General features: G+C 63.2%; 79 protein-coding genes and 1 tRNA gene (1 of these 80 running past the window's edge). 46 read left to right on the top strand and 34 right to left on the bottom strand.

Annotated elements, in window-relative coordinates:
* The 3 genes from A8G00_RS16760 to A8G00_RS16750 all read left to right on the top strand — a co-directional run.
* Nucleotides 1–222, top strand: a 222-nt coding sequence (locus A8G00_RS16760; RefSeq protein ID WP_253258022.1) for a DUF6456 domain-containing protein, incomplete at its 5' end; no start/stop codon positions are given.
* Between the two features lie 124 nt (nucleotides 223–346).
* Entirely contained in the window at nucleotides 347–970 is a 624-nt protein-coding gene (locus A8G00_RS16755; protein WP_065847084.1) for a hypothetical protein, read from the top strand.
* Nucleotides 970–1641 carry a hypothetical protein gene (locus tag A8G00_RS16750; RefSeq protein WP_025549861.1) on the top strand — a complete coding sequence of 224 codons (672 nt, stop codon included), beginning with the start codon at nucleotides 970–972 and terminating at the stop codon, nucleotides 1639–1641. The genes A8G00_RS16755 and A8G00_RS16750 overlap by 1 nt, the downstream gene beginning before the upstream one ends.
* On the opposite strand, the gene A8G00_RS16745 is transcribed toward A8G00_RS16750, so the two are convergent.
* Entirely contained in the window at nucleotides 1631–2083 is a 453-nt protein-coding gene (locus tag A8G00_RS16745; RefSeq protein WP_044661399.1) for a peptidylprolyl isomerase, read from the bottom strand. The genes A8G00_RS16750 and A8G00_RS16745 overlap by 11 nt on opposite strands.
* A gap of 136 nt (nucleotides 2084–2219) precedes the next feature.
* Between A8G00_RS16745 and mgtE the strand changes: the two genes are divergently transcribed.
* Both mgtE and A8G00_RS16735 read left to right on the top strand, forming a co-directional pair.
* Complete coding sequence (gene mgtE, locus A8G00_RS16740) at nucleotides 2220–3647, top strand: magnesium transporter (protein WP_025549863.1); 1428 nt, start codon at nucleotides 2220–2222, stop codon at nucleotides 3645–3647.
* A 28-nt stretch (nucleotides 3648–3675) separates the two neighbouring features.
* On the top strand, nucleotides 3676–4074 hold the full coding sequence (locus A8G00_RS16735; protein WP_025549864.1) for a DUF1489 family protein: 399 nt from the start codon (nucleotides 3676–3678) through the stop codon (nucleotides 4072–4074).
* 82 nt (nucleotides 4075–4156) lie between these two features.
* On the opposite strand, the gene A8G00_RS16730 is transcribed toward A8G00_RS16735, so the two are convergent.
* The 6 genes from A8G00_RS16730 to A8G00_RS16705 form a co-directional block, all read right to left on the bottom strand.
* Complete coding sequence (locus tag A8G00_RS16730) at nucleotides 4157–5554, bottom strand: UdgX family uracil-DNA binding protein (protein ID WP_044661400.1); 1398 nt, start codon at nucleotides 5552–5554, stop codon at nucleotides 4157–4159.
* Nucleotides 5555–5653: 99 nt separating this feature from the next.
* Nucleotides 5654–6124: a hemerythrin domain-containing protein gene (locus A8G00_RS16725; protein WP_025549866.1), complete on the bottom strand. Its 471-nt coding sequence runs from the start codon at nucleotides 6122–6124 to the stop codon at nucleotides 5654–5656.
* A gap of 53 nt (nucleotides 6125–6177) precedes the next feature.
* Nucleotides 6178–6528, bottom strand: a complete 351-nt coding sequence (locus A8G00_RS16720) for a hypothetical protein (RefSeq protein WP_025549867.1) — start codon at nucleotides 6526–6528, stop codon at nucleotides 6178–6180.
* Nucleotides 6529–6603: 75 nt separating this feature from the next.
* On the bottom strand, nucleotides 6604–7851 hold the full coding sequence (locus tag A8G00_RS16715) for a putative DNA modification/repair radical SAM protein (protein WP_025549868.1): 1248 nt from the start codon (nucleotides 7849–7851) through the stop codon (nucleotides 6604–6606).
* A gap of 50 nt (nucleotides 7852–7901) precedes the next feature.
* Nucleotides 7902–9770, bottom strand: a complete 1869-nt coding sequence (locus A8G00_RS16710; RefSeq protein ID WP_025549869.1) for a CHASE3 domain-containing protein — start codon at nucleotides 9768–9770, stop codon at nucleotides 7902–7904.
* Between the two features lie 144 nt (nucleotides 9771–9914).
* On the bottom strand, nucleotides 9915–10685 hold the full coding sequence (locus A8G00_RS16705) for a class II aldolase/adducin family protein (protein ID WP_025551892.1): 771 nt from the start codon (nucleotides 10683–10685) through the stop codon (nucleotides 9915–9917).
* Nucleotides 10686–10908: 223 nt separating this feature from the next.
* Here A8G00_RS16705 and rpsU point away from each other — a divergent pair, with 223 nt between their 5' ends.
* A complete protein-coding gene (gene rpsU, locus A8G00_RS16700) occupies nucleotides 10909–11115 on the top strand; it encodes a 30S ribosomal protein S21 (protein ID WP_004208618.1) in 207 nt (68 codons plus the stop codon).
* An 88-nt stretch (nucleotides 11116–11203) separates the two neighbouring features.
* Nucleotides 11204–11767 (top strand): FKBP-type peptidyl-prolyl cis-trans isomerase, encoded by a 564-nt coding sequence (locus A8G00_RS16695; protein WP_044661401.1) that lies wholly within the window; start codon nucleotides 11204–11206, stop codon nucleotides 11765–11767.
* A gap of 160 nt (nucleotides 11768–11927) precedes the next feature.
* On the opposite strand, the gene A8G00_RS16690 is transcribed toward A8G00_RS16695, so the two are convergent.
* The 5 genes from A8G00_RS16690 to pyrE are packed head-to-tail and all read right to left on the bottom strand — an operon-like array spanning nucleotide 11928 to nucleotide 15676.
* Nucleotides 11928–13010 carry an AI-2E family transporter gene (locus tag A8G00_RS16690; RefSeq protein ID WP_025551896.1) on the bottom strand — a complete coding sequence of 361 codons (1083 nt, stop codon included), beginning with the start codon at nucleotides 13008–13010 and terminating at the stop codon, nucleotides 11928–11930.
* 23 nt (nucleotides 13011–13033) lie between these two features.
* Nucleotides 13034–13924 (bottom strand): signal peptidase I, encoded by an 891-nt coding sequence (gene lepB, locus A8G00_RS16685; RefSeq protein ID WP_044661403.1) that lies wholly within the window; start codon nucleotides 13922–13924, stop codon nucleotides 13034–13036.
* Between the two features lie 31 nt (nucleotides 13925–13955).
* Nucleotides 13956–14357: a holo-ACP synthase gene (acpS, locus tag A8G00_RS16680; protein WP_044661404.1), complete on the bottom strand. Its 402-nt coding sequence runs from the start codon at nucleotides 14355–14357 to the stop codon at nucleotides 13956–13958.
* Complete coding sequence (locus tag A8G00_RS16675; RefSeq protein WP_044661405.1) at nucleotides 14354–15091, bottom strand: pyridoxine 5'-phosphate synthase; 738 nt, start codon at nucleotides 15089–15091, stop codon at nucleotides 14354–14356. Before A8G00_RS16675 ends, acpS begins: the two co-directional genes overlap by 4 nt.
* Before the next feature lie 3 nt (nucleotides 15092–15094).
* The gene (pyrE, locus tag A8G00_RS16670; RefSeq protein ID WP_025551902.1) at nucleotides 15095–15676 is read right to left on the bottom strand and encodes an orotate phosphoribosyltransferase; all 582 of its coding nucleotides are present in this window, start codon (nucleotides 15674–15676) and stop codon (nucleotides 15095–15097) included.
* A gap of 241 nt (nucleotides 15677–15917) precedes the next feature.
* On the opposite strand from pyrE, the gene coxB reads away from it, so the two are divergent.
* From coxB to A8G00_RS16625, 10 genes are all read left to right on the top strand, one after another.
* Complete coding sequence (gene coxB / locus A8G00_RS16665; RefSeq protein ID WP_044661406.1) at nucleotides 15918–16931, top strand: cytochrome c oxidase subunit II; 1014 nt, start codon at nucleotides 15918–15920, stop codon at nucleotides 16929–16931.
* An 18-nt stretch (nucleotides 16932–16949) separates the two neighbouring features.
* A complete protein-coding gene (gene ctaD, locus A8G00_RS16660) occupies nucleotides 16950–18617 on the top strand; it encodes a cytochrome c oxidase subunit I (RefSeq protein ID WP_044661407.1) in 1668 nt (555 codons plus the stop codon).
* A gap of 117 nt (nucleotides 18618–18734) precedes the next feature.
* A complete protein-coding gene (locus A8G00_RS16655) occupies nucleotides 18735–19655 on the top strand; it encodes a heme o synthase (RefSeq protein WP_044661408.1) in 921 nt (306 codons plus the stop codon).
* Nucleotides 19652–19783 (top strand): hypothetical protein, encoded by a 132-nt coding sequence (locus tag A8G00_RS25805; RefSeq protein ID WP_255308763.1) that lies wholly within the window; start codon nucleotides 19652–19654, stop codon nucleotides 19781–19783. Before A8G00_RS16655 ends, A8G00_RS25805 begins: the two co-directional genes overlap by 4 nt.
* Complete coding sequence (locus A8G00_RS16650) at nucleotides 19783–20358, top strand: cytochrome c oxidase assembly protein (protein ID WP_044661409.1); 576 nt, start codon at nucleotides 19783–19785, stop codon at nucleotides 20356–20358. Before A8G00_RS25805 ends, A8G00_RS16650 begins: the two co-directional genes overlap by 1 nt.
* A 36-nt stretch (nucleotides 20359–20394) precedes the next feature.
* A complete protein-coding gene (locus tag A8G00_RS16645; RefSeq protein ID WP_025549339.1) occupies nucleotides 20395–21225 on the top strand; it encodes a cytochrome c oxidase subunit 3 in 831 nt (276 codons plus the stop codon).
* 84 nt (nucleotides 21226–21309) lie between these two features.
* Nucleotides 21310–21708, top strand: coding sequence for a DUF983 domain-containing protein (locus A8G00_RS16640; RefSeq protein ID WP_238320052.1), 399 nt, complete (start codon nucleotides 21310–21312; stop codon nucleotides 21706–21708).
* Entirely contained in the window at nucleotides 21705–22331 is a 627-nt protein-coding gene (locus tag A8G00_RS16635; RefSeq protein ID WP_044661410.1) for an SURF1 family protein, read from the top strand. Before A8G00_RS16640 ends, A8G00_RS16635 begins: the two co-directional genes overlap by 4 nt.
* 43 nt (nucleotides 22332–22374) lie before the next feature.
* Nucleotides 22375–23775: a threonine synthase gene (gene thrC, locus A8G00_RS16630; RefSeq protein ID WP_103001199.1), complete on the top strand. Its 1401-nt coding sequence runs from the start codon at nucleotides 22375–22377 to the stop codon at nucleotides 23773–23775.
* A gap of 1 nt (nucleotide 23776) precedes the next feature.
* A complete protein-coding gene (locus A8G00_RS16625) occupies nucleotides 23777–24658 on the top strand; it encodes a class I SAM-dependent methyltransferase (protein WP_044661412.1) in 882 nt (293 codons plus the stop codon).
* A gap of 103 nt (nucleotides 24659–24761) precedes the next feature.
* Here the strand turns inward: A8G00_RS16625 and A8G00_RS16620 are convergent, their stop codons facing one another.
* Genes A8G00_RS16620 through A8G00_RS16600 form a run of 5 tightly spaced genes read right to left on the bottom strand, consistent with a single transcriptional unit; the run spans nucleotide 24762 to nucleotide 27547 of the window.
* Nucleotides 24762–25379, bottom strand: a complete 618-nt coding sequence (locus A8G00_RS16620) for a MarC family protein (protein WP_025549344.1) — start codon at nucleotides 25377–25379, stop codon at nucleotides 24762–24764.
* The gene (locus A8G00_RS16615; protein ID WP_044661413.1) at nucleotides 25376–26044 is read right to left on the bottom strand and encodes a hypothetical protein; all 669 of its coding nucleotides are present in this window, start codon (nucleotides 26042–26044) and stop codon (nucleotides 25376–25378) included. Before A8G00_RS16615 ends, A8G00_RS16620 begins: the two co-directional genes overlap by 4 nt.
* A complete protein-coding gene (gene folD / locus A8G00_RS16610; RefSeq protein ID WP_044661414.1) occupies nucleotides 26041–26934 on the bottom strand; it encodes a bifunctional methylenetetrahydrofolate dehydrogenase/methenyltetrahydrofolate cyclohydrolase FolD in 894 nt (297 codons plus the stop codon). Before folD ends, A8G00_RS16615 begins: the two co-directional genes overlap by 4 nt.
* Nucleotides 26931–27260, bottom strand: a complete 330-nt coding sequence (locus A8G00_RS16605; RefSeq protein WP_025549347.1) for a DUF167 family protein — start codon at nucleotides 27258–27260, stop codon at nucleotides 26931–26933. Before A8G00_RS16605 ends, folD begins: the two co-directional genes overlap by 4 nt.
* Complete coding sequence (locus A8G00_RS16600; protein ID WP_007688568.1) at nucleotides 27257–27547, bottom strand: YggT family protein; 291 nt, start codon at nucleotides 27545–27547, stop codon at nucleotides 27257–27259. The genes A8G00_RS16605 and A8G00_RS16600 overlap by 4 nt, the downstream gene beginning before the upstream one ends.
* Before the next feature lie 169 nt (nucleotides 27548–27716).
* Between A8G00_RS16600 and A8G00_RS16595 the strand changes: the two genes are divergently transcribed.
* The gene (locus tag A8G00_RS16595) at nucleotides 27717–28280 is read left to right on the top strand and encodes a GNAT family N-acetyltransferase (RefSeq protein ID WP_253258021.1); all 564 of its coding nucleotides are present in this window, start codon (nucleotides 27717–27719) and stop codon (nucleotides 28278–28280) included.
* 55 nt (nucleotides 28281–28335) lie between these two features.
* Here A8G00_RS16595 and argB read toward each other — a convergent pair whose 3' ends face one another.
* The 8 genes from argB to A8G00_RS16555 all read right to left on the bottom strand — a co-directional run bounded on the left by argB (nucleotide 28336) and on the right by A8G00_RS16555 (nucleotide 36260).
* On the bottom strand, nucleotides 28336–29253 hold the full coding sequence (argB, locus tag A8G00_RS16590; RefSeq protein ID WP_044661416.1) for an acetylglutamate kinase: 918 nt from the start codon (nucleotides 29251–29253) through the stop codon (nucleotides 28336–28338).
* A 25-nt stretch (nucleotides 29254–29278) separates the two neighbouring features.
* Nucleotides 29279–29950: a queuosine precursor transporter gene (locus tag A8G00_RS16585; RefSeq protein ID WP_044661417.1), complete on the bottom strand. Its 672-nt coding sequence runs from the start codon at nucleotides 29948–29950 to the stop codon at nucleotides 29279–29281.
* Between the two features lie 70 nt (nucleotides 29951–30020).
* On the bottom strand, nucleotides 30021–30530 hold the full coding sequence (locus tag A8G00_RS16580; RefSeq protein WP_044663002.1) for a sterol desaturase family protein: 510 nt from the start codon (nucleotides 30528–30530) through the stop codon (nucleotides 30021–30023).
* A gap of 100 nt (nucleotides 30531–30630) precedes the next feature.
* Complete coding sequence (locus A8G00_RS16575; protein WP_044661418.1) at nucleotides 30631–31389, bottom strand: TorF family putative porin; 759 nt, start codon at nucleotides 31387–31389, stop codon at nucleotides 30631–30633.
* Between the two features lie 251 nt (nucleotides 31390–31640).
* Entirely contained in the window at nucleotides 31641–32900 is a 1260-nt protein-coding gene (locus tag A8G00_RS16570; RefSeq protein WP_044661419.1) for a mechanosensitive ion channel family protein, read from the bottom strand.
* Entirely contained in the window at nucleotides 32897–34120 is a 1224-nt protein-coding gene (gene metC, locus A8G00_RS16565; protein ID WP_044663003.1) for a cystathionine beta-lyase, read from the bottom strand. The genes A8G00_RS16570 and metC overlap by 4 nt, the downstream gene beginning before the upstream one ends.
* Entirely contained in the window at nucleotides 34117–34965 is an 849-nt protein-coding gene (locus A8G00_RS16560) for a sulfurtransferase (RefSeq protein ID WP_044661420.1), read from the bottom strand. The genes metC and A8G00_RS16560 overlap by 4 nt, the downstream gene beginning before the upstream one ends.
* Nucleotides 34966–35060: 95 nt before the next feature.
* Entirely contained in the window at nucleotides 35061–36260 is a 1200-nt protein-coding gene (locus A8G00_RS16555; protein WP_103001198.1) for a hypothetical protein, read from the bottom strand.
* A 101-nt stretch (nucleotides 36261–36361) separates the two neighbouring features.
* On the opposite strand from A8G00_RS16555, the gene queF reads away from it, so the two are divergent.
* The 3 genes from queF (at nucleotide 36362) to A8G00_RS16540 (ending at nucleotide 40010) form a co-directional block, all read left to right on the top strand.
* Nucleotides 36362–36820 (top strand): preQ(1) synthase, encoded by a 459-nt coding sequence (gene queF, locus A8G00_RS16550; RefSeq protein ID WP_025549356.1) that lies wholly within the window; start codon nucleotides 36362–36364, stop codon nucleotides 36818–36820.
* An 80-nt stretch (nucleotides 36821–36900) separates the two neighbouring features.
* The gene (locus A8G00_RS16545; protein WP_037482640.1) at nucleotides 36901–37164 is read left to right on the top strand and encodes a GIY-YIG nuclease family protein; all 264 of its coding nucleotides are present in this window, start codon (nucleotides 36901–36903) and stop codon (nucleotides 37162–37164) included.
* 188 nt (nucleotides 37165–37352) lie between these two features.
* Complete coding sequence (locus A8G00_RS16540; protein ID WP_044663004.1) at nucleotides 37353–40010, top strand: M1 family metallopeptidase; 2658 nt, start codon at nucleotides 37353–37355, stop codon at nucleotides 40008–40010.
* Between the two features lie 68 nt (nucleotides 40011–40078).
* Here A8G00_RS16540 and A8G00_RS16535 read toward each other — a convergent pair whose 3' ends face one another.
* Together A8G00_RS16535 and A8G00_RS16530 are read right to left on the bottom strand one after the other, a co-directional pair.
* Nucleotides 40079–41395, bottom strand: coding sequence for an acetyl-CoA hydrolase/transferase family protein (locus tag A8G00_RS16535; protein WP_044661422.1), 1317 nt, complete (start codon nucleotides 41393–41395; stop codon nucleotides 40079–40081).
* A 113-nt stretch (nucleotides 41396–41508) separates the two neighbouring features.
* Nucleotides 41509–42582 (bottom strand): phytase, encoded by a 1074-nt coding sequence (locus tag A8G00_RS16530; protein WP_044661423.1) that lies wholly within the window; start codon nucleotides 42580–42582, stop codon nucleotides 41509–41511.
* A 180-nt stretch (nucleotides 42583–42762) separates the two neighbouring features.
* Here A8G00_RS16530 and A8G00_RS16525 point away from each other — a divergent pair, with 180 nt between their 5' ends.
* Entirely contained in the window at nucleotides 42763–45564 is a 2802-nt protein-coding gene (locus tag A8G00_RS16525) for a TonB-dependent receptor (RefSeq protein WP_044661424.1), read from the top strand.
* Nucleotides 45565–45650: 86 nt separating this feature from the next.
* Here A8G00_RS16525 and A8G00_RS16520 read toward each other — a convergent pair whose 3' ends face one another.
* The 3 genes from A8G00_RS16520 to hspQ all read right to left on the bottom strand — a co-directional run bounded on the left by A8G00_RS16520 (nucleotide 45651) and on the right by hspQ (nucleotide 48813).
* Nucleotides 45651–47618, bottom strand: a complete 1968-nt coding sequence (locus A8G00_RS16520; protein ID WP_044661425.1) for an OPT family oligopeptide transporter — start codon at nucleotides 47616–47618, stop codon at nucleotides 45651–45653.
* Nucleotides 47619–47708: 90 nt separating this feature from the next.
* Complete coding sequence (locus A8G00_RS16515; protein ID WP_044661426.1) at nucleotides 47709–48485, bottom strand: GDSL-type esterase/lipase family protein; 777 nt, start codon at nucleotides 48483–48485, stop codon at nucleotides 47709–47711.
* Nucleotides 48442–48813, bottom strand: a complete 372-nt coding sequence (gene hspQ, locus A8G00_RS16510; protein ID WP_025549362.1) for a heat shock protein HspQ — start codon at nucleotides 48811–48813, stop codon at nucleotides 48442–48444. The genes A8G00_RS16515 and hspQ overlap by 44 nt, the downstream gene beginning before the upstream one ends.
* 122 nt (nucleotides 48814–48935) lie before the next feature.
* Between hspQ and A8G00_RS16505 the strand changes: the two genes are divergently transcribed.
* From A8G00_RS16505 to drmC, 12 genes are all read left to right on the top strand, one after another.
* Nucleotides 48936–49025 (top strand) — tRNA-Ser (locus A8G00_RS16505).
* A gap of 153 nt (nucleotides 49026–49178) precedes the next feature.
* Entirely contained in the window at nucleotides 49179–50501 is a 1323-nt protein-coding gene (locus tag A8G00_RS16500; protein WP_103001197.1) for an integrase arm-type DNA-binding domain-containing protein, read from the top strand.
* A 224-nt stretch (nucleotides 50502–50725) separates the two neighbouring features.
* Nucleotides 50726–50968, top strand: a complete 243-nt coding sequence (locus A8G00_RS16495) for a helix-turn-helix domain-containing protein (RefSeq protein ID WP_103001196.1) — start codon at nucleotides 50726–50728, stop codon at nucleotides 50966–50968.
* Nucleotides 50965–52059: a DNA cytosine methyltransferase gene (locus A8G00_RS16490; protein ID WP_103001195.1), complete on the top strand. Its 1095-nt coding sequence runs from the start codon at nucleotides 50965–50967 to the stop codon at nucleotides 52057–52059. The genes A8G00_RS16495 and A8G00_RS16490 overlap by 4 nt, the downstream gene beginning before the upstream one ends.
* Nucleotides 52031–52456: a very short patch repair endonuclease gene (locus A8G00_RS16485; RefSeq protein ID WP_216365629.1), complete on the top strand. Its 426-nt coding sequence runs from the start codon at nucleotides 52031–52033 to the stop codon at nucleotides 52454–52456. The genes A8G00_RS16490 and A8G00_RS16485 overlap by 29 nt, the downstream gene beginning before the upstream one ends.
* Nucleotides 52453–55575, top strand: coding sequence for a DISARM system SNF2-like helicase DrmD (gene drmD, locus A8G00_RS16480; RefSeq protein ID WP_103001193.1), 3123 nt, complete (start codon nucleotides 52453–52455; stop codon nucleotides 55573–55575). The genes A8G00_RS16485 and drmD overlap by 4 nt, the downstream gene beginning before the upstream one ends.
* Entirely contained in the window at nucleotides 55572–59672 is a 4101-nt protein-coding gene (locus tag A8G00_RS16475; protein WP_103001192.1) for a type IIL restriction-modification enzyme MmeI, read from the top strand. Before drmD ends, A8G00_RS16475 begins: the two co-directional genes overlap by 4 nt.
* Before the next feature lie 9 nt (nucleotides 59673–59681).
* Nucleotides 59682–61097, top strand: coding sequence for an ATP-binding protein (locus A8G00_RS16470; protein WP_103001191.1), 1416 nt, complete (start codon nucleotides 59682–59684; stop codon nucleotides 61095–61097).
* Between the two features lie 3 nt (nucleotides 61098–61100).
* Nucleotides 61101–62096, top strand: coding sequence for an O-methyltransferase (locus tag A8G00_RS16465; protein ID WP_103001190.1), 996 nt, complete (start codon nucleotides 61101–61103; stop codon nucleotides 62094–62096).
* Nucleotides 62097–62117: 21 nt separating this feature from the next.
* Nucleotides 62118–66098, top strand: a complete 3981-nt coding sequence (gene drmA / locus A8G00_RS16460; protein ID WP_103001189.1) for a DISARM system helicase DrmA — start codon at nucleotides 62118–62120, stop codon at nucleotides 66096–66098.
* The gene (drmB, locus tag A8G00_RS16455) at nucleotides 66095–67936 is read left to right on the top strand and encodes a DUF1998 domain-containing protein (RefSeq protein ID WP_103001188.1); all 1842 of its coding nucleotides are present in this window, start codon (nucleotides 66095–66097) and stop codon (nucleotides 67934–67936) included. The genes drmA and drmB overlap by 4 nt, the downstream gene beginning before the upstream one ends.
* A complete protein-coding gene (gene drmC, locus A8G00_RS16450) occupies nucleotides 67936–68697 on the top strand; it encodes a DISARM system phospholipase D-like protein DrmC (RefSeq protein ID WP_103001187.1) in 762 nt (253 codons plus the stop codon). The genes drmB and drmC overlap by 1 nt, the downstream gene beginning before the upstream one ends.
* Before the next feature lie 130 nt (nucleotides 68698–68827).
* On the opposite strand, the gene A8G00_RS25920 is transcribed toward drmC, so the two are convergent.
* The gene (locus A8G00_RS25920) at nucleotides 68828–69220 is read right to left on the bottom strand and encodes an AlpA family phage regulatory protein (RefSeq protein ID WP_103001186.1); all 393 of its coding nucleotides are present in this window, start codon (nucleotides 69218–69220) and stop codon (nucleotides 68828–68830) included.
* Entirely contained in the window at nucleotides 69144–70643 is a 1500-nt protein-coding gene (locus tag A8G00_RS24855; protein ID WP_146032611.1) for a hypothetical protein, read from the bottom strand. The genes A8G00_RS25920 and A8G00_RS24855 overlap by 77 nt, the downstream gene beginning before the upstream one ends.
* A gap of 155 nt (nucleotides 70644–70798) precedes the next feature.
* Between A8G00_RS24855 and A8G00_RS16440 the strand changes: the two genes are divergently transcribed.
* The 8 genes from A8G00_RS16440 to A8G00_RS16400 all read left to right on the top strand — a co-directional run bounded on the left by A8G00_RS16440 (nucleotide 70799) and on the right by A8G00_RS16400 (nucleotide 80371).
* Nucleotides 70799–71251: a hypothetical protein gene (locus A8G00_RS16440; RefSeq protein ID WP_103001185.1), complete on the top strand. Its 453-nt coding sequence runs from the start codon at nucleotides 70799–70801 to the stop codon at nucleotides 71249–71251.
* A gap of 95 nt (nucleotides 71252–71346) precedes the next feature.
* A complete protein-coding gene (locus A8G00_RS24850; protein WP_146032610.1) occupies nucleotides 71347–71526 on the top strand; it encodes a MinD/ParA family protein in 180 nt (59 codons plus the stop codon).
* A gap of 148 nt (nucleotides 71527–71674) precedes the next feature.
* Nucleotides 71675–72436, top strand: a complete 762-nt coding sequence (locus A8G00_RS16435; protein ID WP_146032609.1) for a division plane positioning ATPase MipZ — start codon at nucleotides 71675–71677, stop codon at nucleotides 72434–72436.
* A complete protein-coding gene (locus A8G00_RS16430) occupies nucleotides 72433–73017 on the top strand; it encodes a hypothetical protein (RefSeq protein WP_103001183.1) in 585 nt (194 codons plus the stop codon). The genes A8G00_RS16435 and A8G00_RS16430 overlap by 4 nt, the downstream gene beginning before the upstream one ends.
* 293 nt (nucleotides 73018–73310) lie before the next feature.
* Entirely contained in the window at nucleotides 73311–73634 is a 324-nt protein-coding gene (gene mobC, locus A8G00_RS16425; RefSeq protein WP_103001182.1) for a plasmid mobilization relaxosome protein MobC, read from the top strand.
* Nucleotides 73631–75127 carry a relaxase/mobilization nuclease domain-containing protein gene (locus A8G00_RS16420; protein WP_103001181.1) on the top strand — a complete coding sequence of 499 codons (1497 nt, stop codon included), beginning with the start codon at nucleotides 73631–73633 and terminating at the stop codon, nucleotides 75125–75127. Before mobC ends, A8G00_RS16420 begins: the two co-directional genes overlap by 4 nt.
* A gap of 175 nt (nucleotides 75128–75302) precedes the next feature.
* Nucleotides 75303–79025, top strand: coding sequence for an AAA family ATPase (locus tag A8G00_RS25500; RefSeq protein ID WP_216365628.1), 3723 nt, complete (start codon nucleotides 75303–75305; stop codon nucleotides 79023–79025).
* Entirely contained in the window at nucleotides 79022–80371 is a 1350-nt protein-coding gene (locus A8G00_RS16400) for an McrC family protein (RefSeq protein ID WP_103001178.1), read from the top strand. The genes A8G00_RS25500 and A8G00_RS16400 overlap by 4 nt, the downstream gene beginning before the upstream one ends.
* On the opposite strand, the gene A8G00_RS16395 is transcribed toward A8G00_RS16400, so the two are convergent.
* Together A8G00_RS16395 and A8G00_RS16390 are read right to left on the bottom strand one after the other, a co-directional pair.
* Nucleotides 80346–81131, bottom strand: a complete 786-nt coding sequence (locus A8G00_RS16395) for a hypothetical protein (protein ID WP_146032608.1) — start codon at nucleotides 81129–81131, stop codon at nucleotides 80346–80348. The genes A8G00_RS16400 and A8G00_RS16395 overlap by 26 nt on opposite strands.
* Nucleotides 81132–81235: 104 nt before the next feature.
* A complete protein-coding gene (locus A8G00_RS16390; protein ID WP_172451888.1) occupies nucleotides 81236–82390 on the bottom strand; it encodes a hypothetical protein in 1155 nt (384 codons plus the stop codon).
* A gap of 189 nt (nucleotides 82391–82579) precedes the next feature.
* On the opposite strand from A8G00_RS16390, the gene A8G00_RS16385 reads away from it, so the two are divergent.
* From A8G00_RS16385 to A8G00_RS16370, 4 genes are all read left to right on the top strand, one after another.
* A complete protein-coding gene (locus tag A8G00_RS16385) occupies nucleotides 82580–84502 on the top strand; it encodes a methyl-accepting chemotaxis protein (RefSeq protein ID WP_216365627.1) in 1923 nt (640 codons plus the stop codon).
* 83 nt (nucleotides 84503–84585) lie between these two features.
* Nucleotides 84586–85314 carry an OmpA family protein gene (locus A8G00_RS16380; protein WP_139111442.1) on the top strand — a complete coding sequence of 243 codons (729 nt, stop codon included), beginning with the start codon at nucleotides 84586–84588 and terminating at the stop codon, nucleotides 85312–85314.
* Nucleotides 85311–86711, top strand: a complete 1401-nt coding sequence (locus A8G00_RS16375) for an EH signature domain-containing protein (protein WP_103001174.1) — start codon at nucleotides 85311–85313, stop codon at nucleotides 86709–86711. The genes A8G00_RS16380 and A8G00_RS16375 overlap by 4 nt, the downstream gene beginning before the upstream one ends.
* Nucleotides 86704–87532: the 5' end (the start) of a DEAD/DEAH box helicase gene (locus A8G00_RS16370; protein WP_103001173.1), read on the top strand. The gene runs 2129 nt beyond the window's last position; the window shows 829 of its 2958 coding nt (coding positions 1–829); the start codon lies at nucleotides 86704–86706; its stop codon lies beyond the right edge, outside the window. The genes A8G00_RS16375 and A8G00_RS16370 overlap by 8 nt, the downstream gene beginning before the upstream one ends.

Genomic DNA, 87532 nt, shown 5'->3' with positions numbered 1-87532 from the left:
GAGCCGGGCCTGGCGCAACTGTCCGCGCGGGAGCGGTTCGACGGCGCGATCCGCGCCGCGGGGCCGGGTCTGGCCGATGTGCTGTGGCGGGTGGCCTGCGCGGGCGAGGGGTTGAGCGCGGCGGAAAAGGCGCTGGGCTGGCCGACCCGGGCGGGCAAGCTGGTGCTGACGCTGGCGCTGGACCGCGTCGCCGCCTGGTATCGGGTGGGAGAGGCGGGGTGATGGCCGGGACCGCCGCGCGCTTTCCCGCCGCCGGCCCGATCCTCTCTTCGATCCCGGCCATTCACAACCAATTCAAGCAGCCGGCGTTATGCATGGCATGGATGCAGGATGAAGGAGAAAGGCGATGGCCTGGACCGGACGGAGGTTCCTCGCGGCGATCGGCCTTGCCGGTGCGCTGGCCCTGGGCGGCTGTGCTTATGACGATGGCTATTATGGCGGCGTGAGCGTGGGCAGCGGCTATTATGGCGGCGGCTATTATGATGACTATTGGGGTCCGGGCTATTATCGCCCGGGCTATTATGGCGGCTGGTATGACGGCTATTACTATCCGGGCAGCGGCTATTATGTGTACAACCGCAGCGGCCATCGCCAGCGTTGGAACGACGGCCAGCGCCGCTATTGGGAAGGACGCCGGGAGGCCCGCCGCGATGACGGCCGGCGCGGCAACTGGAACAATGGCGCACCGCGTCAGGGCTGGCGGGAGCGTTCCGGCGGCGATGGCAATCGGTGGAATGGAAATGGGCGGTGGAATGGAAATGGGCGGTGGAATGGAAATTGGCGGAACGCCCGACAGGGCAATCCCGCTGCGGGCGCGCAGGCGCCCGGGCCAGGAAGGGGACAAGGGGATATGACGACGCCACGGACCGAACGCAATTGGGGGACGCCGCGCACGCGGTCCGACGGCGGCGCGCGTTCCGGTGGCGGCGGCCGCTCCGGCCGTGAGGGCTGGCGGGGTCGGCGCGACTGATGCGGCCTGGGTCCGGCGCGGTTATCGCCCTGCTCCTGCTCGCGGCCTGCGATGGCCGGGAGGAGAGCGCGATCGACAATCTGGCCAATGGCGCCAATGCGGCGCAGGTCGAAAATAATGTCCGGGCGGAGGCGCAGGCGGTTCTGGAGCCGCTGAATCCTCCCGCGCCGGGCATGCCCGGCGGCCTGCCGGTCGACCCGCGGCCGGTGGTGGAGGAAGACTCCATCGATCCCAAGGGCGCGCAGGGCGCCGCCCAGGTGGTGCAGGGCTATTACGGCCTGCTGGAGGAAAAGCGCTATAATGACGCGCAGGACCTGTGGAACGACAACAGCGCCATGGGGGCGGAAGACGATGCGCGCTTCGCCGCCCGTTTCCGTGGGTTCAGCGAAATCCATGCCCAGGTGGGCGCGCCCGGCGCGATCGAGGGGGCGGCGGGATCGCTGTTCGTGACGGTGCCGGTGCAGGTCTATGGCCGTCTGGCCGCGAACGGCAAGCCCTGGTATCGGCTGCGGCAGGTGACGCTGCGGCGGGCCAATGACGTGCCCGGTTCCAGCGAGGCGGACCGCCGCTGGCATATAGAAAGCATCGGCCCCTATGAACCGCCTGCCGGCGAAGCGACGGAGACGGCGGGCAACGCCATCTCCGCCACGGACAATCCGATCAGGAAATAGTCGCCTTCAGGATCTTGCCGGGGGTCTTGGGCGGCTCGCCCTTGGGCAGGGCGTCGACATGCTCCATGCCGGAAGTGACTTCGCCCCAGACGGTGTACTGGCCGTCGAGGAAGGTGGCGTCGTCGAAGCAGATGAAGAACTGGCTGTTGGCGCTGTTCGGGTTCATCGCGCGGGCCATGGAGCAAACGCCCCGGACATGCGGTTCGCGGCTGAATTCGGCCTTGAGGTCGGGCAGCTTCGACCCGCCCATGCCGGTGCCGGTCGGATCGCCGCCCTGCGCCATGAAGCCGGGGATGACGCGGTGGAAGACCACGCCGTCGTAGAAGCCGTCCTGGGCGAGCTGCGTGATGCGCTCCACATGGCCGGGGGCGAGGTCAGGACGCAGCTTGATGACGACGTCGCCGCCGCTGTCGAGGGTGAGGGTCAGGGTGTCGTCGGCCATGAAAAATCCTCTCTTCGGGGAAAATTGGGGAGATGGACCATATAGAGCGTTAAGACGGGGATGGAAGCCATTGCAATTGTGACGGGCATGGGCAAAAGCAGCGAAATGTTACAGGAACCGGACAGTAGGGGACGCGATGAGCGAGCGAGCCGATACGGCCGAACCCCGGCCGGACGAATTTGAGGATGTTGCCGCCGAGCAGGTCGAATCCCGCCATGATGAGGATGACCGGCTGAAGGGCGAATTCGTCGACGCCGTTCTGGATGCGGTGGAGGCGGATGACAGGGAACGGGCGCGCGAACTGGTGTCGCCGCTGCACCCGGCCGACATTGCCGACCTTCTGGAACTCACCCCGTCCGAACGGCGCGGGGAGGTGGCGGCCGCGCTGGGCGACCTGGTCGGCGCGGAGGTTCTGTCCGAACTCAACGACTATGTGCGCGACGACCTGCTGGACGCGCTGCTGCCCGAACAGGTGGCGGAGTTCGCCGCCGAACTCGACACCGACGACGCCGTCGCCATCATCGAGGATATGGAGGAGGCCGACCAGCAGGCCGTCCTCGACGCGATGGAGCCGGAGGACCGCGCCGCCATCGAAAGCGCGCTTTCCTATCCCGAGGAGTCCGCCGGCCGCCTGATGCAGCGCGACCTGGTCGCGGTGCCGGAGCATATGACGGTCGGGCAGGTGATCGACTATCTGCGCGACAATCGCGACCTGACGACCGATTTCTGGGAAATCTTCGTCGTGGACGAAGCGCACAAGCCGATCGGCACCTGCCAATTGAGCTGGGTGCTGACCTGCCCGCGCAGCGTCGCCATGGCGGACCTGATGAAGCGCGAACAGACCCTGATCCCGGTCGACATGGACCAGGAGGAGGTCGCGCTGCGCTTCCAGAAATATGCGCTGATCTCCGCCGCGGTGGTGGACGGCAGCGGCCGGCTGGTCGGCATGATCACGGTCGACGACATCGTCCACATCATCTCCGAGGAGGCGGGCGAGGACATACTCCGCCTGTCGGGCGCGGGCGAGGGCGACATCAACCAGCCGATCCTGGAAACCGTGCGCACGCGCCTGCAATGGCTGGTGGTCAATCTGGGCACGGCGATCCTGGCGGCGTCGGTGGTCGGGCTGTTCCAGTCGACCATCTCCAAATATGTGGTGCTCGCCGTGCTGATGCCGATCGTGTCGGGCATGGGCGGCAATGCGGGGACGCAGACCATGGCGGTCGCCGTGCGCGCGCTCGCCACCAACCAGCTCACCAGTTCCAACACCATCCGGCAGATCGTGCGCGAATTCCGCATCGCCAGCGCCAATGGCACCGCGCTCGGCATATTGATCGGCGTCGCGGTGGGCTTCATCTACGGCAATCACGATCTGGGGATCGTCATCGCGCTCGCCATGCTGATCAACAATCTGGTCGCCGGGCTGGCCGGCATATTGGTGCCGGTGACGCTCGACCGGATGAATATCGACCCGGCCGTTTCATCGGCGGTGTTCGTGACGACGATGACCGATGTGATGGGTTTCTTCTCCTTCCTTGGCCTTGCCACGGTCTGGGGTTTGTAATCGGCCAGCCAGCGCCCATCTTCGTGCCATGCCGCTTCACCTGACCAAGATCGCCTTTCGGAGCGAAAGTCCCGCGACGCTTCGCGCCTGGCTGGAAAGCCATGCGGAGGAGGCGCGGCTGACGACGCGCTATCTGCCCAAGCGGGTCGATGAACTGACGGGCGGTTCGCTCTTCTGGATTCATGGGCATCAGCTTGTCGGGCGCAGTCCTCTGCTGGGCTTTCAGGAGACCGGGCAGGGCCGTTACTGGATCAGGCTGGAGCCCCGGCTGATCCCGGTGCGCGCATTGCCCAAGCGGGCGCATCAGGGCTGGCGCTATCTGGAAGGCAAGGACGCGCCGCCCGATCTGGGCGAGGGCGAGGCGAACGATCTGGACGCCATGCCGACGCGGTTGCTGGGGGAGTTGTCGAAACTGGGCTTGCTCTAACGTCTTGCATCATCCTGCTCCTGTCTTCGCAGGAACAGGATGGGTCCGCGCAAGACCGGTTCCCACTTTTGCGCACGATGCTCTAGACCAGCGCCTTCACCCGTTCTCCAATCTCCCGCAACTCCTCTACGAAGCGCTTTCTCTCTTCGGCCTTGCGCGTCTCTTCGGGCACCCGCAGCAAATAGCTGGGATGTACCGTGATCCAGCCCTGCGCGCCGCCCTCCAGCGCCAGTGGCGCGCCACGGACCCGGCTGATCGTCACCGCCTTCCCCAGCAGCGCGCGCCCCGCCGTGGCGCCCAGCGCGACGATGATCCGGGGGCGGACCAGCTCCAGCTCCTGCGTCAGCCACCAGCGGCAGGCCTGGATTTCCGGCGTTTCGGGCGTCTGGTGTATGCGCCGCTTGCCCCGGCGCTCATGCTTGAAATGCTTGACGGCGTTGGTGATGTAGGCGCGCCGGCGGTCGATCCCGGCCTCTTCCAGCGCGCGGTCGAACAATTGCCCGGCCGGCCCGACGAAGGGGCGCCCGGCCAGATCCTCCTGATCGCCCGGCTGTTCCCCGATGAACATCAGCGGCGCATCGGCCGGCCCCTCCCCGAACACCGTCTGCGTCGTGTCGCGGTAGAGCGGGCAGCGGGTGCAGCCCATCGCCTCCTCGCGCAGCGCGCTCCAGGCCGTGGCCGCGTTCCCCCGGCGGGCGGCGGGTTTGGGTGGGGTCGCGATCATGGCCGCCTCCCTTGTCTGGGCGCCCGCCACCAGTTCGGGAATGAGCGCGGCCTCTGGCAGGTTGCGCCAATATTTCCGGGGCATTTCGGACAGCATCGCGCCGACCTTGAGCCGTGCCGGATTGAAGATCGCCGCATAATAGCCCTTCCAGATGTCCTCGACGGGATCGTCGCCCGGCGCATCCCTGCGCGTGGCGCCCGGTCCCTCGGTCAACGCCTCGCCGTCCCAATGGATGCTGAGTTCGGGCGTCAGGATCGACCAGCGCATCGAGGCGAAGCGCCGCACGAAGAATCCGGCATTGGCGCGGACGATATGATGGTCCGGTTCGAACCAGGCGACGAAGCGCGGCCCCTGCGCATCGGCCAGTTCGCGGAAGCGGACGAAGGCGCGCATCTTGTGCATGTCGCGCCGCACGGCCTTGGCCAGCGATTCCACGCGCCGGACCAGTGGATCGGCGCGATCTTCCAGGCTGGCGGGGCGGTCGCGCAACCGGGCGAGCAAGGCGTAGAGCAGGGCGAAACGTTCCGGGTCGCGGTGCAGGATCGCCGTTTCCGCCAGCTCGACAAAGGCGCGCGGGACGGAGAAGGCGGCTCCGCTTGCGACCGGAAGCGGTTCGTCGGCGGCGAAGAGGTCGCCAGCGCCCTCGCCGTCCTGCCAGACGATGTCGGCGGGCGCGATGCCCGCCAGCGTCAAGGCGCGGGCCGCGTCGCGCCAGCCGTCGAAATCATCCGGGCCGTTCAGCCTTGCGCGATACATGGTTCGGCATGGCTGCCCTGGGCGTGGAGCGCCGGGCCGGTGTCTGGGCCGGTATCTGGGCCGGGTTCCCGGCTTCGCGGGAACATGGAAGGAGCGCCTTCAGTCATTCGTCTCCGCTTCGGCGCGTTGCAGTTCGGCTGGCTTGCGCCGGGCGAACAGCGCCGCCAGCTTCTGCTCCTCCTCCGCGGTCAGTTCCTTCGCCGCGTCGGGGAACATCTCCTCCTCTTCCTCGTCGATATGGTGGAGGTAGCGCTTCTTGAGCTGGGCGAAGACGCGGTTCCATTCATCGCCGTTGAAGGGGAGGTCTTCCAGTTCCTCCAGATAATCGTCGATCTCCTTATGCTCCGACACGCTGTGCTGGGCATCTTCGCGCAGGTCGGGCCGCGCCAGCATGGTGGCGTAGAGCGTTTCCTCCTCCGCCGCGGCATGGGCGGTCACCTCCACCCGGAACTGTTCGAACAGCTTTTCCAGCCGATCCGGCTCGTCCTTCGCATCGGCCATCTTGTCGAACAGCTGCCGATGGGCGTCATGGTCCTGCTTCAACCGGTCGAAAATGCTGCTGTCGGCCATGGGGCATGCTCCTTCTCTTGCAGAAGGAACAACGATGGACCGCGGCTTTGGGTTCAGCCGAACAGTGCGCGAAAGATGATCGCGACGGGAATCCAGAGCAGTCCGCCGACGATGCTGGCGGACCAGAGCTGCACCAGATCGCGGCGGAAGCGAAGATCGAGGCTGTGCGCGGGCAGGCCGCTGCGGTCGAGCAACTCCCAGCGGCGTTCCAGTCCCCGCGCCGCGACGGCAAAGCCGCCGATCGCCACGATGATGCCGAGATGCAGCAGCAGCGATCCGCCCATCCTGGCGACGATGAAGATCTGAAGCAGGCAGAAGATGACGAGAGCGGCGGCCAGATGGGTGCTCATCCGCTGGGCATGGCCCGTGCGGCGGGTTGCGCCATCGTTCCACTTCGTCGCCAAAAACCGGGCCCTTTCCTTGCGTCGGACAAGGAAAACATGAACCGCCCGTCCGATCAACGGCAAAATGCGCGCGACTCACGGAAAAAGCTCATATTGCGACGCGGGCGGCGGCGCCATGGGCAGGGTCAGCCGGTCGGCCAGATGCACCGGCCGCCAGTCGGCCGCGACCAGGAAGGGGCGCAGCTTGGCGATGCTCTGCGTCAGCCGCGCGACATCGTCCAGCCGCAGCCGGCGATGGCGGCGGCTGGCGACGATCCGGTCCACGGCCTTCACGCCCAGCCCCGGCACCCGCAGCAACGCTTCGCGCGGGGCGCGGTTGACGTCGACCGGAAAGGAATCCCGATGCCGCAGCGCCCAGGCGAGCTTGGGATCGATGTCGAGCGGCAGGCAGCCGGTGACGGGATCGGTGGCGCTTTCCAGTTCCTGCGCCGAATAGCCGTAGAAGCGCATCATCCAGTCGGATTGGTAGAGCCGATGCTCGCGCATCAGCGGCGGACGCTTCAAGGGCAGCACGCTGCTGGGCGAGGGGATGGGCGAGAAGGCGCTGTAATAGACGCGGCGCAGCCTGTGCCGGCTGTAGAGCGAGCTCGCGCGCCGGATGATGGCGCGGTCGTCCGCCTGGTCCGCGCCGACGATCATCTGGGTGGACTGGCCGGCCGGGGCGAAGCGCGGCGCATGGGTGTAGCGGCGGCTGGCGTCCGACCCGTCCTCCATGGCATCGCGCATCCCCGCCATGGCGCTTTCGATCCGGTCCTTGTCCTTCTCCGGCGCCAGACTGCGCAGCCCCTGCTCGGTGGGCAGTTCGACGTTGATCGACAGCCGGTCGGCATAAAGGCCCGCCTGATGCGCCAGTTCCGGATCGGCGTCGGGAATGGTCTTGAGGTGGATATAGCCGCGGAAATCATGCTCTTCCCGCAGGCTGCGGGCCACCGCCACCATCTGTTCCATCGTGTAATCGGACGAACGGATGATGCCGGAGGAAAGGAACAGCCCCTCAATATAGTTGCGGCGGTAGAAGCTGAGCGTCAGGTCGACCACTTCCCGCACGGTGAAGCGGGCGCGCCGCACGTCGCTGGACCGGCGGTTTATGCAATAATGGCAGTCGAAGATGCAGCTGTTGGTCAGCAGGATCTTGAGCAGCGAAATGCAGCGGCCATCGGGTGCATAGGCATGGCAGATGCCCATCCCCTCGGTCGAGCCGATGCCGCCCTTCCGCCCCGACGCGCTGTCGCGCTTCGCCGTGCCGGACGACGCGCAGGATGCGTCATATTTGGCGGCGTCGGCAAGGATTTCCAGCTTCTGTCGGGTGGAGAGGGTGGCCATGAATGTTCGTCATATGTTCCCCGATCTCCCCTGTCCATAATCTCGATCAGTCAGGCTTGCGCAGGCTCGGCGTCCAGAACCTGGCGGACCTTCACCGCCAGCTGTCCGAGGGTGAAGGGCTTGGCGAGGAAGGAGACCCCGGGGTCGAGCATGCCGTTGTGGACGATGGCGTTGCGGGTGTAGCCCGTGGTGTAGAGGATCTTGAGGCCGGGATGGCTTGCCCGCGCCCGGTCGGCCAGCACGCGCCCGTTGATGCCGGGCATGACGACGTCGGTGAACAGCATGTCGATGCGCGGCTGGATCGCCAGCATCGCCAGCGCCTGTTCGCCGTCGGAGGCCTGGACGATGGTGTAGCCCAGCTCGCGCAGCGAATCGACGGACATGTGCCGGACGCGTTCCTCGTCCTCCACCACCAGGATGATCTCTTCGCCCCGCGCGCGGGGCAGTTCGGCAGGCGCCGCCATCAGGGTGCCGGCGGCCGGTTCAGGCCCGTAATGGCGCGGCAGGTAGATCTTGATGACCGTGCCTTCGCCCGGTTCGGAATAGATTTTCACATGGCCGCGCGACTGCTTGATGAAGCCGAAGACCTGGCTGAGGCCGAGGCCGGTGCCCTTCCCCACGCCCTTGGTCGTGAAGAAGGGGTCGAAGGCGCGCTCCACCACCTCGGGCGGCATGCCGGTGCCGCTGTCGGTGACGGATACCATCACATATTGGCCGGCCGCGACATCGCCATGGACCGCGGCATAGGCGTCGTCGAGATGGGCATTGGCCGTCTCGATCGTCAGCCGGCCGCCCATGGGCATGGCGTCGCGCGAATTGACGCAGAGGTTGATGATGGCCGATTCGAGCTGGCTGGCGTCGATGCTGGCGCGCCACAGCCCGCCCGCCAGCACGGTTTCCACCCGGATGCTCTCCCCGATGGTGCGGCGCAGCAGTTCCGACATGCCGCCGACCAGCTTGTTGACGTCGGTCGGCTGCGGGTCGAGCGGCTGCTGGCGGGAAAAGGCGAGCAGCCGGGCGGTAAGCTGGGCGGCGCGCTGCGCCCCTTCGGTCGCATTGTCGATGCCCCTGACGACCCGGGTGTCGGCGTCCGGCGCCAGCCGCCGCCGGACGATGTCCAGCGAGCCGATGACGATGGCGAGCATATTGTTGAAGTCATGGGCGATGCCGCCGGTCAGTTGGCCGATCGATTCCATCTTCTGCATCTGGCGCAATTGCCCCTCGGCCGTTTCGCGGTCCCGCGCCTCGCTCATCAGGCGCCGGTTGATGTCGGCCAGCGCCTGCTGGCTTTCGGTGGCCTCGGCCACGCGGCGATAGGCGGTGCGCAGCGCCACCGCGCCCAACAGGGTGATCAGCACGGCGGACACGGCAAGCCCGGCCGAAACCATGGTGCTGAGGCGGTTGTCATTGGCCGTCCGGCCCTTCAGCAGCTGCGCTTCCCGCGCCCGCATCGTCGCGACCAGCGCGCGGATGCGGGCCATCGTCACCATGCCCGCATCGAAGTCGCCCGCCGGCACGACCTCGCCCCGCCGCCGCCTTTCTATGCCCGTGCGCATCAGGAACAGGCGGTCGTCGAGCAACTCCTCCAGCTCCTCCACCGATCGGGCCTGCGGGGGATTGTCGCGCACCTCCATGCGCAGGGCGGCCAGTTCCTGCCGCCACTGGCCGCGGAAGACCTCATAGGGGCCGAGGAAGGAATCCTTGCGCGTCAGCATGAAGCCCCGCTGCGCGCTTTCGGCCTCCTGCGCGTGGAGCAGCAGCGCGGAAAGCTGGTTCTCGACGCGCAATGTGTGCTGAACCCAGATGTTGACCCGCTGCTGCACCGCATAGAGCCAATAGGTGCTGCCGAACGCCAGCCCGACGATCAGCAAGGCCAACAGCAGCAGGAAGATCGACCGTTCGGGGCGGATCGCGGGCATGGGGTGGAACATGCGAAAATATGGCGCGGGGAGCAAGCGGCGATAGGCTGTTGTAATCAGGTGAGGTCTGGCAGGCCTGCCTGGTTTTGGCCACCCTTTGGCGGGCCCGCCCCTCCCGAGGGAAGAAGCCGTGGTCGAAACCGTCTAGTCCCGCCAGCTCGAATCGATCCGGTCGATCTTGCGCACCATCGCTTCGAAATCGGGCACGCCCGGGCCGAGCGGCAATTGCACGCCGCTGAGGTCGCGCTGGTGCACGGCGATGACCTCCGGCGGGATGTCGACCGGCGTTCCGGCGGCGCCGGTCGCGACCTGGATTTCGCAGGCGCGCTGGAGCATCCACTGGATCAGGAAGGCTTCCGGCAGAGATTGCGCCATGACCAGCGTGCCATGGTTGCGCAGCATCATGATCCGCCGCTCGCCCAGATGGGCGATCAGCCGTTCCCCTTCCTCCGCCCGGATCGTGACGCCTTCGAAGTCATGATAGGCGATTCGGCCGATGAAGGCGGCGGCGTAGAAATTGGTCGGCGTCAGCCCCTCCCGCGTGGCGCTGACGGCCATGCCGGCGGTGGTATGGGTGTGGATGATGCAATGCGCGTCGGGCAGGTGGCGGTGGAAGACGCTGTGCTGGGTGAAGCCGGCGCGGTTCACCGGATAGGGGCTGCCGTCCAGCACATGGCCGTCCATGTCGATCTTAACGAGGTTCGACGCCGTCACCTCGCCATAGAGCAGGCCGAAGGGATTGATGAGGAAGGCGTTCTCCTCCTCCGGCACGCGCAGGGTGATGTGGTTGTAGATCAGCTCCGACCAGCCGAGATGGTCGAAAATGCGGTAACAGGCGGCGAGTTGCTGGCGCGCGGCCCATTCCGTGGCCGACATGTCGGGGCGCTGGCCCGTGGTCCTGGCGGCAGTTGCCATGGCGATCCTCCTCCTTGTTTATGGGGCGACTATCTGCCTGTCCCGCGCCCCTGTCGAGAAAAACGGCTTTTGGGTTGAATTTGCGCGACTCTGCTGGTAGGGCGCGCCCCACACGGCGCAGGGTGACCTGCGGCGACTCACCGCTATTTCATTCGGGCGGCCCGTCGGGAAGGGTTATGTTTCCTGGCGATCCGTCCGTTTTCGACTGGAGTTTGACTGGCTTATGCAAATCATCGTTCGCGACAACAATGTCGACCAGGCCCTGCGCGCGCTCAAGAAGAAGCTGCAGCGCGAGGGCGTGTATCGCGAGATGAAGCTGCGCCGTCACTATGAGAAGCCGTCCGAAAAGCGCGCGCGCGAAAAGGCTGCCGCCGTTCGCCGCGCCCGCAAGCTGGAGCGCAAGCGCGCCGAGCGCGACGGCGTCCGTTAAGGACCGCCTTTGTCGGGACGGTCGACCGATCGTCCCGTCCCTCTGCTGACAGAAAACATCACCCGCACCAATTTGCGAGGCTTAAGCCATGTCGACCACGGCCGTTCCCCTTCATCCTATCGCCAAGGGGTCGCTGACGCGGCTCTGGGTGGGTGTCGCCGTGGTGGCGCTGGCGGCCGGTGGCCTGGCCTGGGCCGGGCAGCAGGGCGTGAAGCCTTCGCCCGCCAGCTTCCTGGCGCATAATGGCGGCGAAGAGGGCGTGGTGACGACCGAATCGGGCCTGCAGTTCAAGGTGCTGGAGGAAGGCGCCGGTCCCAGCCCGACGCCCGCCGACGTGGCGCTGGTAGGCTATAAGGGCACGCTGCTCGACGGTACGGTGTTCGACGAGAATCCGCAGACCGCCATGCCGGTGGACGGCGTGGTTCCCGGCTTCTCCGAAGGTCTGCAGAAGATGAAGAAGGGCGGCAAGTATCGCCTGTGGATTCCGCCGCAGCTTGGCTATGGCGAGCAGGCGGCGGGGCCGATCCCGGCCAATTCCGTGCTGGTGTTCGACGTCCAGTTGCATGACTTCAAGTCCAAGGCGGACATCATGCGCATGCAGCAGATGATGCAGCAGCAGGGCGGAATGCCGCAGGGCGTGCCGGGCCAATAAGGTCGGCAACAGTCGAAAAGCGAAAAAGGGGCCGGGATTTTCCCGGCCCTTTTTCCTGGCGGATTTGCCTTGTCCATCTGCAACCCGCTGCTGCGGAGACGGGAGCCCGGTTCAGGCCGTGCCATGATCCGCTAATGCAGGGGTAAGGCGCGGGGACCATCTATCCTGCGACCGGAACCGCCGCGCTCCTGTCATTCTCCGCCTCCAGCGCTTTCGACCGCTCCTCCAGATAGACCTTGATCATCGCGACGATGGGGTCGGCGAGGAACAGTCCCATGATCCCGAACAGCGCGCCGAAGAGGATTTGCGCCGCAAGGACGAGCGCGGGCGCCAGGTCGGTGGCGCGTTTGGCCACCATGGGCACGATCAGGTAGCCGTCGACGATCTGCACCACCAGATAGACCCCGAAAGCGTAGAGCCCCGCATCCACGCCGGCGGAAAAGCCGACCAGCACGATCAGCACGCCCGATATGATCGACCCGATATTGGGCAGGAAGGCGAACAGCCCGGTCAATATGCCCAGCAGCCCCGCCATCGGCACGCCGCCCGCCCAGAGCAGCAGCCAGGTGCCCACCCCTTCCACCGCCATGCCGATCAGCCGGCCGAACATCAGCCGCCGCAAGGTCCAGCCCATCCTGTCGGCAATGGCGTAGAAGCGGCCGCGCTTGTCCATCGGCAGCATCCAGGCGACGCCGCGCTCGTAAAGCTTGGGCTCGATCGCGATGAAGATGGCGAGCACCAGCATCATCACGCCGCTGGTGATTGCGCCGACCATGGTGCCCACCGCCGCCGTCACCCGGCCGAGCGAACTCATCGCCTGCTGCGCCAGGCTCTTGAAATCCTCCGGCGTGGTGGTGACGCCCAGTTGCTGGAGCCACTGGCCGATACGGTTCACCTGCGTCTCCACGATGACCCGCATCGCCTGCGCTTGCGCCGCCAGGCTCGATCCGGTCAGGTAGAAGGTATAGACCAGGAAGGCGAGGGCGGCGATCAGCACGATGGCCAGCCGCCAGCCGCGCCCGATGGGCAGCACCCGGCCCAGCAGCCGCGTACCGCCGTCCATCATCGTCGTCAGCACCAGCGCGCCCATGATCAGCATGATGGGCTGCGCCAGCAGGACGAGCAGGGCGATGGCGATGCCGATGGCGAACCACACGCCGGCCCGCTTTATCTCATGCTGGACCAGCGGGCTGCGCAACTCGCTGGGGCCGGGTTCCTCTATGTGGATTTTCGTCCCGCTCAACCCAAGCCCCTATCGTGAAATGCTTATTTCGGCGGGGTAACGCTCGCCGGGCGCAGGCTGTTCCCCGCGCGGCCACCGCGGAAGGCATGGAGCCAGCTCAGCGGGTTCCAGGATGCATCGCCGTCGAGCGAGAAGGTGATGAATTCCGCCCGGCCGCCAATGGCCTCCCACGGCACCGGCCCGCCCAGTCCGTTTTCCTCCAGCGGTGCGCGGCTGTCGGCGCTGTTGTCGCGATTGTCGCCCATCAGGAAAACGTGATTCGCCGGAATCCGCACTGGCCCGTACCAGTCGAGCGTGCTTGGCCCCATGTCGATGGTGACGTAGCTCCTGCCATTGGGCAGCACCTCCTGCCGCACCGGCAGTTCGCACCAGCTCTTGCCGTTGGCGTCCGTCACCAGCGCGCCGGGAAATTGCATGGGCGGGCAGGGCGCGTTGCCGTCCACGGGAATGCGGATGGGCTTCAGCACCCTTTGCGGCACGGGCACGCCGTTCAGCACGACCTGGCCCCCGCGCACCTCCAATATATCGCCGGGCAGGCCGATGACCCGCTTGATATAATCCTCCCGCTTGTTCTGCGGAGAGACGATGACGATGTCGCCCCGCTCCGGCAGGCGCCCGAAGATCCGGCCTTTCAGGAAGGGCAGCGGGTGGAAGCTGGGGGAGACATAGGACCAGCCATAGGGATATTTGCTGACCACCAGCCGGTCGCCCTTCAACAGCACCGGCATCATCGATTCGCTGGGAATGTAGAAGGGTTTGGCGACGAAGCTGTGGAAGGCCAGCACCGCCAGGATCAGCAGGGCGATGCTCTTCGCCTCGTGCCACCAGTCGAGGGATGCCTTTTCCGGTTCGGAAGCCGGGCTGGGCTGTTCGGACGGGGCGGATTCGTTTTCGGTCATGTCGGCTGCCGTCATGGGAGGATTTCCGGCTGGAGAGGTGCGACGCTTATAACGGCAGGGCTTCGATAATCACAAAGGCCTGCGCCCATGGATGATCGTCGGTGAGCGTCAGGTGAACGACCGGCCGATGCCCGGCGGGAACCAGCGATTCCAGCCGGGCGAGCGCCCCGCCGGTCAGGTGCAGCGTCGGCGCGCCGCTGGGGCCGTTGACGACGCCGATGTCCTTCATGAACACGCCGCGGTTGAAGCCGGTGCCGACCGCTTTCGAAAAAGCCTCCTTGGCGGCGAAGCGCTTGGCGAGCGTGCCCGCCCTGGTGAAGGGGCGGCGGTTGGCCTTGGCCCGCTCCACATCGGTGAACACGCGATTCTCGAACCGCTCGCCGAAGCGGTCGAGCGAATTCTGGATCCGCTCGATATTGCAGAGGTCGGAGCCGAGGCCGACGATCAACGGGCCAGATCCATCTGCCGGCGCATTTCGCGGATGCTGCTCTCCAGCCCGCCGAAGATCGCTTCCCCGATCAGGAAATGGCCGATGTTGAGTTCGGCGACCTGGGGGATCGCCGCGACCGGCCCGACATTGTCGAAGGTCAGGCCATGGCCGGCATGGGGTTCGATGCCGTTCTTGGCCGCCAGCGCCGCCGCATCGGCCAGCCTGCGCAGTTCCTCCGCCCGCTCGGAACCCTCCAGATGCGCGTAGCGGCCAGTGTGCAGCTCGACCACCGGCGCGCCCAGGCGCATGGCCGCCTCGATCTGCGCGGCATCGGGCTCGATGAACAGGCTGACGCGCACGCCGGCCTTGCCCAGCGCATCGACGATCGGGCCGAGAGCGTCGATCTGCCCGGCCGCGTCCAGCCCGCCTTCGGTGGTGCGCTCCTCCCGCTTTTCCGGCACGATGCAGGCGGCGTGCGGCCGATGCCGGAGCGCGATGCCCAGCATTTCCTGCGTCGCCGCCATTTCCAGGTTCAGCGGCACGGTGAGCGCCGCCATCAGCGTGGCGATGTCCTCGTCGCGAATATGCCGCCGGTCCTCGCGCAGATGGGCGGTGATGCCGTCGGCGCCCGCCTTGGCCGCCAGCAGCGCGGCCTTGACGGGATCGGGATGCGTTCCCCCGCGCGCGTTGCGGATGGTCGCCACATGATCGATGTTGACGCCCAGGCGCAGATGAGCGGGGGTTCGGGACATGGGCTACTGCTTCCGGCTGCCGGGCTTGATCGCCGGGATCGCCGCCAGTTCGGGCGGGACCTGATCGGCGTCGTAGACCGGGAAGTTGATGCTGACGAGCGGATAGAAGGGCACGCCCAGCTCCACCTCTCCAGCGGAACGGTCGACCAGCGCGGCTTCCGCTATGACGATGCCGCCCTCCGCCTCGACCGCCTCTATCGCCTGGCGGGAGGAGAGGCCGGTGGTGACGACGTCCTCCACCATCAGCACCTTCTGCCCCGGCGCGATGGCGAAGCCGCGGCGCAGTTCGAACGTGCCTTCGGGGCGTTCCAGGAATACGGCATCCTTGTCGAGCGCGCGGCCGATTTCATGGCCGATGATGAGGCCGCCCATGGCAGGGGAGACCACCAGGTCGATTTCCTGCCGCAGTTCGCGCGGCAGCTTCTGCACCGTGGCGCGCGCCAGCCGCCCCGCGCGTTCCGCGTTCATCAGCACGCGCGCGCACTGCAGGTAATTGGCGCTGCGGCGGCCCGAGGACAGAATGAAATGCCCCTCCAGCAACGCGCCCGCAGCCCTGAATTCCGCTAATACTTCCTCGTCGGTCATCCGTGTCTTCGATCCATGGCTTACCCTTCATGGGTCGCCCCATGATCGCGCCCCTGTGCGCGGAGAGCGAGATAGGCTCACCAACTAGGCGTTGCAACAGCGAAGAAAATCTGGTTGTGGAAGCTTGAGGCGTAAAAAAAGATGCTTATAAGCCGCGGCAGACCGATACGGGCGGGGGGGACGTGTATGCGTGTGTCTTCGTTGCAGCGGCGCCAAGGGGTTACGGGGTAAGAAGACGCTTATGAACAAGGTGAAATCGCTCGTTCTCGCCGGGTTGTTGGCCTTTGCGCCCACGCTCGCCATGAACGGTCCGGCACTGGCCCAGGACAATGCCGCCGTCGCGGCTCCAGCCGCCGGGAACGAAGCCGCGGCCGCCGATTCGGCCGGCAATGCAGCGGCGTCCGCCGCGGATGCCGCGCCCGCGGCGAAGGTGGCCGCGCCGCCCCGGATGAAGCCCACTCCGGGCATCGGCATGCCGATGCCGGGCGAAATCACCCTCCAGAAGCAGTTCTCGCCCACCGGGCACACGGCGCGCTGGCTGCATGACGTGATGCTGGTGCCGATCATCACCATCATCTCGATCTTCGTCCTGGTCCTGATGCTCTATGTGATGGTCCGGTTCCGCCGCAGCGCCAATCCGACGCCGTCCAAGACATCGCACAATACGGTGATCGAGGTGATCTGGACCGTGGTGCCGGTCGTGATCCTGCTGGCCATCGCCGTGCCGTCGATCGGCCTGCTGGCGGACCAGTACAAGCCCGCCCCCAAGGATGCGCTGACCGTCAAGGTCACCGGCTATCAATGGTATTGGGGCTATGAATATCCCGACAACGGCATTCCGGAATTCGTTTCGAACATGCTGCCCAAGGACAAGGCGGAGGCGAATGGCGAGCCCTATCTGCTGGCGCCCGACAATCGTCTGGTCCTGCCGGTCGGCCGCCCGATCAAGCTGATCATCACCGGCGCCGACGTGATCCACAGCTTCGCGGTCCCCTCGCTCTGGGTGAAGATGGACGCGGTGCCGGGCCGCCTGAATGAGAAGAGCTTCACCATCGAGAAGCCGGGCGTCTATTACGGCCAGTGTTCCGAGCTTTGCGGCGCGCGCCACGGCTTCATGCCGATCGCGATCGAGGCGCTGGAGCCCGCGCAGTTCGACCAGTGGCTGCTGTCGCAGGGCGGCACGCTGAAGGCCGCCGCACCCGCGGCCACGGCCGAAGCCGCCGCGCCCGCCGCCGCTCCTGCCGCCAAGCTTTGATGTAAGGGCATAGACGCCATGACCACCATTACCGCAGATCATCACGGCGATCATGCTCATGAGCATCATGACGCCGACCACAAGCCGGCCTTCTTCCAGCGTTGGTTCATGTCGACCAACCATAAGGACATCGGCACGCTCTACCTGATCTTCGCGATCATCGCCGGCATCATCGGCGGCGCGATTTCCGGCCTGATGCGCGCCGAACTGGCGCAGCCGGGCATCCAGTATCTCCAGACCTGGGCGCAGTTCAGCGACGGTCCCGAAGCGACGCTGGACCAGGCCTATCACCTGTGGAACGTGCTGATCACCGCCCATGGCCTCATCATGGTCTTCTTCATGGTGATGCCAGCGATGATCGGCGGCTTCGGCAACTGGTTCGTGCCGATCATGATCGGCGCGCCGGACATGGCGTTCCCGCGGATGAACAATATCAGCTTCTGGCTGCTCATCCCCGCCTTCGTCCTGCTCCTCGGCTCGACCTTCGTGCCCGGCGGCACCGGAAACGGCGCGGGCACCGGCTGGACAGTCTATGCGCCGCTCTCCACCAGCGGCTCGGCGGGGCCGGCGGTCGACATGGCGATCCTGTCGCTGCACATCGCGGGCGCCAGCTCGATCCTGGGCGCGATCAACTTCATCACGACCATCCTCAACATGCGCGCGCCGGGCATGACCCTGCACAAGATGCCGCTGTTCGTCTGGTCGGTGCTGGTCACCGCCTTCCTGCTGCTGCTCGCGCTTCCCGTGCTTGCCGCCGCGATCACCATGCTGCTGACCGACCGTAATTTCGGCACGACCTTCTACGATGCCGCCGGCGGCGGCGATCCGGAACTGTACCAGCATCTCTTCTGGTTCTTCGGCCACCCCGAAGTGTACATCATGATCCTGCCGGGCTTCGGCATCATCAGCCAGATCGTCTCGACCTTCAGCCGCAAGCCGGTCTTCGGCTATCTCGGCATGGCATACGCCATGGTCGCGATCGGCGTCGTCGGTTTCGTCGTCTGGGCGCACCACATGTTCACCACCGGCATGTCGGTCAACGTGAAGATGTACTTCACCGCCGCCACCATGGTGATCGCGGTGCCGACCGGCATCAAGATCTTCTCCTGGATCGCGACGATCTGGGGCGGGTCGATCAGCTACAAGACCCCGATGGTCTGGGCTCTGGGCTTCATCTTCCTGTTCACCGTGGGTGGCGTCACCGGCGTGGTGCTGGCCAATGGCGGCGTGGATGACGTGCTGCACGACACCTATTATGTGGTCGCGCATTTCCACTATGTGCTGTCGCTGGGCGCGGTGTTCGGGCTGTTCGCCGGCTTCTACTACTGGTTCCCGAAGATGTCGGGCCGGATGTACAACGAGTTCCTCGGCCATCTGCACTTCTGGGTGTTCTTCGTCGGCGTGAACATGCTGTTCTTCCCGATGCACTTCCTCGGCCTGTCGGGCATGCCGCGCCGCTATCCCGATTATCCGGAAGCCTTCGCCTATTGGAACAAGGTCGCCAGCCACGGCTATGAGATCATGGCGGCCGGCATGCTGATCTTCTTCGTCAACCTTGTCTGGTCGCTGGTCGCCGGCAAGAAGGCGGAGGGCAATCCGTGGGGCGAAGGCGCCACGACGCTGGAATGGACCCTGTCCAGCCCGCCGCCCTTCCACCAGTTCGAGACGCTGCCGGTCATCGACTGACCGCAGGCAAGGGCGTTCCGGTTTGCCGGGACGCCCGGATTGGCGTAAAGGCCGCCAATTCCGGAATCAGGGCGATCCCGGCGCGGCCGTCGCGCCGGGTTACCGCATGAGGAGATTATGGCAAGCACGCCGATCATGACCGAAGGTTCGGCTCCTGTGATTCCCGCGCACTGGCGGGACTTCGTCGCGCTGACCAAGCCCAGGGTGATGACGCTGGTCGTCTTTACCGGGCTGTGCGGTCTGCTCGCGGCGCCGGGGCATATCCACCCGGTTCTGGCCTTCACGGCGATTCTCTGCATCGCGCTGGGCGCGGGCGCCGCGGCGACGCTCAACCAGTGGTATGAAGCCGACATCGACGCGAAGATGAAGCGCACGGCCAACCGGCCGCTGCCGGCCGGGCGGATGGACCGCCAGTCGGCGCTGCATTTCGGTGTTGGGCTCTCCTTCTTCTCGGTCCTGCTGATGGGCGTCGCGACCAACTGGCTGGCGGCGGCGGTGCTGACCGTGTCGATCCTCTTCTACGTCTTCGTCTACACCATCTGGCTCAAGCCCAGGACGGCGCAGAACATCGTCATCGGCGGCGCGGCGGGCGCCTTCCCCCCCGTCATCGGCTGGGCGGCGGTGACGGGCGACATCGGCGCCCTGCCGGTTGCGCTGTTCATGCTGATCTTCTTCTGGACGCCGCCCCATTTCTGGGCGCTGGCCCTGTTCGTGAAGACGGATTATGCCGCCGCCGGCATTCCCATGTTGCCGGTCGTGTCCGGCGAGGTGGCGACGCGGCGCCAGATCTGGTTCTACACCGCGATCATGGCCGTCGCCGCCATGGCGCCGGTCCTGCTGCGCCTTACCGGGCCCATCTATGGCACCACGGCCCTGCTCGGCACGGCGCTGTTCGTGGCCCTGGCCTTTCAGGTGTTCCGCCGGCGCGAGAGCGATCCCGCGCGCATGACCCCGGAAAAGCGCCTGTTCAAATATTCGGTCCTCTACCTCTTCCTCCTCTTCGGCGCGGTGGTCGTTGACCGCTGGGTGGCCGCATGACCCCCGAGGAAGACCGGCAGGTCCGCGCGCGGCAGAAATCCCGCGCCATCGTGACGGGCGTGCTGCTGGGCGCGCTGGTCATCCTTTTCTACGCGATCACCATCGCCAAGATCGGCGGCGGCCAGTGATGGCGAGCCTGCCGCCATCGCCTTTCGACCGGGACCGCCGCAACCGGCGGACCATGATCGGCATGGCGGGCGTCGGTCTCTCCATGCTGGGCCTGGGTTTCGCTTCCGTGCCGCTCTACCGCATTTTCTGCGAGCAGACCGGCTTCGGCGGCACCACGCAGCGGGCGGCCGCCGATGTGCAGGTCAGGGAAGCGGTGGGCCACCGCATGTCGATCCGCTTCGATTCCAATGTGGCGCCGGGCATGCCGTGGCAGTTCCATCCCGAACGCCGCACCCAGACCGTGACGGTCGGCGCGCGCAACATGGCGATCTTTGTAGCGAAGAACATGTCGGACAAGCCGGTGACGGGGACCGCGAGCTTCAACGTCACGCCGCTCCAGGCGGGCGCCTATTTCACCAAGATCCAGTGCTTCTGCTTCACCCAGCAAACGCTGCAGCCGGGGGAGCAGGTGCGCATGCCGGTGATCTATTATGTCGACCCGAAGATATTGACGGACGCCGACAATAAGGACACGCAGGAAATCACGCTCAGCTACACCTTCTATCCTGTTGAGCAGGACAAGAAGCCAAGCTAAGGCACAATCATAACGCGAACGGGGATGAGAAACGTCATGGCAGGCGCCAAGAACCACGATTATCATATTCTTCCGCCCAGCATCTGGCCCTTTTTCGGCTCCATGTCGGCGCTGGTCATGGCTTTCGGCGCGATCATGTGGATGCATCCCGATGCGCTGCCCGCCGGCGGCGGCTGGGTGTTCCTGATCGGCGTCGCGGGTGTGCTGTTCACCATGTACAGCTGGTGGGCCAATGTCATCGCGGAGGCGCATGCGGGCGATCATACGCCGGTGGTGCAGCTTCACCTGCGCTACGGCATGATCCTGTTCATCGCGTCGGAAGTCATGTTCTTCGTGGGCTGGTTCTGGTCCTTCTTCGACTTCTCGCTCTTCCCCAGCCAGTTGGCGCCGATCGAGGGCCTGTTCCCGTCGAAGGGCATCGAGGTGATGAACGCCTTCGAGCTGCCGCTGCTCAACACGCTGATCCTGCTCTGCTCGGGCACGACCGTCACCTGGGCGCACCATGCGCTGATCCACGGCGACCGCGAGGGGCTGAAGAAGGGGTTGACGCTCACGGTCATCCTGGGTGTCCTCTTCTCCTCCATCCAGGCCTATGAATATGCCCATGCGCCGTTCCCCTTCGGCGGCAGCCCCTATAGCTCCGCCTTCTACATGGCGACGGGCTTCCACGGCTTCCACGTGCTGATCGGCACCATCTTCCTGCTGGTGAACCTGATCCGCGCGCACAGGGGCGACTTCACCCCGCGCCAGCATTTCGGTTTCGAGGCGGCTGCCTGGTACTGGCATTTCGTCGACGTGGTGTGGCTGTTCCTCTTCGTCGCCATCTATGTCTGGGGCGGCTGGGGCGCGCCGGTCCACGGCGGTTGATCCTTCCGCCGATGGATTTGCGAAAGACGGCCGGACCTGTTCCGGCCGTTTTCTTTTTCGGCAGCGGGCATTATGCCTGACCCCATGTCCTCGCCAGATCCCCAATCCCCCATGCCGCAGCCGCTGTTGATCGCTTCGGCCATGGGCGCCTGTCCGCGATGCGGCGCGTCGACGCTGTTCGCGGGGCCCGTTCGCTTTGCCGCTTCGTGCCGGTCCTGTGGGCTGGACTATGGCCAGTTCAATGTCGGGGACGGCCCTGCCGCCTTCCTGACACTGATCATCGGCGCGCTGATGGTGGCGATGGCGCTGATGCTGGAATTGAAGGTCCACCCGCCACTCTGGCTGCACATCCTGCTCTGGACGCCGCTGACCGTCCTGGCCGTGATCGGCAGCCTGCGGGTGGCGAAGGGCGCGCTGCTCATCCTGGAATATCGCAACAAGGCGCGCGAGGGACGGTTGACCGCCGGGGACCGCGAGGCATGAGCCGCCGCCTGCCTCTTGTCCCGACGCTGATTGTCGCGGCGGCGGTGCTGGTGATGATCGGTCTTGGCGTCTGGCAGCTTCAACGCCGGGCGGAGAAGGAGGCGACGCTGAGCCTGGTCGCGGCGAATCCGTCCAAGCCTGCCATCGCCTTTCCCGCCCATCCGCCCGTGCCGCCCGAACTTCTGTTCCGGCGCTCCTCCGCCCACTGCCTTCGCGTCGTCCGTTGGCGCAGCGAAGCCGGGCGGGCCGCCGATGGATCGGTCGGCTACCGCTATATTGCCGAATGCGCGACGGGCATCGAGGGGCCGGGTGTGCTGGTGGCGGCGGGCGTCGCCAGGACGCCGGACGCCAAGCCCCAATGGCAGGGCGGTCAGATGCGCGGCTGGATCGGGGAGGAACCCGATCACCGCTCGCTCCTGTCGCGGATCGGCGGCCGGGCCATGCCCTTGCGGCCCATGCTGATCGCCGGAGAACCGGTGCCGGGTCTCAAGCCGCTGGCGCCGCCCACCGCCGCCGACGTGCCCAACAACCATCTGGCCTATGCCGTGCAATGGTTCTTCTTCGCCGGCATCGCGGCGGTCATCTACCTCCTCGCGTTGCGCAGACGGACGCCGCGACCTTAATGCTTGCCCGAAGGCGCGTCCGGCGTTACCGCGCTACCCCATCATGCACTATGTGAGCACCAGAGGGAGCGCGCCTGCGCTCGGGTTCGAGGATGTGACGCTGGCCGGGCTGGCGTCCGATGGCGGTCTCTATGTGCCGGAAAGCTGGCCCAGCTTCTCCGCAGACCAGATTCGCGCGCTTTCGGGCCTTTCCTATGTCGAAACGGCGGTACGGGTCATGGCGCCTTTCGTCGCCGGATCGCTGGGCGAAGAGGAATTGCGGGAGTTGTGCACCGCCGCCTATGGCCGGTTCAGCCATGACGCGGTGACGCCGCTGGTGCAGCTCAACCACCGGCATTGGCTGCTGGAGCTGTTCCACGGGCCGACGCTGGCGTTCAAGGATGTGGCGCTGCAACTGCTGGGCCAGTTGTTCGAGCGCTTCCTGTCGCGTCGGGACGATCATCTGACCATCGTCGGCGCGACCTCCGGCGACACCGGATCGGCGGCGATCGATGCGGTCGCCGGACGTGAGAAGATCGACATCTTCATGCTGCATCCGGACGGCCGCGTGTCGGACGTGCAGCGGCGGCAGATGACCACGGTGCTGGCGCCCAATGTCCACAATATCGCCATCGACGGCAGCTTCGACGACGCGCAGGCGCTGGTGAAGGCGATGTTCAACGACGCCGGCTTCGCGCGCCGTTTCAACCTGTCGGCGGTGAACAGCATCAACTGGGCCCGGCTGATGGCGCAGGTCGTCTATTATTTCTACGCCGCGGTCCGTCTGGGCGCGCCCGAACGCGCCATCGCCTTCTCCGTCCCCACCGGCAATTTCGGTGATGTGTTCGCGGGCTATGTCGCGGGGAAGATGGGCTTGCCGGTCGCGAAGCTGATGGTCGCGACCAACGTCAACGACATCCTCCACCGCGCGCTGTCGGAGGGTGACTATAGCCAGGGGCAGGTGGTGGCGACCGCCACCCCCAGCATGGACATTCAGGTCAGTTCGAACTTCGAGCGGCTGCTGTTCGACGCGGGCGGGCGCGACGGCAGGGCGCTGGCGGAGCAGATGAAGGGATTCGAGGCGAGCAAGGCGATGCGCCTCACCAATGCGCAGCGGGACGGCGCATCGGCGCTGTTCGCGTCGGCGCGGGTCGATGCCGACGCCATGACCATGGCGATGCGCTGGGCCTATGACGCGGCGGGGCAGGTGATCGATCCGCACAGCGCGGTCGGCCTGGCGGCGGCGCGGGCGATCGACCTCGACCCGGCGGTGCCGGTGGTCACGCTGGCGACGGCGCATGCGGCCAAGTTCCCCACGGCGGTCGAGCGGGCCACGGGAATCCGCCCCTCGCTGCCTTCGCGCGTGGGCGATCTGTTCGCGCGGGAAGAGGCCTATGCCAAGCTGCCCGGCACCTTCGACGCGGTCACGGCCTATGTCGCGGAGCGGGCGACGCCGAGGGGCTGAGGTGAACCTTCAGACCCTCATCGGTGAGCCCTGGCCGGACTATGGCCTGATCGATTCGGGTCATGGGCGGAAGCTGGAGCGCTATGGCCGTCACCGCTTCATCCGGCCGGAGCCGCAGGCGATGTGGGCGCCCGCGCAGGACGATTGGCAGGCCGACGGCGAATTCGTCCCCGGTTCCGACGAGGAGGGCGGCGGGCGCTGGTTCTACGAGCGCCCCGTGCCGGCCGAAGGCTGGCCCCTGCGCTGGAACGAGGTGACGTTTCAGGCGAGTTGCACGCCCTTTCGCCATCTGGGCTTCTTTCCCGACATGGCGCCGGTCTGGGACTGGATGCGCGGCAAGGTCGCGGACAAGGTCAGCGCCGGGGATCAGGCGCAGGTGATGAACCTGTTCGGCTATACCGGCGTCGGCACGCTGGCCATGGCGGCGGCGGGCGCGCAGATGGTGCATGTCGATGCCTCCAAGAAGTCGGTGGCGCAGGCGCGGGCCAACGCCGCGCTGTCGGGGCTGGAGGACCGGCCGGTCCGCTGGATCGTCGACGATGCGGCGAAGTTCGTCGCGCGCGAGGTGCGGCGCGGGCGGCGCTATGACGGCATATTGCTCGATCCCCCCAAATATGGCCGTGGGCCCGATGGAGAGGTCTGGCGGCTGGAGGAGGATCTGCCGGGGCTGATCGCCCATTGCCGGCAATTGCTGGATGCGGACAGCCGCTTTCTGTTCCTGACCGTCTATGCCGTGCGCATGTCGGCGCTGGCCATCGGGGAATTGCTGCGCCAGGCCTTTGCCGATCTGCCGGGCACCGTGGAAGCGGGCGAACTGGCGGTGCGCGAAGAGGCGCGCGGATTGATGCTGCCCACCGCGATCTGGGCCCGGTGGAGCCGCTGAGTCCATTCCGTCATTGGGCGACGGGCGGCTGAAGTTTCTTCCGTCTGCGCGGTCCAGACGTGTCGACCGGCTCCTGCCCGCGCCCGATTTAACGCGGTGCGCTTTAGAAACTGGCCTTCAGCCCGTCGATCACGAACTGAGCGGCCAGTGCCGCCAGCAGGACGCCCAGCAGCCGCGTGATCACCGCTTCGATCTTGGCGCCGAGCAGCGCCATGATCGGCCCCGCCGCCAGCAGCGACCCCAGCATCAGCACCAGCGTCACGACCACCGCGCCGATCACCACCAGCCGCTCGCTCAGCCCTTCCGCCCGTGACATCAGCAGCATGACCGTGGCGATCGAACCCGGCCCGGCGATCATCGGCATCGCCATGGGGAAGACCGAAACATCCTCGACCTCGGGCGTTTCCGCGATCTTCTGGGCCCGGTCCTCTCGCCGCTGGGTGCGCTTTTCGAACACCATGTCCATGGCGATGATGAACAGCATGATCCCACCCGCGATGCGGAAACTGTCCAGCTCTATTCCCAGCACGCCCAGCAACTGCTTGCCCCAGAGCGCGAACAGCAGCAGGATGCCTGCGGCGATGGCCACGGCGCGGATCGCCATGCCGCGCCGCTGGATCTGCGTCGCGCCGGTGGTGAGGCTGGCATAGATCGGCGCGCAGCCCGGCGGGTCGATCACCACGAACAGGGTGACGAAGGCGGAGATGAACAGTTCCGTCATGGCGCCGCGGCCACCCTGTCGTCGATCACCGTTTCATAGCCGGTGCCGTTCCACATGCGCACGGTCACGCGGCGGCTGCCGTCCGGGGCGGCTTCTGCGCTCCAGCTCAGGCTTTCGTCGCCGGGAACCGGCTGTATCCCGCCCGTTTTGCGATCCGGAGGGGGAACGGCCGACCGGGGGCCGTCGCCGGCGCGGCCGCGCTTGCAGGTCGCGACCTTGCCGATGAGGAATTCGGGCGCTTCACGGGCGCTGGCGAGCGTGTCGCCATGGTCCATGATCCATTTCCATTCGCCCTTCCTGTCCCGTTGCCAGATGGTGGTGAAATAGCCGACCGATCCGTCCGGCCGCTTCCAGCCGCCGGTGCTGGCCGCCAGATTGCCGTCGCAGGACACATAGATGGCCGACGGCGTCCAGCTTACCGGGGCGGGCGGATCGGCGCGGCCCTTCAGCCATTGCTTCGCCAGCACCCGCTGCGGCACGAACATCACCGCCTCGTCCGCCGCCGTTGCGCGGAAGGCGGTCCATTGCCCCTTCTGCTGCGCCAGCCGGTTGAAGGCGAGTTCGGCGGCGAACACGGAACTGGGATCGGGTTGATAACGCATGGGCGGGCGCGCGCCCACCAGCGCCGGCAATGTCAGGGCAAGAAGCGCGGCGCGCGCCTTCACAGCCCCTCCGGCTTGGGCAGTCCGGCCCGCGCATGCGCCGCCACCAGCGTATTGCGCAGCAGGACGGCGATGGTCATCGGCCCGACGCCGCCCGGCACCGGGGTGATGGCGCGGACATGCGCCAGCGCCTCGGCCGTGGCGACGTCGCCGACGATCCGGCTCTTGCCGTCATCCGTATCGGTGACGCGGTTGATGCCGACGTCGATCACGGTCGCGCCGGGCCTGATCCACTCGCCCTTCACCATTTCCGCCCGGCCCACGGCGGCGACGACGATGTCGGCGCGATGCACCACCGAGGCGATGTCCCGCGTGCGGCTGTGCGCGATGGTGACCGTGCAATTTTCCGCCAGCAGCAATTGCGCCATCGGCTTGCCCACGATGTTGGAGCGGCCGACGACCACCGCCTCCAGGCCGGAAAGGTCGCCCAGCTCATCCTTCAGCAGCATGATGCAGCCCAGCGGCGTGCAGGGCACCAGCGCCTCCTGCCCGGTGGCGAGCAGGCCCGAATTGACGACATGGAACCCATCCACATCCTTGGCGGGATCGATCGTGCCGATCACCGATGCTTCGTTGATGTGCGACGGCAGCGGCAACTGGACGAGGATGCCGTCCACCCGGTCGTCGGCATTCAGTTCCTCGACCAGGTCCAGCAATTCCTCCTCGCCTATGGAAGCGGGCAGCTTGAACTCCATGCTTTCCATGCCCACGGCGACGGTCATCTTGCCCTTGTTGCGGACATAGACGGAACTGGCCGGGTCCTCGCCCACCAGCACCACGGCCAGACCTGGCTTGCGTCCCGTCTTCGCTATGAAAGCGCCGACCCCGTCCGCGACCTTGCCGCGAAGCGTCTCCGCAAAGGCCTTGCCGTCGATGATCTTGCCGATGGTCATGATGCTTCACCCTGTTCTTCGATAATGGTGGAGAGCCGGCCATAGGCCAACGCTTCACCGCCCCCCTTGATCCGCAGCCGCTTTAGCCGGTTGGTGTCGCCCGATTCCAGCGAAATCGCGCTGCGGGGCCAATCCAGCCGCTTCGCCAGCAGCGCGATCAGCGCCGCATTGGCCTTGCCCTTTTCCGGCACGGCGCGGACGCGGGCGCTCAGCCACGCCGCGCCCCTGTCGTCCGTCCAGACGCCGCCGACCTCCTCCCGCGTCGCGCCCGGCGTCAGGCGGACGGAGAGGAGGAGATCGTCGCCGTCCCGGCTCCAGACCGTCACACCAGCCCGAACAGCGGCGGCAATATGGCCTGGCGGATGATGAGAATGCCCAGCAGCACGACCATGGGCGACAGGTCGAGCGCGCCCAGGTCCGGCAGCACCCGGCGGATGGGATTGTAGATGGGCGCCGTCATCCGATCCAGCGCGACCATCACGGTGCGCACGAAATCATTAGAGAGATTGACGACGTTGAAGGCGATCAGCCAGCTCATGATGGCCTGGATGATGATGATCCACCACAGCACATCGAGCAGGATGACGATGATCTGATAGAGGGCGTAGGCCATGCGATCTCCGAATTGATGGGCATTCGCTCTAGAGCGATTTCAAGCCGGATGGAACATCAGACGGCCCGGAAATCGCGGAAAGCAAAGCCGATGGAGCCGAGGGGATGCCCGCATCGCCAGCGCGGTGGGGGATTATTCCACCAGATGCAAGGCCCGTTCGGCCAGCGGCATGGATTTCGCCAGCCCCGCCGCTATACCCCGCCCCATGGAATTTCGCGACGCCACGCCTGAGGACGCTCCCCTGATCGCCGCCTGCCATGTGGCAAGCTGGCGCAGCGCCTATGCGCATTTCATGGACCCGGCCTATCTGGCGGGCGGGATCGAGGCGGAGCGGTTGGCGCATTGGAGGCGGCGGCTGGCCGAAGCAGCGCCCACACAGCGGATCATCGTCGTGGAAGAGGAGGGGCGGCCGGTCGGCTTCGCCTGCCTGGTCGGCGCGGATCATCCGCGCTGGGGCACGCTGGTCGACAATCTGCATGCCCTGCCGGACGCCAGGGGCAAGGGGCTGGGCAGCGCCTTGTTGGCCGAGGCGGCCCGATGGTCGCTGGAGCATTTCCCCGGAAGCGGCCTGTACCTCTGGTGCTATGCCGACAATCATGCGGCGAGGGGATTTTATGGGCATCGCGGCGGGCTGGTGGTGGAAAATACGGCCAAAGCCGGTCCCGATGGGCGCACCTTGCCGGAGCAGCGCTATCATTGGGCCGATCCGGCGCTGCTTCTCAAGGGACGTTGAAGAGGCAGATGAGTGTGCTCCTGCGCGGGCGGGAGCACATGGCCTTACCGTCCGATCACCGGTGCACCAACGTGCCCGCACCGCGATCGGTGAAGATTTCCAGCAGCATCGCATGCGGCACCCGGCCGTCGAGGATGACGGCGGCGTCCACCCCGCCTTCCACCGCACGGACGCAGGTTTCCAGCTTCGGGATCATGCCGCCGCTGATGGTGCCGTCCTCCTCCAGTCCCTGGATCGCCGCCGGGTCGAGATCGGTCAGCAACTGGCCCTGCTTGTCCAGCACGCCCGCCACGTCGGTGAGGAGGAAGAAGCGCGCCGCCTGCAATTCCGCCGCTATGGCGCCCGCCATGGTGTCGGCATTGACATTGTAGGTGTGCCCGTCCGCGCCGATGCCTACCGGCGCGACCACCGGAATGATCCCGTTCTGCGTCAGCGTGTCGAGGATGCTGCGGTCGACCCGCACCGGATCGCCGACAAAGCCCAGGTCGACATTGCGTTCTATGCCGGAATTGGGGTCCGCCTCCCGCTTGCCCAGCACCTTTTCGCAGAGGACCAGGCCGCCATCCTTGCCCGAAATGCCCACCGCGCGGCCGCCAGCGCCGGAGATCCAGCCCACGATCTCCTTGTTGATCGATCCGGCCAGCACCATTTCCGCGATCTGCGCGGTTTCCTTGTCAGTGACGCGCAGGCCGCCGACGAACTGCGATTCGACGCCCAGCTTCTTCAGCATCGCGCCGATCTGCGGTCCGCCGCCATGGACGACGACGACATTGATGCCGACCGCCTTCATCAGCACGACATCCTCCGCGAAATCGCGCGCCGCCTCCGGATCGCCCATGGCATGGCCGCCATATTTCACGACGAAGGTCTTGCCCGCATATCGCTGCATATAGGGCAATGCTTCGACGAGGGTTTCGGCCTTGGCGAGGAGCGCCGGATCGGGGGCGTGCTTGCTGTTCATGCGCGGGCGCATAGGGCACTATGCGCCCAGCCGCAAGCTAACGATCCAGCCGCCGCCCCAGCGCGACCAGCGCATAGATGACGGGCGGCACCAGCAGCGCCGACAGCGTGATCTTCGCCAGCATCTGGCCCAGCAGCAGCTCTCCGATCGGGAACACGCCGTAAAAGGCGATGGAGACGAAGAGCAGGGTATCCGCGATCTGCGACAATATGCTTGCGACCGCGGCGCGCAGCCAGAGCAGGCGGCTGCCCTCCCGCCCCTTGAGCGCGGCGAAGAGGGTGACGTTCAGCGTCTGTGAAATGCCATAGGCGATGATCCCGCCCAGCCAGATGCGCGGCGTGCCGCCCATCATCAGCGCGAAGGCGTCGCGCCTTGCCGGGTCCATGTCGCTGGCGGCGGGCACGGACAGCACGACGATGGACAGCAATATGGAGGCGATCAGCGGCAGGAAGCCCACCTGCACCAGCCGGTTGGCGACGGCGCGGCCATGCAGTTCCGCCACGGCGCTGGAAATCGTCACCAGCAGCAGGAAGGCGAATATGCCTGCCTCCACCGCCAGCGGACCAAGGCCGAACCAGGGACCGATGGCGGACAGCGGCCCCAGCGTCACCTGCTTGTTGCCGAGCACGCCCGCAATGCAGACCATGCCGCCATAGAAGATCGAAAAGACGAAAAGCGAACGCGCAATGGGCGCGGGATGCGAAGCCATTGCCGGCACTTACCGGGGTTTCGGCGGAGTGGGAAGTGCTTAGAAGGCGGGGCAGCTTCCGTTCGCCCGTTCAGCTCTCCAAAGCGCCCTTGGCGGCGCGCAGCCCCGCCTTGCCGTTCCGCGCGAGTGTGCGCTTCAACGCTTCCGGGCTTGGCGCGACGAGGAAGCCGAAGCTGACGCAGCCCTGTTTCGTCTCCACCGCATGGTGCAGGCGATGGGCCTGGACGATCCGCTTCATATAGGCGGAGCGGGGGACGTGGCGATGGCCGATGCGGCGATGGACGATGATGTCGTGGAAGCCGAGATAGATGGCGCCATAGGCCGCGATGCCGGCGCCCATCGCCGTCGCCCAGTCGCCCCACTGCCACTGCACGCCGCCCAGCAGCAGCAGGATGGAGGGCATGGCGAAGATCACGAAATAGAGGTCGTTCGCTTCCCAGCGGCCGGTGCGTTCCCGATGGTGGCTGGCGTGCAGGAACCAGCCCGGCCCGTGCATCACCCAGCGATGCATGACATAGGCGAAGCCCTCCATCGCGACGACTGTCGCGAGGAAGATGAGGATGAGCGAAAGGGCGGTCATCGGCGCATTATAGGTTGCGACCTGCATGCAGGCGAGCTGCAAAGGACAAAAAAAGGCCGCGACCGAAATGGATCGCGGCCCTTCGTAACTTGTCGTGCGATCAGAAGGACGCGGTAACCGAACCTACCACGCCGCCCCTGGCGGCATCGCGGAAGTTGCCAGCGCCAGCATTCGGCCGGAAATGGGTGTCGGTGTCCACATAGCTGACGCCGAAGGTCAAATGGCTCCAGGTGTAGGTCGCGCCGATGCTCCAGTCGGTATAGCCTTTGCCGACGGGAACGAGATAGCTCGGCCCGAAGCTGTGGCCCAGATGTGCCGACACGCCCAGCGGGGAATTCGGAATGCTGGCCGACAGGTCACCGGCAAGGTACAGATTGTCTTCCTTGTGAACGCCGTCGACGGTGAGCGCCTTGGCCTTGGGAGCATAGTTGGCGGTCAATTTGGCGGTCGCCGGGCCGAAGGTGCCCTTGATCGATGCATAGGGCTCGACGAAGTCGGTGTTGCCGCCGCCCGAGCCGGGATAGTAATAATAGAGTACGCCGACATCGAACGTGGCCGCGCCGACGGTCTTGGAGTAACCGGCGATCAGGTCAAGTTCCTGATCGCTGCCAGCGGCGACATAGTCATCGATCGAGCTGCCCCAGGTCGAGACGTAGAAGCCCGAACTGTGCGTCACGGTGAGGCCGCCCTGCAATGCGAAGCGCTTGTCCGTCTGCGAAATGCCGCGGAAGCGATAATCCGTGACCACGGCAGCGTTGCCGGTCACGGTGAGATCCGGAGTGGGCTCGTCCTGAGCGAAGGCCGGTGCCGACATGGCGGCAAGGGCAAGGGCCGAGAGGCCGAGTATGGACTTACGCATATGATTTCCCCTTGATGGTATCTGCGATCGTCCCACCTGCGTCATGGTCCCGGATCTCTATCGCCCTGCACGGGATGGACCGGGTTGCCTCAACGAAGGAGGGATGCCTTTCCCCGCTGCGGCGCACAAGATTTTATTGCTGGTCGATGAAGTTTGCTGCTGTAATGTTGCTGGTCTGCAACAAAATCAGGCATGATTATGGCACCGGGCGCGGCCGCGCACGGTTTTCGCCGCAATTCGGGACTGGCCGGCTAGGGGAAAAGGGGCGCTGAATCCCGCGCCGCGTGAATGACGCGCTGCGGATAGGGGATGGTGATGCCATGTTCGCGGAACAGCAGCCAGAGCCGGCCGAGCACATCGGACTTCACATTGCCGACGCCGCTTTCCGGGTCGCTGATCCACACCAATATGTCATGTTCGACCCGGTTCTCGCCAAAGGCGGTGAGCCAGACATTGGGCTTGGGATTGCGGAGCACGCGGGGGCTTTCCTGCGCGGCGCGCAGCATCAGTTCCTGCGCCAGCTTCAGGTCGCTGTCATAACCGATGCCGACGGGGATGCGGACGCGGACGTTGCGGTCGGAATAGGACCAGTTCTCCACCTCCTGCGTCATCAGGTTTTCGTTCGGGATCAGATGTTCCTTGCCGTCGCGGGTGATGACGCTGACGGCGCGCACGCCGATCTTGTTCACCCAGCCGAAGCTGTCGCCCACGACGATGACGTCGCCCGGCTTGATCGATCGGTCCATCAGCAGGATGATCCCGGCGATCAGATTGCCGAAGGTCTTCTGCAGGCCGAAACCCACGGCCAGCCCCAGCGCGCCGGAGAAGACGGTGAAGGCGGTGAGGTCTATCCCCAGCAGGTCGACGCCGATGAAGAAGGCGGCGACGACCACGACGATGGCGGCCAGCTTCTGCGCCAGCAGCTTCTGCGTGGCGTCCAGTCCATGGGCGCGGCTGATGCTGCGTCCGACGATGCGGTTGGCCAGGCGGACCAGGGCGAACAGCGCGACGCAGATCGCGGCCATGCTGACCAGCCCGAGCAGGGTGACGCGCCGCCTGCCGAGGTCGAGGCCCACGCCGTCCAGCATGTCCGCCACCGGGGCGAAGCCGCCGCTGCTGCCGGAAAGGACCATCACGAACAGCAGCAGGGCGATCGGCAGCACGGCAAGGCGCGCTATGGCGAGGCTGCGCAATATGTGGACGGCCAGCAGCGAGAGGGACAGGGCGAGCGCGGCGCTCAGGATCAGATGGGCGAAGTCCCCGATCGGCCAGAAGGCGACGGCCAGGGCCATGACGAGGGCGGCGATGGCGTGGCGCAGGATCGGGCGCAGATGCCCCGCCAGCGCCTCCCCCAGGGCGCGGAAGCGGTGGCGCAGGCGCGGCGAGGCGAACCGGGCGACGGCGCTGGCGACCAGATGGATGGCGACGGCCAGCGCCAGCGCGACCAGGGGATGGACGATGGCGGGATCGCCCGGCAACAGGGACAGGAGATCGGGCAAGCCCGGCGTCATCCGCGCATGGCCCGGAAGCGGGCAAGGCCCGCGTCGAGATCGGCTATCAGGTCGTCGCTGTCCTCCAGCCCGATCTGGAGCCGGACGAGCGGCCCCTCCGCCTGCCAGGCGGTGGCGGTGCGGTAGCGCGCAGGATCGACGGGCAGGGCCAGGCTTTCGAAGCCGCCCCAGCTATAGCCGATGCCGAAATGGGCGAGACCGTCGATCAGGGCGGCGCGGGCCTTTTCATCGCCGCCCTTGAGGACGAAGCTGAACAGGCCGCTGGAGCCGGTGAAATCGCGTTGCCACAGGGCATGACCGGGGCAGGAGGGCAGGGCCGGGTGGAGGACGCGGGCGACATCGGGCTGCTGCGACAGCCATTGCGCGATGCGCAGGGCGCTCGCCTGGTGCTGGTTGAGGCGGACGCCCAGGGTGCGCAGGCCCCGCGCGGCGAGCCAGGCGTCGTCGGGGCTGGTCATCTGGCCGAACAGATAGGCGGTCTGGCGGATTTTCGGGAAGAAGGCTGGGGTGGCCGTCACCGATCCGATCATCACATCGCTATGGCCGACGATATATTTGGTGCAGGCGAGGATGCTGATGTCGACGCCATGGCTGAGCGCCGGGAAGAACCAGGGCGTGGCCCAGGTGTTGTCGATCAGGGTCGCCACGCCCCGGTCGCGGGCTATGGCGGTGATGGCGGGAACGTCCTGCACCTCGAAGGTCAGGCTGCCGGGGCTTTCCAGGAAGATGGCGCGGGTGGCGTCGGTGATGAGGTCCGCGATCCCGGCGCCCACGGCCGGGTCGTAATAGACCGTCTCTATGCCGAGCGGACGCAGCATCTGCTCGCAGAAATTGCGGGTCGGATCATAGGCGCTGTCGACCATCAGGAGCTGGTCGCCGGGTTTCAGCACCGCCATCAGCGCGCAGGCGATGGCCGCCACGCCCGATGGGTAGAGCATGGTGCCTTCGGCGCCCGGCTCCATTTCGGTGAGGGCGTCCGACAGGCTCCATGCCGTTGGCGTGCCCTTGCGCCCGTAGAACAGGCGTTCATGCGTGCTGCGCCCCGCCGCGCTGCGCAGATGCGCGACATCGTCGTAGAGAATGGTGGAGGCCCGCCACACCGGCGGGTTGACGATGCCGCCGGGCTGGCCCGGCATGCCCGTCCATTCGGGCTTGCGGCCTGCCTGTGCGATCTGGGTCAGGGGCTTGCGGTCGCGCCGCTTGTCGGCATCCTGGCTCATGCGGCGGGGCCGGTCGCTTTCGGCGTGGCCGGGTCCAGCCCCCATTCGGACCAGCTTCCGTCATAGAGGGTGACGTCGGTCTTGCCGAGCAGTTCGAGGCCCGCGAGCAGGATCGCCGCCGTCACGCCGCTGCCACAGCTCGTGATGATCGGACGGTCGAAATCGGTCCCGGCGTCCAGGAACAGGCGGCGAAGGTCCTCGCCCCGCTTCATGCTGTTGTCGGCATGATAGAAGGCGGAGGAGGGAATGTTGCGGCTGCCCGGAATATGGCCCGACGCCATGCCGGGGCGGGGCTCCTTCTCCTCCCCCGTGAAGCGTGCCGCGCCGCGTGCGTCGAGCACCTGTTCGGCCTGGCTTTCGAGGTTGGCGAGAAGATCCTCCTTGGTGCGGACCTGCCCGACGGCGCGTTTCGCAACGGCATTGCCGGGCGGTGGCGCCGGCATGCCGCTTTCCGTCGGCCGTCCCTCCGCCAGCCATTTGGGCAGGCCGCCGTCGAGGATCGCCGCGCCCTTGCCCACGCCATAGAGGCGCATCATCCACCAGCCGCGCGCCGCGCTGTGGGTGGGGCTGTTGTCATAGACGACGATCCGGCTGTCCGCGTCGATGCCCAGCCGGCGGCAGCGCTCCGTCATGAAATCGTCGGTCGGCAGCATGCCGGGGCGCGGATCTTCCGCGTCGGCCAGGCTTGGCAGGTCGAGGAACGCGGCGCCGGGGATATGGACGGCCTCGAACTCGGCCCCGGGATCGCGGGGCACGCCGGGAAGGAACAGGCTGGCGTCGACGATCCGGAGGTCGGGCTTGCCCAATTCTCCCTCAAGCCAGTCGGTCGATACCAATATGTCCATGCGTGCCCTTGCTCCCTCGCTCGTTCGGCCACCTGCATGGGTGGCGCAGAGCCATTCTAGGAGCGGCGGGCGGAGGTGGGAAGGGCCGATTGGCCTTAGCTGGAGAGGTTGAGCGCGGTCGCGCGGCTGCCGGGGGTGCGGTATTGGCGCGGGCCAAGGTCAAGGCGGAAGGGGGAGAGGCGCTCGACCGGGGGCGATTGTTCTTCCCCGACGATGAAGACGCTGCCGCTGCGTCCCGTGCCTTCGCGGTCGCCCGTCCAGCTATAACGGGCGTCGAAGGCGATCAGCGGGATCAGCAGGGCCCGCTGGCCCATGGGGATGGCGGCGATCGCCTGTGCGTCCAGGCGCATTTCCCCGCTGAGCTTCTGCGTCTCGCCGGGCGCGATGGATACCACCGAATGGACGGGGAGGCCGGTTTCGCCCGCGAAGAATGGCTGGAACAGCGCCTGTTGCTGCGCATCGGCATTGGCGATCAGGCTGCGGACGAGGATGTCCTCCGCCGTGCGGCTGCCGCGATTGTGGAGCGTCAGCCGGTAGGCGATGGTCGCGCCCAGCAATGTCAGGCGGGCGGCCTGCACGTCCATGGCGAGATCGATCCATGGGCGGTCGGCATCGTCGGGCGCGGGCTTGGGTTCGGGCGGGGCAGGCATTGCCCTGGCTTGCGGCGGGGGTGTAGCCGGCACGGGCGGCGGCGCGGCTTCGGCTTCGTAGGGCGGTTCCTCCGCCGCGCCCTGCTTGCGGCGGCGCAGCCGGAAGCGGGCTCCGATCAGCAGGACGGCGGCGACCGCTGCGGCGGCGGCGATCCAGGGCCATGTGGGGGCGGGGGGCTGCTGAGGCGGGCCCAGCGGCGCCGGCGTCGGGCTGGGGACGGTGGCGTTGTCGGCAGGGGGGAGGCTCTGGTTTTCGATGGGGGATGGCGGCGGAGGCGTCTCCGCGGGGGCGGGTTTTTCGGCCGGGGTCTGGCTCTGCGGTGCAGCTTGCGGTGCAGCTTGCGGCGCGCGCTCCGGCCGGGAGGATGGCCGGGTGGGCTGGCTTTGCGGCTGCGGCTGGGCAGGCGCCGGGGCGGCGATGGGCGGAAGCTGGATCGTCGGCGCGACGACCGGCGGCGGCGTCACCGTGGTGGGCGCGCCACGAAACACGTCCAGTTCCGGCCCCTGTGCATTGGGATTGGTCTGGGTCTGCGGCTGGGTGCGAGGCAGGTTGAAGACCGGATCGGCGCTATTTTCCTGCTGGGCGAGGGCAGGCGTGGCCAGCAGCAGCGGCGCGGCGAACAGAAGCGAGAAGCGGAACCCCATGGGTGGCAGCCAAGGCATCCGCCCAAGTGAACCCGCCATGAACGAAAGGCAAGAGAGGCGCGGCGATGACATCTGCCGTGCAATGGCGTAGATGGCCTGCCATGACTGACATGCCGACTCCACTTCATCTGGGCCAGGCCAGTGCCTTGCCTGCGCGTCCCGAAGACGCCGTGCTCGACTATGTGCCCAATCCCCGGCCGGGAAAGCCCTATCTGGTGCGCTTCACCGCGCCGGAATTCACCTCGCTCTGCCCAGTGACGGGGCAGCCGGACTTCGCCCATCTGGTGATCGACTATGCGCCCGCCGCAACCATCGTCGAATCGAAGTCGCTGAAGCTGTTCCTGGGCTCCTTCCGCAACCATGCCGCCTTCCATGAGGATTGCACGGTCGGGATCGGGGAGAGGCTGTTCGCGGAGATGAACCCGATCTGGCTGCGCATCGGCGGATACTGGTATCCGCGCGGGGGCATTCCCATCGATGTGTTCTGGCAATCGGGCGAGCCGCCGGCGGGGCTATGGCTGCCGTCGCAGGATGTGCCGGGCTATCGCGGGCGGGGTTGAGCCGCCCTTGTCGTCATGTCAGCGAAAGCTGGCATCTCAGGAGGCAATGCGTGACCGCGAGGCGAAGCTGGACCTATATCATGACAAACAAGCCCCGTGGCGTGTTGTATGTAGGGATTACCACCAACCTTGCCGTTCGCGTCGATCAGCACCGTCGCGGCATGGGTTCGGATTTCTGTCGCAAATATAATCTGCATCGGCTGGTGCTGGCCGAGGAGCATGGCCGGGTCGATGACGCCATCGCCCGGGAGAAGGCGCTGAAGGCCTGGAAGCGGGATTGGAAGCTTCAGTTGATCGAGCAGAGCAATCCTGAGTGGCGGGATTTGTCCGACTTCATCGCGTAGCGGCCTGAGATCCCAGCTTTCGCTGGGATGACGAAGCTCTTTGTTTGACAAACGAACAACAACATTCGACCAACGACATCATCGGTGGGACGCCCGGCTTGACCGGTGAAGCGAAAGGGGCGATCCCCCTGTCATCCTGGCGCGAAGCTTTTGCCGCGCCGTTCCAACCTGTCGGAGTTGCGAACCTCATGTCCTTTTCGAAGATCCTTCCGCTGATGCTGGCGGCCGCGCCGCTTGCCATGGCGATGCCGGCGCTGGCGCAGACGGCGCCTGCCGGACCCGCCGCGGGCGTGACCACCCAATTGCCCCGTGGCGCCGCGCCAAGCCATTATGCCATCACCGTCACCCCCGATGCGGCCAATCTGAAGTTCACGGGCAAGACGACCATCGACGTCACCGTGACGCAGGCGATGCCTGCGCTGGTGCTGAACGCCGCCGACCTGACGGTGAGCAGCGTCACCCTGACTCCCGCAAAGGGCAAGGCGGTAAAGGGAACCGCGAAGATCGACGCCGACGCGCAGACCGTCACCTTCGACTTCGGCAAGCCGGTCCAGCCGGGCAGCTACAAGCTTGCCATCGACTATGCGGGGATCATCAATACGCAGGCGAATGGCCTGTTCGCGCTCGATTATACCGACAATGCGGGTCAGGCGAAGCGCGCCCTCTTCACCCAGTTCGAGGCGCCCGACGCCCGCCGTTTCGTGCCGAGCTTCGACGAGCCGAGCTACAAGGCGACCTTCGACCTTTCCGCCGTCATCCCCGCCGACCAGCTTGCGGTCAGCAACATGCCGGTCAAGGGCAGCAGCGACGCCGGATCGGGGAAGAAGCTGGTGACTTTCGGCACCAGCCCCAAAATGTCCTCCTATCTGCTGTTCTTTGGTCTGGGCGAACTGGAGCGCGCCACCAAACAGGCGGGCGCGACCGAGGTCGGCGTGATCACCGGCAAGGGGAATACGGGGAAGGCGCAACTCGCGCTCGACGCTTCGGCGGCGATCCTGCCTTATTATAACGACTATTTCGGCGTGCCCTTCCCGCTGCCCAAGCTGGACAATGTCGCCGGGCCGGGACAGAGCCAGTTCTTCTCCGCCATGGAGAATTGGGGCGCGATCTTCACCTTCGAACGCGCGCTGCTGGTCGATCCGCGCTTCACGTCGGAAAGCACGCGGCGGACCATCTATTCCATCGTCGCGCATGAAATGGCGCACCAGTGGTTCGGCGATCTCGTCACCATGGCCTGGTGGGACGACCTCTGGCTGAACGAGGGTTTCGCAAGCTGGATGGCGACCAAGGTCACGGACAAGCTCAACCCCGAATGGGAAATGCTGCTTTCCCGCGTCAATGGCCGCGAGCGGGCGATGAGCCTCGATTCGCTGGCGACGACCCACCCGATCCTCCAGAAGATCCACACCGTCGATGAGGTGAACCAGGCGTTCGACGACATCACCTATGAAAAGGGTGAGGCGGTCATCACCATGCTGGAGGGCTTTGCCGGGGAGGATGCGTGGCGATCGGGCATCCGCGCCTATATGAAGCAGCATGCCTATGGGAACACCGTGACCGACGACCTCTGGAAAGCGGTCGAGGGCGCGGGCGCCAAGGGCGTGGTGGGCATCGCGCATGATTTCACCAGCCAGCCGGGCATTCCGCTGGTGAAGGTGGACAGCGCCCAGTGCCAGGGCGGTTCGACCATCCTGTCGCTTTCGCAGGGCGAGTTCAGCCGCGATCGCAAGGACAAGGTGCCGCTCAAATGGAATGTGCCGGTGATGGCCCAGGCTATCGGTCAAGCGGGCGGCGGGGCGCAGCAGCGGCTGATCCTCAATGGCTCGGCGCAGGTCACGCTGCCGGGCTGCGGCGCCTATATCATCAATGCGGGGCAGACGGGCTATTATCGCTCGCTCTATCCGGAGGCGAATGTGAAGGCCCTTGCGAAGGACTTCACCAAGCTCGCCTCCATGGACCAGATCGGCCTGCTGGCGGACAATTTCCAGCTTGGTCTGGGCGGCTATCAGCCCATGGGACTGGCCCTCGACCTGATCGACGCCGTGCCCGCGACGGCCAGCCCCGCCGTGCTGGCGGAGGTGCCGGACTATCTCGACAGCGCCCATATGATGCTGGAGAGCGACAAGGCCGCGCAGGCGCGGGTTGCCGCCTATGCCTCGAAAAAGCTGAGCCCTGTGTTGGCGACCGTCGGTTTCGACGCCAGGCCGGGCGAGAATCCGCAGGTGCCGGTCCTGCGGTCGGCGCTGGTGTCGACGCTGGGCGGCATGGGCGACAAGGCCGTGGTGGCGGAGGCGAACAGGCGCTTCGCCGCGCTGGCCGGCAATCCGGCGGCGCTGGACGGGCCGCTGCGCAATGTCTGGCTGCGGATCATTGCCGAGAATGCCGACGCCGCGACCTGGGACAGGCTGCGCGCCATGGCCAATGGGGCGAAGACGGACCTCGAAAAGAGCACGGTCTTCGCGCTGCTGGGCGTCGCCAAGGATGAGGCGCTGGCGAAGAAGGCGCTGGACCTCGCCATGACGGACGAGCCGGGCAAGACGACCAGCGCGGCGATCATCTCCGCCGTGGGCGGGGAGCATTCGATGCTTGCCGTCGACTATGTGCTGGCGCACCGCCAGCAATATGAGGCGATGATCGACGTGTCGGCGCGGAGCCAGGCGATTGCGCGGCTGGGCGGCAACTCCGCCGATCCGGCGATGGTGACGAAGCTGGACGCCTATGCGACCCAATATCTGACGCCGGAATCGCGCAAGGTGGTGGATCGCTCCATCGCCGCGATCAAGACGCGGATCGAGACGCGGGCGCGGCTGAAGCCTGCGCTGCTCGCCTGGTTCGCCAGGAAGTGAGATGGGGGGCGGTGGAGCGATCCACCGCCTTTTTTTGGTCCTCCCCATCTTTCGATGGGGAGGAATTCTTACAGCAACCGCCGCTCGAACGCGCCGCGTTCCAGTTCCTCCCGGAAATCGGGATGGGCGATCCCGATCAGCGCGCGGGCGCGTTCCGACAGCGTCTTCCCCTTCAGGTCGACCCAGCCATGTTCGGTGACGACGATGTGGGTGTCGGTGCGCGGCGTCGTGACGGGGCCGTCGAGCCATGGCACGATCCGCGAGACCGTCCCCTTGGCCGCCGTCGAGTGGCAGGCGATGATCGACCGGCCGCCTTTCGACGCATAGGCGCCGCGCACGAAATCGAGCTGGCCGCCGGTGCCGCTATATTGGCGGCCGTTCATATATTCGGAGTTGCAGGCGCCGCTGAGGTCCACCTGAATCGTGGCGTTGACTGAAATCACCCTGTCGTTCTGCGCGATGATGTGCGGCGCGTTCACATGCTCGACCGGATGCGCCTCCAGCGCCGGATTGTCGTGCAGGAAGTCGTAAAGGCCCTGGTCGCCCATGGCGAAGGTGAAGACCGAGCGGCCGGGATGGATTTTCTTGCCGCTGTTGTCGACCACGCCGGCCTTGATCAGGCCGACGAGGCCGGGCGTGAGCAGTTCGGTATGGATGCCGAGGTTCCGATGATCCATCAGCGCGGCGCAGACCGCGTCCGGCACGGCGCCGATGCCCATTTGCAGGCAGGCGCCGTCCTCCACCATGCCGGCGATGATCGCGCCGATGGCATCGTCATTGGGCGTGCGCGGAAGGGGCGGAATCTGCACCAGGGGGACATGGTTTTCCACGATGGCCGTGACCGCCGAGAGCGGAATTTTGCAGTCGCCATGGACATAGGGCATGGCGGGATTGACCTCCACGATCAGCCGCGCGCCGCTGCGCGCGACCATCAGTGCGTAATCGGTGTTGGTGCCCAGGCTGAAGCAGCCGTCGGCATCCATGGGCGAAACGGTGACGAACAGCGTATCGACGCGCAGATGCTCGGTCAGGATGCGCGGTATCTGGTGGAATTGCACAGGAAGGGTTTCGACCAGGCCTTGCGCGCTGCCGGCGCGCAGGGCGTCGTTCCCCCGTTCGACGCCACCGTGGAACAGGCTGACATGGCGGATGCGGTCGTGAAGGTCGGGCGCGAGGATGGACTCGCTGGCCGCGGCGCAGGCGAGCATGCAGTAAAGCGTGCCGCCGGTGAGATCGCCCGAGCGGACGCGGACGGCCAGCGCATCCATCAGCGCGGGCGGGTAGCTGACGCCGAGACCGACGACCATCTTCGCGCCGTCCGGGACCAGTGCGGCCGCCTCAGCCGCCGACATGGTCCTGGCGCGATATTTTTCTGTGATGGGCATCCTTCTCTCCCCGGCTTTCGGGGGATTGTCGCGCCGTTGGCGCGGGAGTGCAATGGCGACGAAAGTAGGGGGGCGTCTTGCTTGCACGCCCCCTGCGCAAGCCGGGGAAGCTTTCAGCGGGCGAGGCCGAGCGCCCGGACGATGTCGTCCCATGCGACCAGCTTGAAATTCTGGGCCGCGGTTGCATTGTGGCCGTCCTGCGCCACGAACAGGCCGCCGGGATAGTCCGGCCCGAAATCGCCCAGCATCAGGTCGATGCCGTCGGTTTCCTCCGACCCGCCTATGGCGCCGTCGACCACGCGGAAGCGGCCGGCATAGCTGTGGTCGCTCAGGCGATAGGCGACATAGGCATTGTCCCCCTGGCTGGAGACGAGGACATAGCCGTCCTTCTCGCCCATCGGCGCGATGGCGACGCCTTCGGCATCCATGACGAGGTTCCTGCCGTCCGCCGCGGCGATCCTGGCGGGCGTCGCGGACCCGCCGGCGCGGGCATCGAAGCGCCAGAGGCCGACATCCTCCTCCGCCACATAGGCCATGCCGGTGCGGTCATCCACCGCGCAGCCCTCCGCCTGGGAGCCAAGCTTCAAGGTCCGGACGATGCTGCCCCTGGGCGTGGCGTCGGACATGTCGAGCGCGACCTGGTTCACCGTGCCGTCCTTCAGCACGACGAAGGCGTAGGTCGCACTCGCCGCGCGATAGAGGCAGACGCCATAGGCTTCGCCCCGCCCGGCATCGACCTTGCCGAGCGCCGAGAGTTTCGCGGTGGCGGGATCGAGGCGGAACAGGGCCAGCTTCGCATGGGCAAGGTCGTTGCGATCGCTGGCGGCCACCAATATACCGCTTTGACCGGCGATCCCCACACCGTCCCGCAGGTCGACATTGTTGACCCGGCCCGCGTCGAGAAAGTCGCGGGTCTTGCCGTCCAGCCCATAGACATAGAGCCCCGCCTTCTTGTCGGTGCCCACGATCAGGCTTTGCCCTGGATCGGCGGCGTTGCGCCAGATCGCCGGATCGTCCGCCGCGTCGGCATTGGGGGTGCCGACCGGGGCGGTTTCCCCGCGCGCGGTGACGGTCGCGGCTGGAGTGGCGTTGGCGATGCGCTGGGCCAGCGGGCGTTCGGGCGCTGGCGCGGCGCAAGCGGCGAGCAGAAGAGTCGCGCAAAGGGCGACGGATAAAGGTCTCGTCATGAAGTTCCCCCGTTCGCGGCGCCTCTTGGACGCGCTTCATGACGATGATGTGACAGGCACAGCCGGAATATCGCCCGGCATGTCACTGTTCTGTCACCATAATTTCACGCGATTGTATTCCCGCCGATCTAGGTGCCCCGCCAAGCCTATTCGACAAGGCCGTTCCAACAGGGGGATCATATGCAGCATAGTTTCATCCGGCAGCGCGCCGGCGTGCCGTCCGTTCGTCTGGCTCTGGCCTGCGGCATAGCCGGTTGGGCCCTGGCGTCGACCCAAGCCATGGCGCAGGTTCCTGCCGCGGAAGAGGATATGGGAGCGATCGTCGTCACCGGCACCCGCCCGATCGCTGAATCCGAAGCCGCCGCGCTGGAAATCCAGAAGAACTGGGACTCGCTGGTCACGGTCGCCGCATCCGATTCCGTGGGCCGCCTGCCCGACCAGAATATCGCCCAGGCCGCCAGCCGTCTGCCGGGCATCAGCGTCGAGCGCGACCAGGGCCAGGCCCGCTACATCAACCTGCGCGGCGCGCCCAAGACCTGGACCACCCTGTCGTTCGACGGCATCAATGTGGTGAGCCCCGAGGGTCGCGACGCCCGCTTCGATTCCATCCCGTCCGCCATTGCCGGCAAGATCATCGTGTCCAAGGCGGTGACGCCCGACATGCCGGGCGAGACGGTCGCGGGCAATGTGAACGTCATCACCCGTTCGGCCTTCGACTATGACGGCTTCCATCTGGCGGGGAAGGGCGGCCTTGGCTTTGCCGAACTGGGCGACAAGAAGGAATATGAAGGCGCGCTGGTCGTTTCCGACCGATTCCAGACGGGCATCGGTGAAATCGGCGTGCTGCTGTCAGGCAGCTATTATGAGCGCAACATGGTCACGGACAATTTCGAGACCGACTATGAGCGGGTGTCGCAGGACCAGCGCCCCGGCAACGCCACCCGCTTCTGGGCGCATGAGGCGGAGAACAAGCTGTACCGCCTGACGCGCAAGAACTGGTCGGTTTCGGGCCGGGTCGACTGGAAACCGGACGAGGCCAACAGCATTTCGCTGCGGTCGGTCTACACCATCTTCACCGACGATGAAGCGCGGGACAATTACCGCTTCGACCTGGACGACCGCCAGTCGGACCTGTCGAACGGCTCGGCCGCCTGTCCGACCGCGGTGAACACCACGCCGACCACCACCGGCTATGCGGATGTCTGCATCGGCAACACGCCGCAGAAGGGCACGATCTATGGCATCGACATCCGCCAGCGCTCGACCCTGCGCGCTTTCCGCCAGTCGATCTTCACCAACACGCTGGCGGGCGATCATGAATTTGCCGATGGCTGGAAGCTGAGCTGGGTCGGCAACTACACCGAATCCAAGGACGACCGATCGATCGTCGGCGAAGCGACCTGGGACAGCCCCAGCACGCGCACGCTGCGGCCGACCGTGGCCTATGACTTCAGCGATCCCAATCTTTCGCGCCTGACGCTCTACCGCACGCTGCAACTCGCCAGCCCGACGCGCTACACGGCGGGCGCGCAGGTCACGGCGGTCGACGATTTCACCAAGCCGCTTTCAGGCTTCACCGTCCTCGACGCGGTGGACACGACCAAGGCCTATACCGGCCGCCTGGTTGTGGCGCGCGAGCTGGAGCATGCGACATTGAAGGCGGGGTTCCAGTATGACCGCCGCACCAAGACCGCCGACGAGCAGCAGATCACGCTGAATGCCGCGCAGGCCGCGACCGTCCTGCCGACCGACTACAACCAGTTCTCGATCGACCGGAAGTTCCTGGGCAAGATCCCCATGGGCTACACCTTCCGCTATTTCGATACCGACAAGATGCGGGCGGCTTCCGAAGCGGCGCAGGCGGCTTATGCCTTCGCACCCAACACCGGAAACAACTACAGGGTACGGGAAGAGGTGCTCGCCGGCTTCCTGATGGGCACTGTCCACTACGACTGGGGCTCGGTCGTGGGCGGCGTGCGTGTCGAGCATGTCAAGAACCATGGCTTTGCGATCGCCACGGTCACGCCTGTCAGCGGACCGGCGGTTTCCACGCCGGAAACGCGGGAATCCAGCCAGACGCTGGCATTCCCCAGCCTGCACATCAATTACAATATCGACGACAGCAAGAAGCTGCGCTTCTCCTTCAACAGCGGTGCGGCGCGCGCCGATTATGATCAGATGCGGCCGAACTTCGTCGTGAACGACAGCGACCGCGTGATTTCGGGCGGCAACCCCGATGTGAAGCCGGAACGGGCCTATGGCGTCGATACCTATTTCGAATGGTATGTGAAGCCTCAGGGCTATTTGATGGTCGGCCTGTTCTACAAGCATGTCGAGGACGTGCTGTATAATCAGCGGCGCACCTATGGCCTGACCGACCTCAATTCCGGCGGGATCGACCGCTCCGACTATGGCTACACCCGTATCACCAATGGCGGTTCGGGCCGCATCTATGGCATGGAAGCCGCCGCGCAGCTCCAGCTCGAACCCTGGACGGAGAATCTGGGTCTTCCTTCCTTCATGGGCGGCTTCGGTATTTCGGCCAATCTTACCCTCAATGACAGCAAGGTCGAAAAGCCTGCCGTCGAGGGCATTCCGGCGCGCAAAGTGCGCCTGCCGGGCACGTCCGACTTCGTCTACAATATCGGCGGATATTATGAGAAATACGGCCTGTCGATCCGCCTGCAATATCAGAACCGCAGCAAATGGCTGGACACGGTTTCCGATACGCTGGCGGACGCTGGCGACACTTATTGGGACTCGGACGACGAGCTGGATTTCTCGGCGCGCTATGCGATCACGAAGAATTTCGAGATTTACTTCGACGCCTCGAACCTGCTCAACCATCCCGGCCGCCGCTTCTCCGACCCGGGCAGCCTGCTGCGTGCCAGCGGCGTGCAGGCGCCCGACAGCAGCAACCAGACGATCGAGTGGGAACGCTTCGGCCGTCGCTATACGGGCGGCATCCGGTTCAACTTTTGATCCGGCGGAGGCTTGAGGGAGAGGGGGCGGCCTTGAGGCGGCCCCCCCTATTCTGTCATCCCGGTTCCCACGGGCGGCGGTAAGCTTCACCCCAAGGGGGCACTCGCCCACCGCCGCAACCGCGCATATAGCGCTGTGATGATGCCGAAGAAGGCGATCACCGAAAGCACCACGGCCCACGGATTTTCCCCCACCAGCGCCATGGGCGCGTCGCTGTCCGTCGCCGCGACGATCCCTGCGAAGGCGACACCGAACAGGCTTTCCCCGACGATGAAGCCGGTCGCCATCAGCACGCCCATGCGCTCGGCAAATTCGGGGTTGGACTGGCGCAGCGCCCAGCGATTGTAGAGATGCCCGATCACCGCGCCGACCGGGATCAGCAGGGTGAGCGCCATCGGCAGATAAATGCCCATGCCGACGGCCAGGGGTGGCAGGCGCAGCTTGCCCGCCTTGCCCAGCAGTTCGTCAATGGCGACCACCAGCACGCCGATGCCTGCGCCGAAGCCGATCAGGCCCCAGTCGAGATCGCCGCCCAGCACGCCCTTCGCCAGGGCGGAGATCAGCGCAGCCTGCGGGGCGGGGAGGGCGGTCGCCTTGGCGCCCGGCGCGCCCGCGAAGCCGAAGGCGCTGTTGAGCAGGTCCAGTACGGGCGGGATCACCAGCGCGCCGAAGATCACGCCCAGCACCAGCGCGATCTGCTGCTTCCACGGCGTCGCGCCGACAAGCTGGCCGGTCTTCAGGTCCTGGAGATTGTCGTTGGAAATGGTTGCGACGCCAAAGACGATGGCGGTCACGAACAGCGCATAGGCGATCAGCGCCTGTGCCTGTTTCGGGTCGCCGCCCGATCCGTAGATCGCCGCCAGTATCAGCGAGGCGCCCAGCACCGCCAGAATGCCGACGCCGGAGATGGGGCTGTTCGACGCGCCGATCAGCCCCGCCATATAGCCGCAGACCGAGGCGATGACGATGCCTGCCACCAGGATATAGGCCAGCGTCAGCACGATGATCGGCACCGGGTTGGCCGCGATCGGCCCGCCCTGCGCGAAGATCCACAGCAGCACCGCGATCGGCAGCAGCGAAGCGATTATGGTGCCGCCGACGATGCCGATGGGAAGGTCGCGTTCCGTAAGGTCGAGCAGGCCGGCATTGCCCGATTTGCGGACCTTCGCCGCGGCCATGGCCGACCGGATGCCGCTGACGATCGGTCCCAATATCTTGAGCAGGGTCCAGATCGCCGCGATGCCGATGGTGCCGGCGCCGATGAAGCGCGCTTTCATCCGAAAGGTGGTGCCGACCAGATCGGCCAGATCGGCGCCGGCCGCGAGCGGCGCGGTGAGATAGGGGACAAGCCCGACCCAGCTGATCAGCAGGCCGAAGAACATGGCGATGCCGACCGACAGGCCGACCAGATGCCCGACGCCGATCAGCGCCATGGAAAAGCTGGTGGAGACGCTGGATGCGCCCGCGCCGAATTTGAAGAAGGTCGCGGCCTCCTCCGCGATCAGCTTCGTCTTGGCGAGGATGGCGAAGGCCGCGGCGGCGATCGAGCTGGCGACGATGGCGGCCAGGCCGCGCCTGTTCTCCTCCAGCCCCTCGCGCGATCCCGCGCCGACCTTCAGCACTTCGGCGGCAGCTACGCCTTCGGGATAGGGCAGGTCGGACCCCGTCACCAGCGCCCGGCGCAGCGGCACCGAATACATGACGCCCAATATGCCGCCCAGCGCGATGGTGAAGGCGCTCAGCCAATAGGGGAAACCCTGCCACCAGCCGATGATGACCAGGCCGGGCAGCACGAAGATGATGGCCGACAGCGTGCCCGCCGCCGACGCGATGGTCTGCACTATGTTGTTTTCAAGGATCGTGCCGGTTGCGAACAGCCGCAGCACGGCCATGGAAATGACGGCCGCGGGGATGGAGGTGGCGAAGGTCAGCCCGATCTTCAGGCCCAGATAGACGTTGGCCGCCGTGAACAGCAGGGTGATGAGCGCGCCCAATATGACGCCGCGAAGCGTCAGCTCCGCCATGGGGGCCGCCTTGGCCGAATCACTTGTCACTCGTCTGTCCCCTTGCCTGCGGCTGTTTTATCAGCGTCCGGTAATAATGTTGCTTGGCCTTGGATCAATCGGAAAGTGCGCGCAGAGGCGTCAGGAGGAGGCGCCGGGTTTCAGGTCGGCTGCGGCGGCGGCATCCAGATAGGCGTCGACCAGCCGCGTCCAGAGCGTGTAGCCGCGCGGGTTCATATGCAAACCGTCGGGTCGGAACAGCGACGCATCGGGCAGGCCATCCGGGGCGAGCAGCACGCGACCGACATCCAGATAATCGAAGCGGCTCACCCGCGCCCGTGCCGCGACCGTCATGTTCACCGCGGCCATTTTCGGCCACAGCGTCCAGCGGATCGGGCTGGGCTTCAGGGACAGATAGGCGATATGCGCCTTGGGATAGTCGGATCGGAGTTGCCTGAGCAGGGTCAGGACGTTGTTCGCGACCTCGGCCGGGGTGGCGCCTGCTGCCAGGTCGTTTTCCCCGACATAGACGAGGATGGAGCGCGGCTTCGCCTTGGGCAGCAGGCGCTTGTAATAATGCAGCACATCCGGCGTGGTCGCGCCGCCGAAGCCCCGGTTGACGGTGCCGATGTCGGGGAAGCTGCCGCTTATGTCCCACAGGCGGATGCTGGAGCTGCCCAGGAACAGGGTGGCGTCGGTGATCGGGGGACCGGCCTCATTGGCCCTGGCGAATGCCTCGATCTCGCGCGAGAAAGGAAAGCTGGGGTCGGGATTGACCTTCAGCGCCGGCGCCTGCGTGGCGGCGTGCAGCAGGCCGCCGGACCCCAGCAGCAGGGCAAGGCCGATCAGCGCCCTGCCCGCCTTGAGGCCGCGCCTAGTGCCGATGCAGCGGGCGGAGCTGATATTTGCCGTTCGCATAGGTGCCGAACATGCCGGAAATGGCGGGATGGTCGACAGGTTCCTCACTGTCGTCCGCGACCAGATTCTGCTGGCTGACATAGGCGACATAGCTGCTTTCGCCATTTTCAGCGAGCAGATGGTAGAAGGGCTGATGCTTGTCCGGCCGGATGTCCTCGGGAATGGCCTGATACCATTCCTCGCTATTGGCGAAGACCGGATCGATGTCGAACACGACGCCACGAAAACCGAAGAGGCGGTGCTGCACCACGTCCCCGATGCTGAAGCGGGCGTGGACGATCGGCGGGGGGGTCACATCGGGTCCGAAAATCTGAATCATATCGTTCATATGACGCAATTTAGGATGCTTGCGGTGCGAAACAAGAAAAATGCTCGTCGCTGCTTGGCAAGGGTGAAATCATTCGCTAATGGCCGCCGCTCGACCGGAACGGCATGCGCCGGACCTTCTGCGGAGAGGTGGCAGAGTGGTCGAATGCACCGCACTCGAAATGCGGCGTGCCGGCAACGGTACCGAGGGTTCGAATCCCTCCCTCTCCGCCACTTAACCATCCAGCCGGATCCATGGGTATCCAGAAAATCCCGTATTAACGGGATATTAGGTGATTCGCGTGTCCAAGCGCATCCAGCGATATCCAGCCCAAGCCAACATTATCTGGGGGCATTTTGGGGGCATCGAATTGGGGATTTGGGGGCATGCTGACCGACGCGGCAATTCGCAAGGCGAAGCCTAAGGATAAGGACTATAAGCTGGCCGATTCCGGGGGCTTGTACCTGTTTATCACAAAAGCTGGCCATCGGAGCTGGCGGCTCAAATATCGTTTCGCTGATAAAGAGAAACGCCTTGTGTTGGGAAGTTACCCCGATTTGTCGTTGGCCAAAGCTCGGGAGCTGCGGGACGATGCCAAGCGGATGTTACGTGATGGCCGCGATCCAGTGATCGAGGCAAAGAAGCGCAAGCTCGCCAACCTCGTTCAGATGGAAAACACGTTCGAGAAGGTGGGCCGGCAATGGTATGCCGACCAAGTGACTCGCTGGAAGCCTGTCCACGCTGCGGACGTCATCACCAGCTTGGAGCGAGATATTTTTCCTGCCATCGGAGGGCTTCCGATAACCGACATCGATGAGCCCCTCCTTCTCGCCACGCTTAAGAAAGTAGAAGCCCGTGGTTCGATCGAGACCGCTCATCGCTTGCTTCAGCGGTGTTCGTCGATATTCAAATATGGCAAGGGCACTGGCGCGTGCCGCTTGAACCCTGCTGCTGACATGAAGGTCAGTCTCAAAGCGGTTCCCCCTGCTCGTAGGTGGCCTGCGCTGACCGAGTTGGACCAGCTTCAGGCATTGGTTCGAGCGGTAGATTGCTCCACCTCCCATCCGATCACTCGACTTGCATCTAGAATGATGGCGCTGACTGCTCAGCGACCAGGGATGATTCGAACTGCGCCATGGAGCGAATTCGAAGGTATCGACTGGAATAAGCCAGATGAACTCGCGGAGAGGCCGCAGTGGCGTATCCCGGCTGCACGCATCAAGCTTATGTTGGAGCTGCGTGAGGACGAGACGTTCGAGCATATTGTGCCGCTGCCGCACCAAGCTGTCGAGGTTCTGCATGCTGCCCGCCGTCTGTCTGGCAGAGGGCCCTTGGTATTTCCAGGAGCACGAAGCGGCTTGGAGCCGTTGAGCGAGAATGCCGTCGGATATTTGTACAATCGGATCGGCTACAAGGGACGCCACGTTCCGCATGGATGGCGTTCGTCCTTTTCAACTACGATGAATGGCTTGGTAGAGCGATCGCATCCAGGTTCAGACCGCCTCCTGATCGATAGGCTCATCATTGATTTGATGCTGGCCCATGTTCCGGCAGGGATGTCCGGCAGCGAGTTAATCTACAACCGTGCCGCCTATATGGAGCGGAGGAGAGAGCTGGCCCAGCAATGGGCAGATTTGATCATGAATGACCAACTCCCCCCTGCGCACCTTTTGGAGGGGCCACGGAGATCAAAGTCCAACACGCGGTAAACTCAATCGTGCTACTTTTCACTTTGTGGTTAACTTAAGGCAGGTTGTCCGGGATCGGCAAATCGCTATTCCCGAGTTCAGCAGGATGAGTGCCGAGTGGTTCAACTGGGCGTGACTCGATGAGATCCGCGGCAATCAGTTTAAACCGGGCTCAATCAGCTTTACTCAGTTCAAAATCGGTGGAATAGTCGGGCCTAATCCGGTCGGATTGAAGGAAGGCGCTTATGTCTGATCGCTGGATGTCTGTCGAGGAAATCGCCGGCTACCTAGGGGTGAGCAAAGATACAGTTTATGGCTGGATAACGAAAAGAGAAATGCCCGCTCACAAGGTCGGTCGACTTTGGAAATTCAAGTCAGACGAAGTCGATTTTTGGGTGAGGGCTGGAAAAGCGTCTGATGAGTGCAGTGAGCAATCCAGACAGAGCGCGCAAGAATCGGACGAACGTAAGTCGGGAAACAAGAAATGAGTGATGTGGCGTGCATCGACCTGTTCTGCGGTGCTGGTGGTTTGACGCACGGCCTGATTCAGGCCGGTGTTCCGGTCGTCGCAGGCATTGATGTCGATGCGGCCTGTTGCCACCCGTACGAAGCCAACAACGGCGCGCAATTCCTCATCAAGGACATCAAGAACGTAAAGCCTTCGGAGCTGAACAAGCTCTACGGCAATGCCAAAATCCGGATTCTCGCCGGCTGCGCGCCCTGCCAACCGTTCTCGACCTACTCCCAGCGCTATGACACCCTCACAAGCCCGCGCTGGCCCCTGCTCTATCAGTTCGCACGCCTCGTCAAATCCGTTCGCCCGGACATCGTGACTATGGAGAATGTTCCCCTAGTCGAAAAACACGCCGTCTTCGACGACTTCGTCGCCACCCTCCAGCGGCAGGGCTACAATGTCTGGAAGAGCGTCGTGGATTGCACCCAATATGGGTTGCCTCAAACCAGACGGCGTATGGTCATTCTGGCGAGCCTGATCGGTCCCATCGAGTTGATCTCGCCGACCCACAAGAAGCCGCGAACCGTCAAGGATGCGATCGGAAATCTGCCTGCCATTGAAGCGGGAAGGGTCCACGACCATGACGCTTTCCATATCTCGTCCAGGCTTTCGGATTTAAACTTGGAGCGCATTCGCGCTTCCCGCCCGGGCGGGACGTGGCGTGATTGGCCGGAACGCCTGGTTGCCGAATGCCATCGGCGGGAAACGGGGCGCACCTATCCGGGCGTCTATGGACGTATGACCTGGGAAGATCCGTCTCCAACGATCACCACGCAATTCTATGGCTTCGGCAACGGCCGCTTCGGCCATCCTGAGCAAGATCGAGCGATCTCCCTGCGAGAGGGGGCGATCCTGCAAGGTTTTCCGAAGAAGTACGCCTTCGTGGCGGATAATGGCCCGACCCATTTCAAGGCGTTGGGCCGGATGATCGGCAACGCGGTCCCTGTCGCTCTCGGCGAAGCGATTGGTCAAAGCATCGTGACGCATCTCGGCGTCGGAGCGCAAACGAACCGGGCGAAGAAGGGAGTCACCGCGTATGTCGCGAGTAAGCCCCTCGTCGCATGAAGCGAGCCTCCGCATGGCTCGGGTGCGGCAGAAGGGCACCGACGCCGAACTCTCTTTGCGCAGGGAACTACACGCGAGAGGGTTGCGCTACCGTTTGCAAGTCCCGCTGCTGACCAAGCCGCGGCGCGTCGCCGACATCGTATTTCCCCGCAACAGGATCGCTGTCTTCGTCGACGGCTGCTTCTGGCATGGGTGCCCGGAGCACGCATCCTGGCCGAAGAGCAACGCGCAATTTTGGCGCGATAAAATTGAAGCTAATCGCGCCCGAGACGCGGATACCGATCGACGCCTCGGTGCTTTGGGTTGGCGTGTCATCCGCGTATGGACTCATGAACGCGCTGGCGAAGCAGCCGAACGCATCGAAAACGCCGTTCGAGGCGGGAGTGGGCTGCAATGATCATCGGAAATGCGAGCAGCGCAGCGACGCAGATCGCTCATCACACAATTCCAGAGCCCGGTCAGCTGGTCGAGGCGCGCCGAAGGCAATGGATCGTGTCGGAGGTCGATTGCGGATCGACAGCACCGGGCCTTCCCAAACGCCATCTCATCCGAATGAGATCGATCGACGAAGACGCTCTCGGGGAAGAAATCGAAGTCCTTTGGGAGTTGGAGCCAGGCGCTCACGTCATTGAGCGAGCCGGCTTGCCGCGCATTACCGGCTTTGATGATCCGGCCTCCCTACAGGCGTTCCTCGATGCCGTCCGATGGGGCGCCGCCACCAATGCCGACAGGGCCTATCTCCAGGCCCCATTTCGTAGCGGCGTCAGCATTGAGGACTTCCAACTCGATCCATTGGTGCGAGCCATCGACATGGCCCGCACCAGTCTGCTCATCGCGGATGACGTCGGCCTCGGAAAGACGATCGAAGCCGGTCTGGTGATCCAGGAAATGCTTCTGCGCCATCGTGCCCGCACCGCGTTGGTGTTGTGTCCGGCGTCCCTTCAGGAAAAATGGCGCACGGAGATGCAGGAGAAATTTGGCCTCGACTTCCGCATCGTCGATACCGAGTTCGTCAAGCGCCTGCGCCGTGAACGTGGCCTGCATGCCAATCCGTGGACCTCGTTCCCTCTCCTCATCACGTCGATGGATTGGGTGAAGCAAGGCGAAGGGCTGCGCCTGTTCCGGGACGCGCTGCCGCCCACCGTCACCTATCCTCGAAAATTCGATCTGCTGGTCATCGACGAAGCGCACAACATCGCGCCCACGGTCGGACACTATGCGGTCGAGAGCCTCCGTACCCGTTTGGTGCGACTGCTCGCGCCGCATTTCCAGCACAAGCTGTTTCTCACCGCCACGCCCCATGACGGCTACACCGAGTCGTTCACCGCTCTGCTCGAGCTGCTCGACGACCAACGCTTCGCCCGAAACGTCCTGCCGAGCGAGCCCCAGCGCGCTCGGGTCATGGTGCGGCGGCTGAAAAGCGACTTGGTGGATGCGAACGGCAAGCGACTTTACCCGGTGCGGCGTCTAGAAGGGCTCGCCATCAAGTATGAAGATGACGAGAGGCAGATCCGGCATCTTCTCGGCGATTACATATCGTCACGCGAGAATGGCGAGGGCGGTGCCCGAGCGGTCGATCGTTTCGTCCACCAATTGCTGCGCAAGCGCCTCGCATCGTCGCCCGCCGCGTTCGCGGCGACGCTGGAAAAGCACATTGCGACGATCGAAGGTCGTTCGTCGGCCGACCAGACCAGGCGCAAGCTGGATGATCGCATCCTTCGCCGCGCCATATCGAAGGCCGAAGAAGACTATGCCGACGACGCATTGCGCGAGGCGGCGGAAGACGACGCGCTCAGCGAAGTCGGCAAACACATCCGGCCGCCCAGTGAGCAAGAGCGGCGGATGCTGGAAGGCCTGCGCTCCTGGGCGCAGCAAGCATCACGCAGGGCGGATTCTAAGGCGCGCGCGATATTGGAGTGGCTGGCCGAGCATCTCCAGGAGGGCGGTGAATGGACGAATGAGCGGGTCATCCTGTTCACCGAATACCGGACGACGCAGCAGTGGATGCAAGAGACGCTCGTGTCGCACGGCTTCGGCGGCGATCGGCTGGCGTTGATCTATGGCGGCATGGATCACGACGAACGAGAGGCCGTGAAGGCGGCGTTCCAGGCCAAACCTTCGGAATCGCCAGTCAGAATCCTGTTGGCGACCGACGCGGCATCCGAAGGCATCGACCTTCAGAACCACTGCCACCTGATGATCCATTTGGAAATTCCATACAATCCTAACGTGATGGAGCAGCGGAACGGGCGCATCGACCGTCACGGCCAACGCTCCAGCGAGGTGGTCATCTGGCATCCGGTTGATGACGAAGGCGATCACGGACAGGACATCCTGCGAGCGCTTCGGAAGCTCGACGCCATGCGGGCCGACATGGGGAGCGTCAACCCGGTCATCGCCCCACAGCTCCCGGACCTGATCGAGGGGCGTCGGCGCGACTTGGATACCCGTCTGGCCGAAGCCCGCATGGAAAAATCGCGGCGCTTCGTCAGAGCCGAACGCGACCTCCGGGATCGGGTCGCGAAGCTGCACGAACGCCTCGCCGAGACCAAGCGCGAGCAAAATCTCACGCCCGATCACATCGAACGAGCCGTGAGAGCGGCACTGCGCCTTTCGGACAAACCGGACCTCGGGGCCACGTCTCTGCCCGGGGCTCCAGATGGAACCGTCTTCACCATGCCGGCGCTGTCCGGTTCATGGACTCGATGCCTGGAGGGGCTGGAACATCCCTACACGAAGAAGGTCCGCCCCATCACGTTCGACCATGACGTGGCGAAGGGGCGCGATGACGTCGTTCTGGTGCATCTCAATCATCCCCTCGTCCAGATGAGCCTGCGCCTTCTGCGTGCCGAAATCTGGGCGCGGGACGACGTGAAGAAGATCCACCGCGTCTCCGCCCGTTCCTTGCCCGATGGCCAGCTCGAAGGCCCCGCCGTCATCGTGGTTTCTCGATTGGTCATCACCGGCGGCAGTCATCATCGCCTGCACGAGGAACTGACCGAGGCCGGCGGTTATCTGCGCGACGCCGGCTTCCGCCGCGAAGACCGCGTGACGGAGGTGCGCCGATGGCTCCAGGATTCCGCCCCCGCCGTATTGCCCGATACGACCTTCGCGGCGCTGCGCACCCGCTTTGACAAGCAGCGTGACTCCGTGTTGGGGTCGGTCGATGCGCGCTCCAAGGATCGCCTGCGCATTCTGTCCAATTCGATCGACACCCGGAAGGAACGGGAGAGCGACGACATCCGGCAGGTGCTCGACGATCTCGACAAGGCCCTGCGGGCCGAACTCGTCGCCGACCGCGAGCCGCAACAGCTCTCACTCTTTTCCGAGGATGAGCGCACCCAGCTCCGACGCGATCACGCGGCTCTCGAAGCGCGCCTCGCCCGTATTCCGCTGGAACGGGAACAAGAGGTGCGCGCCATCGAGAACAGGTATTCCAATGTCCGGGACCACACCTTTCCCGTCGCGGTCATCCTGCTCGTGCCCGAGTCCTTGACGAAGGGGCAGCCTCGATGAACACCAACCACGACTGGCTCAACCTCATCGAGGTATCGGGACCGTTCCTCGCGGTGCCCGTGCTACGCGACGTGCTTCCCCAAGGATTGGAAGCCCTGACCTCCGGCCGCCCGCAGCGGCTGCGTGCCGCCTATGACGAATGGCGTGATGCGGTCGATGCCGACGATGCCGACCTGACGGCGATCCATTCAGCGTGGATCGACGAGGTTCTCCAGAGCGCCCTGGAGGTGGACGATCAGGTCTTACGCCGGGCCGCGACATTGCCGGAGCGGCTGAAGGTGTCGCTGCCCGAGCACGGCGTCACGATCGCGCCCGACCTTGCGATCGTTAATCCGACCCAGGGCGACGCCCCGTTCCTGCTCGTCCAGCTCTACGATCCCGACACCGACCTCGACGCCACCCGGAATTACGACGGGCTTGCCGCGACGCCAGGCGACCGCATGGTGGCGCTGCTTCGCGCCGTCGGGTGCCCAGTCGGTCTCGTGACCAATGGCGAACGCTGGATGCTGGTTCATGCGCCGGCCGGTGCGGTCGCGAGCTTCGCCAGTTGGTATGCCCGCCTCTGGGGTCAGGAGCCCGAGACGCTACGCGCCTTCGTCAGCTTGCTCGGGGTTCGTCGCTTCTTCGGCCCGGAAGCCGAAAGGCTCCCGACGCTGTTCGAGCGGTCGCTGAAGCACCAGGGCGACGTGACCGACGCGCTCGGTGAACAGGTCCGTCGCGCGGTGGAAGTGCTGGTCCAGTCCCTCGACCGCGCCGACCAGGATCGCAACCGGGATCTGCTGCACGACGTCGATCCGAAGGAACTCTACGAGGCCGGCCTCACGGTCATGATGCGGCTCGTCTTCCTGCTGGCGGCGGAAGAGCGCGGCCTGCTCCTGCTCGGCGATCCCCGCTACGACGCCTTCTATGCGCTCTCCAGCCTGCGTATGCAGTTGCGCGCCGACACCGAAGAGATACTCGAACGCCGCCGCTCGGCATGGTCGCGGCTGCTCGCGCTGTTCCGTGGCGTCTATGGCGGCATCGACCATCCGCTGCTGCGGCTGCCGGCGATGGGCGGCTCGCTCTTCGACCCGGATCGCTACCCGTTCCTCGAAGGCCGCAAGAAGGGCACGAACTGGCGGAGCGATCCCGCCGAGCCCCTGCCGATCGACGATCGGACGGTCCTGCTGCTGCTGGAGGCAATCCAGACCTTCGAGGGGCGCACACTGTCCTACCGCGCGCTCGACGTGGAACAGATCGGTCACGTTTATGAGGGTCTCCTCGAACGCACGGTTCAGCGCGTCGATGACGTGACGCTCGAACTCGAAGGATCGGCCAAGGCCAAGAACGCCCGCGTGGCGCTCGGCGAGATCGAGTCCGCGCGCCTCGACGGCGCCGCCAGGATCGTCGATCTCCTGAAGGAGCGGAGCGAGCGTTCCGAGCCCGCCATTCGCAACGCCATTAGCCGGGAACCGGACGAGCGCGTGGCGGCGCGGCTGCTCACCGTCTGCCGTGGCGATGTAGCCTTGCGTGACCGCATCCTGCCCTATGCCGAACTCCTACGGACCGACCCGTGGGGATACCCGCTGGTTCATCACGCCAGCGCTTTCGTCGTCGTCCTCGGCGCCGACCGGCGCGAGAGCGGGACACACTACACACCCAAGAGCCTGACCGAGAAGATCGTCGAAGAAACGCTGACGCCGATCGTCTATCGCGGCCCGGCCGAAGGCGCCGCGCGCGAGGATTGGAAGCTCAAGAGCGCCGACGAACTCCTCGACCTCAAGGTCTGCGATCCCGCGATGGGATCGGGCGCGTTCCTCGTGCAGGCTTGCCGCTGGCTCGCCGACCGACTTGTCGAAGCCTGGTCCAACATGGAAGCGGCGGGCGGGCGGATCGACGACGAAGGCCGCATCCGTCCTGTGGATGACACGGCCGGTTTCGAGCCGCTGTCGCGCGACACCGAGGAGCGCGCCATCCTCGCGCGCCGCCTGATCGCCGAACGCTCCCTATACGGCGTCGACAAAAACCCGCTCGCGGTCGAACTCGCCAAGCTGTCGCTATGGCTGACGACGCTCGCCAAGGGGCGACCTTTCGGCTTCCTGGATCACAACCTGCGCAGCGGCGATAGCCTGCTCGGCATCCACGATCTCGGCCAACTCATTGAGCTGGAAATGAAGCCAAAGGGCAAGGCGCAGCTTCGCCTTTTCGGCCGGACGATCCGGTCGGCCGTCGACAAGGCGCTCGCGCTTCGCAGCCAGCTTCGTTCGATCCCCATCCGCGACATCGGCGATGTCGAGGCTATGGCAGCGCTCGACGCTCAATCGAGTGCAACGCTTGCGACGTCGGAGCTAATCGCGGACGCCTTCATCGGCCTCGTAATCGCGACCGGAAATGGCGGAGACTTGGAAAAGCGTCTCGCTGCCCTCTCCACGGAGGCCGACCGAGCTTCAGATGGTGGGGCCGACGCTTGCCGGACTCTTGCGGCGCAGGCCCAGTCCGACCTCATGAGTGACTTTGTCGCCGAACAGCGTGGACGTCCTTTTCATTGGCCGCTGGAATTTCCCGAGGTTTTCCTCCGCGCCGATGGTGGTTTCGATGCTTTCGTCGGGAATCCGCCGTTCCTTGGCAATAGATTGTGGAAGGGAACCTACGGAGCTGCCTACCAGCGTGTCGTGCAGATGATCTTGGAGGTGGCGCCCGGAAAGATCGACCTCTCGGTCGTCTTCCATCGTCGGGCGGCCACGCTTCTGAGACATGGTGGAACCTATGGATTGTTGGCGGCGAACAACATCGCCGAAGGCAGCGCTGTTTCCGTTGGGCTGGAACGTATAGCCGCCGAAGGAGACTTCTACTTCTCCCGCAAGGGTATGCCGTGGCCAGGGGCGGCCTCCACCGTGATCGCCATGGCGTGTTTTCGGAAGGGAGGATGGATCGGGCTTCGGAACTGCGATGGCATTGCATGTGAGAAAATCGGTCCCCGACTCCAACCCGAGATCGGCGGAGGATGGGAACCGAAGGCGCTCACCGACACCCTGTTCGCCTTTGCTGGGGTCGATAATAGCAAGGGGTTAGCGTTCGTCCTCACCGAGGAACATCCCTGGTTCGAGCGCCTTCGCTCTGAAACCGGCTCTCTGCTGCGCCCCTACATTACCGGCAACGACATCACGAGCACTTCACTCACTCGCGTTGAGCGTTGGGCTCTCGACATCGCCGACCTGCCGCTGGAAACGCTTGAGAGCGAGTGGCCGATCGCCTTTCGGTTTCTCATCGAAATCGTATTGCCCACACGAACACCGAAAGACCTTAAAAGTTACAAGGGTCTCGTCGATCGGTGGTGGCAGTTCTGGAACCATCGCGCTGCGCAAATGCGTCAGCTTCGTCCCCGCCCCCAGTTCATAGCGTTTGCGAAGGCCGCAAAGTATCCAATCTGCGTTCTGGCGCCAACGGAGTGGATATATACGAACAAAGTCGTGCTCGTGGAAAAGGCCAACGAAAACGTCCATCCGATATGCTTGAGTTCCATGTTCCAAATTTGGCTGCGCAATTATTCTGTTCGCAGCCTCGGAGGGGACAACAACACGCTGACACTCTCCGTCAGTGAAGCGCTTGCGACGTTCCCATTCCCAAAAGGGTATGTGCCTGAAGATGCCATCGCCGCAGCCAGAGATTTTCAGGACACTCTCGTTTCATGGAGCCGTCGAAACTCGGCTGGCATGACGGACGCGATGAACGCCGTTCATTCATCTGCTTCCCGAGACGTTGAAATCCTCGCGATGCGCAATCTTCTCGAACGCATCGACGCCGGCGTGGCGGATGCCTACGGCTGGAGTGATCTGGACCTCGCTCATGGCTTTCAAGATGATACCGATGATGGAGATGCAAGCTCCAGCCATCACGGTCTGGATGAGCAAACGCGCGATCTCGTGCTTGCCAAGCTCATTGAGCTGAACCGCCAACTCTATAAAGCGACGGTGCCAGTTTCCGGCGCTGGTAAAGAACGCCCAAAATCCGGGAAGGGCAGAGGTCGATCATCTTCAGACGCTGGATTGCTTTTTGAAGATGCCAGAGCAGATGAGACATCGGCCAGCGCCCGTCCCTCTGAACCAGTAACATATTGAGGCCAGCCGATGACGAAACCCACCAACGATCAGGCGCAGGCCAGCCCGACCAAACGGTTCTTCGTGTCGATGCTGACGCGCGACATCAATCTCGCCGACGCGATCCTCGACCTTCTCGACAATTGTCTCGATGGTGCGCTCCGGTTGGCGGACGGCGGCAATGTCGATTACACGCAGCATTTCGTGAAGATCGAACTCGCCGCCGACCACTTCTCGATCGAAGACAATTGCGGAGGCATCCCGCGCGAGGTCGCCAAGAACTACGCCTTCAAGATGGGCCGCGAACCAGACGACGAACGTGACTCCGAGACCGAGACCATCGGCATGTATGGCGTCGGCATGAAACGCGCCATCTTCAAGATGGGCCGCGAGGCGCTGGTGCGGACCCGTTATGGCGACGACACCTTCGAGGTGCCGATCACTTCTGCCTGGCTTGAAGCCAAGGGATGGGACCCACTACCGATCAACGAGCCGACGGAAGCCAGCGAGAAGCTCGCCGAGCCCGGCACGGTGATCCGTGTGGATGAACTATACGAGGGCGTCTCCAGACACTTCGCCAACGAGGCATTCGAAAACGAAGTCCGCACGGCCATTGCCGAACATTTCACGATGTTTCTCCAGTGGGGCCTCAAGGTCGATCTCAACGGTAAACCCGTGGAGCCGGTGCTCGTCGAGGTGCTGGTGTCGGAGCGCGACGATGGGCCGGCGCCGTTCGTTTTTCAGAAGACCATCGACGACGTGCTGGTGTCGATCACGGTCGGCTTGAACACCGGACGCAGCCTCGGCAACGACGATGATGACGACTCGGGCTTCGAGCGCGATCGCTCGTCTGCGACCGCTGGCTGGACGGTCCTCTGCAACGACCGCGCGGTGATCGTCGGCGACAAGAGCCGCCTCACCGGTTGGGGCGATGGCATTCCGCTGTACCATCCGCAGTTCGCCATCCTCACCGGCATCGTCGAGTTTCGGTCCAAGCGCGCCGACAAGTTGCCGGTGACGACGACCAAGCGCGCGCTCGACACCTCATCGAACGTCTGGCTCGAGTCTCTGGTGAAAATGAAGGAGGGTATGCGGGTCTGGATTTCCTACACCAACCAGTGGAAGAACCACCCGCGCGTCGATCAGTCGAACTACTGGGAGGATGCGAAGCCGCTCTCTTTGGCTAAGGCTATCGCATCGGTCGCTGCGCGCAGCACCATCAAGAAGAGCGACAGCCAGATCGAGTTCAATCCACAAAAGGCGAAAGTGCTACCCGAACCACCGGGCAAAACACCGTCGTCGCGGAAGCTCGTGTTCTCGCGCCCCGCCGAGGAAATTCGGCTCGTCTCCAAGATGCTATTCGACGTCGATGACGAAAAGCCGGGAATCGTGGGTGAGAAGTGCTTCGAGCTGACACTCGCCAAGGCCCAGAAGCAGGACGGCTGAGACATGAGCGCCGGATCTTCGCTTCCCTACCGGCTGAGGCCCAACAAGGCCGTCGATCGGGAACTATTCCTCTCACTACTGATGCGGTTGGCTCCAGCGTTATCGTTGGAGAAATACCACTATGTCGGTCTCGGCGGCCCCTTTCTGGAAGACTTCAGATTGGTCCATGCCCGGCTCGGCCTCGAACGGATGACCTGCGTCGAGACCGAGGAGGAAGTCCACAAGCGCCAGCTCTTCAATCGCCCGGTCGCGTCGATCGAATGTGTCCATAAAACGCTCGAAGATTACCTGGACGGGATCGATTTCGAGGTGCCCGCGATCGTGTGGTTCGACTACACCGAGCCCAGGGGCATCACCACGCAGATCGAACGCTTCGCGCGGACGATCGGCACCGTTCCACTCGGCAGCGTGCTTCGAGTAACGCTCAACGCAAACCCTGAGTCTCTCGGGAAGCCGGAGGCAAATGAGGTCTCTGTCGAGATTGACGGTGCGGCCTCGGGCGATCGCAAGGATAAGCCAACCGTACAGGAATGGCGACTTGCTCGATTCAAGGAGCGGGTTGGGCAGCTCTTCCCGAGTGGGCTATCCGCTGAGGATATGACGCAAAAGCGCTTCGGCTTTAGCGTGCTCCGCGTTCTCAAGCTGGCGGTCGAAAAGGAAGCGCTCAACTTCCGTGATCGGCAGATCGTGTGGGCGCTGGCCACGCACTACAAAGACGGCCAAGCAATGGTGACGGCAGCACTCGTAGTTTGCGCTGCCGATGATTCCGTTGTTGGAGATCTCGTGAAGGGGTGGGAATTCAATTCCACGCCGGATGCCCCCCATCGTCTCGACCTGCCCGCCCTTTCGACGCTGGAGCGATTGACGATGGAGTCGAACGACGAGGTTGGGGCGAAGATGGCCTTCAAACTACCCAAATCCGACATGGGCGAAGATCCCATCACGGTCTTCAAGAAATTCTACCGCATCTATCCACACTTCTCGCGCGTCGAGCTGTAGAGATGCATTCGGGGGCGACGCATGACCTTGACCACTGATCCAGACGTGCAGAGTTGGCTGGCCAAAGAACCGACTAGGCTCGGCCCTTGCGTAGCTCGATTGAACGGCGAGCGTTCGACCTTTTCGGCGGTCGATGAAGGGCACTGGATCGTCGCTGCCGAAGCCGATGGCACGCTGACATGGGCCGGACGGATTTTACGTATCCGCGGTGATCTCGACACCACGACGATCTATTTCGATCATGTGCATACGTTCCGCACGTCGGGCACTGTGTCCGGCCTCGGCTTGACGCTGCCGACCGGCCCGATCGCGCGGCTGCGGCCGGAAGATCTGACGGGCATTTTTTCACTGGACGGCATTTCGATCGCCGATGTTCCGCTCGTCCAGGACGTCGCATATGTGCGCGATCTGCTCGAAATAGCCGTCCGCGACGATCTTCTCGGCCCGGCCGGCGGGCCGCACGAGCTTATCAAGGACATGAGCGTCCGTGACCGCTACCTTGTCGGCAAGCTCGCGCCTCGACGGCCGGGCGACACGGATACCGTCGCCATCGAGCCTGCGGCCGGCGCGGATGAAATTCGCGACATCGAGGATGAGCGGGCGGCGCCCGTCCACGAACCCGGCGCCGAGTTCGCCAGCGTCTCCGGTCGGGTGGAGCCGGAAGACGACGCCCTCGACGAAATCGACACCACGAACAATCAGTCGCTCGTGCCGTCGAGCATGGGGCTCACCTTCTGCGTCGCGCCGGGCATGGAGTCGCTGGCCGCTGATGTCCGTTGGGGACGCTACGAGCGCGTCCCGAGCGATGAGCACGATGTCATCAAGACCCGCAAGAACCGGGCAACCGGCCGGGAGGAGGAAACCAAGGTCAGGGTGTGGCGGCGCATCCCGTGCGGTGGGGTGGTTTCCCTGCCGCTGAAGGACGGGCCGATACGCCCCGCGACGCCGGATCGGGACCAGCCCGAAGTCCGGCTTCAAGGGACGATCCGAACGAACGCCCAAGGGGAGCGCCTCGTCACCGTGTTCCTCGTGAACGGCCAACTGGAGCCCGACGACAACAAGGATCGCGCTTGGCTATTTCAGCCGGAAATCTCTGTGGCCGCGCCGGAAAGCGCGGCAGATCCGTCGATCTTCAGACGGCGCCCTTCCAACGAAATCGTCGTCGATGACCCGGAGCGCGATCGCCTAGCCCTGATCTATCGTAACCGGCTGGAGTTCGCCGTGGGCCACGGCGTCTCCGTCCATGCCGACGCGACGCCGGGTGATTCCGCGAAGGCTTCACACCTCCGCACGGAAATCATCCCGCGCTATGAGGTCGCCGTCACCGAAACGCCGGGCCTCGACCCGGACGACCGCCCGGCCATGCGCCGGATGGTCAATGAGGGGTGGCTCGACATGGGCCGCCTCGCGGAGATGGAGCCTCAGAAATTGCGCGATGCCCTGTCGTGCCTGGTCAACGACTATGCCGTCTGGATCGGTGAACAGAGGACGCGGCTGAAAGCCGAGATCACGGGTTTCGATGATCCTGGGCAGGACGTGATCGCCCGCTGCGAAGAGACCTTGCGCCGCCTGCGCGAGGGAATGGACACGCTCTTTTCCGACGGTGCGGCGCTATCGGCGTTCCGCTTCGCCAACAGGTCGATGGCGCTCCAGCGTGTGCGGAGCCTCTATGCGCTCAAACGCAGGCGCGGCGAGACGGCCGACGTCGCGCAGGTCGACATCCCGAGGAATCGGTCCTGGCGCCCGTTCCAGTTAGCCTTCCTCCTGTTGTCGGTGCCGTCCCTCGCCGATCCGGCGCATCCCGATCGGACGAAGCCTGCGGAAGCCTTCGCCGATCTCCTCTGGTTCCCGACGGGCGGCGGCAAGACCGAAGCCTATTTGGGCGTGGCGGCCTTCGCCATGGCGATGCGCCGATTGAAGGACGACCTCGGCGGCCTTGATGCCTCCCGTGGTCTGGCCGTCATCATGCGGTACACGCTGCGCCTGCTGACCCTGCAACAGTTTCAGCGCGCTGCGGCCCTCTTATGCGCAATGGAAGTGATCCGTCGCGCCGACGAGAAGCTCTGGGGCAAGGAGCCCTTCTCGCTGGGGCTGTGGGTTGGCAATCGGGTGACGCCGGGCCGAACCGATGATGCCCACCAAGCGATCGAGGCGCTACGGAACGGCGATCGGAACAGATCCGGTATCGCTTCGCCGGCGCAATTGACGAGCTGCCCCTGGTGCGGTTCCGAAATCTCGGCGGGCCGCGACATCGAGGTAGACCGGATAGTCGGCCGAACCCTCATCCATTGCGGCGACAAACTCGGCGCCTGCGAATTTTCGCGGGCCGGCTCCAGCGGCCGCCCGCATCCCGGCTTGCCCGTAAAGGTGGTCGACGAGGAAATCTATCATCGCCCGCCGACCATGATGATCGCCACCGTCGACAAGTTCGCCATGATGGCCTGGCGGCCGGAGGTACGAACTCTTTTCGGCCGGGTCGATGAAGAATGCGAGCGTCACGGCTTACTCTGGCCGGGACACGATTGCGGCACCGGGCATCGCGCGCGTGGCGCTCATTCCGCCGCGAGGGTGAAGCCGGTGCGCGCCGCCGTCCGGCCTCCCGATCTCATCATCCAGGACGAGTTTCACCTCATCAGCGGGCCGCTCGGCACCATGGTCGGCCTCTACGAGAGCGCCGTCGACGAGCTGAGTTCCTGGCTTCTCGGCGACACGAAAGTTCGGCCGAAGGTCGTTGCATCGACCGCGACCGTTCGACGTGCCGAAGATCAGGTGCGCAATGTATTCATGCGGCGCATATCGGTCTTTCCGCCCACCGGCCTCGACGTCGAGGATAATTTCTTTTCGGTTCAGCGCGCCATCGATGAGAAGCCTGGCCGCCGCTACATGGGTATCTGCGCGCCCGGCAGTTCCCGGCCCGCCGTTTTGATCCGAACCTACACGGCCTTCCTCACCGCCGCACAAGCCCTCTTCGATCGCTTCGGTCCGGTCGCCGACCCCTACCTGACGCTCGTCGGTTACTTCAATTCACTACGCGAGTTGGGCGGAATGAAACGCCTCGCCGAGGACGACGTGCAAACCCGCTCTTTCCGCGTGAACATGAGCTTGGTCGATCGCCCGGGGCTGTCGCAACGTCGCGTCGATGACGTCCGGGAACTCACCTCTCGCGTCTCCAGCCACGACATCCCGCGCTACCTCGATCAGCTCGAAATACCGTTCAATGGGTCGCTCGACCCCAAAACGGGCGTATGGGTCGAGAACCGGGCTCCCGGCGATCCGCGCCCGATCGACGTCGTCTTGGCCACCAACATGCTGTCGGTCGGGGTGGACGTGAACCGTCTCGGCGTGATGGTCGTCAATGGCCAGCCGAAAGGAACGGCGGAGTATATCCAGGCGACCAGCCGCGTCGGGCGCTCGCCGCCGGGCTTGGTCGCCACTGTGCTCACCTGGGCACGCCCGCGCGACCTCTCCCACTACGAGACGTTCGAGCACTACCACGCGACCTTCTATCAACACGTCGAAGCTCAATCCGTGACGCCATTCTCTCCGCGAGCGCTGGATCGCGGCCTCACGGGGGCGATGCTGTCGATCATGCGGAATACCTACGATCCCTTCGCGCCGAATACGGGCGCGGGCGCGATGAACAGCCCGAGTCGGCCGGAGATGACGACGACGATCGGCCTCGTGTCCGAACGAACCTGGGAGGTCACGGAGGACTCGGCGAAGAAGGCGCTCACCGAACAAGAGCTGAAGCATCGCGCCGACGATTGGGCCAAAGAGGCCGGCGTCGGAGGTCGCACGCTCGTCTATCAGAAATACGGGGCTGGCCCGACGGCCTATCCCCTGCTGGAAACGCCGGGCGTGAAGCCTTGGACGGATTGGACCGTTCCGATGTCGATGCGGGAGGTCGAGCCCGGCGTGAGGTTGGTGATGGAAGACTCGCGCTCGACGAATGATCCTGCATGGCGAGCCCGCGTCGCTCCGGCCGATGGGGGTGAAGCATGAGCAAAACGCCCGTAGGCGAAATCCGTCCGAGCCAGCTTTTGTGGACTTACGGCCCCGGCGCTTTGATCGATCTACCCAACCTCTCGGTCGTCACCATGGGTATCGATCGCTGGGAAAAGGATCGATGCCAGCCCATCCAAGAGGCGCGGCTGCTGGCGAACGTCCGAAGCGTTCTTGGCCCCCAAGTGGAATCTCTGCGTATGCCGCCGCTCGGCGACCGGGATGTCGTCGATCCGTTCTCGCCCGCAGCGCTGGTCGGTGTTCCGGTGAAGCCGTTTCCCCGATGGCTGCGTTGCGTGAAATGCGGTTTGCTGTCGCCGTTCGACGCCGGCTTGTTCAAGCTGAAAGAAAACCGCTACCGGCCGGAATTGACGCGCTTTGTCCATGAGGGATGTCGCGGATCGAACAACGATCAAAAAGCCCGAGACGCCGATGCCGTGCCGGCTCGTTTCCTGATGGCCTGCCGCGCAGGACACTTGGACGATTTCTCGTGGCATTGGTTCGTTCACGGTGGCCCATCCGATTGCCGTGGGACGCTGCGGTTCTTCGAGAGCGGCGCATCGCTGCAAACCGAGAATCTCTGGGTCAAATGCGATGCTTGTGGCGCATCGAAGAACATGGCCCAAGCCTTCGGTCAGGCCGGTAGAGACAACCTGCCAGCATGTCGCGGGCGGCATCCCCACATCGATCGTTTCGACGATGACTGCCCTGAAGATCCGCGGGCGATCCTGCTCGGCGCGACCAATGGCTGGTTCCCAGTCACGTTGTCGGTCCTCGCCATTCCTCAAACGGGCAGCCCCTTGGCGCAGCTCGTCGGCGACGGCTGGACCTTCTTCGAGGACGTTTCCTCGGCCGATGAGGTCGGTTTCGTGGTCAAGACGCTGAAGAAAACGGCTCAGCTCCCCGGCATCGAGCAGTTCACCAGCGAGCAGATCTGGGCCGCCATCGAAGCCCACCGGAACGGAGGCGCGGACATCGGCCCGAGCGACCTCAAGGAGCCGGAGTGGCAAGTTCTTACTGCCGACGATCCGCCGACCGACTACCCGCATTTCATGAGCAAAAAGGTCGGGGTTCCGAAAGGCTTCGAGGCCGCGATCACGCGCGTCCTGCTTCTGGAGCGGCTGCGCGAGGTGAATGCCTTGCTCGGTTTCACCCGCGTCGAGTCCCCGGACGAAGGATCGGGTGACGATGCGGCGCCTCGCGCTCCGCTGGGGCGTTCGGCTCCCGATTGGGCGCCTGCGACGCAGGTTCACGGCGAAGGCATTTTCATCCGCTTCGATGCCAATGCTCTGAAAGCCTGGGCCGATGAGGATGCGGTCAAAGAGGTCGATGCGCGCTTGCGCGTTGGTCATCGTGGATGGCGTCAAAAGCGGAATCTCGATCCGCGAGAGGGCTATCCCGGAGCGCGATACGTCATGCTCCATACCCTGGCGCATATGCTGGTCAGGGAGTTGGCCCTCGAATGTGGGTACAATGCCGCCAGCATCCGCGAACGGATATACGCGGAGGTGGAAGGAGCGAAGGACCAGGCCGGCTTCCTGATCTACACGGCGGCGGCCGATTCCGATGGAACGCTCGGTGGTCTCGTTGAATTGGGCAAGCCCGAGAATCTCGGAAGGCTGCTTCGCCAGGCACTGGATCGAGCGCATGTCTGCGCCTCCGATCCCCTGTGCTCCGAACACGATCCCAGTAAAGATCAATCGCTGCATGGAGCCGCTTGCCACGCCTGCTCCTTCGTGTCGGAAACGTCTTGCGAACGGGGAAATCGGCATTTGGACCGTGCGTTGGTGGTTCCGACGCTCGAAAATCCAAACGCCGCGTTCTTCCGGGGGAGCTGATGGAACCGCTCCTGGATGCAGTCACCGAACTCGTGGCCTTGCTGCCGCCCTCGAAAATCGACGCGATAGCGTCACGGCTACGAGACGGTCTGCCGCCGGGGCGAGAACAAGACCTCCAAAAAGTCGTCGGTACGCCGGCAGCCCGGGCGGCATTGGCGTCGCTCATCGGGACGTGGCAGGCCGCGAAGTTATCAGGAGAGCTCGTCGCTGGGATGCTGATGGGCGCCGCCCATGCTCGAGAGCGCACGCAACGAGACTGCGCCGTCGAATTGGTCTGGACCGGGCCAATGACGCCATTCGTCGCGCCGCGCCGTACCGAACAGGTGCTTCTGGATGTCATCCAGCAGGCTACCAAAGAGCTCTTCATCGTGAGCTTCGTTGCCTATGACGTTGCCTCGATCATAGCGGCGATCAACGCAGCGGCCCTTCGAGGAGTCGAGGTGAGGATTCTCGTCGAGGCTTCCCTGACCCAGGGCGGTAGCCTGCTCGTCGATCCAGTAGCGACGATGAGAGGCGCGGTTCCATCAGCCAAATTGTATGCTTGGACGGATCGCCCACACCCTTTCACCAACGGCCGGGTTCACGCGAAGGTCGCCGTCGCCGACGATGCCATGGCTTTCCTGACGAGCGCTAATCTCACCGGTCATGCGCTGGAAAAGAACATGGAGGCAGGTATCCTCGTGACCGGCGGTCATGTCCCCTCTCGGTTACGGGAGCACCTGCACGCGTTGATAAAGACCAATATCATCCACCCCGCGTAAAAGCATGGTACGAGATGGGATTTGAAACATCAGCAGAGTTGTGACTATGCTTGGGCTTCGGTCCGCACAGATATTTTGCGGCTTATCGCCCCGCGGTTAGCAGGTCTCCACGGTTTCAAGCTCATACAAACTACCTCGGGTTTGAGCACCATTCGTTTATTTCTTCCTCTCGCCATCCAGCGCAGTTTGATGAAATATGAATTTGTGCCGGAAAGGAGCCTGCGCTAATTTTGTTGTATAACGTGGACCTTTTTAGTCCTGTCCGGCGCATAACTTCCGGAAGCCGCAGGAAAGCCGAAGTAGATCTGCTCGTCGGGACGTCCGGCCCCGACGGAGTCCGGTATGACAGGCATATAGGAAGAACCGTGGAAATAAGGCTTTGCCGCTCTTTGGCGGGAAGTTGGCCAAGAGCTTGCGCCAAGCGCGACACCAATCCCACCAATTCGTCAGAATCGGCTCGGGGCTTTTGGGTTGCTTCGCGAGCGGCGGACGATTGTATATCTATTGCGCGGACGTTGGTCATGCCCAACCTTACGCTCGGTATTGGCGCGCTTCGCGGTAGATGATAGCAGATTTAATCCCAGGCGGTAGTCAGGCAGCAAGTCCAGCTCTTGTACCCCCACTAAACCTAGCGCATCTTCGAGCGGTGCAGGGTCTCGATTAACAGCGCTTTTCATGAGGTAACTTTCTTTAGCATCCTTAAGAAGGGATATACCGGCCACGTTGCCGTCACGATCGTGGGATTTCATTTGGGGCAGCAGATCAAGCGCGTCGCCATTGGAGGCAAAACCGGTGCCGGCTTGATCGTCACTAAGGATAAGCGTCCTTACAACAAAAAGAATTGACTTGGCATCATCCTGCCTCTTGGCCGGAAGATCCGCTGCAAGCCATGCGCCAAAGGCGATTTTGCGTTGTTTTCTATCCGGTGATATCAGATCTTTTTTTCTCCTAGATAAGTTAACCAGCCGGTGGGCAGCAAAGGCGAGCTGAATTCCTATGCTTACTCCAAAGAAGTAGGTAGATGCGGCTGTGCTTTTGAAACGATCGATACCGATTTTGGGCGAACTCTTAAACGACGGATCGGATTCAGCGCCAACGAGGTATTTTTTCAATTCCACGAAAAATTCATAGATTTCTTTGCTGATTTGACCAAAGCTGTCGTCGTGATCAGTCTCAGAAAGGCCTAAACAGCTCGCGGTTTGCTTCGCAAATTCCTCATTAAATCTTTGAGCGAGCACGGGCGGTTGTCCCCGAATCAATGTAAGCTTATTGATCTTTCGCGTATTCTGCTCATATCGGTAAATATACGCGTTGATAATGTCAGACACGAGTTTAAACGAAGCACGTTCTGCCATGTCAGTGTAGCCGAAGGGTAAAAATTTGCCCGCATCCAAAGCCACGGCTCGTGCTGCAATGACTTGCATTTCGAACATCGAATAAAGTACCAGGAGGTCTGCAGTGCATGATTTTGCTACAGCTAGATCTTTCCTTGATAACGTTGAACTTGCGATCAATGTTAGGGCGTCGTCTAAATTTCCGCTGATTATGTCGACAAAAAGTGACAGAGATTGTTCACGGATCTTAATAAGATTCGATGCCAAATCCCGTGGTTCAATCTTTAGAGCTTTAGCAACAAGGGCTCGGCCTTCAATATGAGGGCGGACACATAGCATGTGATCTAAAATTTCAGTAATGTAGTCTTCATCTTTGTCCTGAAGGCTAAGAGCGAGATCGCGTGGCATTCGGATGCGATGGTCCATCAGGTGTCCGATGGGCAAACTAGCGAGATCGGTTTCTCTGAATAGACGATTTAGAAACGCTTTTCGGTCCATCCCATGCGTCTGGACGCGCAGAACGACGTCTCGAACAATCGCAAGGATCATCCCCATGTCCACCGGATCGGCTCCAAAGCCGCGTGGAAAAAACTTTGAGGGATCTTCGAACATTCAATTTTGCTCCGGTGGATTGGCCCCAGCCTCGTGGCGGAAGAGCCTAAAGGTCTGATTAAAATCGGAATCGTATACCGCGAAGCGTCCCTCCATCTCTGTCTAAGGTCGTTCTCATCGAGCCGCAGTGGTTCGGTTTAGATGAGGACGTAAAGATGACTAACGATGAAGCGGAACTTGGTACGGAAGTTGCGCGTGAACTGCTCGCAGATCGCGAGCTGCTTGCCGCGCCGCAGGTAGCGGCCGCCCGGTTCGTGAAGGCTCTACTGGCGGCGAACCCTCGGGTGAAACTGCCGTCGATCGTCGCCAACCAGAAGGCCAGAGATTGGATGGAGGCTGCCCGCGTCACGCCGTCGATCCTCCGTGAGGCGCTGGCCGCTGGTCGCAAGGAGTTGAAAGCGGTTAGCGCTGAAACCGCGCTGAAGCGGCCGAGGAAGCGCCAGCGGTATGTGCCCGTCGATGCCGAGCCGGTCTCGACGCGGAATCCACGGCAGCAAACCGCTTCGAGGACTTCAGTCTCCGCGGATGTGAGCAGCGCTCACAGCGTTATTGCTCCCAAGCGCGCAACTCACGCTGATCTCTACAGTGATGTGATGGTGCCGAACTAATTCTCGTTTCTAAATCCTCCATCAAAATGGCGGGCGGCTTGATCGTGTCATCTGCCCGCATTCTTTCAAAATGACGCCCAACAGGACTCAAAATCATGGCCATGATTATCGATCAAAATGCTGCCAGTTGCCGTGAGCCTCATGCTGTTGAAGGGCCCTCTGTGATCTTCGTCACCGGTGACAAAGGAGGCGTAGGTAAGTCATTCAAGGCCTTAAATTTTATCCGTTTGTCTCGCACTAGCCTGCCACAAGCTCCTTCGCCGAAATGGCGTTGAAAGCTCAGGCAAGCGCAGACTAGCTGGCAGATAACCCGCGCCGGCATGGATTGAACAACTCCGGCCAGGCGCTCTGCGCTTCCGGCACGGACGCTCATCAACTCGATCAGCGACCACATTGATCAAATTTTTTCGAGGAGTGCACGTTATGTCTGCAAAGACAGGATCGATTTGCCCTGAATTTCCCCCACTCACTACTTCAACACGTCTGCCAATCATTGTCGTAAATGGTGACAAGGGTGGAATCGGCAAGTCTCTCATCGCGCGTATTTTGGCCGCATTTCTCCGGTCAGCCGGCTACCTCGTCATCGGTTTCGATTGCGATGCGCGCAACGCGCATTTGGATCGCTACTATCGTAGCGTCATGCCGGTGACGCGGGCCTATCTTCGCCATACGGATGGTTGGGGATTGCTTCTTGATGGGTGGGAGAAAGCCCCTCCGAATGCCGTCCTCCTGGTCGATATGCCCGGAAATGTCGGCGACGCGATGGAGCGCGAGATGCACCGGGTGCATCGGGCCGTAGCAAAGCTCAATCGCGACATTTTGCATGTTTGGGTGATTGATGAGGAGGAAGACGGCATCACCCTGTTGAACCGCGTCAAAGGTTTCGCGCCTCCAGAGCAAACTCTAATAGTGATGAATGGTCGGTTCGGCGACAGTCCCCGCTCATTCGTGCTGTGGCACGAGTCTGAGCTTCGTGACGAATTGCTCGCGGCCGGCGCGTCGGAGACCTTCGTTCCGGCGCTGCAAATTCGGCCTCGTACGAAGATCGCGCGTGCACGTTGCCCGTTCGATGATCTGTCGATGTTGACCCTGAGCGTATCCGAACAGGTCGATTTTGAGCTGTGGTGGGACGACGTCATTCGAGCCTTTCGTCCGTTTTGCATTCAGTCGGGGTTGATCCTATGAGGCAACTTGTCGAACAGATGTATCGTGATCTGTTGGAGCGCGAAGCAAGTTCCGACGATTACGTCAAAATGGAAAAATTTCTCCGACGCCTTCCTGTGGGAATGCGGGATTCGCCGGGGGTTCTTGCTGAGATAATTTTCCGGTTAGAACATATCCGCCAAATTGATGAAGTCGTACAGAAGGCCTCATTTGTGGCGCAACAGACCGTTCATCGAGATCTTCCAAAACGAGTTGAGAAGGCAGCAGAAACTGCCTTTTATGCCTTTCGCGATCTGATGCCAGTCGATAGTCAGGATGCGATGGCGCGCCTTTATCGCTGGGGCGCGTTTTGGATGCTGTTTGTTTTGATCTTCGGCCTCGTCACTGGTGGGGCCAGCACCAAATGGTGGCTCTCGCGTCCTGAAGTACGCCACCACGCAATCTCGGAAATCAACTTCAATCACTGCATTGATGCCGTCTTCGGAGCAGCAGCGATCAAACAGCGGAATGCCGCCGAAGCTGCAGATTACGGCGTGGAACAGTTCCGCAGCGACTCCCGCATTTGTGCAGCGGAATACGCCGACCGCCTCGCAAATCAGTAATTGAAGGCCCGTCAGTTCAACGATGTTGTGCTGACAGGCTCTCCCCTCCGCCTTCGGCTCCGTCCGCAGATAGCTGCGGGTTTAAGTTGAGTGTGCTTTCAAATTAACCTGGGAGGAAATTAGCCAGGGCTGGCCAACGTATACCGCGCATCGCCGCGGAGACGTCAGCTTTGTCGCGTGGTCGCTCTGGCGCTGCCGTTGACGTGGCCGGACCTGGCCGGGGAGGAGCGTTGCCCTCCCCTGGACCCCTCCCTCCAAGACTTTTCGAAACCCTTGTTTCTGGAGAAAATGAAATGACTCGTCGCTCAGGCAGCGAGGTTCGTGTGCGCACCGTCGTGCTTCCGACCCGCTGGTCACCTGCCGAATATGATCTCCTCCAGGAGATTGCAAAACATTCGAACATCTCAACCGCTGAAGTGCTCCGCCGTTTGGTGCGGCAATCGCACCCCCAGCTCATTCCTTCGCGTCAGCTGGTCAATGATGTTCGGCGAATCGGCCAGAACATCAATCAAATTGCTCGTCACGCGAATACCGCACGCTCCGTCGAACTCCTCAACGAACTGCAATCCGCATATGCGGATTTGCTCGAAGCCGCCCGCAGGATGCTTGCGTCGTGATCCCCTCAATCAGCTGGGGGCGAAACTTCGCCGGCCTGGAGATATACCTTACCCACAATCGCGATCACGAGATCCTCGATATGCGCGAGGTTTCGTCAATCCATAATGCATCGGCGGAGATGGCTCTGGTCGCTGAGCAGGCGCCTCGCGCCAAGGCGGTCGTGATGCACATTTCGCTTTCCGCGGCCGTCGAAGACGGGGAGTTGTCTGACGAGACATGGAAGCACATCATTGATGATCTGCTCGACGAATTCGGCCTTCACGGCCACCAGCTAGTCGCCGTCCGCCACCGCGATAAGCAGTATGACCACATTCACCTCATGATCTGCACCGTGTCGCCTTTAACTCTCAAGACACCTTCGAAGCAGGCTTTCCTCGCGCCACATGCGCGTCAGAAAGGAGTTGCTTCGTTCGCGCTGAAAAAGACGGAGATTGAGCGGTTGCCCGTGGCTGATGTCGTGTGGCGTTCGTTCAATCAGTTTGCACTTTTTCGGCTTCAAGACCTGTGCAGGGCGATCGAGAAGCGGCTCGAACTGCGCCAATTGCGTACCCACCTCGAGATGGAAGGCGTACGAGAAGTCGGGCCGTCGCGTCGGACGAAAGCCGCCCATGAACATCGACAGGCCCGAACTGGTGAGCGGTCTTTGCTTGAAAGGGCTGATGATATCCGTGCCGCATTGGACCTTCCGAGTTGGCACCAAGCTGGACGGGCTCTCGCCGCCATCGGTGTGGGCTTCGAGGCTGCTTTGCGCAAAAGCAAAAAGACAGGGGCGAGGATCGTGGGGCTGACGCTATTCGATCTGCGGAGCGTCAATAACCGGATTAAGGCCTCCGATCTGGATACCGCGCAGCGCAGATATGGCCTACTTCAAATTGAAAAGCGTCGTCCGGCGGACGCGATTTCCTTTGAGCGGTGGTGGCCGGAAAATACCGACTATCTGCGCGCCTGCCCGGAGATGAAGGCCGATGAAGTCCGACCAAATCGGACGGAGTTTGAGCTATACCGGACGCAGCATTTCGAGGCGCGTCGACTGGCGCGTCTCGAGCGGGACAGGCTGAAACGCGCGCACCGGGCTAAGCGGAAGGCTCTGTCCGAGCGAATGACCAAGCAGCGCAAGGAGGAAACTGCACGTCTCCCTTCATCGCAAAGGCGATCGTTCAGCGTCGCGTTCACGAAGAACGTGCGATTGCCTCAGCTCCAAGCGGTGGATGATGAACATCGCGCGCAAATGGGAAAGCACCGACTACCGCGCTTGTTGAGCTACGCGCTTTTCATGGCGCAAAATGTGCCCGAGAAATCTGTCGTCAAGCATAGTGATCCGGTGTTCTACGAAATGCCCGCTCACAAACCGATCACGCAGGAAGCTGCTGCGGAGCGTTCAGCGAGTGCCCCTCGGCGCGTCCAATCGAAGGCAGAGCCTGAGATCGAGACCGACGCTGACATTGAGCTTCAACTAGCACGGATGGCGCAACAATCAGGCCGTTCGCGTTGAAATTGTGAGAGAGCCATGGCGCGCCGTCTTGATCATCGGATTTGCGAACCCGTTCACAGACATACGACCGTTACTGTCGCGGGATGTTGTACAGCTTGGCTCGTCTAAAAAGCGTGGAAAGTTAACAAGAAAATCGTAGCTCGAATGAGCCGATGGCGTTAGCTGGACGCGGAAAATGGGGGCTGATTTGCAAGAAACGGAGTTTAAGGCTTGGCTTGCCGAGCGGGGAGCAAATACAGAAAGCGGTCGAAACACTCGTGCGCACGCGGTGCGAACGATCGAGAATAACCTAGCTGCGCTGGACTCTCCTCATTCGGATCTCGCCGAAGCCTGGCAAGCGGACAAATTCCTACATTTGCGTCAGCGTCTGAAGGCAATGCAGGCCGACTTTCGGGAGGGCGGCAGTGATTTCAAGACACTCATGCCGCAGTCTGAGAGGCCGCTAAATCGATTGGCTAGCTGGCGCTCCTGGTTGGGCCAGTACGGGCAGTTTTTGGAAGGTGCGGGACTGGGTGATCGGTACGCCGACGCCATCCGACTGCATGTCCTTGAAAACTACATTGAGCCGGCACGTGAGCGCGAAGAGGATAGCGTTGAGGTCCTGGTACGCGACGTCAATGCGGCTCTCGGGCTGAAGGAGGCTTGGCCGAACATCTGCCAGGCTCTTGCCGGCCGCAAGTTTCGCGAAATGGCTGATGTGAGACTGGCTGAGCGTGTCGGAGCGAATATCAGCCCGGCAACGGTCTTGCGTTTTGATCTCGCGGCAAATGACGGTGACATCGAAGGGGAACTGCGTCAGCGATACGGCGTCCCGATTGTGGATACCGCTAAGATGCTGGCATTTGGCCTGCCAGATGGGCGTCAGCTTGCCTGGGAGCGCACGGTCTCGGTAGCCCAGATTTGGATTGAAGACAGTGTCGATCGAGAGTCTTGCCCGCTTCCTATTCACCGCACATACCTTCCCAAACAGGCGCGGCATTCTAATCTACCGCCTCGGCTGAAACATAGGGCGGCAAATGGACATAGGCCGCGACCCGTCTTGATCGTTCGCCCAGCGGATGCAGTGCAGCTTGTTGAATTGCTCGATTGGTATGACGATGCCGGCCCTTATGTCGATCGGGACTGGCTCGATCGGTTGCGTTCTGAATTTCTTGAGCGCCACCCGGGGTTCGTAAGCTTCGAGGACGGCGCCAGCTATGCGTCCAATGAGGGCAGCAAAAGACGCAATCTGGTAGAACATGCGCAAGCTTTGGTAGGCCAATTCGCGGGCGAAACGAAGAATGAGCCGTCCTTAGGCGCATCGTTGCTCGACCTGCTCGTCGGCAAAGCCGGGGTGCCATGCGAGCTTCTTGATTGGCGGGTGATCAATATTGTCCAAGCACTTCGGACTGACAATCCAGGAGTGGTGGAGCAAGCAGCTGAGGATCTAGCTCAAGCCGGGGACGACGTTGCCGGAGTCATGGCTTTCGTCGGCGCTACGTGGTCGCTGATGCTGCCTCATGCGCAAGCAAATCCTTATGCCGAAAGCCGGACGATATCGACCATGCTTCGGGCGTTGATCGCTCCCGAACGAATGTTTGGCATCCGATCCACCCCCACTGACAATGCATGTTGGATGTTAACCGGGAGTCCCGCTTTCGGACCAAACCCATTGAGCGAAGGTGAGTTGGCCGGCGTGATGCGCCTTGTCCGCACGGTGGAACGTATCATGCACGACGAGTGGCAATGGGCGCCTCGCGACCTCTGGGATGTTCAGGGATTTGTTTGGGAAACCTGTCAGAAGCGACTACCAGAACCGGCAGCGGAGGTCAGCGTGATGACCGATGAAATGCCAATCTGGCTCGTAACATCTCGCGATGGCGAGGCTGACGGGTTCGCCAGCTTCGTGGAGCGTGGGACATGGCATCTGCTCTACGATAGCGACAGCAAGTATAATCATATGGTTCGCGAGATGCAGCCGGGCGATAGGATCGTCTTGCGAGATTATCTGCCAAACCAGCGAAATGCGCCATTCGAGACGAACGGTAAACCGGTCAGCGCCATGCGGATAAGGGCTACCGGTATCGTGAGGGGTAATGGCGAAGACGGTCGTCAGGTTCAGGTGGATTGGACCCCGTTGCCCGAACCTCTGCTGTGGTGGCTTTACACCAACAATGACACGATTTGGCGGCTCCCACTTGAGCGTGAGGCGGCGCGCAAGCTCGCGGCGTTCATTTTTGAAGGCGAAGTACAAGATATCGCCTGGTTTCTGAATCTACCTTTCTGGCGTGACCGCCTCAACGCATCCCAGGATGACAATATCATGCTCAATCCGACCAATCTCATACTGTTTGGACCTCCCGGCACGGGTAAGACCTATTCTACGGCCCGCGAAGCCGTGCGCTTGTGCGATGGTTTGGCCGACTTTGCGGAAACGGCTGAAGGGCGGGCTTCTCTCATGGCTCGGTATCGCCAGCTCGAAGCTGAGAAGCGCATTGCGTTCGTTACCTTCCATCAGGCCTACGATTATGAAAATTTCGTGGAAGGTTTGCGGCCTGACGAGGATGCTGAAGAACAGGGGGCTGGTTTCCGGCTAAAGCCGTATCCCGGCATTCTTCGAGAAATTTGTGCGCTCGCTGAACATGCTCGAAAAAAGGCAGAAGCAGGCGAATCGGGTCAAGCTATCGATCTCTCCACCCACCGCTTCTGGAAAATGGGCTTGGGCGCTATTCGCCAGGAGGAGGAAGTTTACGAGGCGGCGCTGAAGGACGAATACATCGCGTTGGGTTGGGGGAGAGCTGAAGATTGGAGCGATGAGCGCTTCTCGACCGTAGACGCGATCAAGTCCCATTGGTTATCGCTTTTTCCCGAAAGCCAAGAGCCTAGCAATTGGACCCAGACGCACCGATTCCGCAACGACATGGCAATCGGGGACATCGTCATCATTCCCTACGGTAATAGCGCGTTTCGAGCTGTGGGGCAGATCGTTGGTGACTACGAGTTCGTTGCAGAAGCTGAAGGCTATTTTGCCCACCGTCGTAAGGTGAAATGGCTGCTGACAGCAGATGATCCGCTCCCGCTCGACGCGATCATAGACGGCAATTTCACTATGCGAACCGTGTACGAGATACCTCGCAAGCGGATCAACATTCCAGCATTGAGTCGGTTGCTTACGACTGACGGTGAATTGAATGACGGTCCTGCTAAGCCAACGAAACCTGACGAATTCGTCTTGGTGATCGATGAGATTAATCGGGCTAACATCTCCAAGGTTTTTGGAGAACTGATCACTCTCTTGGAACCGGATAAGCGGTTGGGCATGGACAACGCTTTGACGGTTCGACTGCCCTATTCAAAGGTAGAGTTTGGTGTTCCTGCAAACCTTCATGTCATTGGCACGATGAACACCGCTGACCGGTCTATTGCATTGCTCGATACTGCGCTCCGTCGCCGCTTTAAATTTCGCGAGATTGCCCCTGACCCCCAGCAGCTCAAGAATGCTGCAGCAGCAACGAACATGCCTCTCGTCGAGATATTGGGGACAATAAACGATCGCATTGAATATCTGGTCGATCGTGAGCACCGTATCGGACATGCCTTCTTCATGGGCTGCAAAACGTCCGACGATGTTATCGACGTGATGCGCGATAAAATCATCCCGCTGCTCCAGGAATATTTCTTCGAAGACTGGAGCCGTGTTCGGATGGTGCTCGGGGATGGGTTTGTTGGCCAGGAAGTGATCAAGGCTCCTCCGGGTATGGACGGTATGGATCGCGAGCGCTGGTTTGTTCGGGATTTCTACAGTGCTGAGCCGAAAATTTCGCTCTCGGATGCGTTTGCTCGTCTCCTGGGCAAAGGGGCTGTTTTGTCGGCGGTCAACGAGGATGATGAGCCAGACGCGGAGAACGACGTCGCATGACGCATCTCCACGTGCCTGAGTGGGGACGAATAGCGGTCGGTCCAGATGGCTTTTCCTTGACGCAAGCTGAGGCGCTGCTTGCTGCTGCTCGGGCACATCCGATGGGTGGAGAGGATGGGAGCGCCATCCTGACCGATCATCGTCACTACCTGCGGGCCAAACAGATGGTGGGCGTCATCGCCGCGCCAGGTTGCAGCTTAGAAATCTTGCCCAAGGTCGATCCTGAGGCCGAACTGGGCGATCTCCCGACGGTTCGGTCTCGCTTGATTTCCTTGCTGGACTTGGCGCTGGGGCTGAACTTGGCGGACGGCGCTCAGGCCGCCATGGCTCACGGTGCGGAAAACCTGCTGGACATCTTGATCCGGCTCTTCGCGCAGCGGCTCTTAGGCTTAGCTCGCCGAGGCTTGCCCCGGGCTTACCAAGCCCGGGCTGAAGATTTGCCGACACTGCGGGGGAAGCTCGATATCGTCCGCCAGCTGACAGTTCATGTAGGGCGTCCGGATCGACTCGCCTGTCGCTTTGATGTGCTGTCCAGCGACATACCGCTGATGCAGGTGATGAAAGCAGCCGTGATCTTCTTGTCTAAGCTGGCCCGCGCGCACGACACCCGTCGGCTGCTAGAAGAACTGCGCTTCGTTCTAGCAGATGTCGCAGATGTGCCTATTTCCGCACTCCCGTGGGAGAAAGTCAGGATCGATCGCACCAGCCAGCGGTGGGAAACTGTCTTCGCTTTGGCGAAATTGCTGCTCAGGCGTGATTGGCAGGGAACGACTTTCGATCATCGATCACACAACGGCATAACGCTGCTCTTCCCAATGAATGACCTATTCGAAGCAGCGGTCGCTGCGCTGCTACGGCGGGCTTTGTCAGGAAGCGGCATCAGCGTCGTGGAGCAGGGAGGCCTTCGTCATTGCTTGGGTGAATGGACAAAAGATGAGGAGTGTGAGGGCCATGTGTTCCAAACACGACCTGATATCCTTCTTCGCCGTGGAGGGAAGGATCTCGCCATCATCGACACCAAATGGAAATGCCTCGCCCTGGATGCTTCGGTCGCGAAGAGGGGGGTGGCCCAGGGCGATGTGTATCAGATGATGGCTTATTCGCGGCTCTATCGGTGCGATCGCCTGATGCTGCTCTATCCCGCAGTCGCGGGGAGCGGAACGGCTCTCAGCCACCGCTTCGGCATAGCCGGAGGGCGAGAAATGCTCGCTTTGGGGCTAGTTGATTTGACGACCCAGCTAAATCATGTCCAAGGCGAATTAGGAAAGCTGATTTCCGACTTCCTGCCTGGTGACACCTCGTACGCCGCTGTGAGCAGGTTCACGACACGCAACTCAAAATTTTGAGCAAGGGATCAAGGTATGTCTCGATCTGGCCACGATCGGTCATACGTTTGAGTTCGACCGGGATGAGCTCGTCATAATCAGCCTTAGACGCCACACCGGAGTCGAGCAGAGCTTGGAGCATCGATCGCCTTAGGATGCCAAATTCTGGTCGGACATCGGGAAAAGTCCGCTTGATCTCTTTGTCCCTAAGTTGGACTAGCAGCCGATAGGCTTCGTCGGTGTCGATCATTCCCGCAGGCACAAACGCAAGCGCCCGGTCGCGTGCCCCCTCCAACGTATATGTCCGTTGATCCGTTGTGGCGATACTAGCGAGCAGTGAGACGTTCTTGTCGCGATTGGCGCTCATCTCCTCAGTTTTGTTAGCAGGGTAGTCCCCATCTTGACCGGCGATTGCATCGTCGGCAGCTTGATGAACACGGGCATCAGCGGGCCATCCGCTGGCGTCGACGAATGTTTCCAGGGTGCCGCCGGCGGAACTGGCTATTTCGGCCGGCAAGTATCGGGCGTGTTGAGCGGCTGGCTCGCTGAGCGGCTCCTTAAAAATCTTGCCCTTCAGCATGTCTCTTTCCATCGACTTCAGCCGCCGCCACAAAGGGCCATCGCCGGCTGGGAGGTTGACGGGGGACGGCAGAAGCTCAAGGTCGCGCACCACCCAGTCACTCGAATGTCGGCCATCATCGATATGGGCAACAGGATAGGATTCTGTTAGTTGCCCCGTCGCAAACAGCACACCGTCCGTTCGCAAAAGCGCGACACGCATCCGAAGTTCAGTGGATCGCGACCTTCGAAGGACACGTCCCCCTGAAAGCAATGCTGCCGCTTCATCCTCGCTAACGAGGAGCGCGTGAGACGGGGATAAATTGTTCACTGTGTCTTGAGCCATTGAAAGTCGTTTGCCTGAGCTGCTTTGTCGGAAACGAGGACGGACCAGCCCTGTTCGCGCTTCTTATAGTAAAGTCGACCGTCACGACCACGGCCGGTGCTCATGTGGACCTCCAGCCAGCCATTCGCGGCGTGCACTCGCTTGCCACCCACCGACACGGGATGGTCGACGAGAAGCCTGAGCTTACCGTACAGGTCTCGACGATCTTCGATTTCGGTCAGGATGAAATCGGTAGATCCTCGCACCAATTCGATGCCGGGCAGCAATACCCTCATCACCGTCTGGAGTTCGGTATCTGCCCTCCCCTGCCGCCTCCCAGTGGCGACCGGACTGTTCGGACGGACTGCAGCTTCCGCTAGCTCTGCGTGTGCGGTCTCAAGGCTGAGGCGCAGCTGAGCCGCAATTTCCTCTGCCCGCGTCCAGGCGGCGAGCGCGTCATCCCTATCGGTCGAGAGCAAATCGACGCGAGTGCGTAGGTCGGCCAAGGCAACCTCATCACCAGCCGCACCTTCAAAACGCAGTGCTTCGAGCCCCGCCCTTAGGAATGCAGCCTCCGTTTCCAATCTCTGCTTATTTCGGTCGGCTTCGTCCCTGGTTCGCGCGAGCTCCGCCTCCTTCACGTCAGCAGTGGCGAGCGTGTTGGCGAGTTCACGCTCGGCAGCGATCAGCCTAGTGCCGAGACGTTCGTGGTCACGTCGCAGCCGAGCCATCAGAAGCTCTGGTGATGCGGCGTCCGTCTCGACGGCCGGTTCCGAGACATCCGCGAGCAGCTGCTCCAATTCCCAATCGCTAGGGGCGGACGCGACATCGAGCCTTAGAAACCAGTCATGTAGGAGGCCCGAAGCACTCTCTCGGAATGAGGGACCGTGATGTTCCACGGGAATTTTCGCGCGCGCGAAAGTTGAGAGCGTTTCACCAAGGAGTGCTTCTGAACCATTGATGAAAAGATACGGCCGGGTTCCCGACCGATCGACTGTCCAGAACCGCGTTTCACCATTTAGCGGCGCATCGACTTCATCCAGGCAGACGGGTGCCTCAGAAGAATAGCACCACCTCCCGTCGAGCGAAACCCGCCCGGCGCGCGCGATAGGATAGACCAACCCCATATATTCGATGCCGATCGAGCCATCGGGCATGCGCCGCGGGAGGCGTTCGACCCTGTCGACGGCCTGGCCATCTCTTTCGAGCAAGACTTCAATAGCCCGTAGCAAGTGATGTTCAGCCTGTTCGTCCGTTGACTCAGAAAAGCATAGCTATCACACTGATGCGGCGATCAGAATATCGCAATCGGGGGGCAGTGCGGGGTGGGCGTAGTTAATGTGATCATGTGGCCGATCGAGCGTGGGATCCCGCTCGTTTTCGGCTGGGAGCCAACTCCTCTCGTACTCTCGGCCCTGATATTGGCTTATGCCTCGTGGCGATACATCCGAGGTCGCGAGCAGCTTGATACGTTCGACGCTGCGCTTGATCGGTTTGGCGGGCGGCTTGCACGCTATCAAGGCGATGGGGTGTCGTTCGTCGCAGATGTAGAGGCTCTCACCGAGGAGTTCGGCGAGGACCGCTTCATCGGACATGCCTGGCGCGGCTACGTGGCCGACCTCCACTATGACGAACAAAAGGGCCGCGTAGCGTCCGGTCTCCCGCCAAGCGAGTTTTTCAACCCCCGCCTCTATCGGCACGGACGCATTGATTTACGGTCCTTCGAAGGGGTTCCGAACCAACTCGTAGGCCTGGGTTTGCTGGCAACTTTCCTCGGTCTGGTCGCGGCGCTTTTCATCGCTCGAGATGGCATCCAGGCTGATCTGGAGACTTCGAAGCACGCTCTGCGCGCGCTCTTGGGCGCTGCGGCGGCAAAGTTCCTGACCTCTGTCACAGCCCTCGCGGCGTCACTTACATTCGCCTGGCTTAAAAATCGCCGCCTCCACACCACAGAGCAGCACATCGAGCTGATCAACCGAGAGCTGGAAAGGCTGGTGCTGCCACTGAGTTCTGAACGGATCGCAGTTGACTCCTATGTCGAGCTAGGTCGGCAAACGACGCAGCTTGAGCGCTTCAACCAGGATTTAGCGGTAAGCATTGCTGAAGCACTCGACAAGCTCCTGGGAGCAACCTTCTCAACAGCGATCGAACCAGTAAAAACCTCAATCGAGGACATGGCCGATCGACTGGGCGACATCAATCAATCCGCCCTCGAGCGAATGGCGGAGCGATTCGCCGGTGTACTGAGCGGCGCTGCCGAGGAGCACACGCGCCGCTTGGGTGAAATGCTGGAAAAAGCGGCCCAGGCGATCGGTGAGCTGCCGGGCCAGATTGACGCCGCAGGTGAGAGCTTCAGGGCGGGCATAGAGGCTGGCTCACAGGAGCTCGCCACCAGCTTCGCCGCCGCAGGCGAGAATTTGGATGCTTCTCTCCTCCAGTCTTCTGAGGCGATCACTGGCGCCGTCCGGCAGGTTGCCGGCGAGGTCGAGGCAAGTGGGGCGGTTATAAGACAGGAACTCGAAGCCGCAGCGATCGATGTGAAGAACGTCATAGCGGCCGGGGTGACAGAATTGTCAACGTCGATGGTCGCCGCAGTCGATAATCTGGACGCAAGGATCGCCGAATCCGGCGTTGCCCTCTCGCAATCGCTGGGCGGCGCCGCAGAGCGGATTGAAGCTGGCGCGGACTCACTCCGTGCTGTGTCTGAACGCAGTGCTGAGTTGGCGAACAGTCTCACGCAGACAAGTGACGCATTAGCTCGGCAGTTCGAAGGCGCTTTGGAAGCTGCGCGCGGTGTAACTGACGGTCTTGGCACTTTGGTCGGTCAGGTCGACAAGGCGGGCCAGTCAGCAGAGGCGCTCGGTGCACTCGCCACAACGATGACGACTGTCTCGGCTGGACTGGAACGCGTCGCTAACCGGGTGGAGGAAGTCGCTGATCGAGCAGACGCCACTAACGATCGGTCGGCCACTCTTGTTGAGGGACTGGTCACCCGTGTGGACGTGATCAACCGGGATTTGGGCGCTCTAAACAACGCCCTTGCTGCGGCGATGCAGAAGCTCTTTGAGGGCCTAGGTTCCTTCGGCGAGCGAACCAGCGGGTTCGTGAAGGCGGTAGATAAGGAACTTGCCGAGGCGGCCGGACGCCTTAGCGCGGCTGTGCAGCAGCTCGACCAGGTTCTGAACGAACTGCCCCGAAAGGGCGACTTCAAGGCTTTCGCTGACGTTGTGTCTCGAGCGGGCTTCGACCGCGCTGAGGCAGCCGAATGATCCAGGCCTGACGAACCGTGCCACGCAGGACCAGGACCGCGGCCGCTGATCAAGGGCAGCCCGAAGAGAGCTACTTCGTTTCATTGAACGATTTGCTCATCGGCATGCTGTTCGTATTCATCATCCTCCTGATGATCTTCGCTCTCAATTACCAAAGTGCCGAAGCCCGCCTCAATCGCCGGATCGCTGCTCTCGAAGACGAGCTGGGCGGACGCGAGACACAGCGGACCGGGCTGCTGCGGCGGCTTCAGGGAGAACTTGCACGGGCAAACGTGCCGGTTGAAATCGACGAGAAGAACGGCGTCTTGCATCTGCCTGAAACTGTCCTATTCGCGTCGGGGTCTGCTGATTTGGGCGAGCGCGGCCGCGCGGCCCTTGCCAGCCTCGCTGCTCTCCTCGCTCGCGAGCTGCCGTGCTACGGCCAGCGCAGTGGCCGCATTGGCCACTCTTGCCCCGATGACTCCGAGCCGATCTTGGAAGCTGTCTATGTTGAAGGACACACCGACACTATCCCGATCGCCACCGCGCGCTATTCCGATAACTGGTCATTATCCTCCGATCGGTCGATCCAAACCTACAGGTCGATGGTGCAGGCGGCGCCAGGCCTCGAGAGGATCCGCAACGCCGCAGGAAACGCTACGCTGTTCGGCGTAAGTGCTTATGCGGCTCAGCGCCCGATAGCCGATAACGCGTCCGAGGGCGGACGCGCGCACAATCGTCGAATTGACGTGCGCTTCCTGATCGCGCCGCCCACTAAGGGGGACATCAAGGCGACCTCATCGGTGGGTTCCTTTCTGGGCGGGATCGAATGAACGCCTTCGCGGCGACGTTGCAGAGCCTGAAGGGCCTCTCGTCTCTCGCCCTAGACCTTTACAAGCACGTACCGGTGCAGTCGGAGATGCGCGCCGCTGCGCGTAAAATCGCCGATCTGTTCGAAATGCCAGCGCGTCCGGGCGAGGAAGAGCTGTTGCTCGCGCTGGAGGCATTCACGGGCTGGTGCGCTGGCGGCCGGGAACCCACTCGGGAGGAGTGGGTCCTCGCCCCGTGGATTTGCTTGCAGGGAACGCCACGGCTGATGGACCAGGAGCTGTTTGCGACGGGGCTCAGCCAGCGGCTTGCTGCCGAGCGTCAGCCTCGTCTCTTGAGAGCGATGGTCCACAGCTACCTTCGCGACTGGGAGGCCCACGCCACCGCAACGATTAGCGTTGGACATATCATCGAGCGCGAACTGAATCGTCACGGCGCGGCTTGGGCGGTGCGTTGGCGCGAGCGCGCGGGCACCGTCTCGCTCTTCAGTGCGGAAAGCCTGATAAGCCGGCTCGTCGATGCTGCACTGGAGAAAGGCGGCGACGTTCGCCTCCTCCTGCGGAATCTCGGTTTCACGACAGAATTATTGACTCAATCTGGCCTCCACGCTCCTCTCGCGGCAGGACTAGCAGTTAGACTTTCAATAGAGCTTTCCGCTAATAGGCGCTTTGCGGGGTCGACTGTCGGAAACATACTCGGTTTTCTCAGAACGGGCGCGACCTTGAGATTTCCCGAAGAACGCGTCGAACTCGCCGAACTGCTCCTCGCACCTTTCGCTACCAAGGACCTCACGGACGTGGAGGCGAAGGCTGCGCTCGTCAGCTTCTTCGATGAGCTATACGGCGATCCCCGAAGTCATCCGAAGGCATGGATCGGCATCAGCCAGGATGCTCGGCGAACGATTACCCGTTGGCTGGCGCGGAAGGCGCTCGACCTTTTCTTCGATATATTGAGCGCAACGGCTGATCCGATCTGGAAGTGGCGTAAGGCTTTCTGGCTCGCACTCGAGCGCAGAGGCGTCATCGACGATGCGTGGCCCATCTTCGGGCGCCAAGCCGTGGACTGGCTTGCCGCTCGCCCGGAGCAGCGACGGCGGGTGGCGGCCCACGCGAGGCTGACCGGCGCCGAGCGCAAGCAGTCCGTCATGCTGATGCGCATCGGCGGCTATATTGTTGCCGAATGGAGTCACGCCGGTTCGGTGCGAATCTGGGCGCATGCCGACGCCCGGGCACCTAGCATCGGTGATGCCTATTACTCCGCCGACGAGGTACGCGCTGACTGCCTCTATGACCAACGCCATGACGGCACCATCAGCTATTCTTGGCAAACCGAGCTCAGCGATTGGTTGGCGACCCGCATCGGCGTACGAATTGGCGTAAATGAAATGAGACCGAATGTCTGACCTGAGCTTGGAGTGGGTGTCCCAAGGCGACTGGGTTGTTGTCAGCGGCAAAAACATAGGCGGACCCGTCGACGTTGAGAAATGGCCGGCTCTCGCCGCGCCCTCCCTCGCTCCCGCCATCGGCGTTTTATGGAGTCTGGTCGAGGATGAGGTCGCACTCACGCAAGCCGACGAACTCCACCTGTCGCACAATGACGCGGCAGCGCTTTCGCCTGCTGTGCGCGCCGCGATAGGGCTGCCACCTACGCCCGCAGTGACGATGTTTGTCCAGCATCAGGACACGATCGATCGTGACGGGTTCAGGATAGATTACCGCTGGCACCATCTGGATGGTCGACCGGTGCTCGGCGCCAAACGTGATGGCGCATTCGTGAGCGTTGGTGGCCGACGGTATCTCCTTCCATCAGAGCTCTTCGAGATCGCCTCGGCGATCGACCGCTTCAACGCGTTACCAGCAACAGATCCAGATAGCCGGGCCGCGGTGTGGATCGACATTCAGGATCTACTGCCAACGATGGCTGAGCGCGGACCCATCGACGCTTCGCCCTACCTACGTCAGATCCGTGTCGCTCATGCTGGCGCCTTTACGCTCCGACCATTTGAGCATGACGGCGCAGTCGATTTTGATCCAGTCCTATTCGCGGCAAAGCCGTCAAAAGCGGCTCCGGTGTTGGGTTCGGATGCCGATTCTCTCACCGAAGAAGGCGCGGCCGAGGCGGAACCTGTGCCGCTGTTGCCCGAGCATTTGCAAAAATGTTTTGCCGAAATGCGTTTTCGCCAGTTCTCGGATGTGCGTGGACGCTACGCACTGCCTGACGGAT

The organism is Sphingobium sp. SA916 (assembly GCF_002894065.1).
Taxonomy (GTDB): domain Bacteria; phylum Pseudomonadota; class Alphaproteobacteria; order Sphingomonadales; family Sphingomonadaceae; genus Sphingobium; species Sphingobium fuliginis.
The sequence above is the reverse complement of the archived record's forward strand: the minus strand, read 5'-3'. Positions and strand labels throughout refer to the sequence as shown.

Bases quoted from the DNA above. Each gene is read 5' to 3' on its own strand.
- A8G00_RS25920 (WP_103001186.1), bottom strand. From the start codon at position 69,220: ATGACCAACGTCCGCGCAATAGATATACAATCGTCCGCCGCTCGCGAA.
- A8G00_RS16705 (WP_025551892.1), bottom strand. From the start codon at position 10,685: ATGGCAACTGCCGCCAGGACCACGGGCCAGCGCCCCGACATGTCGGCC.
- A8G00_RS16675 (WP_044661405.1), bottom strand. From the start codon at position 15,091: ATGTCCCGAACCCCCGCTCATCTGCGCCTGGGCGTCAACATCGATCAT.
- metC (WP_044663003.1), bottom strand. From the start codon at position 34,120: ATGAGCCAGGATGCCGACAAGCGGCGCGACCGCAAGCCCCTGACCCAG.
- A8G00_RS16390 (WP_172451888.1), bottom strand. From the start codon at position 82,390: ATGCCCGATGGCTCGATCGGCATCGAATATATGGGGTTGGTCTATCCT.
- A8G00_RS16395 (WP_146032608.1), bottom strand. From the start codon at position 81,131: ATGCGTGTCGCGCTTTTGCGAACGGACGGTGTGCTGTTTGCGACGGGG.
- A8G00_RS16475 (WP_103001192.1), top strand. From the start codon at position 55,572: ATGAACACCAACCACGACTGGCTCAACCTCATCGAGGTATCGGGACCG.
- A8G00_RS16560 (WP_044661420.1), bottom strand. From the start codon at position 34,965: ATGGACATATTGGTATCGACCGACTGGCTTGAGGGAGAATTGGGCAAG.
- queF (WP_025549356.1), top strand. From the start codon at position 36,362: ATGACTGACATGCCGACTCCACTTCATCTGGGCCAGGCCAGTGCCTTG.
- A8G00_RS16535 (WP_044661422.1), bottom strand. From the start codon at position 41,395: ATGCCCATCACAGAAAAATATCGCGCCAGGACCATGTCGGCGGCTGAG.
- A8G00_RS25805 (WP_255308763.1), top strand. From the start codon at position 19,652: ATGACCCCCGAGGAAGACCGGCAGGTCCGCGCGCGGCAGAAATCCCGC.
- mgtE (WP_025549863.1), top strand. From the start codon at position 2,220: ATGAGCGAGCGAGCCGATACGGCCGAACCCCGGCCGGACGAATTTGAG.
- A8G00_RS16515 (WP_044661426.1), bottom strand. From the start codon at position 48,485: ATGCGAACGGCAAATATCAGCTCCGCCCGCTGCATCGGCACTAGGCGC.
- A8G00_RS16485 (WP_216365629.1), top strand. From the start codon at position 52,031: ATGTCGCGAGTAAGCCCCTCGTCGCATGAAGCGAGCCTCCGCATGGCT.
- folD (WP_044661414.1), bottom strand. From the start codon at position 26,934: ATGACCATCGGCAAGATCATCGACGGCAAGGCCTTTGCGGAGACGCTT.
- A8G00_RS16470 (WP_103001191.1), top strand. From the start codon at position 59,682: ATGACGAAACCCACCAACGATCAGGCGCAGGCCAGCCCGACCAAACGG.
- A8G00_RS16570 (WP_044661419.1), bottom strand. From the start codon at position 32,900: ATGACGCCGGGCTTGCCCGATCTCCTGTCCCTGTTGCCGGGCGATCCC.
- hspQ (WP_025549362.1), bottom strand. From the start codon at position 48,813: ATGAACGATATGATTCAGATTTTCGGACCCGATGTGACCCCCCCGCCG.
- A8G00_RS16580 (WP_044663002.1), bottom strand. From the start codon at position 30,530: ATGACCGCCCTTTCGCTCATCCTCATCTTCCTCGCGACAGTCGTCGCG.
- A8G00_RS16495 (WP_103001196.1), top strand. From the start codon at position 50,726: ATGTCTGATCGCTGGATGTCTGTCGAGGAAATCGCCGGCTACCTAGGG.
- argB (WP_044661416.1), bottom strand. From the start codon at position 29,253: ATGCGCCCGCGCATGAACAGCAAGCACGCCCCCGATCCGGCGCTCCTC.
- A8G00_RS16540 (WP_044663004.1), top strand. From the start codon at position 37,353: ATGTCCTTTTCGAAGATCCTTCCGCTGATGCTGGCGGCCGCGCCGCTT.
- A8G00_RS16600 (WP_007688568.1), bottom strand. From the start codon at position 27,547: ATGGCCTACGCCCTCTATCAGATCATCGTCATCCTGCTCGATGTGCTG.
- A8G00_RS16710 (WP_025549869.1), bottom strand. From the start codon at position 9,770: ATGCCCGCGATCCGCCCCGAACGGTCGATCTTCCTGCTGCTGTTGGCC.
- pyrE (WP_025551902.1), bottom strand. From the start codon at position 15,676: ATGACCGACGAGGAAGTATTAGCGGAATTCAGGGCTGCGGGCGCGTTG.
- rpsU (WP_004208618.1), top strand. From the start codon at position 10,909: ATGCAAATCATCGTTCGCGACAACAATGTCGACCAGGCCCTGCGCGCG.
- A8G00_RS16635 (WP_044661410.1), top strand. From the start codon at position 21,705: ATGAGCCGCCGCCTGCCTCTTGTCCCGACGCTGATTGTCGCGGCGGCG.
- A8G00_RS24850 (WP_146032610.1), top strand. From the start codon at position 71,347: ATGGCCATGATTATCGATCAAAATGCTGCCAGTTGCCGTGAGCCTCAT.
- A8G00_RS16730 (WP_044661400.1), bottom strand. From the start codon at position 5,554: ATGTATCGCGCAAGGCTGAACGGCCCGGATGATTTCGACGGCTGGCGC.
- A8G00_RS16500 (WP_103001197.1), top strand. From the start codon at position 49,179: ATGCTGACCGACGCGGCAATTCGCAAGGCGAAGCCTAAGGATAAGGAC.
- A8G00_RS16585 (WP_044661417.1), bottom strand. From the start codon at position 29,950: ATGGCTTCGCATCCCGCGCCCATTGCGCGTTCGCTTTTCGTCTTTTCG.
- ctaD (WP_044661407.1), top strand. From the start codon at position 16,950: ATGACCACCATTACCGCAGATCATCACGGCGATCATGCTCATGAGCAT.
- A8G00_RS16745 (WP_044661399.1), bottom strand. From the start codon at position 2,083: ATGGCCGACGACACCCTGACCCTCACCCTCGACAGCGGCGGCGACGTC.
- A8G00_RS16545 (WP_037482640.1), top strand. From the start codon at position 36,901: ATGACAAACAAGCCCCGTGGCGTGTTGTATGTAGGGATTACCACCAAC.
- coxB (WP_044661406.1), top strand. From the start codon at position 15,918: ATGAACAAGGTGAAATCGCTCGTTCTCGCCGGGTTGTTGGCCTTTGCG.
- mobC (WP_103001182.1), top strand. From the start codon at position 73,311: ATGACTCGTCGCTCAGGCAGCGAGGTTCGTGTGCGCACCGTCGTGCTT.
- A8G00_RS16435 (WP_146032609.1), top strand. From the start codon at position 71,675: ATGTCTGCAAAGACAGGATCGATTTGCCCTGAATTTCCCCCACTCACT.
- A8G00_RS16595 (WP_253258021.1), top strand. From the start codon at position 27,717: ATGGATTTCGCCAGCCCCGCCGCTATACCCCGCCCCATGGAATTTCGC.
- A8G00_RS16645 (WP_025549339.1), top strand. From the start codon at position 20,395: ATGGCAGGCGCCAAGAACCACGATTATCATATTCTTCCGCCCAGCATC.
- A8G00_RS16735 (WP_025549864.1), top strand. From the start codon at position 3,676: ATGCCGCTTCACCTGACCAAGATCGCCTTTCGGAGCGAAAGTCCCGCG.
- A8G00_RS16465 (WP_103001190.1), top strand. From the start codon at position 61,101: ATGAGCGCCGGATCTTCGCTTCCCTACCGGCTGAGGCCCAACAAGGCC.
- A8G00_RS16640 (WP_238320052.1), top strand. From the start codon at position 21,310: ATGTCCTCGCCAGATCCCCAATCCCCCATGCCGCAGCCGCTGTTGATC.
- A8G00_RS16695 (WP_044661401.1), top strand. From the start codon at position 11,204: ATGTCGACCACGGCCGTTCCCCTTCATCCTATCGCCAAGGGGTCGCTG.
- A8G00_RS16430 (WP_103001183.1), top strand. From the start codon at position 72,433: ATGAGGCAACTTGTCGAACAGATGTATCGTGATCTGTTGGAGCGCGAA.
- drmC (WP_103001187.1), top strand. From the start codon at position 67,936: ATGGAACCGCTCCTGGATGCAGTCACCGAACTCGTGGCCTTGCTGCCG.
- A8G00_RS16530 (WP_044661423.1), bottom strand. From the start codon at position 42,582: ATGACGAGACCTTTATCCGTCGCCCTTTGCGCGACTCTTCTGCTCGCC.
- thrC (WP_103001199.1), top strand. From the start codon at position 22,375: ATGCACTATGTGAGCACCAGAGGGAGCGCGCCTGCGCTCGGGTTCGAG.
- A8G00_RS16620 (WP_025549344.1), bottom strand. From the start codon at position 25,379: ATGACGGAACTGTTCATCTCCGCCTTCGTCACCCTGTTCGTGGTGATC.
- A8G00_RS16440 (WP_103001185.1), top strand. From the start codon at position 70,799: ATGACTAACGATGAAGCGGAACTTGGTACGGAAGTTGCGCGTGAACTG.
- A8G00_RS16400 (WP_103001178.1), top strand. From the start codon at position 79,022: ATGACGCATCTCCACGTGCCTGAGTGGGGACGAATAGCGGTCGGTCCA.
- A8G00_RS16750 (WP_025549861.1), top strand. From the start codon at position 970: ATGCGGCCTGGGTCCGGCGCGGTTATCGCCCTGCTCCTGCTCGCGGCC.
- A8G00_RS16385 (WP_216365627.1), top strand. From the start codon at position 82,580: ATGTGGCCGATCGAGCGTGGGATCCCGCTCGTTTTCGGCTGGGAGCCA.
- A8G00_RS16655 (WP_044661408.1), top strand. From the start codon at position 18,735: ATGGCAAGCACGCCGATCATGACCGAAGGTTCGGCTCCTGTGATTCCC.
- A8G00_RS16725 (WP_025549866.1), bottom strand. From the start codon at position 6,124: ATGGCCGACAGCAGCATTTTCGACCGGTTGAAGCAGGACCATGACGCC.
- A8G00_RS16525 (WP_044661424.1), top strand. From the start codon at position 42,763: ATGCAGCATAGTTTCATCCGGCAGCGCGCCGGCGTGCCGTCCGTTCGT.
- A8G00_RS16755 (WP_065847084.1), top strand. From the start codon at position 347: ATGGCCTGGACCGGACGGAGGTTCCTCGCGGCGATCGGCCTTGCCGGT.
- drmD (WP_103001193.1), top strand. From the start codon at position 52,453: ATGATCATCGGAAATGCGAGCAGCGCAGCGACGCAGATCGCTCATCAC.
- A8G00_RS16715 (WP_025549868.1), bottom strand. From the start codon at position 7,851: ATGGCCACCCTCTCCACCCGACAGAAGCTGGAAATCCTTGCCGACGCC.
- A8G00_RS25500 (WP_216365628.1), top strand. From the start codon at position 75,303: ATGGGGGCTGATTTGCAAGAAACGGAGTTTAAGGCTTGGCTTGCCGAG.
- A8G00_RS24855 (WP_146032611.1), bottom strand. From the start codon at position 70,643: ATGTTCGAAGATCCCTCAAAGTTTTTTCCACGCGGCTTTGGAGCCGAT.
- A8G00_RS16575 (WP_044661418.1), bottom strand. From the start codon at position 31,389: ATGCGTAAGTCCATACTCGGCCTCTCGGCCCTTGCCCTTGCCGCCATG.
- lepB (WP_044661403.1), bottom strand. From the start codon at position 13,924: ATGACGGCAGCCGACATGACCGAAAACGAATCCGCCCCGTCCGAACAG.
- A8G00_RS16490 (WP_103001195.1), top strand. From the start codon at position 50,965: ATGAGTGATGTGGCGTGCATCGACCTGTTCTGCGGTGCTGGTGGTTTG.
- drmA (WP_103001189.1), top strand. From the start codon at position 62,118: ATGACCTTGACCACTGATCCAGACGTGCAGAGTTGGCTGGCCAAAGAA.
- A8G00_RS16555 (WP_103001198.1), bottom strand. From the start codon at position 36,260: ATGGGGTTCCGCTTCTCGCTTCTGTTCGCCGCGCCGCTGCTGCTGGCC.
- drmB (WP_103001188.1), top strand. From the start codon at position 66,095: ATGAGCAAAACGCCCGTAGGCGAAATCCGTCCGAGCCAGCTTTTGTGG.
- A8G00_RS16375 (WP_103001174.1), top strand. From the start codon at position 85,311: ATGAACGCCTTCGCGGCGACGTTGCAGAGCCTGAAGGGCCTCTCGTCT.
- A8G00_RS16650 (WP_044661409.1), top strand. From the start codon at position 19,783: ATGGCGAGCCTGCCGCCATCGCCTTTCGACCGGGACCGCCGCAACCGG.